Annotated in this window: 93 protein-coding genes, 1 tRNA gene, 1 other RNA gene and 3 pseudogenes (2 of these 98 cut by a window edge); 63 read left to right on the top strand and 35 right to left on the bottom strand. The window is 43.5% G+C overall.

The window, feature by feature from the left end:
- Together cydD and cydC are read left to right on the top strand one after the other, a co-directional pair.
- A protein-coding gene (gene cydD / locus K5J94_RS01100; protein WP_159547883.1) for a thiol reductant ABC exporter subunit CydD crosses the window boundary here: on the top strand, positions 1-891 show its 3' portion. Its footprint begins 828 nt before the window's first position; 891 of the gene's 1,719 nt are visible here — the last part of the coding sequence; the start codon falls outside the window, past its left edge; the stop codon is at positions 889-891.
- Positions 884-2,632, top strand: coding sequence for a thiol reductant ABC exporter subunit CydC (gene cydC, locus K5J94_RS01095; protein ID WP_221913235.1), 1,749 nt, complete (start codon positions 884-886; stop codon positions 2,630-2,632). Before cydD ends, cydC begins: the two co-directional genes overlap by 8 nt.
- Positions 2,633-3,565: 933 nt before the next feature.
- Here cydC and K5J94_RS01090 read toward each other — a convergent pair.
- The gene (locus K5J94_RS01090; RefSeq protein ID WP_159547887.1) at positions 3,566-4,558 is read right to left on the bottom strand and encodes a polyprenyl synthetase family protein; all 993 of its coding nucleotides are present in this window, start codon (positions 4,556-4,558) and stop codon (positions 3,566-3,568) included.
- A 170-nt stretch (positions 4,559-4,728) separates the two neighbouring features.
- On the opposite strand from K5J94_RS01090, the gene ispE reads away from it, so the two are divergent.
- The 6 genes from ispE (at position 4,729) to K5J94_RS01060 (ending at position 10,829) form a co-directional block, all read left to right on the top strand.
- Complete coding sequence (ispE, locus tag K5J94_RS01085) at positions 4,729-5,583, top strand: 4-(cytidine 5'-diphospho)-2-C-methyl-D-erythritol kinase (protein WP_159547889.1); 855 nt, start codon at positions 4,729-4,731, stop codon at positions 5,581-5,583.
- 335 nt (positions 5,584-5,918) lie between these two features.
- Complete coding sequence (locus K5J94_RS01080; RefSeq protein WP_159547891.1) at positions 5,919-6,362, top strand: zinc-dependent MarR family transcriptional regulator; 444 nt, start codon at positions 5,919-5,921, stop codon at positions 6,360-6,362.
- 4 nt (positions 6,363-6,366) lie between these two features.
- Positions 6,367-7,068, top strand: a complete 702-nt coding sequence (locus K5J94_RS01075) for a metal ABC transporter ATP-binding protein (RefSeq protein WP_159547893.1) — start codon at positions 6,367-6,369, stop codon at positions 7,066-7,068.
- Positions 7,069-7,884, top strand: coding sequence for a metal ABC transporter permease (locus tag K5J94_RS01070; protein WP_159547895.1), 816 nt, complete (start codon positions 7,069-7,071; stop codon positions 7,882-7,884). It begins immediately after the preceding gene.
- A gap of 638 nt (positions 7,885-8,522) precedes the next feature.
- On the top strand, positions 8,523-9,806 hold the full coding sequence (locus K5J94_RS01065; RefSeq protein WP_221913233.1) for an MFS transporter: 1,284 nt from the start codon (positions 8,523-8,525) through the stop codon (positions 9,804-9,806).
- A 378-nt stretch (positions 9,807-10,184) separates the two neighbouring features.
- Positions 10,185-10,829 carry a hypothetical protein gene (locus K5J94_RS01060; protein WP_221913231.1) on the top strand — a complete coding sequence of 215 codons (645 nt, stop codon included), beginning with the start codon at positions 10,185-10,187 and terminating at the stop codon, positions 10,827-10,829.
- A gap of 89 nt (positions 10,830-10,918) precedes the next feature.
- On the opposite strand, the gene tyrS is transcribed toward K5J94_RS01060, so the two are convergent.
- Entirely contained in the window at positions 10,919-12,175 is a 1,257-nt protein-coding gene (tyrS, locus tag K5J94_RS01055) for a tyrosine--tRNA ligase (RefSeq protein ID WP_159583771.1), read from the bottom strand.
- Between the two features lie 101 nt (positions 12,176-12,276).
- Between tyrS and pbp1b the strand changes: the two genes are divergently transcribed.
- The 14 genes from pbp1b to K5J94_RS00985 all read left to right on the top strand — a co-directional run bounded on the left by pbp1b (position 12,277) and on the right by K5J94_RS00985 (position 30,349).
- A complete protein-coding gene (pbp1b, locus tag K5J94_RS01050; protein ID WP_221913226.1) occupies positions 12,277-14,571 on the top strand; it encodes a penicillin-binding protein PBP1B in 2,295 nt (764 codons plus the stop codon).
- Between the two features lie 267 nt (positions 14,572-14,838).
- A complete protein-coding gene (rpoB, locus tag K5J94_RS01045; RefSeq protein ID WP_159547907.1) occupies positions 14,839-18,405 on the top strand; it encodes a DNA-directed RNA polymerase subunit beta in 3,567 nt (1,188 codons plus the stop codon).
- 97 nt (positions 18,406-18,502) lie between these two features.
- Positions 18,503-22,144 carry a DNA-directed RNA polymerase subunit beta' gene (rpoC, locus tag K5J94_RS01040; RefSeq protein ID WP_159547909.1) on the top strand — a complete coding sequence of 1,214 codons (3,642 nt, stop codon included), beginning with the start codon at positions 18,503-18,505 and terminating at the stop codon, positions 22,142-22,144.
- A gap of 283 nt (positions 22,145-22,427) precedes the next feature.
- Entirely contained in the window at positions 22,428-22,790 is a 363-nt protein-coding gene (locus tag K5J94_RS01035) for a DUF1033 family protein (protein WP_159544705.1), read from the top strand.
- A 63-nt stretch (positions 22,791-22,853) separates the two neighbouring features.
- Complete coding sequence (comGA, locus tag K5J94_RS01030) at positions 22,854-23,795, top strand: competence type IV pilus ATPase ComGA (protein WP_159547913.1); 942 nt, start codon at positions 22,854-22,856, stop codon at positions 23,793-23,795.
- On the top strand, positions 23,740-24,762 hold the full coding sequence (gene comGB / locus K5J94_RS01025) for a competence type IV pilus assembly protein ComGB (protein WP_221913224.1): 1,023 nt from the start codon (positions 23,740-23,742) through the stop codon (positions 24,760-24,762). Before comGA ends, comGB begins: the two co-directional genes overlap by 56 nt.
- Positions 24,762-25,091, top strand: coding sequence for a competence type IV pilus major pilin ComGC (gene comGC, locus K5J94_RS01020; protein ID WP_269437354.1), 330 nt, complete (start codon positions 24,762-24,764; stop codon positions 25,089-25,091). Before comGB ends, comGC begins: the two co-directional genes overlap by 1 nt.
- A 17-nt stretch (positions 25,092-25,108) precedes the next feature.
- Positions 25,109-25,555 (top strand): competence type IV pilus minor pilin ComGD, encoded by a 447-nt coding sequence (gene comGD, locus K5J94_RS01015; protein ID WP_159563948.1) that lies wholly within the window; start codon positions 25,109-25,111, stop codon positions 25,553-25,555.
- Positions 25,509-25,868, top strand: a complete 360-nt coding sequence (gene comGE, locus K5J94_RS01010) for a competence type IV pilus minor pilin ComGE (RefSeq protein WP_159560368.1) — start codon at positions 25,509-25,511, stop codon at positions 25,866-25,868. Before comGD ends, comGE begins: the two co-directional genes overlap by 47 nt.
- Positions 25,822-26,271, top strand: coding sequence for a competence type IV pilus minor pilin ComGF (gene comGF, locus K5J94_RS01005; protein WP_221913222.1), 450 nt, complete (start codon positions 25,822-25,824; stop codon positions 26,269-26,271). Before comGE ends, comGF begins: the two co-directional genes overlap by 47 nt.
- Positions 26,261-26,686: a competence type IV pilus minor pilin ComGG gene (gene comGG / locus K5J94_RS01000; RefSeq protein WP_159544717.1), complete on the top strand. Its 426-nt coding sequence runs from the start codon at positions 26,261-26,263 to the stop codon at positions 26,684-26,686. The genes comGF and comGG overlap by 11 nt, the downstream gene beginning before the upstream one ends.
- Before the next feature lie 200 nt (positions 26,687-26,886).
- Positions 26,887-27,843 carry a class I SAM-dependent methyltransferase gene (locus tag K5J94_RS00995; RefSeq protein WP_221913220.1) on the top strand — a complete coding sequence of 319 codons (957 nt, stop codon included), beginning with the start codon at positions 26,887-26,889 and terminating at the stop codon, positions 27,841-27,843.
- Positions 27,844-27,899: 56 nt separating this feature from the next.
- Positions 27,900-29,090 carry an acetate kinase gene (locus K5J94_RS00990; RefSeq protein ID WP_159544721.1) on the top strand — a complete coding sequence of 397 codons (1,191 nt, stop codon included), beginning with the start codon at positions 27,900-27,902 and terminating at the stop codon, positions 29,088-29,090.
- A gap of 596 nt (positions 29,091-29,686) precedes the next feature.
- Positions 29,687-30,349, top strand: coding sequence for a CPBP family intramembrane glutamic endopeptidase (locus K5J94_RS00985; RefSeq protein ID WP_221913218.1), 663 nt, complete (start codon positions 29,687-29,689; stop codon positions 30,347-30,349).
- 405 nt (positions 30,350-30,754) lie between these two features.
- On the opposite strand, the gene proC is transcribed toward K5J94_RS00985, so the two are convergent.
- Together proC and pepA are read right to left on the bottom strand one after the other, a co-directional pair.
- Complete coding sequence (gene proC, locus K5J94_RS00980) at positions 30,755-31,555, bottom strand: pyrroline-5-carboxylate reductase (RefSeq protein ID WP_221913216.1); 801 nt, start codon at positions 31,553-31,555, stop codon at positions 30,755-30,757.
- 11 nt (positions 31,556-31,566) lie between these two features.
- On the bottom strand, positions 31,567-32,634 hold the full coding sequence (gene pepA / locus K5J94_RS00975; protein ID WP_159563944.1) for a glutamyl aminopeptidase: 1,068 nt from the start codon (positions 32,632-32,634) through the stop codon (positions 31,567-31,569).
- 213 nt (positions 32,635-32,847) lie between these two features.
- Here pepA and K5J94_RS00970 point away from each other — a divergent pair, with 213 nt between their 5' ends.
- From K5J94_RS00970 to K5J94_RS00955, 4 genes are all read left to right on the top strand, one after another.
- A complete protein-coding gene (locus K5J94_RS00970; protein ID WP_221913214.1) occupies positions 32,848-33,159 on the top strand; it encodes a DUF4651 domain-containing protein in 312 nt (103 codons plus the stop codon).
- On the top strand, positions 33,129-33,467 hold the full coding sequence (locus K5J94_RS00965) for a thioredoxin family protein (protein WP_159544731.1): 339 nt from the start codon (positions 33,129-33,131) through the stop codon (positions 33,465-33,467). Before K5J94_RS00970 ends, K5J94_RS00965 begins: the two co-directional genes overlap by 31 nt.
- Positions 33,464-34,090 carry a YtpR family tRNA-binding protein gene (gene ytpR / locus K5J94_RS00960; protein WP_159560352.1) on the top strand — a complete coding sequence of 209 codons (627 nt, stop codon included), beginning with the start codon at positions 33,464-33,466 and terminating at the stop codon, positions 34,088-34,090. The genes K5J94_RS00965 and ytpR overlap by 4 nt, the downstream gene beginning before the upstream one ends.
- Positions 34,091-34,285: 195 nt before the next feature.
- Positions 34,286-34,681, top strand: a complete 396-nt coding sequence (locus tag K5J94_RS00955) for a single-stranded DNA-binding protein (RefSeq protein WP_159544735.1) — start codon at positions 34,286-34,288, stop codon at positions 34,679-34,681.
- Between the two features lie 433 nt (positions 34,682-35,114).
- Here K5J94_RS00955 and K5J94_RS00950 read toward each other — a convergent pair whose 3' ends face one another.
- The 7 genes from K5J94_RS00950 to K5J94_RS00920 all read right to left on the bottom strand — a co-directional run bounded on the left by K5J94_RS00950 (position 35,115) and on the right by K5J94_RS00920 (position 44,776).
- Positions 35,115-35,756, bottom strand: a complete 642-nt coding sequence (locus K5J94_RS00950) for a deoxynucleoside kinase (RefSeq protein WP_159563942.1) — start codon at positions 35,754-35,756, stop codon at positions 35,115-35,117.
- A gap of 16 nt (positions 35,757-35,772) precedes the next feature.
- Positions 35,773-36,750, bottom strand: a complete 978-nt coding sequence (gene dusB, locus K5J94_RS00945; protein ID WP_159563941.1) for a tRNA dihydrouridine synthase DusB — start codon at positions 36,748-36,750, stop codon at positions 35,773-35,775.
- Positions 36,737-37,609, bottom strand: a complete 873-nt coding sequence (gene hslO / locus K5J94_RS00940; RefSeq protein WP_221913212.1) for an Hsp33 family molecular chaperone HslO — start codon at positions 37,607-37,609, stop codon at positions 36,737-36,739. Before hslO ends, dusB begins: the two co-directional genes overlap by 14 nt.
- Positions 37,610-37,712: 103 nt before the next feature.
- Entirely contained in the window at positions 37,713-39,233 is a 1,521-nt protein-coding gene (locus K5J94_RS00935; protein ID WP_221913210.1) for a helix-turn-helix domain-containing protein, read from the bottom strand.
- Positions 39,234-39,914: 681 nt separating this feature from the next.
- Positions 39,915-42,182: a bifunctional glutamate--cysteine ligase GshA/glutathione synthetase GshB gene (gene gshAB / locus K5J94_RS00930; RefSeq protein WP_221913208.1), complete on the bottom strand. Its 2,268-nt coding sequence runs from the start codon at positions 42,180-42,182 to the stop codon at positions 39,915-39,917.
- A 482-nt stretch (positions 42,183-42,664) separates the two neighbouring features.
- Entirely contained in the window at positions 42,665-43,918 is a 1,254-nt protein-coding gene (locus tag K5J94_RS00925; RefSeq protein WP_221913205.1) for a toxic anion resistance protein, read from the bottom strand.
- Between the two features lie 18 nt (positions 43,919-43,936).
- On the bottom strand, positions 43,937-44,776 hold the full coding sequence (locus tag K5J94_RS00920; protein ID WP_159563937.1) for a hypothetical protein: 840 nt from the start codon (positions 44,774-44,776) through the stop codon (positions 43,937-43,939).
- 358 nt (positions 44,777-45,134) lie between these two features.
- Between K5J94_RS00920 and K5J94_RS00915 the strand changes: the two genes are divergently transcribed.
- Entirely contained in the window at positions 45,135-46,427 is a 1,293-nt protein-coding gene (locus K5J94_RS00915; protein WP_159547948.1) for an adenylosuccinate synthase, read from the top strand.
- 231 nt (positions 46,428-46,658) lie between these two features.
- Complete coding sequence (locus K5J94_RS00910) at positions 46,659-47,702, top strand: BMP family lipoprotein (protein WP_159544753.1); 1,044 nt, start codon at positions 46,659-46,661, stop codon at positions 47,700-47,702.
- A gap of 213 nt (positions 47,703-47,915) precedes the next feature.
- Here K5J94_RS00910 and K5J94_RS00905 read toward each other — a convergent pair whose 3' ends face one another.
- Positions 47,916-48,689, bottom strand: coding sequence for a glycyl-radical enzyme activating protein (locus K5J94_RS00905; protein ID WP_159563936.1), 774 nt, complete (start codon positions 48,687-48,689; stop codon positions 47,916-47,918).
- Between the two features lie 123 nt (positions 48,690-48,812).
- On the opposite strand from K5J94_RS00905, the gene K5J94_RS00900 reads away from it, so the two are divergent.
- The 12 genes from K5J94_RS00900 (at position 48,813) to K5J94_RS00845 (ending at position 62,218) form a co-directional block, all read left to right on the top strand.
- Positions 48,813-49,559 (top strand): DeoR/GlpR family DNA-binding transcription regulator, encoded by a 747-nt coding sequence (locus tag K5J94_RS00900; RefSeq protein ID WP_159544757.1) that lies wholly within the window; start codon positions 48,813-48,815, stop codon positions 49,557-49,559.
- Positions 49,560-49,569: 10 nt separating this feature from the next.
- Positions 49,570-50,553 (top strand): sugar-binding transcriptional regulator, encoded by a 984-nt coding sequence (locus K5J94_RS00895; protein WP_221913203.1) that lies wholly within the window; start codon positions 49,570-49,572, stop codon positions 50,551-50,553.
- A 402-nt stretch (positions 50,554-50,955) separates the two neighbouring features.
- Positions 50,956-51,963, top strand: coding sequence for a KxYKxGKxW signal peptide domain-containing protein (locus tag K5J94_RS00890; protein WP_221913201.1), 1,008 nt, complete (start codon positions 50,956-50,958; stop codon positions 51,961-51,963).
- 196 nt (positions 51,964-52,159) lie between these two features.
- A complete protein-coding gene (locus K5J94_RS00885; RefSeq protein ID WP_221913200.1) occupies positions 52,160-52,837 on the top strand; it encodes a KxYKxGKxW signal peptide domain-containing protein in 678 nt (225 codons plus the stop codon).
- 272 nt (positions 52,838-53,109) lie between these two features.
- The gene (locus tag K5J94_RS00880) at positions 53,110-55,524 is read left to right on the top strand and encodes a glycyl radical protein (RefSeq protein ID WP_221913199.1); all 2,415 of its coding nucleotides are present in this window, start codon (positions 53,110-53,112) and stop codon (positions 55,522-55,524) included.
- An 18-nt stretch (positions 55,525-55,542) separates the two neighbouring features.
- Positions 55,543-56,214, top strand: a complete 672-nt coding sequence (locus K5J94_RS00875; RefSeq protein WP_159544519.1) for a fructose-6-phosphate aldolase — start codon at positions 55,543-55,545, stop codon at positions 56,212-56,214.
- 48 nt (positions 56,215-56,262) lie between these two features.
- Complete coding sequence (locus K5J94_RS00870) at positions 56,263-57,357, top strand: glycerol dehydrogenase (RefSeq protein WP_221913198.1); 1,095 nt, start codon at positions 56,263-56,265, stop codon at positions 57,355-57,357.
- Between the two features lie 277 nt (positions 57,358-57,634).
- Positions 57,635-58,723, top strand: coding sequence for an ABC transporter permease (locus K5J94_RS00865; RefSeq protein ID WP_221913197.1), 1,089 nt, complete (start codon positions 57,635-57,637; stop codon positions 58,721-58,723).
- 1 nt (position 58,724) lies between these two features.
- Positions 58,725-59,402 carry an ABC transporter ATP-binding protein gene (locus tag K5J94_RS00860; protein ID WP_231700361.1) on the top strand — a complete coding sequence of 226 codons (678 nt, stop codon included), beginning with the start codon at positions 58,725-58,727 and terminating at the stop codon, positions 59,400-59,402.
- Positions 59,403-59,793: 391 nt separating this feature from the next.
- Positions 59,794-60,477, top strand: a complete 684-nt coding sequence (locus K5J94_RS00855; protein WP_221913195.1) for a response regulator transcription factor — start codon at positions 59,794-59,796, stop codon at positions 60,475-60,477.
- Positions 60,470-61,558, top strand: a complete 1,089-nt coding sequence (locus K5J94_RS00850) for a sensor histidine kinase (protein WP_221913193.1) — start codon at positions 60,470-60,472, stop codon at positions 61,556-61,558. Before K5J94_RS00855 ends, K5J94_RS00850 begins: the two co-directional genes overlap by 8 nt.
- A 168-nt stretch (positions 61,559-61,726) precedes the next feature.
- Positions 61,727-62,218 (top strand): prolyl-tRNA synthetase associated domain-containing protein, encoded by a 492-nt coding sequence (locus K5J94_RS00845; RefSeq protein WP_159560321.1) that lies wholly within the window; start codon positions 61,727-61,729, stop codon positions 62,216-62,218.
- Between the two features lie 157 nt (positions 62,219-62,375).
- Here the strand turns inward: K5J94_RS00845 and K5J94_RS00840 are convergent, their stop codons facing one another.
- On the bottom strand, positions 62,376-63,845 hold the full coding sequence (locus K5J94_RS00840; RefSeq protein ID WP_221913191.1) for an FAD/NAD(P)-binding protein: 1,470 nt from the start codon (positions 63,843-63,845) through the stop codon (positions 62,376-62,378).
- Between the two features lie 545 nt (positions 63,846-64,390).
- Between K5J94_RS00840 and K5J94_RS00835 the strand changes: the two are divergent.
- Positions 64,391-65,278 (top strand): annotated as a pseudogene (locus K5J94_RS00835) (SSURE domain-containing protein); the annotation flags it as partial.
- A 328-nt stretch (positions 65,279-65,606) separates the two neighbouring features.
- Here K5J94_RS00835 and K5J94_RS00830 read toward each other — a convergent pair.
- From K5J94_RS00830 to K5J94_RS00815, 4 genes are read right to left on the bottom strand one after another with little or no spacing between them, the layout of a single operon-like run.
- A complete protein-coding gene (locus tag K5J94_RS00830) occupies positions 65,607-66,368 on the bottom strand; it encodes an ABC transporter permease subunit (RefSeq protein WP_221913186.1) in 762 nt (253 codons plus the stop codon).
- Positions 66,365-67,273, bottom strand: coding sequence for an ABC transporter ATP-binding protein (locus K5J94_RS00825; protein ID WP_159591775.1), 909 nt, complete (start codon positions 67,271-67,273; stop codon positions 66,365-66,367). The genes K5J94_RS00830 and K5J94_RS00825 overlap by 4 nt, the downstream gene beginning before the upstream one ends.
- Complete coding sequence (locus K5J94_RS00820; RefSeq protein ID WP_231700360.1) at positions 67,270-67,479, bottom strand: PLDc N-terminal domain-containing protein; 210 nt, start codon at positions 67,477-67,479, stop codon at positions 67,270-67,272. The genes K5J94_RS00825 and K5J94_RS00820 overlap by 4 nt, the downstream gene beginning before the upstream one ends.
- A complete protein-coding gene (locus K5J94_RS00815) occupies positions 67,457-68,548 on the bottom strand; it encodes a helix-turn-helix domain-containing protein (protein WP_221913184.1) in 1,092 nt (363 codons plus the stop codon). Before K5J94_RS00815 ends, K5J94_RS00820 begins: the two co-directional genes overlap by 23 nt.
- A gap of 363 nt (positions 68,549-68,911) precedes the next feature.
- Between K5J94_RS00815 and K5J94_RS00810 the strand changes: the two genes are divergently transcribed.
- From K5J94_RS00810 to K5J94_RS00775, 8 genes are all read left to right on the top strand, one after another.
- On the top strand, positions 68,912-69,781 hold the full coding sequence (locus tag K5J94_RS00810) for a CPBP family intramembrane glutamic endopeptidase (RefSeq protein WP_231700359.1): 870 nt from the start codon (positions 68,912-68,914) through the stop codon (positions 69,779-69,781).
- 371 nt (positions 69,782-70,152) lie between these two features.
- Positions 70,153-72,786, top strand: a complete 2,634-nt coding sequence (locus tag K5J94_RS00805) for a sensor histidine kinase (protein WP_221913182.1) — start codon at positions 70,153-70,155, stop codon at positions 72,784-72,786.
- Position 72,787: 1 nt separating this feature from the next.
- Complete coding sequence (locus K5J94_RS00800; RefSeq protein WP_159547983.1) at positions 72,788-73,501, top strand: response regulator transcription factor; 714 nt, start codon at positions 72,788-72,790, stop codon at positions 73,499-73,501.
- 606 nt (positions 73,502-74,107) lie between these two features.
- Complete coding sequence (gene kdpF / locus K5J94_RS09655) at positions 74,108-74,185, top strand: K(+)-transporting ATPase subunit F (RefSeq protein WP_159544635.1); 78 nt, start codon at positions 74,108-74,110, stop codon at positions 74,183-74,185.
- Between the two features lie 12 nt (positions 74,186-74,197).
- Entirely contained in the window at positions 74,198-75,934 is a 1,737-nt protein-coding gene (locus tag K5J94_RS00790) for a potassium-transporting ATPase subunit KdpA (protein ID WP_221913180.1), read from the top strand.
- An 8-nt stretch (positions 75,935-75,942) separates the two neighbouring features.
- A complete protein-coding gene (gene kdpB / locus K5J94_RS00785) occupies positions 75,943-78,009 on the top strand; it encodes a potassium-transporting ATPase subunit KdpB (protein WP_221913178.1) in 2,067 nt (688 codons plus the stop codon).
- A gap of 226 nt (positions 78,010-78,235) precedes the next feature.
- On the top strand, positions 78,236-78,844 hold the full coding sequence (gene kdpC / locus K5J94_RS00780) for a potassium-transporting ATPase subunit KdpC (RefSeq protein WP_231700358.1): 609 nt from the start codon (positions 78,236-78,238) through the stop codon (positions 78,842-78,844).
- Positions 78,845-79,374: 530 nt separating this feature from the next.
- Positions 79,375-80,592: a peptidoglycan bridge formation glycyltransferase FemA/FemB family protein gene (locus tag K5J94_RS00775; protein ID WP_159547989.1), complete on the top strand. Its 1,218-nt coding sequence runs from the start codon at positions 79,375-79,377 to the stop codon at positions 80,590-80,592.
- Between the two features lie 461 nt (positions 80,593-81,053).
- Here K5J94_RS00775 and K5J94_RS00770 read toward each other — a convergent pair whose 3' ends face one another.
- Complete coding sequence (locus K5J94_RS00770) at positions 81,054-81,629, bottom strand: isochorismatase family protein (protein ID WP_159544549.1); 576 nt, start codon at positions 81,627-81,629, stop codon at positions 81,054-81,056.
- Between the two features lie 178 nt (positions 81,630-81,807).
- On the opposite strand from K5J94_RS00770, the gene K5J94_RS00765 reads away from it, so the two are divergent.
- Entirely contained in the window at positions 81,808-83,169 is a 1,362-nt protein-coding gene (locus tag K5J94_RS00765; protein WP_221913176.1) for a DHA2 family efflux MFS transporter permease subunit, read from the top strand.
- A gap of 520 nt (positions 83,170-83,689) precedes the next feature.
- On the top strand, positions 83,690-84,457 hold the full coding sequence (locus K5J94_RS00760) for a CAMP factor family pore-forming toxin (RefSeq protein ID WP_221913174.1): 768 nt from the start codon (positions 83,690-83,692) through the stop codon (positions 84,455-84,457).
- A gap of 361 nt (positions 84,458-84,818) precedes the next feature.
- On the opposite strand, the gene K5J94_RS00755 is transcribed toward K5J94_RS00760, so the two are convergent.
- From K5J94_RS00755 to K5J94_RS00740, 4 genes are all read right to left on the bottom strand, one after another.
- On the bottom strand, positions 84,819-86,495 hold the full coding sequence (locus tag K5J94_RS00755; protein ID WP_221913172.1) for an LPXTG cell wall anchor domain-containing protein: 1,677 nt from the start codon (positions 86,493-86,495) through the stop codon (positions 84,819-84,821).
- Between the two features lie 316 nt (positions 86,496-86,811).
- The gene (locus tag K5J94_RS00750; protein WP_221913170.1) at positions 86,812-88,326 is read right to left on the bottom strand and encodes an LPXTG cell wall anchor domain-containing protein; all 1,515 of its coding nucleotides are present in this window, start codon (positions 88,324-88,326) and stop codon (positions 86,812-86,814) included.
- 233 nt (positions 88,327-88,559) lie between these two features.
- Positions 88,560-90,188 (bottom strand): LPXTG cell wall anchor domain-containing protein, encoded by a 1,629-nt coding sequence (locus K5J94_RS09580; protein ID WP_269437351.1) that lies wholly within the window; start codon positions 90,186-90,188, stop codon positions 88,560-88,562.
- A 360-nt stretch (positions 90,189-90,548) separates the two neighbouring features.
- The gene (locus tag K5J94_RS00740; RefSeq protein ID WP_221913168.1) at positions 90,549-91,388 is read right to left on the bottom strand and encodes an Rgg/GadR/MutR family transcriptional regulator; all 840 of its coding nucleotides are present in this window, start codon (positions 91,386-91,388) and stop codon (positions 90,549-90,551) included.
- Positions 91,389-92,218: 830 nt separating this feature from the next.
- On the opposite strand from K5J94_RS00740, the gene K5J94_RS00735 reads away from it, so the two are divergent.
- A complete protein-coding gene (locus tag K5J94_RS00735; protein WP_221913166.1) occupies positions 92,219-93,427 on the top strand; it encodes a C10 family peptidase in 1,209 nt (402 codons plus the stop codon).
- 1 nt (position 93,428) lies between these two features.
- Positions 93,429-93,731, top strand: coding sequence for a Spi family protease inhibitor (locus K5J94_RS00730; RefSeq protein ID WP_159548005.1), 303 nt, complete (start codon positions 93,429-93,431; stop codon positions 93,729-93,731).
- 558 nt (positions 93,732-94,289) lie between these two features.
- On the opposite strand, the gene K5J94_RS00725 is transcribed toward K5J94_RS00730, so the two are convergent.
- The 5 genes from K5J94_RS00725 to K5J94_RS00705 form a co-directional block, all read right to left on the bottom strand.
- The gene (locus tag K5J94_RS00725; protein ID WP_159548007.1) at positions 94,290-94,919 is read right to left on the bottom strand and encodes an ABC transporter ATP-binding protein; all 630 of its coding nucleotides are present in this window, start codon (positions 94,917-94,919) and stop codon (positions 94,290-94,292) included.
- Complete coding sequence (locus K5J94_RS00720; RefSeq protein WP_159548009.1) at positions 94,903-95,706, bottom strand: ATP-binding cassette domain-containing protein; 804 nt, start codon at positions 95,704-95,706, stop codon at positions 94,903-94,905. Before K5J94_RS00720 ends, K5J94_RS00725 begins: the two co-directional genes overlap by 17 nt.
- A gap of 11 nt (positions 95,707-95,717) precedes the next feature.
- A complete protein-coding gene (locus K5J94_RS00715; RefSeq protein WP_221913163.1) occupies positions 95,718-96,539 on the bottom strand; it encodes an ABC transporter permease in 822 nt (273 codons plus the stop codon).
- On the bottom strand, positions 96,536-97,513 hold the full coding sequence (locus K5J94_RS00710) for an ABC transporter permease (RefSeq protein ID WP_159544577.1): 978 nt from the start codon (positions 97,511-97,513) through the stop codon (positions 96,536-96,538). Before K5J94_RS00710 ends, K5J94_RS00715 begins: the two co-directional genes overlap by 4 nt.
- Before the next feature lie 110 nt (positions 97,514-97,623).
- Positions 97,624-99,252, bottom strand: coding sequence for an ABC transporter substrate-binding protein (locus tag K5J94_RS00705; RefSeq protein WP_159563923.1), 1,629 nt, complete (start codon positions 99,250-99,252; stop codon positions 97,624-97,626).
- Between the two features lie 304 nt (positions 99,253-99,556).
- Between K5J94_RS00705 and K5J94_RS00700 the strand changes: the two genes are divergently transcribed.
- Both K5J94_RS00700 and K5J94_RS00695 read left to right on the top strand, forming a co-directional pair.
- Entirely contained in the window at positions 99,557-99,763 is a 207-nt protein-coding gene (locus tag K5J94_RS00700) for a DUF3923 family protein (RefSeq protein WP_159563922.1), read from the top strand.
- Positions 99,764-100,018: 255 nt separating this feature from the next.
- A complete protein-coding gene (locus tag K5J94_RS00695; RefSeq protein WP_201447703.1) occupies positions 100,019-100,546 on the top strand; it encodes a transcription repressor NadR in 528 nt (175 codons plus the stop codon).
- Positions 100,547-100,678: 132 nt separating this feature from the next.
- Here the strand turns inward: K5J94_RS00695 and nadC are convergent, their stop codons facing one another.
- Positions 100,679-101,536, bottom strand: a complete 858-nt coding sequence (gene nadC, locus K5J94_RS00690) for a carboxylating nicotinate-nucleotide diphosphorylase (RefSeq protein WP_159563921.1) — start codon at positions 101,534-101,536, stop codon at positions 100,679-100,681.
- Between the two features lie 238 nt (positions 101,537-101,774).
- On the opposite strand from nadC, the gene K5J94_RS00685 reads away from it, so the two are divergent.
- From K5J94_RS00685 to K5J94_RS00655, 7 genes and pseudogenes are all read left to right on the top strand, one after another.
- Positions 101,775-103,091 carry an SLC13 family permease gene (locus tag K5J94_RS00685; RefSeq protein ID WP_231700357.1) on the top strand — a complete coding sequence of 439 codons (1,317 nt, stop codon included), beginning with the start codon at positions 101,775-101,777 and terminating at the stop codon, positions 103,089-103,091.
- Between the two features lie 358 nt (positions 103,092-103,449).
- Positions 103,450-103,554 (top strand): annotated as a pseudogene (locus K5J94_RS00680) (type II toxin-antitoxin system Phd/YefM family antitoxin); the annotation flags it as partial.
- Positions 103,547-103,802, top strand: a pseudogene (locus tag K5J94_RS00675) (Txe/YoeB family addiction module toxin). The pseudogenes K5J94_RS00680 and K5J94_RS00675, both read left to right, overlap by 8 nt.
- A gap of 244 nt (positions 103,803-104,046) precedes the next feature.
- Positions 104,047-104,754 (top strand): spr1630 family ClpXP-sensitive toxin, encoded by a 708-nt coding sequence (locus K5J94_RS00670; RefSeq protein WP_159544587.1) that lies wholly within the window; start codon positions 104,047-104,049, stop codon positions 104,752-104,754.
- A 20-nt stretch (positions 104,755-104,774) separates the two neighbouring features.
- Positions 104,775-105,941 carry a spr1629 family repressor/antitoxin gene (locus tag K5J94_RS00665; protein WP_159563919.1) on the top strand — a complete coding sequence of 389 codons (1,167 nt, stop codon included), beginning with the start codon at positions 104,775-104,777 and terminating at the stop codon, positions 105,939-105,941.
- A 200-nt stretch (positions 105,942-106,141) separates the two neighbouring features.
- Positions 106,142-106,468 carry a DUF771 domain-containing protein gene (locus K5J94_RS00660; protein WP_221913159.1) on the top strand — a complete coding sequence of 109 codons (327 nt, stop codon included), beginning with the start codon at positions 106,142-106,144 and terminating at the stop codon, positions 106,466-106,468.
- A gap of 49 nt (positions 106,469-106,517) precedes the next feature.
- A complete protein-coding gene (locus K5J94_RS00655; RefSeq protein WP_159564476.1) occupies positions 106,518-107,639 on the top strand; it encodes a site-specific integrase in 1,122 nt (373 codons plus the stop codon).
- 100 nt (positions 107,640-107,739) lie between these two features.
- Here the strand turns inward: K5J94_RS00655 and K5J94_RS00650 are convergent.
- The 7 genes from K5J94_RS00650 to K5J94_RS00620 form a co-directional block, all read right to left on the bottom strand.
- A tRNA-Lys gene (locus K5J94_RS00650) sits at positions 107,740-107,812 on the bottom strand.
- A gap of 4 nt (positions 107,813-107,816) precedes the next feature.
- A non-coding RNA gene (gene ssrS / locus K5J94_RS00645) (6S RNA) lies at positions 107,817-108,012 on the bottom strand.
- Between the two features lie 92 nt (positions 108,013-108,104).
- The gene (locus K5J94_RS00640; RefSeq protein WP_159564478.1) at positions 108,105-109,370 is read right to left on the bottom strand and encodes a replication-associated recombination protein A; all 1,266 of its coding nucleotides are present in this window, start codon (positions 109,368-109,370) and stop codon (positions 108,105-108,107) included.
- A 33-nt stretch (positions 109,371-109,403) separates the two neighbouring features.
- Positions 109,404-109,970 (bottom strand): aminodeoxychorismate/anthranilate synthase component II, encoded by a 567-nt coding sequence (locus K5J94_RS00635; protein ID WP_159564480.1) that lies wholly within the window; start codon positions 109,968-109,970, stop codon positions 109,404-109,406.
- Positions 109,971-110,019: 49 nt separating this feature from the next.
- Positions 110,020-111,762, bottom strand: coding sequence for an aminodeoxychorismate synthase component I (gene pabB / locus K5J94_RS00630; protein WP_221913157.1), 1,743 nt, complete (start codon positions 111,760-111,762; stop codon positions 110,020-110,022).
- Positions 111,763-112,085: 323 nt separating this feature from the next.
- Positions 112,086-114,257 carry an amidase family protein gene (locus tag K5J94_RS00625; protein ID WP_221913155.1) on the bottom strand — a complete coding sequence of 724 codons (2,172 nt, stop codon included), beginning with the start codon at positions 114,255-114,257 and terminating at the stop codon, positions 112,086-112,088.
- A 209-nt stretch (positions 114,258-114,466) separates the two neighbouring features.
- Positions 114,467-114,763, bottom strand: a complete 297-nt coding sequence (locus tag K5J94_RS00620) for a DUF4298 domain-containing protein (protein ID WP_159564486.1) — start codon at positions 114,761-114,763, stop codon at positions 114,467-114,469.
- 374 nt (positions 114,764-115,137) lie between these two features.
- Here K5J94_RS00620 and K5J94_RS00615 point away from each other — a divergent pair, with 374 nt between their 5' ends.
- Positions 115,138-115,343 carry the 5' portion of a TM2 domain-containing protein gene (locus K5J94_RS00615; RefSeq protein ID WP_159544471.1) on the top strand. 4 nt of this gene lie beyond the right edge of the window, so only the first 206 of its 210 coding nucleotides appear in the window; the start codon lies at positions 115,138-115,140; the stop codon falls past the right edge of the window.

Genomic DNA, 115,343 nt, shown 5'->3' with positions numbered 1-115,343 from the left:
CTAATCTTAGCACCCGATTACTTTTTACCTGTTCGTGATTTTTCAAGTGATTACCATGCCACCTTAGATGGGAAAAATGCCTTTTTGGCCATCCAAAGCATTCTGCAACAAGACAGCCCTAAAGCTCCACAGCTGCCTTTGGGGGAATGGGGACCAGACAGTCAGTTCTCTGTGGCTAACATCGCGGTTGACTATGACGGCAAGCTCATGCTAAAGGAGGCTGCTTTTACAGTTAAAGGCTATCAGAAAATAGGCATTATCGGTATGAGTGGTTCTGGTAAATCAACATTGATTAATGTCTTATCAGGTTTTCTTAGGCCAAAGGCCGGCTCGCTCCTTGTAAACGGCCAGGCCCTATCTGACTTTAATCAAGCAGCCTGGCGGCAACAGCTGGCCTATATCCCGCAAAATCCTTATATTTTTGATCAGACCTTGCGAGATAATATTGCTTTTTACACGCCAAAGGCCAGTGATGCGGCAATTTTGCAGGCCATTTCGCTAGTTGGTTTGGATGACCTATTGGCTGAGTTACCTCTGGGCTTAGATACGCCTATCGGTAATGGTGCCCGCTCTTTGAGTGGTGGTCAAGCGCAGCGAATCGCCTTGGCGCGAGCTTTTTTGGATCCAAAGCGCAAGATCCTGCTTTTTGATGAGCCAACAGCCCACTTGGATATTGAGACTGAATTGGAGCTAAAGGAGAAAATGGTACCCCTGATGCAAGACAAGCTGGTGTTTTTTGCGACACACCGGCTGCATTGGTTGCACCAAATGGATCTGATTATGGTCTTAGAAGGCGGTGACCTGGTTGAGCTTGGGACCTATCAGGACTTAATGGCGCAAAAGGGGCATTTGTACCGTCTGCGTCATGCCATGGGAGGGGAAAATGCATAAATTACCAATCATAGCAGCCTTGCAGCGAGATAGTTGGATTAAACCTTTTTTTAAGAAATACCGGCGTTCGCTGCTGCTGGCGTTGTTTTTAGGGTTTTTGACTTTCTTTTGTGCCAGTGGCTTGATGTTTAATTCAGGCTTTCTCATTAGTAAATCAGCTGCGCTACCAAGTAATATCTTGTTAGTTTATGTGCCGATTGTCTTGACTCGGGCTTTTGGGATTGGCCGTCCGGTTTTTCGCTATCTGGAGCGTCTGACCAGCCATAACTGGGTCTTGAAGATGACTTCGCAATTGCGGCGCAGGCTTTATGAAACCATTGAACAAGATGCTGTATTTATCAAGGGGCAGTATCGGTTAGGTGATATTATGGGCTTGTTATCTGAGGATATTAATCACATTCAAAACCTCTATTTGCGTACGGTCTTTCCAACTATCATTGCGTGGTTGTTCTATTGCTTTTTGGTGATCGGCTTAGGCTTTTTCTCGCTGCCCTTTGCTTTATTGATGCTGCTCTATCTAGGGATAATTGTCTTTGTTTTTCCCTTGTGGTCGGTGATTGTCAATGGCGCACGCCAGGAACGGGAAAAAAGTCTCAAAAATGCCCTCTATCAGGATTTAACCGATAATATCTTGGGAGTATCTGACTGGATTTTTAGTGGTCGTGGGCATGACTATGTGGCTTTGCATCAGCAATCACAAGCTAAGCTCATGGCTGTTCAGGCTAGTATGCGGCGTTTTAACAATCGCCGGCAACTCTTGCTGGAAATGAGTTTTGGCTGTTTAGCCATCTTGGTCCTCATCTGGGCAGCCTATCAATTTACAGGGCATTATGGCGGTGCTGCAAACTGGATAGCTGCTTTTGTCCTTTCTGTTTTCCCTTTGGTGGAAGCTTTTGGAGGCTTGTCGGCAGCGGCACAAGAGACGGGCAGCTATGCCGATTCGATTAATCGTCTGAACGCTTTGCCGGCCATTCATCCGGCTGAGCAATCTATGCTAGCACCAGCAGCTCCTTATGATTTAGAGGTCACATCAGTTAGCTTTGCCTATGACAAGCATAGTCGCGAGGTGCTAAAAGATCTGAGTCTGACCATCCCGCAGGGGCAAAAACTGGCCATTTTAGGAAAAAGCGGCTCGGGCAAGAGTACTTTAGCTAGCCTTTTGCGAGGCGATTTGCAGCCTGACCAGGGCTTGATTACGCTGTCAGGCCTTGCTGTCAGTGACTTGTCAGAAAGTATTGCTGATGTTATTGGCGTCATCCAGCAGGCCCCTTATTTGTTCCACACGACAATTGAAAATAACCTACGCATCGGCAATCCCTCTGCAACTCCAGAGGCCATGTGGCGAGCCTTAGAACAGGTCGGCCTAAAAGAGATGGTAAGTCAGCTGCCGGCAGGTCTTGCGACCATGGTCGATGAAGCTGGTCTACGTTTTTCTGGCGGTGAGCGCCATCGTTTGGCCTTGGCGCGGATTTTATTGCAAGACACCCCAATCGTCCTCCTAGATGAGCCAACAGTTGGGCTGGACCCGATTACGGAAATGGCCCTCATTGATACCTTCTTAAAAACTTTAGAAGGAAAAACCCTGATTTGGATTACCCATCATTTGAAAGGCATTGAAGCTGTGGATCGTGTGCTATTCCTTGAAGCTGGTGTATTGGAGTTAGACGGTCCGCCGACTGAACTGAGCAAAATCAGCGCTCGTTACCGGCGGCTAAAGGCAGTAGATGATGGTCAGCTATAAAAAAGTCCGAGGTCAGCAAGGTGAGGTGAAAGTAGGCCTGCTTGGGCAGTCCTTGCCGCCGAAATGATAAAACAACCTGTTTTAATTAGTTTCAGTGAGCCTACCTACTCACAAGGCAGATCACGATGTGTTTAGAAAAGGATTAAATGCAAGGAGAATCAAGCGTTTAATCCTTTTTACTTGCACTTGCTGCTTTGGCTAGGAGCCAGCAAGTGCCCTTATAGGTGTAGTCGCCTGTGTGACTTTAGAAAAAAACACCCTATGTTAGAGTTGGAGATAGGTGTCCTGGATTTTGAGGACCCATCAGGTGTCTAACGGTTGGGGTGTTTTTTAGATCATTTCAGAGCCCCGGCTCCTTAGAGGAGTTGCAAGGTAAAGCTTGCTTGCGGTTTTTTTGGGCCAGATTCTAGAAATTTGGGCTTGCGGTTTTTTGGGGGCTAGATTCTAGAAGTTTGGGCTTGCGGTTTTTTTGGGCCAGATTCTAGAAATTTGGGCTTGCGGTTTTTTGGGGCTAGATTCTAGAAGTTTGGGCTTGCGGTTTTTGGGGCTAGATTCTAGAAGTTTGGCTTGTGGTTTTTGGGCCAGATTCTAGAAGTTTGGGCTTGCGGTTTTTTTGGGCCAGATTCTAGAAATTTGGGCTTGCGGTTTTTTGGGGCTAGATTCGAATGCTTGAGCCCCCAGCTCCCTAGAGCCAAACTCTACAAGTTTGAGCAGTAGCTCCTCAGGCCCCAGCACTCAGAAAGCAAACTTCACAAAGCTGGCCTAGCCCCTCAGGCCCCAATTTTTCAGAGCCCTGGATTGGTACTTAGGCCCCGCTCTTCTGTGCCCCGCGCTAAGGTTGGGGCCCCGGTTCCTTAGAGCTGCAATTCCTTAGAGCCCTAATCTTTGAGCTACACTCTAACTTCTGGGCTATAGCTTGATCGAGCAGTCCTTTTAGACTTGGCGGCTAAGGAGGTGTTTGGTGAGGCTTAGTAATTCCTTGCGTCTTTTGCTATCTGGGATGCGTTCAATGTCTGCTAGGGCTTTTTGTGTAAACCGATTCGCCAGGCTGCGAGCCTGATCAATGCCTTTGGCCTGCTTGACTAGCTTAGCTAATTGTTTTAATTCTGTGTCAGTAATAGCAGCCTTTTTGTCTAATAAAGGCTGTATCTGGCTTGCCTTTTCCCTAAGGGCTAGTAAGAGGGGCAGGCTATAGACGCCATTGCGCACGTCTTCAAGGACGGGCTTGGTGAAGTCCTTGGGGCTAGCGGTGTAGTCGAGGATGTCGTCGAGGATCTGGAAGGTCATGCCAATTGCGTAGCCAATGCGTCCGGCTAAGTGGACGGTTTTTGCGTCGCTGCCGCCAAAATAGGCTCCCTCTTGGCAAGCGAGTTTGAACAAGGCGGCTGTTTTGCCTGAGATGGCACGCAGGTAATCCTGGATGGTTTGGGCTTGGTTATAATAAAGGGCCATTTGATCGAGTTCGCCGACCAGGATTTTTTTCATGGCCTTGGCGTTAATCGCCATAAAGGGGCTGCCTTCCATGGTTTCTAAGATTAACTCAAAGAAAACGGTGAATAAAAAATCACCAGTGTAGACGGCGACATCCTTGCCAAAGGTTGTTTGTATGGTGGGTTGATTGCGGCGCAGCGGCGAATCATCTATCACGTCATCATGGATCAAGGTGGCCATGTGGAGAATTTCTAGTGAGGTGGCAATCTTAATCAGGCCTTCTTGCTTGGACTGTTGTTGTGGTCGCTGTAAAGAACCAAGGGAGGCAAAAAGGAAAAAGAAGGCTGGGCGCAGATACTTGCCACCGGCTTGGCTTAACTGGACAATCGCTTGTGAGATATCGGTATTACGAATAGCTGTGCGCGTGGCAATCATCGTACAGACGTCATCGAGTTGATTTTGAATATCTGGGAAGTGTTTCCAGTACTGTGGCATGCTTTTTCTCCTTGTTGCTAATTCTTTATTATTTTACCGCATTTAGGAGCTTATGACCACCATTATCTTTCTGCCTTTTAGGAGTGGGAGCCAAGTGATAGATAGTTGCTATTTTAGGGGATATTGTGTATAGTCTTTACTATGATATGGAGGCAGAAAGAGAGTAGTAAATGGTTTCAATAATTGAGAGAGCGCCTGCTAAGCTTAATCTTGGCCTTGATGTGCTTGGCAAGCGCGCTGACGGCTATCATGATTTGGATATGGTCATGATCAGTATTGACTTATGTGATTATGTTACGGTTACCCCGCTTGAGGCTAATGTCATTGAGGTAGATTCAGACTGTTTGAAGATGCCAAATGATCGCAAAAATGATGTCTACAAAGCCGTTCAATTGATTAAAGAAAAGTATCATATCACCCAAGGGGTCTCGATTTTTGTTGAAAAATCAATCCCCGTTTGTGCGGGTATGGGTGGCGGCTCAAGTGATGCCGCAGCAACCATCCGTGCTTTGAACCAGCTCTGGAAACTGAATATGTCTTTGCCTGAGATGATTGCTATTGGTATGCAAATAGGGAGTGATGTCCCTTATTGTCTCAAAGGTGGTTGTGCTCAGGTCAGCGGTAAGGGTGAGATTGTAACCCCGATAGCCTGTGAGCTGTCTTGTTGGGTGGTGCTGGCAAAGCCACACTTTGGTATTTCGACACGAACGATTTTTCCAGATATCGATTGTGATCAGATTTCACGGGTGAATATCGCTGCGCTAGTTCAAGCTTTAAAGAGCAATGATTATCCCCGTTTACTGGCAGCCATGGGCAATTCTTTAGAAGATGTTTCGATTGCTAAACGGCCTTTCATCCAAAAAATGAAAGATCGCATGGCAAAATCTGGCGCAGATATTGCCTTGATGACAGGGAGTGGTCCATCAGTGTTTGCCCTGTGCCGCACGGAAAAACAAGCGAATCGTGTGGTTAATAGCCTAAAAGGCTTTTGCCAAGAGGTATATAAGGTTCGCACGCTGCTGTGAGCCAAAGCCTCGCGTGAGGCAGACCAGAGTTGCTGGGAAATCAGCAGTTTTTAGGTTGCCTTTGAACCTTTTTTGGAATCATTTATGGTATAATCAAGCTAATTGGAAGACCATTTAGATGTGCCTGCCAATTTATTAAAAATATATAAAAAAGCATGTCGTTAGCAATGAACGGCCTTCAAAAAAATAGATGTTGTGTCTAACTGGTGAGGCGTGGTTCAAAATAGTTACATGCATTTTCGTCATGTCTATGACGGCCTCAAGATGCCTTTTTATATTGCTTCTCGGGGAAAAGTTTGCTATAATTAACTGGTTAACAAAGGGAGGAAACTGCCATGGGGACGTTAGAGAAAAAGATTGATCAACTCGTAAATACTATTTTATTAAAGGCTGAAAATCAGCATGAATTGCTTTTTGGCGCCTGCCAAAGCGATGTCAAGTTGACCAATACGCAAGAGCATATTTTGATGTTGCTCTCACAAGAGCGCTTGACCAACACAGACTTGGCCCGCAAATTAAATGTTAGCCAGGCTGCTGTGACCAAGGCGATTAAAAGTTTGGTGAAGCAGGGCATGCTAGCTGCAACAAAAGATACGGTTGATGCCCGTGTGACCTACTTTGAACTAACAGAACTGGCTTTGCCGATTGCCCATGAGCATACCCATCACCATGATCAGACGCTAGACGTCTATCAAGTCCTCGTTGAGCAGTTTTCAGACCAGGAAAAAGATATTATTGAACGCTTCTTGGATGTCTTTGCTCATACATTAGAAAGGTAAACTATTGAGATATATTACTGTTGAAAACCTCTCCTTTCAATACGAGAGTGAGCCTGTCCTTGAAGGGATTAACTACCATTTAGATAGTGGCGAGTTTGTGACCCTAACGGGTGAAAATGGCGCGGCCAAAACCACCTTGATCAAAGCAACCCTGGGCATTTTGCAGCCCAAGCAAGGCCATGTGACCTTATCTGCTGTCAATAAGGATGGCAAAAAATTACGGATTGCCTATTTGCCCCAGCAAGTAGCCAGTTTTAATGCGGGCTTTCCTTCAACGGTTTATGAATTTGTCAAGTCTGGTCGCTACCCAAGAACTGGTTGGTTTCGGCGCTTATCTAAGCACGACGAAGAGCATATCAAGGCTAGCTTAGAATCTGTCGGCATGTGGGATAATCGGCAAAAACGCATAGGCAGTCTATCTGGTGGACAAAAACAGCGCGTGGTTATTGCCCGGATGTTTGCTTCTGATCCGGATGTCTTTATCCTAGATGAGCCGACAACAGGAATGGACAGTCATACCACCGAAACCTTTTATCGTCTCATGCACCATAATGCCCATGAGCATGGCAAAGCGGTGTTGATGATTACACACGATCCAGATGAGGTTGTGGATTATGCAGATCGTAATATTCACCTGGTTCGCAATCAAAACCTGCCTTGGCGTTGTTTCAATGTGCATGACACTGAAACAAAGGAGGTTGGCTAGATGCTGGAAATTCTCTCTTATGATTTTATGCAACGTGCCATCTTGGCTGTGATTGCTATCAGTATTTTTGCACCAATATTAGGGATTTTTTTGATTCTGCGCAGGCAGAGCCTAATGAGTGATACGCTCAGTCACGTTTCCCTAGCAGGGGTGGCGCTTGGTGTTGTGATTGGGATTAACCCAACCTGGACAACGGTGCTTGTGGTCGTTTTAGCCGCTGTTTTACTGGAGTATCTCAGCGTGGTTTACAAGCATTATATGGAAATTTCGACGGCTATTTTGATGTCGCTGGGATTGGCTTTATCTTTGATTATTATGAGTAAGTCAGCGAGTTCGTCTAATATTAGCTTGGACCAGTATTTATTTGGTTCGATTGTGACGATCAGCCACCAGCAAGTCATTGCCTTGTACACGATTGCCGCTGTTATTTTAAGCTTGACGCTGCTCTTTTTCCGGCCGATGTATATTTTGACCTTTGATGAGGATACGGCATTTGTTGATGGCCTGCCGGTGCGATTCATGTCGGTATTGTTTAATATCGTGACAGGGATTGCGATTGCCTTAACCATTCCGGCTGCGGGTGCTCTTTTGGTATCAACGATCATGGTCTTGCCAGCCAGTATTGCTATGCGCTTAGGCAAAAACTTTAAGACCGTGATTGCTCTTGGCATTATGATTGGTTTTGTTGGCATGCTGTCTGGCATTTTCCTCTCTTACTTTTGGGAAACACCAGCCAGTGCTACGATTACCATGATTTTTATCAGTATTTTCTTGGTGGTCAGCCTGGTTGGAGCGCTGCGCAAGACATTCAGCTAGGCCATTGTGTCAGTCTTGACTGAGTAGGGAGATAAGCACTAAGGCTGAGCACTTATCTATCTAATCCCTCTCACCCGTCGACTAAATGCGCAATCGCTCACTTGTGGATGAGGCTTTCTAACCTAACCCTTCTCACGTTTTTTCAACAGTATAATAACCTGATTCTTGCCCAGTAAGAGTCGGGTTGTTTGCTGTTTTGTCGCCTACTTTAGCCGCTGGACGGCTGGCTAAACCCCATAAGGTGTTTGCTCTCGCCTCAAGAAGTAGTTCATGGATTTTTTGTTAAATCACTAACAAGCCTGTCACTGACCACAAAAAATGCGCTATAATAAAAAGGCAGGTAAAATGATCAGATCAAAAGAAGATATACATTTGTCAAGAGCTCAGCCGCAGCAAAAAATGCTGCTAGTAGGAGTAGGCCCCCTTTTTTGCTTTTGTAACACATCTTGCTTTACTAGGGAAGCTAGCCTTAGGAGCTGCGCTGGGCAAATGCCTGGACCAGATTGATCTGCCTTACGCCTTCGTGCTTTTAGTCGATGGCTGCTCCCTAGCTTTTTCTAAAGGTGTTAACCATGTTAAAGTAGGAGTCAGTCTGACTAATGAAGAGTTCAAAAATTAAATAGGAGTTTTAAAAAAAGATGTTTCAGAATAATCGTTATAATCTAACGGCCATCTTGTTATGGTTGACTTATTTTTGTCATGGTATCCAAGCCATCCTCATTTCGCAAAACGCCGCTTTCTTTGCGCAGAAGTGGGGTGTTGAAGCGGCAGCTGTTTTTGGTGTGATCGCTTGGACCGGACTTGGCAAAATCGCTTTTTTGACCTTCTCTGGTTCCCTCTCAGATAAGATTGGCCGCAAGCCCGTGATTGTGCTTGGTTTGCTGGGCTATGTTATCATGTTTGGCATGCTTTTGGTCGCAAGCAATATCTGGCTTGCAAATGGCTTGGCCTTTATTGGTGGTGCGATGACGTCCTTTTATGATGGGGCCGTTAACCCTGCGCTATTTGAAATGTATCCGAACAATAAAGCAACGGCATCCATTATGAGCAAGACCTTCATCTCCATCGCTTCGATGCTTTATCCCTTATTTGTGGCCTATGTGATGAGTCACCATTTGGCGCCAGAACTCAGCATTCTTGTGCCTTTTGTGCTCAGTGCCCTAGTACTGCTTGGGGTGGTCTTCTCCCGTTTTCCTGACAATGATCTGCGCAAGGAAAAACGGGTCTCCCCGCGTCAGGCGATTAAGCTATTAGAAGAAAAACAAAGCACAGCAGTAACAGAGGCAGCCATGCCTAGACAGCATACGCCCAACTTTGCCATTGATGGGGGGATTCTTTCTGCCTTTGCCTTAATGATTTATTCAACGTTTTATTTGTTCCAGCAAGCTTCAAAACTCTATGCCCAAAATGTCATCCACATGTCTGAGACGGGTGCTTCTGCGGTCACCTCTTATTACCAGTTGGGTGGCTTGGTAGCAACCCTTGTCTTTGCCATCTTGATGGCTCGTGGCATTCGCGACATTGCGCTTTTGATGATTAGCCCGATTTTTGCCGGGCTTGCTGGCCTCCTCGTGTATTTTGTACCGACTGCTCAAACCTTGATCCTTGCGGGCATTGTGATTGGTTTTTTTGCGGCGGGTGGCTTACTTCAGATGGGCAATGCCGTCCTCAATCAGTTTTTTGATAAACATAAGGGCCGCAATACCAGTTTCTACTATCTGATCATGTCCCTAGGAGCTTACATTGTCCCGGTCCTTGCTGCTAAGCTTGTGGCCCACAATCGCGCCGCTGACATTATGCTCTTTGTGGCCTTGTGTGGCTTTGCTTCAGCAGGCCTCATGCTGCTAGCAGGCCAGCGTTACCGCTATATTTTTGGCTTGCCGGTTTTTTCAAATGCCAAAAAGAACCCGAAGCATCGCTAGCCTAGCAAATGGCCAGATAATGGTTTATGTTCCCTGCGGTGTCAAACTTAACAAACGGCTAGAAAGGGCTTGCGGTCTGTGTGATCGTAGCCCTTTTAGCCGTTTTTATTCGTTTTAAAAAATCGCAGAGCCCTGCAGTGAGTCGTGAGAGGCAGGCGGAGTTTGCGCCACTTCTGCTGTGACGACAAGGTCGCCCCTATGCAGCCTAAGCAGCCAGGAAAGTCCAGTCAAGTAAGCCCTTTCCTAACGGCGAAAACAACCGGCTCAGATATTGTCAAAAACCACAAAAAAAGACTTAGGCGAACAGAGTACGACCTGTTAGGATGAATACTGTTGCTTTTTAGCAAACACGTAAAACTAAAGCTTAAGGAGAGAAAGATGAAAAAGCTGCTTATGGTGGTGGCCATGTGCTTAGCCTTCTGCGCGGTGGCGGTAAACGCGGAAGCAGGTCGAAAATGGGGCTTAGCTCCAGATCAACAAAAGGTTTACGATGGTAACAATCAACCTATCCATGTTAGTATTGATAATGACAATAATATAACAGTTGCGCTACCCAAGGGGTGGTCTATGTGGTTTGGGGGTAGACCAACAAAAGTAAATAATAAACCGCTTACGGACTATCAAGAAACGTCAGCACCAACTTCAGAGTATGGAGTGAAGGGACAACCAAATACGAGTCCCAAAGTAAATGTATCTGGCAACCAAGGTGAAAACCTAGGATTAAGTTCTATCTATAATGATAATCAGGGACCAGCATCAATACCAGTAACTATTACATTAGGATCTCCTACGAAAAAAGGAGATACACTTGCAATCACCTTTCAAGGTGGTGGCTTTTATGCGGGCAGTGTCTACCTTTGGGATTCAGAAACTATAACTGAAGCCAAGCAAAGGGCTGAAGATGAGAAAATGGAAGATATGTACCTCGAATATATCAATTACGACAACTCCAAAACCTGGTACCAACGTCTGGGTGACAGCATTCGTGACCAGTGGTGGAACTTCACAGGAATGTTTTACTAGTCCTTGCTCTTTGTCAGGCAGCCAGTAAAGTTAAAAAGCCTTCGTGCAATCGTACGAAGGCTTTTGGTTTGGCTTAGCGCGAGTGGCCTCTAGTAGGTCAGCACTGCGTATTTTTTCTTACCCCGCCGGATGACGGTGAGCTGATCATCGATCTTATCAGCATCTGTCAGCTGGTAGGCTAAGTCTTGGATGCGCTCGCCATTGAGGTAGATGGCGCCGGTGGTTATATCCTCCCGTGCTTGGCGCTTAGACGGTGAGATCTTAGCTGCGACTAACAGCTCAACTAGGCTCCGGCTGTCTTGGTCTTGGACCTGGTAGTTTGGCACATTGCTCAAGCCTTGCTTGAGTTCCTTGGCCGATAGCTCTTTGATCTGGCCGGCAAAGAGCTGCTCAGTAATCTTAAGGGCTTGTTTGTAGGCGGCTTCACCATGCACGAGTGTGACGACCTCACGCGCTAAGGTTTTTTGTGCTAAGCGCTCGTGCCGCGCTGCCTGGAATTGCCGGTCAATCTCAGCAATCTCATCAAGCGATAAGAAGGTAAAGATCTTTAAGAAACGGATGGCATCATCATCCATGACGTTTAACCAAAATTGGTACATCTCATAAGGCGAGGTTTTGCTGGCATCGAGCCAGACAGCATTGCCTTCGGATTTGCCAAATTTCTTGCCAGTGGCATCGGTGATGAGCGGCACGGTCATGACATGCCCGACCTTGTCGGCCTTGCGGCGCAAAAGCTCAGTCCCGGCGGTCATATTGCCCCACTGGTCGGAACCGCCGATTTGTAAGGTGACATTGTACTTAGTGTTCAATTCGTAAAAGTCATAGCCTTGCATGATTTGGTAGGCAAACTCAGTGTAGGAAATACCGGTTTCAATCCTTTTTTTGACGGAGTCCTTGCTCATCATGTAGTTAACAGTAAAATATTTTCCGACATCACGTAGGAAATCAATAAAGCTAAGCTGGGAGAACCAGTCGTAGTTATTAACCAGCTCGGCCTTATTTTGCCCGTGCTCAAAATCTAAAAATTGCCCCAGCTGCCCTTTGATTTTGTCGGACCACTCAAGCACGGTTTCTTTGGTTTGCAGGCTGCGCTCTGCGTCTTTAAAAGAGGGGTCGCCGATCAGACCGGTTGCCCCACCAACCAAGGCGTAAGGCTTGTGCCCAGCTAGTTGCAGGCGTCGCGATGTCAAGATAGCCACCAAGTGCCCGAGATGCAGGCTGTCGGCTGTTGGATCATAACCAGTATAATAGGATACTTGCCCTTCTGTTAATGCTTTGACCAGGGCGTCTTCGTCTGTTGTTTGAAAGACTAAGCCCCGCGCTTTGAGTTCTTCAAAAATATTCATAGGCTTTCTCCAATTTCTATAGTTTCTAATCATTATAGCAAAAAGCGCACGCGCTATGCAAGCTTGCCTAAAGTTTGGTATAATGGATGTTGAGGTAGTGTATGTTGCAACAAAAAAAGAATGTGAAATCAAAGAAAAACCCCGCGCTGAATTATGGTGATTTTGGGGCGGTAGGGTTACGAATCGTCAAAGTCTTATCTAATTTTTTATATGTCATCCTCTTTTTATTTGGCATGCTTGGACTGGGCTTAGCCTTGGGTTATTTGGCAAGCCAAGTTGATGGTGTTAAGGTCCCTGCTAAAGAAACGCTTGTGAAACAGGTGCAAACCATTTCCCAAATCTCAAACATGACCTATTCTGATAACAGTCAAATCGCAACCATTGATACCGACCTTTTGCGAACGCCTGTGGCTAGTGAGGCCATTTCAGCTAATGTCAAAAATGCTATTGTGTCAACCGAAGATGAGCACTTTGCTGAGCATCAGGGTGTTGTTCCTAAGGCCGTTTTTCGGGCAACCTTGGGTTCTTTGCTGGGCTTGGGTGAATCAAGTGGCGGCTCTACCGTGACTCAACAGCTCGTCAAGCAACAAGTATTGGGAGATGCCCCCACCTTCAAACGAAAATCAAAAGAAATTATCTATGCCTTGGCCTTAGAGCGCTATATTTCTAAGGATGCTATTTTATCCATCTACTTAAATGTGTCGCCTTTTGGTCGCAATAATAAGGGACAAAATATTGCCGGCATTGAAGAAGCTGCCAGAGGGATTTTTAATGTTTCTGCTAAAGACTTAACCGTGCCCCAGGCTGCTTTCTTGGCCGGTTTGCCCCAAAGCCCAATCACCTATTCGCCCTATCTGGCGACGGGTCAGTTAAAATCCAAAGAGGACATGGCCTTTGGCTTAAAGCGGCAAAAAAATGTGCTCTATAACATGTACCGGACGGGTAAACTAAGCAAAAAAGACTATCAAGCTTACAAAGACTATCCGATTGAAAAGGATTTTAGAAAATCAGAAGCGCAGACGCTTAATGAGCATGATTATCTCTACTACACCGTACTTTTGGAAGCTAAAAAAGCCATGTATGATTACCTGGTGCGGCGTGACCATGTCTCAGCAAAAGATCTAAAAAACGATGAGACCAAGGTCGCTTATCAAGAACGGGCCAACCAAGAGCTGCGCCAAGGCGGCTATACCGTCAAGACTACCATTAATAAGCCGATTTATACCGCTATGCAAAGAGCGGTTACCCAATACGCCGGCTTACTCAATGACGCAAGCGGTGCGCCAGAGCTGGGTAATGTCCTGATGGATAATAAGACCGGTGCTGTACTTGGCTTTATCGGAGGGCGTAATTACAGTGCCAACCAAAACAATCATGCCTTTAATACCGAACGTTCACCGGGTTCTAGTATCAAGCCGATTATTGCTTATGGCCCAGCTATTGACCAAGGCTTAATGGGCAGCGCTAGCATATTGTCCAACTACCCAACGACCTACTCTAGTGGGCAAAAGATCATGCACGTTGATAGTGAAGGAACGGCCATGATGCCCTTGCAAGAGGCCCTAAATACGTCATGGAATATTCCTGCTTACTGGACGCAAAAGCTCTTGCGCAGCAAAGGCGTTGATGTGGAAGGCTATATGAGTGAAATGGGCTACCGCATTCCCGATTATTCGATTGAAAGTTTACCTCTAGGAGCAGGTGTGGATGTCTCCGTCGCTCAGCAGACCAATGCCTATCAGATGCTGGCTAATAACGGTGTTTACAAGAAGCAGTTTGTGGTCGACCGTATTACTAAGACGGACGGGACGGTGGTTTACCAGCATGAGGATAAGGAGCAGCGGATTTTCTCTGCTGCGACAGCAACGATCATGCAACAGCTCTTACGAGGCCCCATTGACTCAGGCTCAACAACCACCTTCAAACGACGCTTGTCAGGGATCAATCCGAGCCTTGCTAAGGCGGATTGGATCGGTAAGACCGGAACCACAGAGAACTATTCTGATGTTTGGCTCATGCTAGCTACGCCGAAGGTGACACTGGGCGGTTGGGCTGGTCATGATAATAATGCCTCAATGGAACAATGGACGGGCTACAACAATGAATCAAACTTCATGGCGCATCTTGTCAATGCGATCCACCAGGCGGATCCAAATGCTTTTGGTGCTTCGCAGAGATTTGCCTTGGATAGGAGTGTGATTAAGGCTAATGTCCTAAGAAGCACGGGCCTACGGCCGGGGCCGGTCACAGTTAATGGCCGCAAGATTACGATCGGTGGGCCGACAACGACTAGTCTGTGGGCTAAAAATGGCCCAGGAGCGATGACTTACAAATTTGCCATCGGTGGTACCGACAGTGATTATCAAAAAGCTTGGTCAAGCTTTAGTGTGAGATGATAGTGCTTGACTTATATAAGTAAATAAGGTATAATAGTATCAACTATTTGTCGTCCAATCTAGTTGATCTATTGTCCAACTAGGAAGAACAGCAGTTAAATCATACTGAAACAGTCAGATTTAGCTGCTCTTTTTGTGTTTATTTTTGCCTTAAATAGGGAATTGTTACCTAAATTTAAAGATTCTAAAAATTTACACATGCGGCAAATGATGATGGCGACGCTTTTGCATAACAGCAACTGTTAAAAAGAAAAAGGAGCTAAAAACTTGGCAGGACATGAAGTTCGATACGGGAAACACCGTACACGTCGTAGCTTTTCAAGAATTAAAGAAGTTCTTGATTTACCAAATTTGATTGAGATCCAAACAGACTCATTCAAAGACTTCCTTGATGCTGGTTTGAAAGAGGTATTTGAAGATGTGCTTCCTATTTCAAACTTTACAGATACCATGGAACTTGAGTTTGTCGGTTATGAATTTAAGGAACCTAAGTATACTTTGGAAGAAGCTCGTATCCATGATGCTAGCTACTCAGCACCGATTTTTGTGACGTTTCGTTTAGTCAACAAAGAAACCGGTGAGATTAAGACCCAAGAAGTCTTCTTTGGAGATTTCCCAATTATGACAGAAATGGGAACCTTTATCATTAATGGTGGCGAACGAATCATTGTTTCTCAGCTTGTTCGTTCTCCTGGTGTCTATTTCAATGATAAGGTTGATAAGAATGGCAAGATTGGTTATGGGTCAACGGTTATTCCTAACCGTGGCGCCTGGTTGGAGCTTGAGACCGATGCCAAGGATATTGCCTATACTCGGATTGATCGGACGCGGAAAATTCCCTTTACGACGCTTGTTCGGGCGCTTGGTTTCTCAGGCGATGATGAGATCGTGGACATCTTTGGGGATAGCGAGCTGGTACGTAATACCATCGAAAAAGATATTCATAAAAACCCATCTGATTCACGGACTGACGAAGCACTTAAAGAAATCTATGAGCGTCTGCGTCCAGGTGAACCTAAAACAGCGGACAGCTCACGGAGTCTTTTGATCGCTCGTTTCTTTGATGCCAGACGCTATGACTTGGCTGCTGTTGGTCGCTACAAAATCAATAAAAAACTCAATCTGAAAACGCGTTTGTTAAATCAAGTGATTGCTGAAAACTTGGTTGATAGTGAAACCGGCGAAATCCTGGTTGAGGCGGGTACCGAGATGACTCGCGAGGTGATTGATTCGATCGCTGAGCACATTGACGGTGATCTGAACAAATTTGTCTACACGCCAAATGACTACGCGGTAGTGACAGAGCCAGTTGTTTTACAAAAATTCAAGGTTGTTGCGCCAACTGATCCTGACCGCGTGGTGACACTTGTTGGGAATGCTAACCCTGATGATAAAGTACGTGCCTTGACACCTGCTGATATTTTGGCTGAAATGTCCTACTTCCTCAATCTAGCTGAGGGAATTGGCAAGGTGGATGATATTGACCACCTGGGGAATAGACGGATCCGGGCTGTCGGCGAATTGCTAGCAAACCAATTCCGCATTGGTCTTGCCCGCATGGAGCGTAATGTGCGTGAGCGGATGTCTGTCCAAGACAATGATGTGTTAACCCCACAACAAATCATCAATATCCGGCCGGTGACTGCTTCTGTCAAAGAGTTCTTCGGCTCATCCCAATTGTCCCAGTTCATGGACCAGCATAATCCGCTGTCAGAATTATCGCATAAGCGGCGTTTGTCAGCCTTAGGGCCTGGTGGTTTGACCCGTGACCGTGCTGGCTATGAAGTGCGTGACGTGCACTATACCCACTACGGCCGTATGTGTCCGATTGAAACACCTGAGGGACCAAACATTGGATTGATCAATAACTTGTCATCTTATGGGCACCTCAATAAATATGGCTTTATCCAAACACCTTATCGGAAAGTTGACCGTTCTAAGGGCCAAGTCACCAATGAGATTGTGTGGTTAACGGCCGATGAAGAAGATGAATATACTGTAGCGCAAGCTAATTCCAAGCTAAATGAAGACGGCACCTTTGCTGAGGACATTGTCATGGGTCGCCATCAAGGGAACAACCAAGAATTTGCAGCAAGCATTGTTGACTTCGTTGATGTGTCACCAAAACAAGTAGTTGCTGTGGCGACGGCATGTATTCCTTTCTTAGAAAACGATGACTCCAACCGAGCCCTCATGGGTGCCAACATGCAGCGTCAGGCTGTGCCATTGATTGATCCCAAAGCACCATTTGTTGGTACGGGGATGGAATATCAGGCAGCCCACGACTCTGGGGCGGCTGTGATTGCTCAGCACGATGGTAAGGTTGTCTTTTCCGATGCAGAAAAAGTCGAAGTCCGCTGTGAAGACAGCTCGCTCGATGTCTACCACATTACTAAATTCCGCCGTTCAAACTCAGGAACCGCCTACAACCAACGCACACTTGTTAAAGTTGGAGATATTGTTGAAAAAGGCGACTTTATTGCGGATGGCCCATCTATGGAAAGCGGCGAGATGGCTCTTGGTCAAAACCCAGTCGTTGCCTATATGACCTGGGAAGGTTATAACTTTGAGGATGCCGTTATCATGAGTGAACGCTTGGTCAAAGAAGATGTTTACACTTCTGTTCACTTAGAAGAGTTTGAATCCGAAACACGTGATACCAAGCTTGGACCGGAAGAGATTACCCGCGAAGTACCAAACGTTGGTGAAGAAGCTCTTAAAGACCTTGATGAGATGGGGATTATCCGTATCGGTGCTGAGGTCAAAGAAGGCGACATCTTGGTCGGTAAGGTTACACCAAAAGGGGAAAAAGACCTCTCAGCCGAAGAACGTTTGCTTCACGCCATCTTTGGTGACAAATCACGTGAAGTGCGTGATACCTCTCTTCGTGTGCCGCACGGTGGCGATGGTATTGTCCGTGATGTTAAGATCTTTACCCGTGCTAATGGCGATGAGTTGCAATCAGGTGTCAATATGCTGGTGCGTGTTTACATCGCTCAAAAACGTAAGATTAAAGTCGGTGATAAAATGGCCGGTCGTCACGGAAACAAGGGTGTCGTTTCACGGATTGTCCCAGTGGAAGACATGCCATATCTTCCAGATGGAACACCAGTGGACATCATGTTGAACCCTCTTGGGGTGCCATCACGGATGAATATTGGTCAGGTTATGGAACTGCACCTTGGTATGGCTGCTCGTAACCTTGGCATTCACATTGCGACACCGGTCTTTGATGGTGCTACCTCAGAAGATTTATGGGAAACCGTCCAAGAAGCTGGTATGGACGCTGATGCAAAGACCGTCCTTTACGATGGCCGGACCGGTGAACCTTTTGACAACCGGGTCTCAGTTGGGGTCATGTACATGATCAAGCTCCACCACATGGTTGATGATAAGCTTCACGCCCGTTCAGTTGGACCTTACTCGCTTGTTACCCAACAGCCACTTGGTGGTAAAGCCCAATTTGGTGGGCAACGTTTTGGGGAGATGGAAGTTTGGGCCCTTGAAGCTTATGGTGCTTCAAATGTGCTGCAAGAAATCTTAACCTACAAGTCTGATGATGTTAATGGTCGTTTGAAAGCTTATGAAGCCATCACCAAAGGTAAACCTATTCCAAAACCAGGTGTACCAGAATCCTTCCGCGTTCTTGTCAAAGAATTGCAATCACTTGGTCTTGATATGCGTGTCCTTGATGAGGATGATAGAGAAGTCGAACTCCGTGACCTTGATGAAGGTGAAGATGATGATGTGATGCACGTTGATGACCTTGAAAAAGCGCGTGAAAAGCAAGCACAAGAGGTCACTGAAGTGGCTGAAACAGCTGAAGAAAACTAAGTTTTAACAAGTAAAACGACACTACCTCTTACCACGCTAGACAGCCTCTTTTGGCTGTTAGCCTCTGGTATGTGACAAACGAAGAAAGGTAATACTAGTGGTTGACGTAAATCGTTTTAAAAGTATGCAAATCACCTTAGCTTCACCAAGTAAAGTCCGCTCATGGTCTTATGGAGAAGTTAAAAAACCTGAAACAATCAACTACCGTACACTAAAACCCGAACGCGAAGGCCTCTTTGATGAAGTCATCTTTGGCCCAACAAAAGACTGGGAATGTGCCTGTGGTAAGTACAAACGTATCCGTTACAAAGGTATCGTTTGTGACCGCTGTGGGGTCGAAGTCACACGTGCTAAAGTTCGGCGCGAACGGATGGGCCATATTGAATTAAAAGCACCCGTATCCCATATTTGGTATTTCAAGGGCATTCCATCACGGATGGGCTTGACGCTTGATATGAGTCCGCGTGCTCTTGAAGAAGTTATCTACTTTGCTGCTTACGTGGTTATTGATCCAATGGAAACCCCATTAGAAGCCAAATCCTTGCTAACGGAGCGTGAATACCGTGAAAAAGTCCAAGAATACGGTCACGGTGCTTTTGTAGCCAAGATGGGAGCAGAAGCCATTCAAGACCTCTTAAAGCGTGTTGATCTACCAGCAGAAATTGCTCTGCTTAAAGAAGAGCTAAAAACAGCTACCGGTCAAAAACGCATCAAAGCTGTTCGTCGTCTTGACGTACTTGATGCCTTCCACAAATCTGGCAACAAGCCTGAATGGATGATTCTCAATATTTTACCGGTTATCCCACCTGATTTGCGGCCGATGGTGCAATTAGATGGTGGTCGTTTTGCGGCCTCTGACTTGAATGATCTCTATCGCCGTGTGATCAACCGCAACAACCGTTTGGCCCGTCTTTTAGAATTAAATGCACCTGGTATCATTGTGCAAAATGAAAAGCGGATGTTGCAAGAAGCCGTAGATGCTTTGATTGATAATGGCCGGCGTGGTCGTCCGATTACAGGACCAGGTAGCCGTCCGCTAAAATCATTGAGCCATATGCTCAAGGGTAAACAAGGGCGTTTTCGTCAAAACTTACTTGGGAAACGTGTAGACTTCTCAGGTCGTTCGGTTATCGCGGTTGGGCCAACGCTTAAAATGTATCAATGTGGTGTGCCACGTGAAATGGCTATTGAGCTCTTTAAGCCATTTGTCATGCGCGAAATCGTAGCCCGTGAATTTGCTGGCAACGTTAAGGCTGCTAAACGGATGGTAGAACGTGGTGATGAGCGGATCTGGGATATTTTAGAGGAAGTTATCAAAGAACACCCAGTTCTTCTAAACCGCGCACCGACTCTTCACAGACTTGGTATTCAGGCTTTTGAACCTGTGCTGATTGATGGGAAAGCCCTTCGTTTGCACCCACTGGTGTGTGAAGCCTACAATGCCGATTTTGATGGTGACCAAATGGCTATCCACGTGCCACTGTCTGAAGAAGCGCAAGCTGAGGCTCGCCTCCTGATGCTTGCTGCGGAGCATATTCTTAACCCTAAAGATGGTAAACCGGTTGTTACGCCATCTCAGGATATGGTTTTGGGGAACTATTACCTCACCATGGAAGATGCTGGTCGTGAAGGCGAAGGCATGATCTTCAAGGATAAGGACGAAGCGGTGATGGCTTATCAAAATGGCTACGCTCACTTACATAGCCGGGTTGGTATTGCTGTTGATTCTATGCTAAATAAGCCATGGAAAGATAGCCAAAGGCATAAAATCTTAGTGACAACTGTTGGTAAGATTCTCTTCAATGCGATTATGCCAGAAGATTTACCCTACCTACAAGAGCCAAATAATGCTAACCTAACTGATGGAACTCCTGATCAATACTTCCTTGAACCTGGTCAAGACATCCAAGACTTGATTGATCGTTTGCCAATTAATGGGCCATTCAAGAAGAAAAACTTGGGAAATATCATCGCCGAAACCTTCAAACGTTTCCGAACAACTGAGACTTCTGCTTTCCTTGACCGTTTGAAAGACCTAGGTTACTATCACTCAACCCTTGCTGGTTTGACAGTGGGGATCGCTGATATTCCGGTGATTGACAATAAGGCTGAGATTATCGAAGCTGCTCACCACAAAGTCGAAGAAATTAATAAAGCCTTCCGGCGTGGTCTGATGACAGAAGATGATCGCTACATTGCCGTAACGACAACTTGGCGAGAAGCCAAAGAAGCGCTTGAAAAACGCTTGGTGGAAACACAAGATCCGAAAAACCCAATCGTTATGATGATGGACTCAGGAGCGCGTGGTAATATTTCGAACTTCTCCCAACTTGCCGGTATGCGTGGCTTGATGGCCGCACCAAATGGCCGCATCATGGAATTGCCAATCCTTTCGAACTTCCGCGAAGGGTTGACCGTTTTGGAAATGTTCTTCTCCACGCACGGGGCGCGTAAAGGAATGACTGATACGGCCCTTAAAACAGCCGACTCTGGTTACTTAACCCGTCGTTTGGTTGATGTGGCCCAAGACGTCATCATTCGTGAAGATGACTGTGGTACTGACCGTGGTCTTGTCATTAAGGCTATTACTGATGGCAAAGAAGTGACTGAGACCCTAGAAGAACGCCTACAAGGCCGCTACACCCGCAAATCTGTTAAACACCCTGAAACGGGTGAAGTGATTATTGGTGCCGACCAATTAATCTCTGAAGACATGGCTCGTAAGATCGTTGATGCCGGTGTCGAAGAAGTCACGATTCGTTCTGTCTTTACCTGTGCCACCCGTCACGGGGTTTGCCGCCACTGTTATGGCATTAACCTTGCGACAGGTGATGCCGTTGAAGTCGGTGAAGCAGTCGGTACAATTGCTGCGCAATCCATCGGTGAACCTGGTACACAGCTTACCATGCGTACTTTCCACACGGGTGGTGTAGCCTCTAATACCGACATCACTCAAGGTCTTCCACGTATCCAAGAAATCTTCGAAGCTCGTAACCCTAAAGGGGAAGCGGTGATTACCGAAGTTAAAGGTCGGGTTGTTGACATTGAAGAAGACGCCGCAACCCGTACCAAGAAAGTCTATGTTGAAGGTAAAACTGGTAAAGGTGAATACGTGGTACCGTTCACTGCCCGGATGAAAGTTGCTGTTGGTGATGAGATTAGCCGCGGTGCTTCCTTAACAGAAGGATCTATCCAGCCAAAACATCTCTTAGAAGTGCGCGATACACTATCTGTTGAGACCTACCTCCTTGCCGAAGTGCAAAAAGTTTACCGTAGTCAAGGGGTTGAAATCGGTGACAAGCACGTCGAAGTAATGGTCCGTCAAATGTTACGCAAAGTACGAGTAATGGATCCAGGCGATACAGATCTTTTACCAGGCACACTTATGGACATTGCCGACTTTACCGAAGCCAACAAAGAAATTGTTATTTCTGGTGGCATTCCTGCGACATCTCGTCCGGTGCTTATGGGGATTACCAAGGCTTCGCTTGAGACCAATTCCTTCTTGTCTGCTGCATCCTTCCAAGAAACCACTCGTGTCCTTACAGATGCTGCCATCCGTGGTAAAAAAGACCATCTCCTTGGTCTTAAAGAAAATGTTATTATCGGTAAGATCATTCCAGCTGGTACTGGTATGGCGCGTTACCGAAACATTGAACCACAAGCAATTAATGATGTAGAAATCATTGACAGTGACCATTCACATGAATTTGTGGCAACGATTGAAGAAGGTAACTAAGCATCTAGAAGCTTTTATGATTGAAGAAAATTGCCCTGCTGGGACTTTTCTTCAATCTTTTTTAGTTTAGATTCGAAATATCTATAAAAAGCCCTCTGCAAGCTTTAGAGGGAAAGAGCTGTAAGCTTTTACTGATAAATGGCTCAAATGCCCTGGTTTCACGCTCACTGCTTGCTCAGCGATTTTCAAAAACGGGACAATTTGGTTACAGTTGTCGGAAATGAGCAAATATTTTTATTAAACTCTCATCTTTCGATATAATGAGTAGCAGAAGGAAGAAGTTATGTATCAAGTAATCAAAATGTATGGAGATTGGGAACCTTGGTGGTTTATGGAAGACTGGCAAGAGGATATTACAGAAGAAAAAACCTATTCCAATTGGGACGAAGCGGTAAAGGCTTACCAGAAAGAGTGGCATCAAATGAAAGCACGCTTTCCCAAATACCACAGCCAAAAAAATTGGCTGGCCACTTTTTGGACCGAAGAAGAAAAACGCTGGTGTGAAAAATGCGATGACGACCTTCAGCAATACCACTCCCTCTTATTGCTAAAAGATGGAGCAGTGCTTGGACCAGAAAAGAATGCTGTTGAGATGGAACAGCGCAATGATTGCTCGGCAACTTCGTTTTGCAAACTCAATTTATAAAAAATAAGCAGGATTTTTTTAAATCTTGCTTATTTTTTTCGAATAATCTGGTAAGGAGGTTCTATGGTTAAAGGATTTACACAACAATTACTACAAGAAGCGATTGCTGCTGGAGCAGAAGATCTTTATCTTTTACCGTATAAAAAGACTTATCAGATTTACATAAAAACACTTGCGGGAAGAAAGCACCTCAGTGCACAAGCAAGCGAGCTAATGCTCCAAGTCATTAGCCATCTGAAATTCCTCTCAGGGATGAACGTTGGTGAAAAACGTAGAAGCCAGCTGGGAGCCTGTACTTATCACCTACCAGATCATCAAAAAATAAGGCTGCGCTTATCAACGGTTGGAGACTATCAAGGACGGGAAAGCTTGGTCATTCGGCTCTTACAGGATGGCTCTAGAGAATTGGCTTATTGGGGTGATGGCTGGTCACAAGTCTTAACTAAGATTAAAGGACGCGGACTCTACTTGTTTGCAGGGCCAGTGGGTTCAGGCAAAACCACATTGATGCATGCCCTTGCTCGGGAAAAGTTTGCCAAGCAGCAAATGATTGCCATTGAAGATCCCGTTGAGATCCAAAATGACAGCATGCTTCAGCTCCAAGTCAATACCACGATTGGCATGACCTATGATGAGCTCATCAAATTATCCCTTAGACATCGCCCAGATTTATTAATTATTGGTGAGATTCGTGACCCTACTACGGCTGCGGCAGCAGTTCGGGCTAGTCTAACGGGAGCTGTGGTTTTCTCAACTATTCATGCTAAGAGTATCCCCGGCGTCTTTGCCCGCCTCCTTGAATTGGGCGTTAGTCGCAAAGAGCTATCGCATACCTTATCAGCTATTATCTACCAGCGATTATTAGGAGGAAAGGGGGTCATCGATAGCTGTGCCTCAGATTATGAAAACTATTCAGGAAATGCATGGAATCAACAGATTCAAGCACTCTATGAAGAAGGTCTTATTTCAAAAGATCAATATCAAACCGAAACGCTTGACTGCTAAGGAACAATATCAACTCTTACAGCTGCTTCGTAATCTTTATGCCAGTGGCTTTAGCCTACCTGAAATGGTGCAGTTTTTGGATAAGAGCCGCTTAGTTGCACCAGCTTTTGTTCGGATAATGTATGAAGATTTAGAGGCAGGTCATAGCTTAGCTCAGATGCTAGAGCACTTAGGCTACAAAGAAGGGCTAGTCACTCAGATGAGTCTGGCTGGGGTGCATGGCAATATTCACTTATGTCTAGAGAAGATGGTCGCTTATCTCAAGCAGGTTCAAGTTGTTAAAAGACAGCTCCTTAGTGTCATGACCTATCCCTTGATATTGTTACTATTTTTACTAGTGATTATGGTTGCAATGAAGCACTATCTGATACCGCAATTAGAACATCAAAGTAGGCTAATGACTTTGGTTAGTCATTTTCCGACTCTCTTTTTGCTCTCTGCGGTCGGTCTTGCTTTGGTTGGCCTTATCTTGACGTACTTTTGGAAACGAGGGAAACGCCTAAATTGGCTTACAGGGCTGAGCCGTTGGCCCTTGCTTGGTTCCTTTATTCGGCTTTACCTAACGGCTTTTTATGCAAGGGAATGGGGCCATTTGATCGGGCAGGGCTTAGAGTTAGCGACCATCTTGCAGGTCTTGGGGCAAGAACAGTCTCCGTTGATGCGAGAACTCAGTTTGGACCTGCAAGCCGCCTTGGAGTCCGGCCAGGCTTTCCATGAAAAGGTTGCCACCTATCCTTTCTTTAGAAAGGAATTAGCCCTGATGATTGAATATGGAGAAGTCAAAGCAAAGCTAGGCCAAGAGTTAGAAATTTATGCTCAAGAAACCTGGCAACACTTTTTTAGCAAATGCCACCAGGCCACGCAATGGATTCAGCCCTTGATTTTTCTAGGGGTTGCTTTGATTATCGTGCTGGTCTATGCTGCTTTGCTATTACCGATGTATGAAACTATGGGAGGAATCATTTAATGACCAAACACCGCACAATGCTAAGGCTCAATAAGCCTGTTCCTGCTTTTACTCTTTTAGAAATGTTACTGGTTTTGATTGTCATCAGTGTTTTGATGCTTTTGTTTATCCCAAATTTAAGTAAGCAAAAGGCCAAGATTACAGACACTGGCAATGCTGCCGTTGTCAAGGTAGTGGAAAATCAGGCAGAATTGTATGAGCTAACGCAGGGGCAAAAAGCCAGTCTTGCGGCATTAAAGAAAGAGGGAAGCCTCAGTGATAAGCAGGTTCAGGCTTACAAGGATTATTATGAAAAACACAAAAAACAAGAACGCAAGCTTTTAGATTAACGGTTACAAGGATGATTATGCCAAACACACAAACCAAAAAACCAGCGTGCCAGATACAGGCCTTTAGCCTAGCAGAGTCCCTAGTGGTGTTATTAGTGATTACTTCAATGACTCTTCTCATCTCTGGGCCCTGGCATGACCTGCATGCCCGGGTAGAAGAACGGTTATTTTTTCTTTCCTTTGAACAATTCTACCGCCATGCGCAAAAAATGGCTGTCCTTAGCCAAAGCCAGGGCGAATTTGTCGTTAAGGACAGGGCTGTTACTTTTGAGGGGCGCAGGCTTGCCCTGCCAAGGACTATTACCGTCAAAAAGCCAATGTTGCTGCCAATCAATACGCTAGGTGGGCACCATTCCTTGGGCAAAATCCAATTTTTAACCCCTCACCAGGAAATCAGCTATCAATTAATGTTGGGAAGTGGTAATTATAAAAAGACAGAACATCAACGCCTACATACTCCTTGAGTGTCTCATTTCAGTTGGCCTCTTTGCTTACATTGCCCTAGTCTTATTGACATGCTTACAAACGCAGCAAAGGCAGGTCAACATATGGCGTCAAGAAGAAGAGGCCTTAGCAGGTGCAGTGATGGCCATTCAAACCAAGCAAGACCAGCTAGGTCTCAACGGGCATGACCTGACTATTGAAAAAACAGAACATTTCGTAAGGATTAAGGAACAGAGGAAAACGATTGTTACCATTGAAAAAATTAAACAAAAAAGTGACAGCACTAATGAATCAGAAGCAGGAGCAAAAAGTAGGCTGCAAAACAAGGGTTAAGGCCTTTACCTTAGTGGAATGCCTAGCTGCATTGTTGGTATTGAGCTCCTCGCTCATGCTATTTAGCCTCTTGAGCCGTTCCTTATTTCAGCAAATGCATGGTTTAAGGTTTCAGGACCAGGATAAGTGGCTATTATTTATTCAACAAATGCGAGCTGAGCTTAATGGCAGCCAGCTGCAAAAGGTTCAGGATAACTACCTTTACGTGACCAAAAATGGAAAGGCGCTTCGTTTTGGTCAATTAGGCAAGGGCGATTTTCGAAAATCAGCTAGCAGTGGAAAAGGTTACAATCCCATGCTATTGGACCTAAAAGCAACGACCATGACGCTGCAAGATAAACAGCTAACCATTGATTTGGAGTGGCGCAGCGGCCTTAGGAGGACCTTTTATTATGCTTTTTAAACAAACCGTTAAAGGAGGCATCTTACTCTATGCCCTCTTAATGACCTCCTTGTTTGTCCTTGTGATTCAAGCTTATCTGTATCATTTCCACTTACAGCGCACCGCCCATCTTAGGCAGGTTGAAGCCACGCAAGCAGCTCTGATGGCTGAACTTAGCAAATCCGATTTGCAGGCAAAAACAGGAACCATCTGGTACAACCTTGGACAGGTCCACTACCAATCAAGCACAGACACTACCCAGGTCACAGTTACCACAAATTCTAAGAATAGCTATCGCTTTGATTTCGTTAAGACTGAGCAAGAGCGTTCCTTAGAGCAAGAAAGCTTGCAACCTGGCGCTAAAAGCAAGCGACCAATCTCATCAGATACACCCAGAAAAAATAAGCAGAGCTCAGCAAAGCACCCTAACAGTTAGTTAGACTCTTATAAGCTGTTAGTCATTCTCACTTTGAAAATAGCTTGTGTGAGCCTTTCCAAAGGAAGAACACGCCTCTTTGTTGCCAGATGAGGAGATCAAGAAGGAGTGGTCCTAGTTATGGGGTTTGCTTGCTAAGGCGTCCCTCACCCAGCGGAGCTATTCTTTATATTTCTAAGAGATTCTGTTATGATAAGAGTATGAATTTTGAAAAAATCGAACAAGCTTATGAGCTTTTATTAGACAATTGCCAGAGCCTTGAAAATGAGCTTAAAACACATATTTACGATGCTTTAATTGAGCAAAATGCTTATTATTTAGGGGCTGAGGGCGCACCTGAAGCAGTTGCAGCAAATAACAAGCAGTTGCATGCTCTCCACTTAACAGCCAAAGAATGGCGACGTGTTTTCCAATTCCTATTTATAAAAGCTAATCAAACAGAGCAGCTGCAGATGAATCACCAGTTTACACCGGATAGCATTGGCTTTTTAATGACCTTTTTGATTGACCAATTAGCAGTAGCTCCGCAGGTGGATTTGCTAGAAATCGGCAGTGGGACAGGCAACCTAGCTTTTACAATTCTGCAGCAATCTACCAAAGCTATTACCTATTTGGGGATTGAACTAGATGATTTGTTAATTGATCTGGCAGCTAGTATTGCAGAAGTGATGGCTTGTCCAGTAGACTTTGTTCAAGAGGATGCTGTTCGTCCGCAAATCCTTAAAGAAAGTGATGTTATTATTAGCGATTTGCCAATTGGTTATTATCCTAATGACCAAATTGCTAAAAGGTATCAGGTGGCAAGTCCAGATGAACATACCTATGCGCATCACTTGCTGATGGAGCAATCATTAAAATATCTAAAAGCTGATGGCTTTGCTATTTTCCTAGTTCCAGCAGATTTACTGACCAGTCCTCAGAGTCCGCTCCTCAAAAAATGGTTAAAAAATGATGCTGAAATCAGAGCCTTGATTACCTTGCCAGCAAATATCTTTGGTGATAAGGCAATGCAAAAAGCGATTATTATACTACAGAAAAGTCGTTTTGTTACAGGACAGACCTTTGTTTACCCGATAAATGACCTCTCAAGCCCGGAAAACATACGGGATTTTATGACAAAATTTAAAAAATGGCAAGCGGATAGTGTAACCAAATAAAATTTTTTGTTATAATAGTAGCGCATTATAGAAAACGATTACAGGAGAGAGCAAAAATGTCAAAAACAATATCAATCAATGCAGGAAGTTCCAGTCTTAAATGGCAATTGTACAATATGCCAGAAGAAGAGGTAGTTGCTAAGGGGCTGATCGAACGTATCGGTATTGACAATGGAATTTCTACCGTAAAATTTCAAGGTAAAAGCGAACAAGAAGTGACTGATATTCCTAATCATACAGTGGCTGTTAAGATTCTTTTAGAAGACTTATTGCGTTTGCATATTATAGATGATTATTCTGAGATTACAGGAGTAGGTCACCGTGTCGTTGCTGGTGGTGAGATTTTCAAAGAATCAACAGTCATTGGCGAAAAAGAAATTCAATTAATTGAAGAATTAAGTGCCTTAGCACCGCTTCATAACCCTGCTCATGTTGCCGCTATGCGCGCATTTCAAGAAGTATTACCAAAGGTAACGAATGTAGCCGTTTTTGACACAGCCTTCCATACCTCAATGCCAGCTGTTGCCTATCGCTATCCTATTGCTAATCGCTATTATGAAGACTATCAGGTTCGTAAGTATGGTGCACATGGGACCAGCCATCAATATGTAGCCCAAGAAGCAGCCAAATTACTGGGTCGTCCACTTGAAGATACTAAAATTATCACCTGTCATATTGGTAATGGTGCCTCTATTACCGCTGTCAAAGGTGGAAAGTCAGTTGACACTTCTATGGGTTTGACACCGCTAGGTGGGATTATGATGGGGACCCGCTCTGGTGACTTAGATCCAGCTATCATTCCTTTCTTAATTGATCGCGAGCCAGAGTTGGCAGATGCCGAAAAACTCCGCAATGTTTTTAATCGTGAGTCTGGCTTACTGGGTATTTCTGGTACTTCTAGTGATATGCGTGATATTATTAGTGCCTGGGAAGCAGGCGATGAACACGCCAAATTAGCTTTTGACATGTATGTTGATCGCGTTAAAAAATATATTGGTCAATATATAGCAGTATTAAATGGTGTGGATGCCATTGTGTTTACTGCGGGAGTTGGTGAAAACTCAGATACCTTCCGTGAAGCTGTCATTAAAGACCTAACTTGCTTTGGCCTTGAGCTTGATCCAGCAAAAAATGTCTTTGGTGTCTCTGGTGATATTTCAACTGCTGATGCCAAAGTCAAAGTATTTGTTATTCCTACCGACGAGGAGCTTTGCATTGCACGTGATGTTGAGCGCTTAAAAAAATAGTCATAAGACAGGCCAGCATCGAACGTCTCTGAATAAAAGAAAAGCGCGCAAGATTTCAAGCACTTCCTTTTAAGGCTTTGGCAAGGGACGCTTGTATGAAAAGTTCAGTTTCTCCTTTTTTATCTGGTTGGATCTGTTCACTATACTTAACGAATGACTTTAGCTTACTGTCTTTTGAACGAGCTAGAATCATTCGTTTTTAAAAATGCTAAATAACAGCCTATAGTAAGCATTTTTTAAAATAGGTCATTTTTCCCATTTGCAAGTAGCAGCAGTCTCCAAGGAACGGCTTTTTAGCAGGTCAGTCTCTAAGGCGCCAGGCTAAGAAATAGTTTGGTTTTCCTCGCCCCCCTTGTAAGCAGGTCTTGTATGATCTATATATGAAGTAGCTTGGTAGGCACAATAACATTCTCCTACATCTCATCAGCACTTGACCTTAGTAGGTTACTTGGTCCTATGTAGCAGGTGTTTCATTTGAGTTGTCCTTTGGTTCAAGGGAGTTAATATTAGATTCTTTCTGATTTTTGATTTATACTTAAGCTTGTTAACTTTTATTGCTATCAAGTGGCTTTTGGAAAGAGAGATATAGGAGAATTATGAAAACAGTCTTTACAAAGATCAAATGGTTGTTGTTAGCTCTTGCTATTTTGGTGGCCGAGCAGGCTCCTTTATTGTTGGTAAGAAAGGACCAACCCTTTTGGCAGACTGAGCTCATTGCTTTACTTTTATTGAGCATTGCTGCTGCAACAGCCTATCTTGCCTATCGTTTGGGTTTCTTCGAAACGCTCAAAAGCGATGCTGTAGATGTCACTATTTTGTGGCTTGGGTTTGGTTTTGTAGCCCTCACTGTGATTAAGATGCTAGGTGGTTTGGTGCTTGTGTTGGAAAAAGGCAGCCAGGCTAATACGGCCAACCAAATGGCGCTTGAGCAGGCAGGCTTACCGCCGCTGCTGCTTATTGCTTTGGCTGTAGTGGTGGCTCCCATTGTTGAAGAAACGATCTTTAGAGGCCTACTATTTGGCAAACTCTTTGGTCCAAAATCAATCTGGGGCCTTGTCTTTAGCAGTTTGGCTTTTGGCCTGCTTCATATGACAACGGACCTGACTAGTCTTGGCAGTTGGATTGTCTATGGCGGAATGGGCCTCGTTTTAGGATTTATTTATTATAAAACAGAAAAACTTCATTACAGTATCTTGCTTCATTTTTTGAATAATGGTATTTCAGTGCTCTTCATGCTCTTTTTACCACAGCTACAATAACAAGCAAGAACAGCGATGATGTGCGCAGTAAGCCCAGCAGGCTCAATGCTTTTTTGACTAACTTTCACTAACAGCAAAAAGACAGAAGTGAAGCTAGCTAGTAAAAAAATCTAGAGAGACCCTGCGCCCCATAGTGGAACAGAACTGCTATTGAAGGGGTATTTCAGCCAAGTCTGGTAAAGAAAAAATAAAAGCAAACAAAAAAGCTGGGAATTCTCCCAGTTTTTTTACAAAACCCTGTTACCAGGACAAAGGTGTGAAATGTTAGAGCCACTGCACGTTAGCCTAAGCCCTCAAAAATGAGAGGTATTAGCACAAGTAAGCCTGCACAAGGGCTTGTCAGCTAGCTTAAGAGTCTAATAAAGCCCGCCCATTCTCTCGCGTTTTTTTGGCAAATCGAGTTGCTCAGTCTTTGATTGGTCGGTTACCAGCTGCCTGTTTTGCCTTGTTGATGGTGCCATCAATAGCTGCGCTAACCGAATGTGCAAAGCCCGTACGTTCAAGCTCCATGAGACCTGTGATCGTTGCCCCACCGGGGCTACAAATGTCATCAATCAATTGGCCAGGATGTTGATTGGTTGTTAAGAGTTGTTGGGCTGTTGCTAGCATCGTCTCGGCTACAATCTTTTGGGCTTTTAGTTTTGGCATGCCATGCTTGAGTCCAGCTTTGGCCATAGCTTCTGCAAAATAATAGATATAAGCTGGGCTAGAGCCAGCAAGGGCAGTAAAGGTGTCAAACTGTTCCTCAGCAATCACATGAGCAGTGCCAAAGGCATTCACAAGATCTGTCACCTGCGCTAGTAAGTCTGCTTGGACTTGTGCGTTTTCGGTGATGGCGGTGGTGCTAAGGCCGATTGTAGCATTCATGTTGGGCATAATCCGGATGAGGGGAAGTTTTTTGGCAATGAGGCTTTCGAGTTGTTTTAGTGTTACACCAGCAGCCATTGAAATCACCGCTTGTTTAAACTCCAAAGGCGCTAGGACTTCTTGAAATTGCTGCGGCTTAATGCCCAAAAAGACAATATCTACGTCATCGAGTAATGCCTGGTGTGAATTGGCGTAGGCAACACCTAATGCCTGGCTAATGTCTTTTGAGCGTTGAAGCGAGGAACCTGAGATGATCAGCTGGTGCATAGGCTGATGTTCTTGCAGACTCTGGATAATAGCGCTAGCCATTTTACCGGCTCCGATAAAGCCAATCTTCATGGTTTGACCTCCTAGTAACCTTTGATGGTATTGACGGTTGTGCGGTCTAATTTTTTAACGATAGCTTGTAAGAAAGCCTGGGCCTGGATAAAATCATCAAGAGCATAGAGTGTTTGGTGGGAGTGGATATAACGGGCACAAACACCAATGGTGGTTGATGGGACGCCATTATTTTGGAGGTGGGCTGCGCCGGCATCGGTGCCTCCTTTACCACAATAATATTGGTAGGTGATGCCTGCTTCTTCAGCTGTGGTCAAAAGGAAATCGCGCATGTCCTTGAGCATGACGTGGCCTGGATCGTAGAAGCGAATCAAGGTGCCCTCACCAATTGTTCCTTGGTCACCATAAATGTCACCAGCTGGCGAACAATCAACGGCAAAGAACAACTCCGGATCAAATTGGTGCGTAGAGACATGGGCTCCTCGTAGGCCAACTTCTTCTTGGACATTGGCGCCGGCAATCAAATGGTTATTAAGGGCCTGGTCCTTGAGAGCCTCTAGGAGTTCAGTGACCATGAGCACACCATAACGATTGTCCCAGGCTTTTGAAATGACGTTCTTTTGATTGGCAGTTAAAATCGTCTCAGCTTGTGGAACAATAATATCACCTGGAGCTAGGCCAAAGCTTTCGGCTTCGGCCTTGTCGCTAAAGCCAGCATCAAAAATAATATCTGAAACAGCAGGGAGCGTTTGGCTGGCAGCTGCACCACGCAGAAAGTGAGGCGGAACAGAACCAGAAACGACTGGAATTGCTTTGCCTTGGCGTGTATAGAGTGTGAAGCGCTGTGAGCTCACAACGAGGGAATTCCAGCCACCAATACCAACCACGCTTAGGCTGCCATTAGCTTTAATCTCAGTGACCATAAAGCCGACTTCATCCATATGAGCAGCCACTAAAATCTTGGGAGCATCGACTGCTTGACTTTCCTTAATTCCAAAAATCCCGCCCAGGCCATCTGTTTCCACGCGATCAACCAGTGGCGTCATTTTTTGGCGAAGAAAATGGCGGACCTGGTGCTCATAGCCGGCAATCCCGTCTAATTCCGTAACTTCTTTGATTTTTTCAAATAATGTTGACATTGTTTACCTCTTTTCTACTCAATCGGCCAAGCCTTTTTTTCATATTTCTTTTATTTTACCACGTTCTGCTGGAAAATGAAGCTAAAGGAGGACAAAGTCTAAAGAATTGGCTGGCTCTTTGCGCAGCGATTTTTCCTAAAAAAAGGGGCTTCGGCTGATTTTCGCCAGCTAGCTACTGGTAAAAAGGGCAAGCTTTATGATAAAATAGACTGTATGAACAAAGCAAAGGGAAAACAATGGGCGCTGGCACTGTCGGTGGGGATGCTTTTGGCGGCAGGACTCAGGCTCAAACAAGAATGGCAAGAAAGGCACCTGGCGCAAGTCAAGGCACAAATTCGGGCTTACTTTGCCTCTAGAGGGCCAGTGGCTGTTCTTTATATCAATGACTTTTCCGCTAGCTTGGCGCACTTGACAGGTGGTGTCGTGCTGGCTGATCAGCGTGTTTTTTTATTTAGCTATGACCACGGTCAGATAACAGAACAGGAGAAGGAAGAATGCAAGTACCAGCCTCTTATGAAGCATTAGCCCAAATCATTGACAGTGGGAGCAAATGCGTGCTTTTTTTCACGGCTGATTGGTGTCCGGACTGTCAGTTTATCGCTCCTTTGATGCCAGCTATTGAACAAGACCATCCCAATCTAAACTTTGTAGAGGTTAACCGAGATAGCTTTCTTGACTTAGCCAAAAAATGGGACATCTATGGCATTCCTAGCTTTGTGGTCATTGCAGATGGCCGAGAGCTTGGGCGCTTGGTGAATAAAAAACGCAAGACCAAGGCAGAAGTATCGGCTTTTTTAGCCCAATTTAACGAAGAGATGAAGGAAGAAAAATGATTTTTGCATATAATAAAGCACAAGTTGGCGATGTCTTAATGGTCCTTTTAGAGGACAAAAAGGACATCAAACGAGCCGTTGAACGTAAAGGCGACTTTGCCCGTGTCTATGCTTTGGAAGACGGACGGACAGTGGCTTGGAATATTTTTGAGGCGAGCCAGAAAATCGCGCTAGAAGGCCAAGGACAAGTTTTTCCAAGTGCCGCTGATATTGCTCACTTAAATGCCCTGCTAGATGAAGCAGGTTTTCGTGAGCGTTTAGAAGTCCCTGTTTATCCGGTTTTTGTGGTCGGGGAGATTAAGGAAATGGTTGCCCATCCAGATAGCGATCACCTGAATATCTGTCAAGTGCAAGTGGCCCAAGACCGCGTTATTCAAATTGTTGCTGGCGCCCCTAATGCGGCTGTAGGTCTTAAAACCATCGTTGCTCTACCTGGGGCTATGATGCCAAGTGGAGCACTTATTTTCCAAGGGCAATTACGCGGCGTTGCTAGCTATGGCATGATGTGCTCCCCTAGGGAGTTAGCTTTGCCAAATGCTCCACAAAAACGGGGCATTATTGAGTTGGCTGCTGATGCGCCAGTTGGGCAAGCTTTTGCGGCCAGCAAACATTGGCAGGCCTAAAAAGCAACCAGTTAGTCAGGCAATCAGCCAGCCAGTAAGTCAGTCAGGCCCGGCCCTCTTAGTAGGAAAGATAAGGCATTTAATAATCCCATGAAAAGCCAAAAGTTTGGGCAGTTAGCCTTGCTTTTTGGCTTTTTTGTTATTTCTTCTCCTTTTAGCGACTGTTTTTTCGAATAGTCAGTTAGGAGGAAAAATATGTATAATCGTGTCATACTAATAGGAAGGGCAGTCGCCACTCCAGAATTAATCAGAACCCCAAATGGCAAAGCAGTCTGCCGTTTATCACTGGCTGTTAATCGTCGTTATCGCAATGCTGATGGTGACAGACAGGTTGATTTTATTAATCTGGTCTTATGGGGAAAGCTAGCGGAAAACCTGGTTTCCTACGGTAATAAGGGCAGTTTATTATCGGTAGAAGGAGAGCTGCGCACACGCAAATATGATAAAGACGGCCAGACGGTCTATTTCACTGAGGTTTTAGGCCAGTCCTTTCAACTCTTAGAAAGTAAGGCCCAACGGGCTATGCGTGCAAATCACTTCAATCCTGACTTAGCAGACCTAGAAGTAGAAGAAGCTGAGCTCCCCTTTTAAATGCCTTTACTTGTTCTCAAAAAAAGGGGTTAGAGCGGCAGGTAAGCTTCTAAGAACAAGCCCAGTAGGTTTTCTGAGCGGATGTGGTTAGGGTTTGTGTGTTTGGGCCGCAAATCCCCTTTGTTCCCTTTTTACTTAAAACTAACGCTTTGCAAGTGCTCTCTTTTAGGCGAGCAAAACAAAAAACACTTAGCTGTGCTGACTGATCAGTATGGCTAAGTGTTTTACCCTTATGCTGTTTTGTGAAAAAACAGATAATAAGCTGACTGGCCCTAACTAACTTGTTACGGGCCAGCTGAGTCAGGGTTTGAGGTGAGCTGTGCTAATCAGATTAGAGCTAATCTAATCTGATTTGAGCAGAACTGAACTAATTGAGCTAATTTAATCTGAACTAATCAGAACGAATCTAATTGGCCTGACTTGGTCGCTTAGGCTAGCGCAAGTCTAGCTCTGCTAATTTTTGATCAATCATGGCTAAGACAGTGGTTAAATCTTCTGGTCTTTGGACAAAGTCAAAGGCATCGCCATCAATGCGCATTTTAGGCGAAATCGCGTAATGGTCAAACCACTGCGGGTATTCGCCGTGCACTTGACGATAATAATCCAGTAAATTAGGATTGTCAGCGACTTGCTCAAAAGAGCGACCGCGTTTTTGGATGCGCTCTAGCATGGTATCAAAAGACACATCAATATAAACCAAGAGATCGGGCCGCTTTTTGGGCATGCCTTCTAGTTCTTCTAGCATATTGGCTAGTAGCTCTTGGTAGATGTGCAGTTCGGTTTCAGTGACATTGCCGTTCTTGTAATTCAATGTTAAGAAAAGTTCATCTTCAAAGATTGAGCGGTCTAAGACATTATTATCAGCGACATAGGCCTCTTTAATCGATTTGAAACGTTTGTTTAAAAAATAAATTTGTAACAAGAAAGCATATTTTTGGGGATCTTGGTAATAAAGATCTAAAACAGGATTATTATCAACTGCTTCATAAAAGACCTCTGTGCCCAGATGGTCTCCTAGAGCAGCTGCAAGGGAGCTTTTACCGGCTCCAATGGTTCCAGCTAGTACAATCAACATGAGTCTCCTTATCTCTTTAGCGGATTTGTGCAAAAATCTCCTCAACTTCGGCTAAAGTGCTAGCGCGTGAGACGGCACTGCGCACCTTAGCAGCGCCAGCTGTTCCACGAAGGTAGTGAGGTGCCAAGCCTCGAAATTCGCGGACAGCAATGGTTTCTCCTTTGAGGTTGATGAGACGTTTTAAATGTTCCGCTGCAATATCTAATTTTTTGTTAAATGGAAGTTCAGGTAAAGTTTCACCTGTTTCAAAGAAATGATTGATTTGTGTGAATAAGTAAGGGTTATTCATAGCTGCGCGCCCAATCATTACGGCATCAACACCGATCTCTTCAATCATGTATTTGGCATCGGTGACGGTTTTCACATCACCGTTACCGATGAAAGGAATTTTGGTAATGGCTTTGGCCACCCGCGCCAAGGTATCAAGGTCACAATGCCCTGTATACATTTGCTCACGGGTGCGGCCGTGCATGGCTAAGGCCGAAACACCAGCAGCTTCAGCAGCTAGGGCATTTTCCACTGCTAAGGAACTATCTGCCCAGCCGGTTCGCATCTTGACAGTTAAGGGAATGTCCAACACCGAGGTCACCTCAGAGACAATATGGTAAATCTTATCTGGATTGCGCAGCCATTTTGCCCCGGCTTCATTCTTGACGACTTTATTGACAGGGCAGCCCATGTTAATGTCAACAATATCTGCTTTGGTATGGCTTTGAATAAAATCTGCGGCCCGCTTTAGCCCTTCTGCGTCACCGCCAAACAACTGGATAGACATGGGATGTTCATTGTCATCAATGTGGAGCATGTGCAGGGTTTTTTCATTATTGTAGAGCAGGCCTTTTTCTGAAACCATCTCCATAACGACAAGACCGGCTCCAAATTCTTTGGCAATGGTCCGAAAGGCCGAATTCGTAACGCCAGCCATGGGCGCAAGAACTGTTCGATGTGGGATTTCCACATTGCCAATCATAAAAGATGAATTAAGCTTGGTCATGAATCAAGGCCTCCAAATCATTTTCGGTAAACTGGTAGGTGGTTTGGCAAAATTGGCATGTAATTTCAGCGCCGTGATCCTGCGTTTTCATTTCCTGTAGATCAGTACGAGGTAAGCTCAGCAGGGCAGCTTCAAAGCGTGCTTTGGAGCAATCGCATTGAAAACTTAGCGCTTCTTCAATCAGGCGTTTGTAAGGTTCATCACCGTAGATGGCAGCAAGAAGCGCCTCAATATGGTCTTCGCTATTAAGCAAGCTTGAGATGGACGGCATGGTTTGGAGGCGTTGCTCAAACCGAGCAATTTCGTCTTCTGGTGCGCCAGGGAGTGCTTGAACTAAAAAGCCGCCAGCAACCGTGACCTGATCATTTTCATCCAATAGTACATTTAAGCCAACAGCAGAAGGAGTTTGTTCTGACTCTGTCAAAAAGTAGGCAAAGTCTTCAGCAATCTCACCAGAGACCAAGGGGGTTGTTGAGGTGTAGGGGTTACCGGTGCCGTAGTCGATGATGGAAACAAAGTGACCACTTCCCATAAAGGGTCCTACCAAAACCTCACCTGTGGCTGTTTTTTTAATTGCAACGCCTGGGTTTTGAATATACCCCTTGACGTGGTCCTTGGTGTCAGCAACAGAGATGATATGACCAAAGGAAGAATCACCGATGACTTTTACGGTGATTTTACAATCTCCTTTTTGGTTGGCTGCAAGGATTTGATTGGCAATGAGGGTCCGTCCTAGGGCAACGGTCGAAGAGGCTAAGGTCTGATGTTTTCTTTGAGCAGTTTTGACAGTTTCGCTACTATCAAGCACAAAGGCTCGAAAAGAGCCTGATTGTGAAAGTGTCTTAATCATTTTATCCATAGCTATTATTATAACATAAAGAACCCTGCCTAAGGTCAGGAAGACTCTTGAATTTTCGGTAAAAGAGTCCTTAGCTTGGCAGGGTTTTATTTACAAAAAGAGCTTAATCAATTGGTTTTGGGACGTCATCTGTTTGCATAAAGTGACTTTGAATTTTTTCTTTCCAGTACAAGTTGAGTTGCTTAATCACTAAGCTTGGCACAAACTGACTGAAAAAGTAAATATCAACACCATCTACATTTTCGAGGTTCATATCAGTTAAAACGAGATCATAGTCATCTTTGATTTGGTGCATATCTACTTCATAGTGATCATGAATGGTAATATCAAAGTAATGACCAGAGTAAGCTTGGAGGAATTGTCCTGTATTGCAAGAACCCCGTTCAATGATCAAAACTCTTTGTCGAGGAATGGCATGACTGAGGCGCAAAAAGAGATTATCCCAATTAATCAACAAGAGATAGAGCAATTGACGTTGTTGTTCTTTTGAGCAGGTCAGACCACGTTTTTCAAAGGGGGATAGCAGAGCTGTTTGAAAGCCTTTTAGTAAGACAGCGTAATCGTTTGCAAAATACTCAATATAGGGTTCTCTGTAATCATAAACGAGGAAATCTTCATAGGTATCCTTATCCTGTAAAATAGTGGCATTATGGAGTAGCCGAGCAATTTCACGTTTATTGGGCATTTGAAGTGAAAATTTCTTTTCAATGCTTTCTAGTGTACCTAGCCAAGCACTTGGTGGAATCCGGTAGTTGCTAGCTGATGTTTCGTAGTTATCCACTTGTGCATCAGTGACTAATTCTTGTTGGAGATAATGTGAAAACATTTCTGAGAGGGCACGAACGTCTAATGGTAAAGCGTAAGCCTGACTAAAGAGCTCTGCTAATTCTTGAAACTCTGGATCTGTTTCCAACTGGTCATAAAGCACCCGGCTACGGCTATAGATATGATTAATACCATGGCCTTGTGAAAAGCGAAAGAGATTGACAGCGGCAGTGATTTTCAAATGGTGAAATAGTGAGAGGTCCATTTTGCTGGCTGTTTTTTTAGCAATTAATTTAAGCAGACGTGATAAAAGCTGCTCATCGACTCGTTCATCAAAGGGCCATACATGGCTATCATAAGCTTCTGAAAAATATTTAGAATATAGTAGACGGATTTTTTCTTCTTCCCCCATGATAGAAATATTTCTAATTCCCATCACGCCAATCATACAGTCAAATCCTAATTGTAAGTATAGGTTTGTACGCTTAATAAGCCGTTTTAAGGTAGATAGGCTAATAAAGAGTTCTTCAGCCAAATCATCTAGTGCGGGAAAGGTTTGAAAAAAGAGTACCTCAATCAGACGTAAAGAGGGGGACTCTAGCAAGATAGATTGGTAAAGCTTTCTGGGGCCAAATTCATGATGATAACTAACAGTTAAGTGAGGTTCGATATAAGGAAGGCTTTGAACTTCAGGGAATGAAGCTAAGTGGGCAATTTCTGATTGCATGGTTAAAAAAGAACAGTCAAGGTGATGACAGATTTCTGAATAGTCACATTGATGATCCTTTTGGTTTAATAGCCTAGCTAAGTTAAGGTTTCGAACTTGTTGATTTGAAAAAAGGTGTTTGATGATATCCATGGATTCTCCTTAGTGATTAACGTTTTTGATGCTTTGTCAATAAGATTAGTCATTTCTAAGACTGTGAGGGAACCGCCATACTTTCGAAAGTACTCTAACAGGATGATCGGAAAACTAGCATCTTTATTCTACAGTTATTATAATGCCTCAAAAACTCATTTTATATTCATAAGTTAAAATTTTAAATGAAAAAATGAGCTCTATAAATGCAGTAATTATAATATATACTATTTTTCTCTTTTCGAAAAGTCATTAAACTAGGTTTTATGAGTTTTTTATTATAAATAATATTAGAAATAAATAATGTTTGTATGGAAATGTGGCTTAAAGGTATAAAATAGTGCTTTCAGCGCACGGATGAGAAATATTACAAAAAGGACCCAAAGTAAAAAATTTTTTAGCAAAAAGATTAAAGAGAGAAAAAGTATCCTCATCTTTGGACAGTATTTGGCCCCTTTGATTTTTGTAAGGGCAAGCTTAACTTGTTATTTTTACTTGTGTGTCAGGTGTTTCTATCAAACTTAGCTGGTCATTTATGCCCAAAACTAGCAAGCAGCCGCAATTTTCAAACGGCCTAGTTTTCAACAAATCAAAAAACCTTATCAACAGCACTGACTTGACAGGTGAGCTTTTTAGGGCTAGCAAAGGCAAGTTCGGTCTAGTGAGATAAGGTTTTGTGAGTTAGCCTGGATAGATGATTAATTCAGGGAATAGGGCTTGTAAGATTTTGGGGGTAATGGCTTGACCGGGTCCCTTGTAGGGATAGGTGTGCATATACATTAAGGGATTAAAATTAAGTTCAATGCAGCTGCAATGAGGCTCGTTTTGGCTGGCTTTAAGGCGATAGTCTGGAATGATCAAATCAACACCGCAGACCCAAGCACCACAGGCCTGAGCCATTTGCGCAGCCAATGCTTTATAGGAAGGGTTCATCTGATCAGTCATATCTATAGAGTCACCGCCAGTTGAGATATTGGAATTACGGCGCAAGGTAACGCTCACCCCTTTAGGCAAAATGCTTGTTTCATCGTAGCCTTCTTGGGCTAACATGAGGCGCTCAATGTCGCCTAGCTTGATTTTCTCAAGCGGTGAGCGATGGTTGCTTCCCCTAAGCGGGCTCGCATTTTTTTGGGCGACCAGTTGGCGGATGGTGTGCTTTCCATCACCAACCACATTAGCCGGCACGCGCAGTAAGACAGCCTCGCATTTGCCATCAAGGACAAAGAAACGGTATTCTGTGCCAGCGACAAATTCTTCAATGATAATGGCTGAGTCTTCTGCAAAGGCAAGATCAACCGCCTTAGCAAAGTCCTTGAAAGTTGGTGGTTTTTGGAAAACCGAAATTCCCAAACCAAAGTTAGTGGATTTGGGCTTAATGACAATGGCTTGCTGTGCCAGATAGGAAAAGGCGTCAATGGCTGCCTGGCGCTCGCTAAATTCCTGACCTGTCGGTGTTGGAAAACCAGCATCGCGCAGCAAACGTTTGGTGACTGATTTGTTGGCCATGGCAAGCGGAACCACAAAATTGTCCTTTGCAGTCATATTGCCATTTTTCACCAGCTCAACATGGTCTTTGAACCATAGTTTTAAAAATTGGTCATCCTCATCAAGAATTTCTAAGTTAAGCCCCTTTTGCAAAGCATCAAACATGAGTAATTGTGTTGATAACTCCATCTGCTCATAGCCTTGCAAGGCGTAGGGAATCGCTAGCGCCTCGTTTTGATAGGCTTGGCCTTTTTCTTGGCCAAAAACTTGCAGTGATTGGTTTGTGACCTCACTGACCAAGCGACCACCGATCGTCTCTTGCGGCTGCTGGCTAGCGCGAGCCATTTGCTCAACCAGCTCTTGATAGTAAGGATCAAGCCCAAAATGAGCGACCAGCTCACGCATGGCTTTTAGTAAAGGCTTGGGATTAGCTGTCTCAGGTAAGGGGGCTAGGGGATGAGCTAGTGCGATTTGTTCATTAAGGGCTTTTGCAAGGTTGAGTTCTTGGTCTGGTTTTTTCAAATCATCTAACCATAAGAAAGCCAGTAAGAGCAAGTGAAAACTATCTAAGGTTTCTTGAGTAATGCCTAGCTGCTCAAAAGGATTAAGATCAAAGGAACGAAATTCTAGGTAGGTTATGCCCTGGGTGAGGTAATCTCGGCAATGCTTGCTCCCTCGCAGGCGTACTGCTGAATAAAATTCCTTTTCTAGCGCCAGCTGTTTGCTCTGTACGGCTGCTTCAATATCGTGAACGTAGTCTTCCAAGGAGGCAAACGAAACATGGAGCTCAGCGGGATTGCTATAGCCGTAAGCCTGACTGGCTCTAAGTGATCGGACTAAGTTTTCAGGATTAGAGCTATAGAATTCTGCTTCAGCTAGCGGGGTTGCACCAAAAAGATAGGTGATGAACCACTGATAATTGAGAAATTGGCGAGCTAACTTGAGATAAAGACTATTTTGAAAATCTATCTGACTTAGATGCGGAACCAACGAATGGAGCTGCTGCTGTAGCTGTGGTCCCAAGCCCATGTTGACATGAATGCCAGAGATGGATTGGAGTTTTTTGCCATATTGCTTGGCCAGTTGTTGGCGGTAGCGAACTTCGTCTGGGTTTTTTAGCTGTGCAATAGTAATATCGTCCTTCCTAAGAAAGGGCGGCATTGATAGAGGCCAGATGTACTCGTTATTTTCGAGTGACTTACGAGCTACATTGGTAATAGCCGTGAGGCGCCGATGCGCCTGCTTTGTACTAGTGGAAATGGGGGTAATGAGTTCTAGCTGGGCTTCGCTAAAATCGGTCTGGATATAAGGATGATAGTCTCTTTGGCCTAGCGGTTTGGGATGTGCAGATTGTGCCACGTGATGCCCTGAGGACATCCGCAGCCCTTCACGTTCAATGCCAAAAGTTGCTTCCAAAATAGGAGTCCCCTTTGGCAAGTTTTGCAAGAGTTGATTTACTACCACGATGTTCTTTTTTTCTGCTTACCTTTCGTTTGTAATCATTTGTTTTAGTGTACAATTTTACAGTCGTAAATACAATTTATTACTATGGTCTTTACACAGAATACTAGCTCTTGAAGCTAGCTTAACAGCCATGCCTTTGCTTGTTAAGGAAACTAGCGGCTGTTGAGTTTCTTCTTACTTGATATTGTTGGTCAGTTTGCTTCTTCTTTAGAGGCAACTTTTAAACTTAAGCGAGTAAAGAATGCTTGCCTGATGGTGCTTGTCTAGGACGTGAGACCGCCTGGTTTTTTTCTAAAAAACGATTGAAGGGCTTTGCTCTAACTGGCAGTTCCTTCAATCGCTGTGGCCTCGCTTATCACCTTAGCTTATCACCTTAGCTTATCACCTTAGCTTATTACCTTAGCTTATTACCTTAGCTTATCACCTGAGAGTCTGCGCCAGCACCATAATCGCACGTTGCTAGCTAGCTGCTAAAGTGCGGGTTAGCTATTTTCCAGCTGGTCTTGCTGATGCTTGCCCTCTTCTAAAAGGGCCTCAATGATTTTTTTATCTTGCAGCTTGACCGAGTCATTAATAGTCTCGGCAGATTTGATGATAGTTGCTTCTAGTTGTGAGCGTTTCTTGCGGCCAGCTTCAATAGCTTCAAGGATGCCCTTGTTTTGAGCAACGAGGCTCTCTGCCAGGGCTGTTACAGAAGCGACAGACAAGGTAGGGTTTTGGGCTGATTGCTCCATGGCGGGGATTGCTTCTTTGCTAGTTTCGGCTAGCATCTGTAAAGCAGTGTTATTGGCATTGACAATGGCATCGGCTGCAAGGCCAGATTTGACAGACTGTTGCAGCATGCCTAGCTGGGCAATGGATAATTTCATAGTTGGGATGGTATGACGCCGCAACATGCCCAATTTTTGCCGCATATCAGAAGAAACTTTGATCAAGTTTCGCATTTGCGGTGAGGTCGCCCAAGCGACATAGAGCCGGCTGACATATTCGGTGTGTTGTTGTTCCAAGGTATTGACCACCTCGGTGGTACGGGCTAGTTGATTGGTTAAGACATGGTAGTCAGCATCTGAAGTGGTCAGTGGGGCTAATTGTGCTTGTAATTGCTGAGCTCGCTGTGTGGCTTCGTGTTGGCTGGCCTCTAAAAAAGCAATGACACCAACCAAATTTTCAATGGATTTGGTGTTTTCTTCAATTAATAGCTGAGCTGCGATGATATTACGTGCCAAACTGTCTTCTTGTTTGACCACGACTGCGGCCATGGCATCCATCTTTTGCTCAATGGTCTGAGCATCCAAGTAGAAGTTTTGTAAGCCACTACGCCCTTGCTTAAACAGCTTTTGCAGCAAGTTTGGTTTCTTTTCCAAATCTGCTGGGCTCACATCTTTGTACTTGGCTACAAAACCATTGAGCTCTTTGTTGGCGTTTTTGAGCAACTCATCGACTTGGGGAATCTGAATTTTCTTTTGCTCCTTGAGGATATGGGTGACGGTGGTGTTGACATCATCAACGGCAGCTTGCCCAAAGTCTAACAGGACGTTTTGGTCAGCTATAAACTGGTCAACCAGAGCGGGAACCTTTTGCACAATAGCTGTTTGCTGTTCAGGTGTGAGATTGTCAAAAAAGGCAATGGGTTTAGTCGCATCTAGTTCTTGTTCGGTAATCATTTGGGTAGTGGGATCAGGTTTTGTGAGGGTTTGGTTAGCAATCTGATCACTATCAAAGTTAAATTCAGCCATGGCAGCTCCTTTTTCTTTTTAGACATGATTTGTTGGTGGGGTCTGGTCTTGCATCATTCGTAAACTCACTTCAAAGTCTTTTAAATCACTCTCATTGAGACGTCGAAGCGTTTCATCCAGTGTGAGGTCAAATTGCTGCATACTGCTCATAGCTCGTGCCAGGCGTTCCTCAGCCTGGTAGAAATCCTTGGGCGCTTCCTTGATCTTTAAATAGCCTTCAAGCACATCATAAAACTGTGCCATACTGCTTTCATGGAGCGCCAGCAGTTCCGCCTTGTTATCGGCCTTTTCAATGATTTGAAGAATGTGCTGGTGGTCGTTTTGGATGGAAGTATAAAGTGTGGTCAAAGCCTCATCTCCAAGCCGCTGGATGCGTTCTAAGCCCAGTAATTGTGGACTTTGCTGCTTGAGCTCCAGCTGTTCAAGCTTTAGCCTTATATCTACTTTGAGTTCATCGGCCTTGCGGTTAATCCGATGATAGACATGTGTGGGGATTTGTTGCTGTAATTGAAAGGATTCTGCTTTAATCGTTTCTAGTTTAGGCAATAGCTGAGCAGCGCCTCTTTGGAATTGCTGGTAGTCATTGCGAAGCAAGGCGTCTTCGAGCAGCTCGTGTTGACGATCAGCCAAATGAATCACGTCTTTTAAATGCTGAACGCGTTGCGCCATTTGTTGCGCAGTTAGCTGCTTTTGTGCCTGTCTGGTCTGGTAGAAAAGGATGGCCAGGGCCACCGATGTCAAAAAGGCTAGTGCGTCTGGTAATAGCTGGGTGAGGACGACTAGACAAGCCAAGTAAAGGAGTAGCCATGCCCAGCGCGGCATTTGGGGGATAAATCGGATCAGTTGCTTTTTTTTCATGGTCTTTCTCTGAGATTTCTATAGACTTTGGACCCCTAATCCTAGGGGACTTTATCATATTTTACCGCAATTTATTTTTTTCTTAAAGAAATTATGGTAATGTCATTAAAAATCAGTACTAAGACCGAGCAGCCTGTGATAAAAAAGAAAAACATTCGGCTTTTTACATCTACACCTGAGTCTTATAGGATCCAAATACGTTTTTTCCTAATAATGCAGGCGGCGATGGTATAAAAAATCATTTTTTGCTATAATGAAGTGTAAGACAAACTGCAGGTGAGAGTCCTGCCCTGTTTTCTAGAAAGGTGACGATAAGTGCTTTTTTGTGTGGAGGGTGCTTATCGCTAGCGGAAAAATTATGACATCAGTAGTAGTTGTTGGTACCCAGTGGGGTGATGAGGGTAAAGGCAAGATTACGGATTTTTTATCCGTTGATGCCGAAGTCATTGCCCGTTACCAAGGGGGTGACAATGCCGGCCATACCATTGTGATTGATGGTAAAAAGTTCAAATTACACTTGATTCCTTCTGGTATCTTTTTTAAAGAAAAGATTTCAGTGATTGGTAATGGCGTTGTGGTCAATCCTAAATCACTGGTCAAAGAACTTGCTTATCTCCATAGTGAAGGCATCACCACTGATAACTTGCGCATTTCAGATCGGGCGCATGTCATCTTACCTTATCATATTAAGCTAGATCAGTTACAAGAAGATGCCAAAGGCGATAACAAGATCGGCACCACGATTAAGGGAATCGGCCCGGCCTATATGGACAAGGCGGCGCGTGTTGGGATTCGGATTGCTGACTTGCTTGATAAAGACATCTTTGCTGAGCGTTTGAGGGTAAACTTGGCGGAGAAAAACCGGCTCTTTGAAAAAATGTATGATGCTACTGCAATCACGTTTGAAGATATTTTTGAAGAATATTATGCCTATGGTCAGCAAATTAAGCAGTACGTGACGGATACCTCTGTGATCTTAAATGATGCACTTGATGCGGGTAAACGAGTACTCTTTGAAGGGGCCCAAGGTGTCATGCTAGATATTGATCAGGGCACCTATCCCTTTGTAACCTCATCAAACCCAGTAGCTGGTGGGGTAACGATTGGTTCTGGCGTTGGCCCAAGCAAGATTAACAAGGTTGTTGGGGTATGTAAAGCCTACACTAGCCGTGTTGGTGATGGTCCTTTTCCTACAGAGTTATTTGATGAGGTGGGTGAGCGGATCCGCGAAGTTGGACACGAATATGGTACAACGACTGGGCGTCCGCGTCGTGTGGGTTGGTTTGACTCAGTTGTCATGCGCCATAGTCGTCGCGTATCAGGCATTACTAACCTTTCGCTGAACTCGATTGACGTTCTATCAGGGCTTGATACGGTTAAAATCTGCGTAGCGTACGATCTTGATGGGAAGCGTATTGACCACTACCCAGCTAGTCTAGAGCAATTAAAACGTTGTAAGCCAATCTATGAAGAATTACCAGGTTGGCAAGAAGACATCACTGGTGTTCGTAGCCTAGATGACCTACCAGAAAATGCCCGCAACTATGTCCGCCGCGTTGGCGAGCTAGTTGGTGTGCGCATCTCGACCTTCTCTGTCGGGCCAGGCCGCGAACAAACTAATATTTTAGAATCCGTTTGGGCAAGTATTTAGGTGGATAACTAGCCTAGAAATGAAAAAAGAGCTGAGCTTAATCAGTTCTTTTTTCGTTATTTTATTAACAATGCAGTAAGAAATGCGAGTCGTCTTCCTGGTTTTTGAGAAATACCGAACAATTAAATAAAAATGCTTTGCAAAAATCAAGCTTTCTGGTATACTAGATTTTCCTCTTCACAAGTGACGGTCGAGGGAAATATTTTGCTTTTCAAGGAGGTTCATTTTTCAATGAACAAAAAAATAGTCTCATTATCTCTTACTGCTCTGGCTGTGCTGACGTTAGGTGCATGTTCACAGAAGGGATCTAAAGATGCTTCAGAAACGAAACTCAAGGTCGCTATGGTGACAGATCAGGGAGGAATTGACGACAAATCCTTTAATCAATCTGCTTGGGAAGGATTGCAGGCCTGGGGAAAATCGCAACACGTACAAAAAGGCCGCGGCTTTGATTATTTCCAATCGTCCAACGAATCTGAATATGTGACCAATCTTGAAACAGCGGCTTCTAGCGGCTATAATTTAGTATTTGGGATTGGCTTTAACCTGACAGATGCTATTAAAAAAGCAGCTGAACACAACAAAGATACCAAATATGCCATTGTCGATGATGTGATTGAAGGCAAAGACAACGTTGCTAGCATCACCTTTGCTGATAACGAAGCAGCTTATCTAGCAGGTGTTGCCGCAGCCAAGACAACAAAAACCAAAAAAATTGGTTTTGTTGGTGGTATGGAAGGGACAGTTGTTAAGCGTTTTGAAAGCGGCTTTGCAGCTGGTGTTAAATCCGTCGATCCTTCTATTAAATTAACCATTACCTATGCTGGTTCTTTTGCTGATGCAGCCAAGGGAAAATCCATTGCAGCAACGCAGTATGCTAGTGGCGCTGATGTAATCTACCAAGCAGCAGGCGGTACCGGAGCAGGTGTTTTCAATGAAGCTAAAGCCATCAATGAAAAACGTTCGCAAGCTGATAAAGTCTGGGTCATTGGCGTGGATCGTGACCAAAAAGCCGAAGGCCATTACACGGATAAATCAGGGAAAAAAGCCAACTTCGTTTTAGCTTCTAGCATTAAAGAAGTCGGTAAAACAATGCAAAAAGTTATTGCGATGACTGAAAAAGATACCTTTCCAGGTGGCAAAGTTAACCGCTTTGGGATTAAAGAAGACGGTGTTGATCTAACTACCAAAGATTTGCCAGCAGAGGTCAAAGCAGCTGTAGACCAAGCCCGCAAAGACATCACCGCTGGTAAAATTACAGTCCCTGAAAAATAACCACAAAAAGCCTACGAAGAACAAAATAAGAATAATATATAGAGGGTTTACCCCTACCTTAATAATGACCAACGCCCCAAAAGTTAGCCAAAAACTCTAACAATTGGGGTGTTTTTGCTTGTTAAAAAGCCTCATTGCCCCTTTCTGTAGTGGGTGAGTGAGCATAAAGCACTTGGCTTTTAAGCCATCGTGAGCCAGCGGCAGTGATAAGGCTTAAAAATAACAATGAATCTGGTAGTCTAAAAAGACCTGTTGGTAGTCCTTTAAATCTTCTGGGTGATAAGCGTCGATCCCAGCCATAGCATAATCTCTATCCAAGAGTTTATATTTGTTTTCACCAAATTGGTGAAAAGGAAGCAGCTGAACATCTCTGATGTCAAGTTTGTTAAAGAGCTCTGCAAAAGCCTGGGCGTCTGCTAAGCTGTCATTGAAATGAGGAATGACAGGGATGCGCAAGACAATGGTCTTCCCTGCTTGGAAGGCATAGTGGATATTTTTGATAATCACTTCATTTGATACACCCGTAACGGCGCGGTGTTTAGCCTTGTTATAATGTTTTAAGTCAGTATAGATAAAATCAACATATTGGATTAAATCAGCAAATTGCCGCTGATTAGTAAATGCCGTTGTCTCAATGGCTGTATGTAAGCCTTCTTCTTTAGCTTTGACTAGGATGTCTTTAGCAAATGCGAACTGGGCGAAAATTTCACCCCCTGATAAGGTTAAGCCACCCCCTGATTCTTCGTAAAAATCACGATCTTTTAAGACCTCCTCCATGACCTGATCAACGGTCTTAAGTTGGCCGACGGTCTCATAGGTTTGACCATCGCTTGTGCGCATTTGCTCAGGCATCATTTTTTGAGATTCAGGATTGGCGCACCAAGGGCATTTTAAAGGACAACCTTTAAGAAAAACCGTTGTCCGGATGCCCGGCCCATCATGAATACTAAAATGTTGGATATTAAATACCATTCCAGATGCTGCCATAATAACCTATCCTTTCTTTTCCTCCATGATAACAGAGAAACGTAAATAAATCAATTTCGTTCGAAAGTTTAGGCATCTTTCCATTTACCCCTAAAATTGCTATAATAAGGGATGAGGTATAACATGAATCGTTTAGAAAAAATCATTCAACTTGTTTCACAAGAAAAAAAGATCGATGTAACGACGCTATCACAACTCTTAGAAGTATCCAAAGTGACCATTCGTAAAGACCTAGATAAACTAGAATCTAAAGGACTGCTCCGCCGCGAACATGGCTATGCTGTGTTGAACAATGGCGATGATTTAAATGTCCGCCTATCTTATCATTACACGACTAAACGTCGGATTGCCGAAAAAGCAGCCGAGCTGATCCAAGATAATGAAACCATTATGATTGAATCTGGCTCCACCTGTGCTTTACTAGCAGAGGTCCTGTGTCAGACCAAGCAGAATATCAAAATCATTACCAACTCTAGCTTTATTGCCAATTACCTACGTCATTATCAGACCTGTCAAATTATTTTGCTGGGCGGCTATTATCAGCCAACTGCGGAAGTGACTGTTGGGCCTCTTCTCAAGGAAATGATTCGCTTATTCCATGTAGATAAACTCTTCTTTGGCACAGATGGCTTTAGCCCTCGTGTTGGCTTTATGGGTAAGGATATGATGCGGACAGAGGTTGTCCAAGAAATGGCTAAGGTGGCCGATCAGGTCATTATTTTAACGGATTCCTCTAAGTTTGAAAAACCAAGCTTAGTGCCCCAGATAGACTTCAATGCTGTACGTCGGGTCATTACAGACAAGGGATTGAACAAAGAAGCCCTTGAGGCTTTGACCCAAAAGGCAATCGAAGTGATTTTTGTAGAATAGGTGCCCACTGATGAAAGAAGAGCGTAAACAATTACTAGCTAAAATAGCTTATTTACACTATATAGAAGGGAAAAGTCAGACTCAAATTTCCAAAGAGCTTGGCATATACCGCACCACAGTTTGTCGCATGTTAGCAAGAGCTAAGGAATTAGGCTTAGTTCAGATAGAGATTATAGGCTATGATGCTAGCCTTTTTGCCTTAGAAGAGCAAGTCAGAGCAAAATATGGCCTAGAACGACTAGAAATTGTCCCTAGGCATCCCGATGATCGCCCAGAAGACCTCTTAAGCCGGGCCGCCAAAACTTGTGCAGAACTGTTCAGACAGATAGTGCAAGATGGCGACAAGGTTGGATTAGCCTGGGGGTCATCACTTAGTCGGACGATTGATATGATCGATCCCAAAATGATGAAGCATGTGGAAGTTTACCCGTTGGCGGGTGGTCCTAGCCATATTAATATCAGTTATCATGTCAACACCCTAGTTTATCGTCTAGCTAAAATATTTCAGGGTAAGAGTGATTTTATTAATGCCAGGGTTGTTCAAGAAAACAAAGCCATAAGAGATGGGATTGTTGATTCTAAGTATTTTGCCAATGTCAAAAACAGTTGGAATCACATTGATGTCGCGCTTGTTGGTATAGGCGGGACACCCCAATCAGGTATTGAAAGCCAATGGTTAGATTTGCTAAATAAACAGGATGTGGACATGCTCAAAGCAGAAGCAGCTGTTGGTGAAATGTGCTGCCGCTTCTTTAACAAAGACGGCCAACTCGTCGCCAATGACTTGCAAGAACGCATTATTGGCATTACCTTGGAGCAACTCATACAAGTGCCAAAAACGATCGCCCTGGCTACAGGTACGATGAAGGCAGAAGCCATTTTAGCAGCCTTAAAAACCAAAGCCATTAACTATTTAGTCACCGACTGTGCCACTATCCATCAGATCCTGCAGTTAGACCAGGCTTCTGAGGAACTCAAATCCTTGCCATGCTAACTAGCCACTAGCCTTTGCTTAAATAAGTGAAATATAATGTGATAACAAAACCTAGCACTGGAAGTTCAGAGCTAGGTTTTTTATTGTAAGCTATGCACAAATATGCGTGATAAAAATAATATGCACAAAAATGTTGACCTGTTTAGATGGCTAATGTTAAAAAAGGCTTAAATAAAAATCTCATAAATAAGTTAAACATTAGCTTCTATATATAGTAATAATCAGCCTTTCATTTCCTTTAAAATCTCCACAAACTACCTATTTAATAACATGTAAAACGCTTTCTATACACGGGATTATAAGTTTTAAAATAAATAAATCCCTGAGCTTGAGTATATATATATATATATATACTGGTTTTTGCCATAAATGGCTAAAAAATTAAAAGGAGATAAGTATTTTATGAATAATAAAGTTGGCTTTAGGATGTGGAAATCAGGAAAGCGATGGTTATTTTCTGGTGTGGCATTAATGGCCAGTCTTGTCATGGGAACAGCGGCTATCACTGCCAATAGTTATGGAGGATGTCAAAGTGTAATTGGTCTTCGTAGTCAAGATCAAGATACACACCAGTGCGTACTTTGGTACCCAGCCGCTCCGACTTTAAGTGGGAACAATGGCGACCGTGAGCTTCCTGGCTTGGGAGGTGAGGATACAGGTACTAGCGCACACATTATTTGGGGTCCAGCCGCTCCGACTTTAAGTGGGAACAATGGCGACCGTGAGCTTCCTGGCTTGGGTGGTGAGGACACAGGTACTAGCGCACACATTACCTGGGGTCCAGCCGCTCCGACTTTAAGTGGGAGCAATGGCGACCGTGAGCTTCCTGGCTTTGGAGGTGAGGACACAGGTGCTAGCGCACACATTATTTGGGGTCCAGCCGCTCCCACTTTAAGTGGGAACAATGGCGACCGTGAGCTTCCTGGCTTGGGAGGTGAGGATACAGGTACTAGCGCACACATTATTTGGGGTCCAGCCGCTCCGACTTTAAGTGGGAACAATGGCGACCGTGAGCTTCCTGGCTTGGGTGGTGAGGACACAGGTACTAGCGCACACATTACCTGGGGTCCAGCCGCTCCGACTTTAAGTGGGAGCAATGGCGACCGTGAGCTTCCTGGCTTTGGAGGTGAGGACACAGGTGCTAGCGCACACATTATTTGGGGTCCAGCCGCTCCCACTTTAAGTGGAAACAATGGCGACCGTGAGCTTCCAGGTCTAAGTGGTGATGAATCTGATTTTGAAGAACAATTTGAAAGTTTCTATGATATGGGATATCATGATGCGCAAAATAATCTTCCGCCATTTCAGGAGTTAGAAGATGAATCAGCACAAGCAGATTATACTAGGGGCTATTCATTGGGTACTCCAGATATAGACTCAGGGAAACCTGGTTGGGAAAACTGGGAATAATCTTGAGACTCATCAACTAAGGTAATGTGATTACCAGTTAGAGAGGTAATAGAGAGGGATGATTGCCATTCCCTCTTTATTGTGGTCAAATATACTGCTGATTCCACAGAGAGGAGAAAGTTGTGATATTTGAGGTTATATTTTTAGAGCGTATTCATATATGAAGGTTGGAATAGATTGAAAAGAGAGTCTTAATATGAAAATAATAAAATCTTCAGGTTTTAGAATGTGGAAATCAGGAAAGCAATGGCTGTTTTCTGGTGTGGCATTAATGGCCAGTCTTGTCATGGGAACAGCGGCTATCACTGCCAATAGTTATGGAGGATGTCAAAATGTAACTGGTCTTCGTAGTCAAGATCAAGATACATACCAGTGCGTACTTTGGTACCCAGCCGCTCCGACTTTAAGTGGAAGCAATGGCGACCGTGAGCTTCCTGGCTTTGGAGGTGAGAACACAGGTGAGGACACAGGTGCTAGCGCACACATTACCTGGGGCCCAGCCGCTCCGACTTTAAGTGGAAGCAATGGCGACCGTGAGCTTCCTGGCTTTGGAGGTGAGAACACAGGTGCTAGCGCACACATTACCTGGGGTCCAGCCGCTCCGACTTTAAGTGGAAGCAATGGCGACCGTGAGCTTCCTGGCTTTGGAGGTGAGAACACAGGTGCTAGCGCACACATTACCTGGGGTCCAGCCGCTCCGACTTTAAGTGGAAGTGAAGCTGTACGAAAACATAAGGACCGCTCATCGGAATCGAAAAATATGCTTCAGAGTAAATCGACCTCAACATCTCCAGTAACCGTTTTATCTGCAACAGGTGTCACGACTTTGATAGCTGTGGGTGCCTTTAGTATCAAAAAGATTTGGAAAAAATAGTGATGGCTTATAACTCTTAAAGCAAGATACCCATTATTTCTATTTTCTTCTATATAATGTAAAGTTTAATATATGTCAGACAAATTTCCTCGGCGCTGATTGAGTGGAGGGGAAATGGCTCTGGCATATATTTTTTGTTACAACTATGCACTTTTGTGCACTATTGGTTTTACAAGGGACTAAAGCTGCAAACAAATACAAATGAGAGAGCAAATGTGGTAAAATGATTTCGAAAGAAACTTAAGTATGTTACGTTAGTAAAGGAGATGCCCATGACTGACAAAATCCCTTATTTTGGACAGTTAACACCACGGATGAATCGCTACCGTGAAGAAGTCCTTAATAAAAAGCCCTACATTGATGCAGAGCGGGCTATACTGGTAACAAAAGCTTATCAAGAGCATCTGGATAAGCCTGCGACCCTCAAGCGGGCCTACATGCTGCAAGAGGTCTTAGAGAACATGACCATCTACATTGAAGAGGATAGCTTCATTGCTGGTAATCAAGCCTCTTCCAATAAAGATGCTCCGATTTTCCCAGAATACACATTGGAATTTGTCATTAAGGAGTTAGACCTTTTTGAAAAACGTGACGGTGATGTTTTCTATATTACCGAAGAAACAAAGGAACAGCTGCGCTCGATTGCTCCTTTTTGGGAGAACAACAACCTACGGGCTCGTGCCGGTGCACTCCTACCAAAAGAAGTTGCTGTCTACATGGAAACGGGCTTTTTTGGCATGGAAGGCAAGATGAATTCAGGGGATGCTCATCTGGCTGTTAACTATCAAAAACTCCTCCAATATGGTCTGAAAGGCTTTGAAGAACGTGCTCGTGCTGCCAAAGCTGCTCTAGATCTCACTGTACCTGAAAATATTGACAAATACCATTTCTATGATGCTATCTTCATTGTGATTGATGCGGTGAAAACTTATGCCCATCGCTATGCGGCCTTGGCACGTCAGTTGGCCAAACAGGCCTTGCCAAAGCGCCGAGCAGAACTCTTAGAAATGGCGCGCATTTGTGATAAAGTCCCCTATGAACCGGCAGCAAGCTTTGCCGAAGCCGTCCAGTCGGTCTGGTTTATCCAATGTATCTTACAAATAGAGTCAAACGGCCACTCTCTGTCTTATGGCCGATTTGATCAATACATGTCCCCCTATGCCGAGGCGGATATAGCAGCTGGTCTTGAAACGAAAGAGTCGATTGTTGAGCGACTCACTAATCTGTGGATTAAGACTCTCACCATTAATAAGGTGCGCAGCCAATCCCATACCTTCTCATCTGCTGGTAGCCCCATGTATCAAAATGTCACTATCGGTGGGCAAACCAGGGATAAACAAGACGCAGTCAATCCTATGTCCTACCTGGTCTTGCGTTCGGTAGCTCAGACCAAACTACCCCAGCCTAACTTGACTGTGCGTTACCATAAGGGGTTGGACCCCGCATTTATGAATGACTGTATTGAGGTCATGAAGCTAGGCTTTGGCATGCCGGCTATGAACAATGATGAGATTATCATCCCATCCTTTATCAAAAAAGGGGTGGCAGAAAAAGATGCCTATGACTACTCGGCTATTGGTTGCGTTGAAACGGCTGTACCTGGCAAGTGGGGCTACCGTTGCACGGGCATGAGCTATATCAATTTCCCGAAAATCTTGCTCATTACGATGAATGACGGTATTGATCCCGCTTCTGGCAAACGCTTTGCTAAGGGGCATGGGCATTTTACCCAGATGACTTCTTACGCAGAACTCAAAGCGGCCTTTGATGCTACCTTGCGTGAAATCACGCGCATGAGTGTCATTGTTGAAAACGCTATCGACCTTGGCCTTGAGCGTGAAGTACCCGATATTCTTTGTTCGGCCTTGACCGATGATTGTATCGGCCGCGGTAAGACTTTAAAAGAAGGCGGAGCAGTCTATGACTTTATCTCTGGCCTGCAGGTAGGTATTGCTAATCTAGCCGATTCCCTAGCAGCGCTTAAAAAATTAGTCTACGAAGATAAACGCCTGACTCCTCAGGAACTCTGGCAAGCGCTCGCAAGTGATTTTGCAGGTGAGCGTGGTGAAGACATTCGGCAAATGCTAATCAATGAGGCGCCAAAATATGGCAATGATGATGACTATGCCGACCAATTAGTGGTAGCTGCTTATGATACTTACATTGATGAGATTGCTAAGTATCCTAACACGCGCTATGGTCGTGGACCGATTGGTGGTATCCGCTATTGCGGCACCTCATCTATCTCGGCGAATGTTGGCCAAGGCAAGGGAACGCTTGCAACGCCCGATGGTCGTCATGCAGGGTCACCTCTGGCAGAAGGCTGCTCACCTGAGCATAGCATGGATAAAAAAGGTCCGACATCCGTGCTAAAATCAGTGGCTAAATTGCGAACGGATGAGATTGTCGGTGGGGTCTTACTGAACCAAAAAGTCAACCCCCAAACTCTGGCCAAAGAAGAAGACAAGGCCAAGTTAATCGCTTTGCTACGAACCTTCTTTAATCGTCTACATGGCTATCACATCCAATATAATGTGGTTTCAAGAGAAACCTTGATTGATGCTCAAAAACACCCAGAAAAACACCGCGATTTGATTGTGCGCGTGGCTGGCTATTCTGCCTTCTTCAATGTGCTTTCTAAGGCCACGCAAGATGATATTATCGAACGAACAGAACATACCTTATAGGAGAAAAAAGGAAAACTTATGGAATACATGTTAGATACCTTAAATCTTGAGGCTATTACAAAATGGTCTAAGATTTTGCCCCTAGCTGGAGTGACGTCAAATCCTACAATTGCTAAGGCCGAAGGCGATATTGCCTTCTTTGAACGGATCAAGGATATTCGAACAATCATTGGTGATAAGGCATCGATACATGTGCAGGTAGTTGCTCAAGACTATCAAGGCATACTAAAGGATGCCGCAGCTATTAAACAGCACTGTGGGGATTCTATTTATATTAAAGTCCCCGTGACTACTGAGGGGTTAGCGGCCATTAAGACCTTAAAAGCTCAGGGTTATCGGATTACAGCAACGGCGATTTACTCCACCTTTCAAGGCTTACTAGCTATTGAAGCTGGAGCTGATTATTTAGCGCCTTACTATAATCGGATGGAAAATGTAAATATTGATGCTGAGGCTGTCATTGGCCAGCTGGCCAAAGCTATTGCTCAAGGAGCTTTTGCTAGTAAAATCCTTGCAGCCAGCTTTAAAAATGTTGGGCAAATCAATAAGGCTTTTGCCCAGGGAGCCCAAGCTATTACGGCAAGTCCGGCTGTCTTTGAAGCTGGTTTTGCCATGCCCTCTATTCAAAAGGCTGTTGCTGATTTTGATAAGGATTGGGAAGCTATCCACCATACCCACAGTATTGTCTAAGTCAGGTGACTGACTATAAAAATAACTCGCTACAAAGGAGGCTGTGTTATGAAAGTATTTGCTAGTCCATCTCGTTACATTCAAGGTAAGAATGCGCTTTTTGAAAGTCATAAAGCCATTTTAAAGCTTGGTAGCAAACCCATTTTACTCTGTGATGATTTGGTTTATCAGATAGTGGGAGAAGACTTTGAGGCCTACTTAAAACGCCAAGGCATTTTAGTTGATCGGCTGGTCTTTAATGGCGAAGCTTCAGAAAGTGAGATTACCCGTGTAGCAGACATTGGCCGTAGTAATAAGAATGATCTGATTATAGGCTTAGGAGGCGGCAAGACGGCTGACAGTGCTAAGGCTATTGCCGATCGGTTAGATATTCCTGTTGTGATTGCGCCAACTGTGGCCTCTACTGATGCTCCCACCTCAGCCTTATCAGTGATTTATACTGATCAAGGGGCTTTTGAAAAGTATCTCTTTTATTCTAAAAACCCCGATTTGGTTTTGATGGACACCCAAGTCATATGTCAAGCACCGGCTCGCTTATTAGCATCAGGCATTGCTGATGGTCTTGCAACTTGGGCTGAAGCTCGCGCTGTTTTGCAAAAAAATGGGCTGACTATGGTTGGTGGCAATCAAACCTTGGCTGGCCTTGCCATTGCTGAGGCTTGTGAGCGGACCTTGTTTGCTGATGGGCTGCAAGCCATGGCTGCTTGTGAACAAAAAGTCGTCACCAAAGCTCTGGAAAATGTTGTTGAAGCTAATACCTTGTTGAGTGGTTTAGGGTTTGAAAGTGCAGGCCTTGCTGCAGCTCATGCCATCCACAATGGCTTTACTGCTTTAGAAGGCGATATTCATCATCTCACTCACGGAGAAAAAGTAGCCTATGGCACCTTGGTGCAATTCTTCTTAGAAAGCCGACCAAAAGAAGAAATTGATAAGTATATTCGCTTCTACCAACAAATCAAAATGCCCACAACCCTCAAGGAAATGCATCTTGATCAGGCTAGCTATGAAGATTTACTAAAGGTTGGTAAGCAGGCCACCATTGAAGGAGAAACGATTCATCAAATGCCATTTGCCATTTCTGCTGAAGATATTGCTGCTGCCCTTGTGGCGGTAGATGCCTATGTTAAACAGCTAACGGCTTAGTCGTCTTTACGTACGCTCAGTCAGCATTTTAGGGTTCAGCCAAAACGGCTGCGCCAGCCAAACTGGCTAAATAGTTATAAGAGCAAAGAACCTACCGCAGGAAAACCACCCAAAAACCATGTTTTCTTGCGGTTTTTTGTGTGGCAAAAAAGTGTCTGGCATAGTCTTACTAAAGCAAGCTCACTGCCTTGGCTGAGCTTTGCTCCAAAGAGCAAGGTCATATTCAGGTCACATTTCTTGTTTATACTAAAAGGAGAAGTAAAGGAGTGTGCATAATATGAAAGTTGCATGGAGTGAGCTGACCTATCAGCCTAAAAAATACCTTTTAGTAGAAGGTTTGATTGTTGTGATGATGTTTATGGTGGTCTTTTTGACCGGCCTTGCTAATGGCCTGGGCCGAGATGTCAGTGCCCAGATTGAGCAATTCGGAGGTAGGCATTATCTCTTGTCAGATGATTCTAAAGGACTGATTACGTTTTCTAATATAACAGCGCAGCAAAGCACTCAGCTAAAGCAACAGTATGGCTCTGAAGGTGCGGAGCTTGTGATTCAACGCGCAGCCATTCAAGCAAAAGGCACAAGTGAAAAGCAAGATGCCACCTACTTTGCGATTGCTCCTGAAGAAGATTTGAATCCGGCCGTGCATGCGGGCCATCGGCTGGGCCAAACAAAGAGGCAGGCAGTCTTGGATGAGAGCTTTTATGATAAGGGCTTACGCCTGGGCGATCGACTCAAAGACACTACTACCAATCAATGGCTAGAAGTTGTGGGCTTTGTGAAGGATGCTAAGTATGGCCATAGTCCGGTTATCTTTATTTCCAAAGCAACCTATACCCAACTATGGCAAAAAACCATGCCGCAATATGAGTGGCAGCCACAGGCCTATAGTTTGCCCAAAGCAAGCAAGCCGACTACTGTGCCTAAAGGGCTTGAGACGTATTCCAAAGCCCAAATTATCCAAAAGATTCCTGGTTATCAAGCAGAAGCTTTAACTTTATCGATGATTATCTGGGTCTTGGTTTTGGCTTCTTCGGCGATTCTAGGTGTGTTCTTCTATATTTTGACGCTGCAAAAATTAAAACAATTTGGTGTGCTCAAAGCCATTGGCTTTTCCATGGCTCAGATTGCTGGTATGCAATTGGCCCAGATCTTTCTTTTGGCCTTGGCCGGCTTAGGTCTAGGAACCGCTCTGGCTGTTGGCTTAGCACAGGTCTTGCCAAAGGCCATGCCTTTCTTTTTGACCTGGACAAGGGTGGGGCTTTTAGCTTGTGCCTTTCTAGTCATTGCGCTTTTGTGTGGCTCCTTGTCGCTCTTTAAGGTTAGACAGGTTGATCCCGTACAGGTTATTGGTGGAAATGGAGAATAGGATGAATCAATTAGAACTAATAGACATCACAAAAGGGTTTAAGGACGGCGAGGGCTACCAGCTCGTCCTTGATCACCTTACTTTAACGGTTGCAGCGGGGGAATTTGTCGCCATCTTGGGTCCGTCTGGCTCTGGCAAATCGACGCTGTTATCAATTGCTGGCTTGCTTTTATCACCTGATGCTGGGCACTTAAAGATTGCCGGACAGGATATGACTGGTCTTAAACAAACAGAGTGGACTAAAAAACGCCAGGCACTGTTAGGTTTTATCTTCCAAGACCACCAATTGCTGCCCTTTATGACCATTGAACAACAGTTAGCCCTAGTTGCCAAGGTCAAAGGGGTGAAGAAAGCCGACATTGCAAAGACTGTGGAGCAGTTATTAGGGGATCTAGGTATGGCCGACTCGGCCAAAAAACATCCCAATCAATTATCAGGCGGCCAAAAGCAAAGGGTGGCCATTGCGCGTGCTTTTTTAGGGAATTCCCAAGTCATACTAGCTGATGAGCCCACTGCTAGCCTTGATCCAGAGCGTGGCCGTGATATTGTTGCTTTGATTCAAAAAGAAGTCAAAGAAAAACAAAAGGCAGCTATTATGGTGACACATGACCGCTCGGTCTTAGACTTTGTGGACACAGTCTATGAGCTCAAGCAAGGTCAGCTGCAAAAATTCTCCTAAAAAGGCAACGCAAGAAGTGTGCTGGGTAAAAAGAAGAACAAAAGAGCGGTGAAAGTGAACCGCTCTTTGTCAAATGAAGGGATAGTCAACTCATAAAAAACGAGGCAAGGACTTTGTGGCTCATGTCAAAAGGGTAAACTCCTTGTCTTTTTGGGGGTAAGGGAGCTGCTTGTAAAAACAGCTAGAGGCGCCGCCGGCTGTGCCAGACATTAGAGCCGCCAGTTGTGTCAAACATTAGAGTCGCCAGTTGTGTCAGTCATTAGGGCCGCCAGTTGTGTCAGTTATTATCTGCACCAGCGGCTATTTCCTCAAAGACTGTATCAGATTGAGCCCACCTATAGGCTATTTCTTGTGCTATAATGACAGAAAAAGAAAGAACAAAGGAGTTGCCATGTTTTCAATCTTAGTTGCTGAAGATGACCAGTCCTTAAATACCATCATTTCCACTAAGCTACGTCAGGAGCATTATCAGGTCTATTCGGCTTTTAATGGGCAGCAAGTCCTTGATATGATGGAGACAGAGTCTATTGATTTACTGATTACAGATATTATGATGCCTATAAAGGATGGCTATGCCCTCGTGCAGGATCTGCGTGGTGCTAACGACCAATTGCCAATTCTGATGATTACGGCAAAAGCGCAGCTGCAGGCCTTGGAGCAAGCTTTTAAACTGGGTGTTGATGATTATTTGGTCAAGCCGGTGCGGCTGTCAGAGTTGAGCTTGCGGGTCAAGGCGCTTTTGCGACGGGCACAATTAGAAGCTGAGCAGCACTTACAAGTGGGGCAAACGAGACTAGATTACAACCAATTAACCCTCACAAACCTAACAACCAAGCAGCTCCTGCAATTGCCCCCAAAAGAATTCTATGTTCTCTACAAGCTATTGAGTCATCCTGAAAAGATCTTTACGCGCCTGGATTTGCTAGATGATATTTGGGGTGTGGATGACGAGCGTGACGAACGCCTCGTTGATGCTTGTATCAAGCGCTTACGAAAGAAATGTCAAGGAATGCGTGACTTTCAGATCATAACCATTCGAGGGCTTGGCTACAAAGGAAGGATCAGCAATGACTAAGACTAAACATCTTGAGCGCTCCTTGCGGTATTATTTTGTCTATTTGTTTATCGCAATCTTATCGACAAGCAGCCTGTTAGGGTTTGGCCTTATCTTTGTTTTAAAAAATCTCCTTGGTTTCAAAGCTTCCTTGGTTATTTGGCTGCTGCTGTATACTGTTGTCTTGCTGGTGAGCGGCAGCTTAATCATGTGGTTTGGATCCTTTCATCTCACAAACCCGATTAATCAGCTAAATCAGGCCGTCCAGCGCGTGGCGCAAGGGGATTTTTCCATTAGCATCGTACGCAGGTCCTATCCTAAAGACCAAGCGCCCTACCACAATGAGCTGGACGAATTGTCACAAAATGTCACTAAAATGGCTAAGTCCCTACAAAATATTGCCCAATTGCGTCAGGATTTCATTTCCAATGTCTCCCATGAGCTCAAGACGCCCATTGCCGCGCTAGCTGGGGTTAGTGAGCTGCTCATGGATCGCAGTCTGCCAGCTAAGGAACAAGCCGAGCTGCTGGGCTTGATGCAAAAAGAAACCGAACGTCTGACGCGCTTGTGTGATGGCATGCTCAGCCTATCACGCCTAAACAAGGAACCAGTGCCAGTGGACGGTGTGGCGATTGATGAGCAAATCCGCCAGGCTTTGATCCTCTTGACAGAAAAATGGTCAAATAAACAGATCAAGCTAAACATTGCGGCAAAGCCCGTCCGGATTAGAACCGTTCCTGACTTGACTATGCAAATCTGGCTCAATCTCTTGGATAACGCCATTAAATATTCAGACAATTCTCCAGAGCTTGAGATTACCGTGCACATGGTAGGCGGGGAGGCCCAGGTCATTTTAAAAGACCATGGTCAAGGCATCCCACAAGACCATTTGGACCGGGTTTTTGAGCAGTTTTTTCAAAGTGATACATCGCATGCGCAAGAAGGGAGTGGCCTTGGGCTTGCTATTGTGGCTCAGATCATCAAGCAGCTGGATGGACGCATCGCATTGACCAGTCAAGAACAACGAGGGACGACTGTAACAGTGACGCTTCCTAAGCGCCTGAATCAGGCTGCTAGTGCTAGTCTGCCTCCCAAAAGCTAAGGACTGCGGCCGTGACGCCGTGATATGTAGCAGCGAACGCTTGGCAGCTTGGAAGGCAAAAAAAAGCGTGTCAGCACAGCTGCCTGAGATAGAAAAAAAGCAACTAAGGCCCACAATCAGCACTCATCATTATTTGTTGTTCACATTGCCTTTTAGAAGGAGATTATTATGGATTTAGTGACCCCTGTTTTTGACCAGCTCCAAGCGCTCGGTCTGCCCTATCAGCTCATCGAGCACGCGCCAGCTCTGACCACTGAACAGGCTGATGACTTTATCGCAGGGCTTCCTGGCGTTAGGACCAAAACGTTGTTTTTAACCAATAAAAAGAAAACGCAGTTTTACCTGTTAATCATGGATGACCGCAAGCAGCTTGATATGGAGCAGTTTAGAGAGCTGGTCGGTGCTAATCGGATACGCCTAGCTTCTAATGCTAGCTTAGAGGAAAAGATGGCTCTCCAACCAGGCCTCGTCTCGCCCTTTGGCTTGCTCTTTAACCAAGATCATGATATTCAGGTGTATATTGATGCAGCGATTGTGTCACAAGAGTGCATGACGTTTCACCCTAATACGAATGAAAAAACCATTTTCATTGCCACGCCTGATTTACTGACGTTTTTGGAGAAAATCACTTATCCTGCTCAGATAGTGACGTTGGCATAATACTTAAAAGCACTTGCTTTATTGGCAGGTGCTTTTAGATGGTCTTGCTAAGAGAGAGGCGGGTAATGCTAAAGGGATTAAAGGCCAAGAATCTACATGCCCAGGCTAGGTTACTTTTGCAGTTTGGTTATGATCTGCTTAGTCGGGCTGAGACTTGCTATGCTTTTTTTCTGTATTGCTTGCTATGAGCGGACTGCACAGCTCGCTCAGCGATTTTTTGGATCTTAATAGTTGAGTTGTTTTGGTAAATAACGCCGTTGATGAGGGCGCCATGCGCATATAAGTTTGGTGTTAGTCCATATTTGGGAGAAATGACCTGGGCTGTTGCAGCTAGGACACTGAGTCCCTGAGTACTGTCAATTTGCACCAGCTGTTGGTCAATCAATGATTGCAATAAAGGGCTCGCTCTTTTGAGATTTTTCTCGTTTAGCTGATAGCCTGTGGCGTTGATGATTCTATCCACATAGAGAGTTTGGCCTTTTCTTGTCCTAAGGCTAAAGCCCTTGCCAGCTTGTTGAATCGTAGTTACTGACTCAAGCATTTGCAGCTGATTGTGACTCGCACCGGTGAGGATGACGTGGGCAGAAGGCTCAGGCATGGGATTTCGCAAATTCACGATGGCCTTATGATAGGTTTTTTGGTAGATTTTGCGATCAGATAGCGACATCAAAGGCCAAAGATCAGTCAGCCAGTCAACCACTCGATTGGCCACTTGTTGTAAACCATCAAGCGGCTCTGCATTTTCTAAGGATAAAAGTAAACCAGCTATCCCACGCGCCAGATACTGCCTAGTAGCACTTTGCCAATCGGCAAAACCAAGTGCCTCTAGCTCTTTTTCGAGCAGCGCCTCAAAGCTGGCAAGATCAAAGCAAGTTTGCCCTTGATGTAGGAGTTGTTTGAGTGCTTTATCGGTTAAGAATTGCCAATGGATGGCCTGGCTCTTAAGTATGCGCACCGTTGGCAAGAAGTTAGAGCGAGAAAAAGCCCTAATGTGGGCTGAGGTATTGAGCAAGAGCCACTTGATGACATCCACTGCCGCAAGACCCGTCCCAATCACCGCTACTCTTGTCTCTTGCCAATCTAGCTTAGCGAGTCCTTGAATAGGATAGGGGTCACTGATGTAGTTGGGCAGACCCGCCAAACCATAAGGATCCATCACCGGCAAGGCCCCACAAGCAAGGTGGATGACATCAAAAAGCGGCTCAAAAGGCCCATTGTCAAGCCTCAGCTGCCAAACCCCAATATCTGGTAAGTAGTGCAAGTCTTGGACCTGCTGAGTGATGACAGTGACGGGTAGACTTTGGATTAATTGCTGCGCCCGTTCAGTCATATAGCGCCCATAAAGGGCGCGTGCTACATAACTGTCTTTGGTGTCGAGCTGATGTGCCGTAAGCCAAGCTGTAAAATCCGCCATTTGCTGATAATCAAAAGAAATCGCATCAATGGGCGAATTAATTAAAGCCGATGCATCATCTTGTTGAAAAGGAATTCCCCGGCCAAAATGCTCAGCATCATCAAAGCAAAAAATCTGCATCTGAGCAAGTTCTGTAGCAGAAAGGCGCGATAGTGCCAGCAAAACAGCCAGCCCACTAACTCCCATACCAATAATACCAATCGTTTGTTTCAATCCCCGAGCCCCCTTTTTACTATGATAGCATAAAAACCAGAGCAAGCAGATCATCAAGCCATCAGAAAAAAAGAATTTTCTCCCAAACTGTCACAAACGTCTCTCTAAAAACATACTAGCTACCAGCAGCATACTTGAGTAAAGAAAGGCGTTACTAGTGCTGTTAGCCCTTGCTTTTGGGAAAAAGTAGCAAGCTTAGTAGACGTTTACCCTAATAGGTCATAAGTTTACTCACCCTGATTAGACTTAGGCAATTAATGAAGTCATAAGCCTTAATTAAGAATTGCTTAATAAATGCTATAGAGTTACTTAAGAAGTCCTTGCTAAACTATAGTCAAGAAAAAAGAAAAGAGGACTTCAACATGACTCAAGCGAAAACTTCATATGTGACAGATAAAAAAATAGGCCCTGGCTTGACGGGCGTTCTTGTGACAGCTAGTGCGGCTTTCTTAATGACCGTGGCACAGCCTGCAATCGCTGAGCAAAAGATGGATATGGGCTCAGAATCAAAAATGATGATGACAACGATGATGCAGGACCAAGCGACTGATAAAGACGTCAAAAAAGCGGTGATGATGCTAGCTGATGACATCAACGTCCCTGGTGCTTATCTAAAGAATGCACAATTCCCTGGACCTTTCACAGCTGGTGTTAACCAAGTCATTCCGTTTGAGAATTTTGGTGGGGACGGCATGCTAACTCGCCTCTTATTGAAATCAGCCAAAGGAGCTGCTTGGTCTGATAATGGCAGTGCCAAACATGAGGCCCTAGCACCCGTTGCTCATTTAGCAAAAGGCATGTATTTCTACCAAGTCAAACTCACAGGAGAAACTGGTAAACTACAAGATATGGCTTTGCTAGATCAGCTCAAAATGAACGGCATGAAGACCTATAAAGCCATGGTTTTAGTCTATGGTGCTAAAGATGGCAAAGCTGACATGGCAAACCAAGTCGCTAGTAAAGATGTCATGATTACCCTAAATCACGACACCACTGACCAAGAAGTCAAAGAAGGCGTGAAGACAATGGTTGCTAACAAATCAGAAGTGCCCGTAAAATACCTCAAAAAGGCAAAATACCCTGGACCTTTCACCGCTGGTGTTAACCAAATCATCCCACTAGAGAGCTTTGGTGGTGATGGCATGTTAACCCGCCTCTTGTTGACATCATCTAAGGGAGCTGCTTGGTCTGATAATGGCAAAGCTAAACACAAGGCACTGTTACCTGTCAAAGAATTAGAAAAAGGTCGTTATTTCTATCAAGTCCAGCTAGCAGGTAAAGAGGGCAAACTCCAAAAGAAAGCCCTTTTGAAAAAGCTAAAGGCAAATGGCAAACACAGCTACAAAGCCACGGTTAAAGTCTATGGTGCCAAAGAGGGTAAGGCTGATAAAAACCAAGTCATTGATGAAAAAATGATCACCTTCATGGTTAAATAGGCAAAAAACCAAGTCCTACGTTGTTGCACCAAAAACTCATGCTAACTTAACTCCTAACACCGACATCAAAAACGAATGATAGCAGCAGGTCGCACTGACCTCACCTAGCCTCATTCGTTTTTTTATTTTGTGGTTTTTTCTGCGGCAAATGTGCCATCAACCATCAGCTTTTTTGTGACTGTCAGCCGGCTGCTTGAGCTTGGCCTAAAGGAGCCTGGTTTTTGCGAGCTAGTCGCCTTAGACCATTGTCATTGTAGGCTTTGCCGCTCAGCAATTAGCCATCGGCTTAAAGGTCCGGCCTCCTGGGCTTTTTTCTTGTGGCCTTTTAGATGTCAATGTGTCTCAATCTCACAATGGCCAGCCAAAGCGTGACGAAGATAAGGGCAGTTAGGATTAAGCTTGGTATGAACAAGTCATGGATGCTGGTGCTTCCTGTTAGGTAGCTGCTTTGATGTTGCAGCAAAAGCAATGGATTGTAATCTTTGGTTAGTTTAAAGTAGCTGCTGATAAAGCAGACTACAATCACCGCAAGGATACCAAGGAGGACACCACTTGTTTTTCGAAAAAAGGCAGAAAAAAACAAAATCAAACTGATGAGAAACTCCCCAACCAGCCAAGAAGCTGCATAGACCAGCAGCTTGTCTTGCCCACGCCCATTGAAATAATAGAGAGTGTAGCCGTAGTGAATAAGAGAACCTAGGGCATAAGCCAGACTCCAAAGGCCTGTCATCATGATGAATTTTGCCATGATAATAACAGCTTTAGAAAGCCCTTTGGTAATCAGATTAATCAAAGTACCTCTCATCAGCTCCTGCGTCAGACTACCACTAAAGAGCAAGACCAAAATCAACAGTCCCAGCTGATTGATGTTTTTAAAGTATTGGTTATAAGAATCAAGATAGGTCGGATCAGGGATGGCTTGCGCCACGTTTTGGGGGAGCAGCTTGGCCATGATTTCAGGCATCAGCACTGCCGTCAGAGGAGCCAGGATACCAAAGGCGGCAAACGTAATCAAAAGGCTAAGTGCCTTATGTGTTCTCAGGTTTTCTAACCATTCTTTCTTGAGCATTATAGGCAGGGTTGTCATGCAATCACCTCCAAGTAGAAATCTTCTAAGCGCTGATCCCTAACTTCTAGATAAGTGGGAAAGATGTTTAGCTGTAGTAGAGTCTGATACAGCTCGTTCAAAACGTTTTTGGCTTGACCTGTTTGGTCGACTAGCAGTTTGGCTTGGTAGTGATTGCCTTTCTTGCTTAAGGGGATGACTTTTGTTAATTGCTGCGCTTGCTCACTTGTTAGGGTCAATAGGACCCGGATGTGGTCTGGTTTGGCTGTTTGGTCTTTGGCTTCTTTTAATTGCTTTAAATTATAAATGCCTTGTTTGGTTAGCACTAAGACCTCATCGCAGATTTTTTCCACATCAGATAGAATGTGGCTGGAAAAAAGCACGGTCTTCCTACCACCTAGACTTGCCAGAATGTCTAGGATGTCTTGTCGTCCTTTTGGATCAAGGGCTGAGGTTGGTTCATCACAAATCACGATTTTGGGATCATGGATGAGTGCTTGGGCCAACCCTAACCGTTGTTTCATCCCCCGCGAAAAGGTCCCAATCTTGGCTGTGTTATGGTTTAGACCAACCGCCTGTAAGAGGGTGTCAACGTCAAGTGCCTGTCCCTTTGTAGCTAGGCTGGCGCAGAGCTCAAGGTATTCAGCAGCGGTCATATAATCGTAAAATTCGGGCAAATCCGGCAAGTAGCCGATGTTTTGATTGGCCTTGGTGTGACCAAAAGCAACGTCTTGGTCAAAGATCTTAATGGTTCCTGCATCACTCCTTAACAGGCCAAGAATCATCTTGATAGTTGTGGTTTTACCGGCACCATTTGGGCCGACAAAACCATAGATTTTATTTTCCTCTAGCTCAAGTGATACCTGATCGAGAATCACCTTGTTCTTAAAGGCTTTATGGAGATTGGTGATACGGATTGCGGTCATTGTCTTTTCCCTTCCAGTATAAAAAAGATAATCGGTCCAAGGATGTTGCCAAGGCAAATGACAAGCACCCAGGTAGGCTTATTGAGATGCGTAGTTTGTGGTAAGCGTCTGAGTTTTAAAAGGGCAATCACAATCAAAATCAGCTGTAAAGCAAATAGTGGGAGAAGTAAGGGTAATAAATGACTAGGAATCTTGGTGTGGATCATCTGAAAGCTCCTTTTTAAGCGTGGCGATTTGTTGCAAGTGTTTTTGAAAGGCTGGCGCGTGGTGCAGGACCTTAAATGCCGGCTGAGTCAGGCTAGCTTCTATCTGCTGGAGCAGCTCTGCTTTATGTAGAGGGGGCTGCGTGCCCATGGGCAACTGGTCTAGCCAATCACTGATGGCATAAAAGAAAGCATCACCATGTAGTTCAAAGCTTTGCAGGAGATTTGCCAAGGCTTTCATTAATTGGTCTAGGCAAGCTAGTGCCTTGTCAGGCTGTTCAGCACTATAATAAAGGGCTAAGGCATAATAACTTTTGATAGCTGTGCTAGGGTGTAAGCTTGTGATCTCAAAGAGCTGCATGAGCTCTTTGAGCCGCCGGCTGATAGTTATTTGTTCTTTGGTATCATCATAAGTTAATAAGCTTGCTAGATACTCACAAAGCAGGAGAATCTGCTGGTAAATTTCGACTTGAAGCACTTGCTTGGCCATTGCGGTATTGCCTTTAGCAGCGTAGCTATGAGCCAGTAACAATTCTTGGCCCAGCTTATAAGGCCGATCCTGATAGAGCCTAATGATGTCATCGTAGGCTTGTTGTTGAAAGAGGATGGCTGCTTTTAAGGCTATGGCTGCCTGGAGATCAGATTCGAGGCTTGTTTTTTTAATGATGCGATTGAGCAGATCCAGTGCCCAGTCCTTACTATCAAGCTGGCTGAAGTGGTTTAGAGCCAGTTGAACCAGCATCAGAATGACCTTGCTATCATGGAGGTGCTGTTTGGCCAAAAGCTTGAGATTTGTGAAAAAGTTTTCTTCGCTTAGTTCCTGACCTTGCTTTTTAAGTTCTTGGAAGAGCTGCTTGCGCGCCTTGGCGGAGAGTATGCTATTAAAGCCAACGAGCTCATCAAGTGACATGTCAAAGAGTCTGGCTAAGTGAATGAGGTAATCAATATCGGGTTTTGCTTGGTTATTCTCCCACTTGGAGATGGTTGATTTGGTTAAATTCAGATAAGCACTGAGGTTTTCTTGGGTCATGCCCAGCTTGAGTCGTTCTTGGTAAATGGTATCACCAATCATGTTAATGCCTCCTGTGAATCGTTTGTTATCCTTAGTATAAGGTTTCTTTTTGCGAAATTAAAGTTCTAATTAAGAAACGTTTTGGTCCTAAGGTTTCCTGATTAGAAAAGAATACCGCCCTAAGCCTAAAAAATGGCTATTCACTGGCAAGCTAGTACTAAGAAATCATCACAATAAAAAAGTTTAAAGGGCGCCGACAAGGCGGCCTGAGCTTGTTTGGTCTAGGAGAGCTTGGCCTGATGGTAACCAGGTTTGTCGAACGCTGCTGTAAGAGGTATACTAAAAAGTGTAACCTAATGGAGGTTGTTGTGTTAAACTGTTTGACAAGCAGCGTCTGTATCTGTAAAAGAAAAGGAGTGAAATATGCTACGTCTTAAAGAGGGGAGAACCCGTGTGTTCCCTGCAAAAAAATGCTATCTAGGTAGTCTAGCTGCGCTCGTTATTTTGATCCTAGCCCAAGTGGTGAGTCAACTATTAGAGGCGGGCTTGGAATGGCTCCATCTGCCTGCTTTTATCGCGCTAGCTTTGTCAGGTCTAAGCTATATCGGTTTGACCTATTCCTTGTTAAAAGTCCTGGTTCACGTGTATTTAAAACGCGATCTAGCGGCATTTGGTCTAGGTCCCTGCTTGATGCAAGGGAAATGGTTGCTGGTAGGTCTCCTCTTGCCACTCCTGGTCAGTCTGGTTTATTTTCTCTTACCAGGCCACTTTTACTGGGCCCATAAATCACTGCCTGAGGTCTTGACGGTGCTTAGTCGGGGCATCTTTTTCACTGGATTTGGCGCTGGTTTTGTGGAAGAAATGGTCTTTCGCGGCCTTATTATGACTCTGATTAGGGACAGGTGGGGCACGGTGATCTCTATCTTTCTTCCTTCTTTCTTATTTGCTTTGCTTCATCTCATTGGTGAGAACTTTACGCTCATCAGCCTTGCCTTGGTCCTCCTATCTGGGACGGTAGTCGGTAGCATGTTTTCCCTCATTGCCTATGAGGGAGGCCATGTGTGGAACAATGCTCTGGTGCATTCCCTCTGGAACAGTGTCATTATTAGTGGTATTATCGGCATTTCACCGCACATTGATTCCTACAATATTAGCCACTATGTACTGGAACCTTCATCCATTTTGCTAACAGGGGGCCAATTTGGCATTGAAGCATCGCTCATCGCTTTGTTGGCCTATAGTAGCGTGGCCCTTTATGCCTGGTTAGCCCTGCGGCGTAAGACTAAGCGCTAGCATTTTTGTGACTGTCAGCCTGGCTGCTTGGGCTTTAGCTGTGCTAGTAAGCTTTGGTCCACACACTGGCTCATAAACACAGGACCATAATCTCTAGAAGGCCTTTTCTAGAGGTTTTTTTTGATGGTTCAGGCGGATAAGAAAAGCAAAGCTAATCAGGTGGAGTAGGGGAGAAGTTTGACAAAAATGCTAAATAGCTGTAACCTGCTCAGCGGCATTTGTCAGCTCCTCTAAGGTCGTTCTTGGTGGGAAGGAGGTGAGGAATGTGGACCTAAAATACTGAGAATTTACAGAAAAAAAGAAAAACGTGCTACAATAGAGTCGACAAATAGCCAGGATAAGCAGTGCTTAAAAAGTGTTAAGGAGATGCCATGTCCACAGGAAAGTTAAAAATTTATTTTGGTTATGCCGCCGGTGTTGGCAAGACCTATGCCATGCTTGAAGGTGCTCACGCCGCCAAAAAGGCCGGCTTGGATGTGGTTTCAGGCTATATTGAGCCACATGATCGCCCAGAAACCATGAGATTGTTAAATGGCTTGGAGCAGTTACCGCCCAAACGCTTGATCTACAAAGGCATCACCCTGCATGAGCTGGATATTGATGCCGCTCTCAAGCGGCACCCAGATATTTTGCTCGTGGATGAATTAGCCCACACCAATTGTCCGGGGTCGCGCAATAAAAAAAGGTACCAAGATATTAAGGAACTGCTGCATGCCGGCATAGACGTTTACACTACTGTCAATGTTCAGCATATTGATAGTTTGAATGACGTGATTGAAAACATTACGGGAATTGAGGTCAATGAACGCATTCCTGATGCCATTTTTAATCAAGCAGACAAGATTGAATTGGTCGATATTGCCCCTTTAGATTTACTAGAGCGGTTAGATGAAGGAAAGATCTATGGCAAGTGTCAAGCTCATCGTGCCAAGCAACATTTTTTTAAAGAAGAAAAGCTAATTGCACTAAGGGAGATTGCCCTACGTAAAACGGCCGATCAGATTAATCAAAGCGTCATACGATCTGATACCGTCAACAAAAGCATCACTGCCAAAGAGCATGTCTTAGTTTGTGTGTCGTCCTCTCCTTATGCTCGTCACGTGATTCGGGCTGCTTCGCGCCTGGCTAGTGCTTTTATGGCGGATTTTACAGCCTTATATGTCGGCAGTTTGGACGAAGAAGGCCTTGAATCAAGCTCTGATACCCATCTCCAGCAGAATCTTGAGTTAGCAGAGCAATTAGGTGCTAATATCTCGCTAGTCTACGCTGAAAATGTCTCAAAAGCGATTGTTGACTATGCCAAGGTAAGCCACGTGACCAAGTTAGTGGTCGGAAAGAGCATTGACAGAAGGTTTTGGCCGCAGGAGAATCTTGTTGAGGTTCTCAGCCAAGCCGCTCCTGACCTGGATATTTTTGTGATTCCAAATGCCAGAGGTAAAAAGGTAGGCGATGGTCTAAAGCCTGCCCGGAAACGCTCACTTTCTAGATGGCAGTTTTCCATGAGTGATTTATGGAAAACGTTGATTTCCTTAATTGTTGTGACAGTCATTGGACTTTTGTTTCGCTACTGGCAATTTAGTGTGGATAACATCATAACCATTTATATTTTAGGTGTGCAGATCAATGCTGTTTGGACCAAGGAGAAACTCTCAAGTGTTATTTCTTCGATTCTATCCGTGCTTTGCTTTAACTACTTCTTTACCTTTCCCTACTACACTTTTCAGGCTTTTAGCCCCAACTACCCGATTACCTTTATGATTATGCTCATGGCTGGCTTAATTACCTCTAGCCTGATCAATAGAGGGCAAGAACAAGCCAGAATTTCGACGGAAAAATCCTACCGTACAGAGCTTTTGCTCCAAACCAACAAGGCCTTATCACAGGCAGCTAACTTGCCAGATATTCTAGAAGCAGTAGCGGTGCAGATCCAAAAACTGCTTGTGCGTGATGTTGTTATCTATTCCGTATCACAGGGCACCTTAAACCAAGCTCGCTATTTTCCAAGCAGTCACTCCACGCAAACTTTGCAGAGTTATGACCAGCAAAAAGAGCGCGGTGTCGCCGAATGGGTTTTGCATAATAATAAGCGCGCTGGGGCAACCACCAATACCTTGTCGGCTGCGCACTACCTGTACCTCTCTATTCAGGGAAAGGACCAAGTCTTTGCCGTGATTGGGATTTTAATGGCAGGTAAACCAGCACTTGATGCTTTTGAAAAATCAGTTCTTCTTGCTGTTTTAGGCGAAGCCGCCCTAGCCTTAGAAAAAGAAAACTTGCGCGAAGAGCAACAAAGCATCAGACTAAAAATGCAAAAGGAGCAGCTGCGGGCAAATTTATTAAGGGCTATTTCCCATGATTTACGCACACCCCTAACAAGCATCTCCGGCCAGGCCCGCCTCATGATGGAGGCCGCAAATCCCTTAGAGAGAGCCCAAATGGTCGAATTAGCCACCTATATTTATGATGACGCCATGTGGTTGATTAATCTTGTGGAAAATCTGCTGTCAATTACCAAGTTAGATGGTGACGTTGCGTTAACCTTAAGCACCAATGTTTTTGAAGAAATTGTTGAAGAAGCCTTAAAACATATTGATCGGCATGTCAGCCAGCATCATTTTCAGGTGCATTTGTCCAAAGAACTTCTCATGGCCAAGATGGATGGTGCCTTGATGGTCCAGGTCTTGATTAATATTATTAACAATGCCATTAAATACACCCCTCCTGGCTCAGCCATTACCCTAACTACAAAACGCCGAGCTAAGAGTATTGTTGTTGAGGTGGCAGATGATGGTCCTGGGATTAGTGACTCAGATAAGCAGAAGATTTTTGAACTTTTTTACACGCCTGGCCAAAGAGCTGTAGATGCTAAACGTGGTCTTGGCATTGGCTTATCCCTATGTAAGAGCATCATCACTGCCCATGGTGGGGTGATTTATGCCCGGGATAACCAGCCAAAAGGTGTGATTATTGGGTTTACCCTACCTTTAGTGGAGGTGATTGTTTGAGATGATAAAGGATAACATTAGCATTTTAATATGTGAAGATGACCCCTCAGTCAGTAAATTGTTATCACTGACGATGGAAGTTGCAGGCTACCAGTATGTCGCTGTACAAACGGGTCAAGATGCCCTGCGTCACATTGTTTCCCAATTGCCAGATTTGCTGGTGTTGGACCTTGGTTTACCCGATATGGACGGACGAGCAATCATTGAGAAGGTCCGTGGCTTTTCCCAATTGCCAATTATTATTGTCAGTGCTCGCGGAGAAGATAGTGAGAAGATTTTAGCTCTTGATGCTGGAGCAGATGACTACCTGACCAAGCCTTTTAGTACAGACGAACTGCTAGCCAGGGTGAGAGCTAACATTAGACGCTTTCAATTTAGCCAACAACAAGGTGAGCTTAAGGCTGAGCAAACGGAGTTTGTGAATGGCTGGCTGCGCATTTACTTCCCGTCAAATAGTGTCTTTGTTAAGGACGAGGCCGTTCATCTAACTCCCATTGAATACAAGCTGCTCTGTCTCTTATCAGATAATCTTGATAGGGTTTTGACGTATCGTTTTATTGTCAAGGCCATCTGGGGCTACTATGAGGAGGATTTTTCAGCCTTACGTGTTTTTGTAAATACGCTGCGCAAAAAGATCGAACTAGGACCAGAAAGCCCAAGACTGATCCAAACCCATATCGGCATTGGCTACCGCATGGTCAAATTAGAAGCGTAAACTTTTTTCCTGCCATTTTGCCCTTTGCTTGGCCTGTGTGTTTGGCATCTGCTGGGCCTTCTGCGCTCTTTGCCATTTTGCCTTTTGCTTGAAAGCTCAGCTTGTTCACTTCTGCTGCAGGGGGTTTAGCTATTTTGAGCTTTTTAGAGGTGAGTTGGCCTGCTCACAATTTTGAGGCGCTAAGGCGCCTTTTTTGGCGCAAGCAGCAAAAAGGCTGTGCTTGGCTATTGCATAAAAACGTATCGCGAGGGTCTTGACTGTGACAAAGCTCAAGACAGCAGGGCCTAGCTTTTTTTAACCAAGGCCTAACCTGTAGACAGGTGAGGGACTAATTGCTGATGAGCGCGCGTGCTCTGCCACAGTCCTTTGCCTGGTCACAGGTTTTTTTAGTAGCCTTATCTTTATACTATCTTTAGATAGTCTCCTTGATTTTTACACTAGATTTAGATGTTTAGTGCTAGAATGATGGCACACTAAAAGGGGGTGTCGCTTATGTTAGATAGTTTGTTGGTGTTAGCTTTTATCGGCTGTGTTAGCACCATGCTGATTTTGATTGACTGGTGCGACCAACATATTAAAGAAGATTAGAAAGAGGCTTTGTCAGAAATGCTTATTTTAGGATTTATCGTTTTCATATTAGTTGCTTATCTCTTTTATGCTCTGCTCCATCCAGAGAAATTTTAGGGGGAATGGGAGATGTTACAGATTATTGTCGTCTTAGCAGTCGCAGCCCTGCTCATGCTGCCAACTGGCAAATACCTTTATCAGCTAGCTACCGCGCAAAAAACCTTCTTAGACCCTATCATGGATCCGATTGATAACTGGATTTACAAGTGTATTGGCTTAAGGCGGCGCGGTATGACTTGGAAGCAATATGCTATGGCACTAGTCTTGACCAATGCTGTTATGGCTTTGCTCGCATATGTCTTGTTACGAACTCAGGCTTGGCTTTTTTTAAACCCAAATCAAGCTGGTAACTTGGCGCCAGACCTTAGTTTTAATACGGTCATTTCGTTTATCACCAATACAAATCTGCAAGACTATGCAGGTGAGACAGATTTATCTTATCTGAGTCAGATGCTGGTGATTACCTTTATGATGTTTACCTCGGCTGCCTCAGGCTTTGCGGCCGCCATGGCCTTTATCAGAGGTCTATCTGGCAAATACCAGGACATGGGAAATGCTTACGTTGACCTGGTGCGCATCATTACTAGGCTGCTTTTGCCCCTTTCGCTCATAGGGTCGCTCGTCCTTATTTCCCAAGGGGTACCGCAAACTTTTATGCATCAGCTGCAGGTCACCACGCTAGAAGGGAAATTCCAAACCATCGCCCTTGGGCCGGTCGCCTCTTTTGAAATCATCAAGCATTTGGGCACCAATGGTGGAGGTTTTTTTGCCGCTAATTCGGCCGCACCTTTTGAAAATCCTAATGTCATTACTAACATGATTGACATTTTATCCATGATGCTTTTACCAGGGGCGACCTTAGTTGCCTTTGGCTATATGGTTGCTGATGAAAAAAGCGAAGCAGCTCCGCCTTTGGCCCTAAAACCAAGGCCTATCAAGCACCGTCTCTGGCAGCTGGGCAAACAAGCCAGGCCTTTATGTGGTGTGATGACACTGTTATTTCTTGCGGGCTTATTGCTGATTCTCTGGTCAGAAAGTCAGGGTAATCCCTTGTTTAAGCAACTGGGTCTCAACCAGCTGATGGGCAGCATGGAAGGCAAGGAAGTTCGCTTTGGTGTGCCCATGTCTGGTCTGTTTACCGAGGTGACCACTGCCTTTACCACTGGGGCTGTTAATAATATGCATGATACCTTAACCCCACTAGGTGGGGGTGTCGCCCTGATCAACATGATGCTAAATGTCATCTTTGGCGGCAAGGGCGTTGGCCTGATGAATATGATTTTATATGTCCTTTTGACCGTATTTATCTGCGGTCTCATGATCGGCCGAACGCCAGTTTACCTCGGTAAGAAAATCGAGGGTAAGGAAATGACCTTAATTGCCCTAGGCATTATCATTCATCCCCTCATTATCCTTGGCTTTTCTGCCTTAGCTCTGTCTGTACCAGCAGGAATAGCCGGTATTAGCAATCCTGGCTTTCATGGCCTGTCTCAGGTCGTTTATCAATTTGCCTCAGCTTCAGCTAATAACGGCTCAGGCTTTGAAGGCTTAAAAGATAATACCCTTTTTTGGAATATTTCAACCGGCCTAGCCATGTTTTTCGGGCGCTATGCTACTGTGATTATTCAGCTAGCTATTGCCGGATCTTTGATGATGAAACAGCCCGTCAATGACTCTGTAGGCACCTTGAAAACCGATACCTGGACCTTTACGGGTGTGTTATTGGTGATGGTACTGATTATTTCAGCGCTCACCTTCTTACCTGTGCTTGTCCTTGGTCCCTTGGCTGATTATTTGACAATGTGAGGTTTACAATGATTCCCAAGAAAAAGCATTTTTTAACGCAAGCAATTGTGAAAAGTTCTCTAAAAGGTGCTTTCATGAAGCTTAATCCCACCTACATGATTAAAAATCCTGTCATGTTTGTTGTAGAAGTCGGCTTTGTGATTACCTTGCTGCTCGTTTTGGTCCCTAATGTCTTTTACCAAGGTGATCAGAGTAACCGTACCTATAATGGTCTCGTTGCGATGATTTTGTTTGTCACCCTGCTCTTTGCTAATTTTGCTGAATCCATTGCTGAAGGCCGAGGAAAGGCGCAGGCAGAGAGTCTCAAAAAGACCCAGCAAGCCATGACAGCGCGCCGTCTACGACAAGAAAAAACAAGTAACACCTGGCAAGAAGAAATGATTGATGCCGCTGAGCTAAAAAAAGGCGATATTGTCCTTGTTAAGGTTGGCGAATTGATTCCTAGTGATGGTGAAGTCATCGAAGGGATTGCTTCTGTGGATGAATCGGCGATAACGGGAGAATCAGCGCCAGTTGTTAAAGAATCCGGTGGTGATTTTGCCTTTGTCACAGGAGGCACGAGCCTAGCCAGTGATTGGCTAAAAATCAAAATCACTTCAAATGCGGGAGAGTCTTTTCTTGATAAAATGATTGCGTTAGTAGAAGGTGCTTCTAGACAAAAAACACCTAATGAGATTGCCTTGAGCACCTTGCTAGTGAGTCTAACGATCATTTTCCTCATTGTCATTATAACCTTGTATCCCATAGCGCGTTTTTTGCATATTAGTATTGATGTGTCAACTCTAATTGCCTTGAGTGTTTGCTTAATTCCAACAACGATTGGCGGACTTTTATCCGCTATTGGGATAGCTGGCATGGATCGGGTCACCCGCTTTAATGTCATTGCCATGTCGGGAAAAGCTGTCGAAGCCAGTGGCGATGTTGATACCATGATTTTGGACAAAACGGGCACCATTACATTTGGTAATCGCATGGCAGCTCGCTTTGTGCCGGTAGCTGGGGTATCACACGTCACCTTAATGGAAGTGGCCATGCTGAGTTCCCTGCAAGATGAAACCCCAGAAGGCAAATCCATCCTCAAGATTGCCAAAGAGCAAGGCTTGGCCCTGCCTGCTGTCACACCTGACATGGCCTTTGTCGACTTTACAGCCCAGACCCGCATGAGCGGCCTTGATTTTGCCTCTGGGCGCATGATTAGAAAGGGGGCCAGCGATGCCATTATCGCTCATGTAAAAGTCAAGCAAGGCCTGGTCCCAGCAGATCTTAAGACCATCACAGAAGAAATCTCCTCAGAAGGCGGAACGCCACTCGTGGTTGCTGATGATAGAAGCATCTTAGGCGTTATTTACTTAAAAGACACGATTAAACCCGGCTTAGTTCAGCGCTTTGCACAACTACGGGAAATGGGGATTAAAACCATCATGTGTACAGGTGATAACCCCCTTACAGCAGCCACTATTGCCCAAGAGGCTGGTGTTGATACCTTTATTGCTGAATGTAAACCTAAAGACAAGATAAAAGCCATCAAAAGAGAGCAGCAGTTGGGAAAAGTCGTGGCCATGACAGGCGATGGCACCAATGATGCCCCAGCTTTGGCCCAAGCAGATGTAGGCATTGCTATGAATTCAGGTACCACAGCTGCTAAAGAGGCAGCCAATATGGTTGATTTAGACAGTGATCCGACTAAAATTCTTGATATTGTAGAAATTGGCAAGCAATTATTAATGACCCGCGGGGCCCTAACGACTTTTTCCATTGCTAATGATGTGGCAAAATATTTTGCCATTATCCCAGCTATTTTTATGACGGCGATTCCCCAGATCCAAGTGCTTAATATTATGCACTTAGCTACTCCAGCAAGTGCCATCTTATCAGCATTGATTTTTAACGCCATTATTATTCCCTTGCTGATTCCCGTAGCTATGACAGGAGTAGCCTATAAGCCACAAGGCTCAGAGAAATTACTCACCCATAATATGCTCATTTATGGATTAGGTGGCATTGTACTACCATTTGTTGGAATCAAGCTAATTGATCTTATCCTTACACTCTTTTTGCCTTTGTTGCTAGGTTAGGCCCCCTACTTGGTGCAATGGTTTACTTGGTGAGGAGGATGTCACCTTTGCTGCGAGCCTTTGAGATATTTTTGTCTTAACTCAAAAAAAGTTAAAGCGATGTCGCCAAAGCTCTTTAGCTCATCACAGCAGGCTTTAGCTAAGTGCTATGCTATTTGCTACCTTATTTAAAAAAATCCTTGGCGCAAACTGTGGGTCAAGGATGTCACGAAAGGAATTCATCAACATGATCAAGAAATTGTTCAGTCATCTCAAAACCCCTTTCTTACTCACCTTAGTCTTTGGCCTGATGTGTGGTTTTATCTACCCTGTAGTGGTCACAGCTGTGGGGCAAGTCATTTTTCCTCATCAGGCGCGTGGTAGCCAGGTAACCTACCAGGGAAAGGTAGTCGGTTCCGCTTTAATTGGCCAAGACTTTTCATCGGATCGTTTCCTGCACGGCCGGCCCTCAGCAATCCACTATAATACCTACAATGCAAAGCTTAAGACCGTTAAAGTGGCTTCAGGTTCACAAAATTTAGCACCAAGCAATCCAGCCTTAAAAAACCGCGTCCAACATGACTTAAACGCCTTTCTAAGTCAGAATAAAACCATCCACAAAGAAGCTTTGCCAGCTGATCTAGTAACAAGCTCAGGTTCGGGCTTAGACCCAGAGATCAGTCCGCAAAGTGCCAGTTTACAAATTCCGCGTCTAGCGCGCACAACAGGCTTATCCACAGCTACTCTCAAAGGCATTATCGCTCAACATACCAAAGGAAAGCTGCTAGGCTTTATCGGAGAAGAACGCGTCAATGTTTTAGCAGTCAACCTTGAGCTCGAAGCTCGGGCCAAATAACAGCTGAATCAACCTTCCAAACCCCAGACTCGTGAGCCAGCATGTCCCTCAAAATAGCAGGGGCATGCTTTTTTTGCGTTTTGGGTAAGCGCTTTCACAAACGTGCGCGCAGCGCAAATCGCCCAGCTGACAGATCGCTAGTGCCAAGCCCGTCTAGACTTTGCGCCCAAGCAAATGGCGAGCCGGGCAGTTCAGAGTGCGGCTGTGGCAAGTAGCTTAGATTTTTATGAATGAGGTGCGCAATGTTTTGACTATTCAAGAAAAGCTGATAAACTGGAAATAAGGGACTTTTTTAGTTTGTGATCGCCCCAAACGAGCAAGCCAAAAACTAACCCTCCTCTTGTAAAAGCCAAAAGCTAGCGACTTTAGGCCTTAGGGCTAGCCGAGCCTTTTATGCCAACTAATAATGATGGGCCCTAGAAGCAAAAGTAGCCCCTTTTCCTATGCTAAAAAAAGCTTAAAAAATAGTGCCAAAAATATCTTTTAGCACATCAGTGACAGAAAATGACTCTTAAGTGAGGAAAGAAAGAATGATTACTTATACAGTAAGTATAGATAAAACAGAATATGATCAGTTTGTAGAGCAACATCCCTATGGCAATTTACTACAAGGCAGCAAATGGTCGCAAGTCAAGGATAATTGGCAATCTCAATACCTTGCCTTTTACCAAGATCAAGACTTAGTTGCCGGTGCTTGTGTTTTGATTAGAACCATTGCCGCGAACTTTCGCGTAGCCTATATACCAAGAGGGCCAGTGGTTGATTATAGCAACCAAGACCTTGTCCAAGAAGTTTTTAGTGTCTTACAACAATATGCCAAAAAAGAACGCTTTTTACTATTAAAATGCGATCCTAGCCTGCTCTTTGATCGCACAAATCCCAAGCAAGTGGCAGCCTGCGAACAAGTGATTGCTAGCATTGAAAAGACCGGAGCCATTTGGTCAGGTTTGACCTTTGATTTATCTGATACCGTGCAACCCCGCTTTCAGGCCAATAAGCACTTGACACCAGAAAGCATCGAAGACTACCAAAAGCATGTGAAACGCTTAATCAAAACAGCTCGTAAAAAAGGCGTTGACATTAGCCAAGGCCATGCCAATGAGGTGCAAGTCTTTGCCGATTTAATTGCCCTAACAGAACAGCGCAAGCAGATTCACCTCAGAAATTATGACTATTTCAACAAAATAAAGACTATTTACGGTGATAAGGCCGAATTTTACTTTGCCAAAATCGATATAGCCAAACAGCTCAAGCAGCAAAAAGACCGCTTACAGCAACTAACAGATGACTTGGCAGCAACACCAGACCATCAGAAAAATCGCATCAAAAACCTCAACCAGCAAATCACAGCCACACAAAAGCAAGCAGCCGAATTAGCAGAGCTGGCCCAGCACTACCCTAATGAATTGGTCATCGCAGGTGTCTTGGGGATTCGATTTGCCACCGGCATTGAGCTGCTTTATGCCGGTATGAATAATCAGTTTAAACATTATTATCCCCAGTATCTTTTAAACACAGAGATTTTCAAGACCTGTTATCAAAATGGCCTGACCTGGGCCAATATGGGCGGTGTGGAAGGCAAACTAGATGGTGGTTTATCAACCTTCAAGCTATCTTTTAAGCCTACCATTGACGAATACATCGGCGAGTTCAATCTACCAAGCAACAAATGGCTTTACAAATTTGGGAAAAAGGCCTACAGCTTTTATAAGAAACAAAAAAGCTTACGCAGGCAAAAAAATAGCTAAAGCGCCAGCTTACTTTGGCCTAGTCTCTCAGTGAGTGAGCAGGCGCCGGACAACTGCGTCCCGCTGCCAGCTTAAGCTACAGGCCAGCTTGACAAGCCCACCCTTGATTGACCTTAGCCAAAATCGGCCAAGCCTTGTAACACAACTCGCCTCTGCTAAGAGGCGAGTTTTCTAAGCAGACTTCAATCACCCAGCAGTGCTGTTTCCATTTCCATGGACAGTGCTTTTTTGCTTGTACGGGGGAGGAGAGCTCACCAGCTGAGTAGATGAAAAGCCAAGAGGTAGCCCGGTGTGACCTGAGTGCCTCTTGGCCTAGCCTACTTGCTCATCTTGCTCTGCTTATGTGGCTTACTTGTGCTGATCTGCTCATCTTGACCTGCGAGTGTTGATGTACGCACGTGCCCTGCCCATGCTGGTCTGCGCCTCTTGACCTACTCATCTAAGCTACGTATGTGGCCTGTTTAGTCCTTTGCGGCTGGGCTTTTAGCCAGCTCCAAAAATGCCTGGGTGGTTAGGGTTTGCCCCATAACTGGAAAGACGTTTTGGATGGGAAAATCATGCAGCTCTAGACGAGCAGCAGCCATCGCATCTGTAATAAAATATTGATTATAGGCATATTGGTAAGCGTCTCTTGCTGTTGAATCCACCGCAGCGTGGGTAGAAATACCCCCAAGGACCAGAGTCTCAATCCCCCTACGGCGTAGTTGCAGGTCTAAGTCTGTACCAAAAAAACCGCTAAAGCCACGTTTATTCACAATATAGTCATTGTCTGTGACACCAAGTGCTGGCGCAAAGTCAGAAAAATCAGCCGCCGTGTCTTTGCCCGGCAAGGCTTGCATGGCATTTGGCGCGAGCTTATCTTTGCCATCGTGGAACTGAACGCGGACAAAGGCAATAAAGGCCTCATTTTCCCGGAAAAAATCAACTAAAGTTTTGGCATTCGCAAGGACCGTTGGCACCTGATGGGGGACCGTCGGCATGTCTAAGATGCCTTTTTGTAAGTCGATTAAAATCAGAGCAGTTTTACGCATATCCATTGTTGTTTCCTCTTTTCATTTCTTCAATTGCTGAGCTGTGGTAGCGTTGCTTTGGCTTGCTACCACTAAAAGCGCGAGCCCTATTAGTTGATATATCACTACATAGTGGTATTATAATACTATCGTAAATGAATTTGAAGCCATTTTCAAGTAAAAAGATTTCAAGGAGAGTAGAGAAATGTCACAGCCTTTAAACATAAGCGCCCGGCAGCGGAATTTAGCAGCGCTAACAATGATGCTAGGGTCTTTTATCGCCGTTTTAAATCAGACCTTATTAGCGACAGCTTTGCCAGATATGATGGTGTCTTTTCACCTAACCTTAAGTTCCGCCCAGTGGGTCACCACGATTTTTATGCTGATTAATGGGATTATGATTCCCATATCAGCCTACCTCACCTCCAATTATTCAACGCGGCAATTGTATTTTACAGCTACGCTTTTATTCATGCTGGGGTCGCTCCTTTGCCTTGTTAGTCCGACCTTTTTGCTTTTGCTTTTGGGCCGGGCAATCCAAGCAATCGGAGCGGGTATTTTGATTCCCTTAATGCAGGTGGTCTTATTAACGGCTTATTCGGTTAAAGAACGAGGAGTGGCCATGGGGATTTTTGGCTTAATTACCGGATTTTCACCTGCCCTTGGCCCGACCTTATCCGGCTGGATTCTAAGCTTTTATCATTGGCCTGCGATCTTCGTCTTTGTTCTAGTGGCGATGCTTTTAAATGTCGGCGTTAGCCTTTTTCTGGTAAAAAACCTCACCTTAACCAATGCTTCGCAGTTAGATGTGCTTTCGGTTGTGTTGTCGACTGTTTCCTTTGGCGGCTTACTCTATGGCTTTAGCACAGCTAGCAGAATTGGCTTTTCCAAGGCCTGGCTCTGGGGCCTAATCGGTCTATCTCTCTTGGCCCTCTTTTGGTATGTGCGCCGGCAAAAACAGCTAGAAAATCCCATGCTGGATATGGCCGTTTTGAGGTCTTCGACTTTTGTTGAATCCTGCCTGATGATTATTATCATGTTTATGATTTTCAATAGTTCGATGACCCTCATGCCAATTTATATTCAAAAAATTAGGGGATTAACAGCTCTGCAAAGTGGTCTGATAATCTTGCCAGGTGGCTTATTGATGGGGCTTTTAGCGCCAATCACCGGTCGCCTTTATGACAAATGGGGCGGCAAGGTCTTTGCCGTTTCAGGCATGCTTTTAATCTTAACAGGTAGTTTGCTCTTATCGCACCTAACGGCTGCATCTCAGCCCTATGCTATCATAATTAATTTTATGATTTTGATGACCGGCAATGCTTTTATCCTAACCCCTCTAACAGCTAAAGCTATGAATGCCTTGCCTTTATCCTTGATTCCCCATGGCAGTGCCATGAATAGCTCTAGTCGTCAACTCTTTGCTGCTATTGGGACGGCTGTTTTTGTCAGTATTATGGGAATGCAAAAGACACTTGAAGCCGGCTTTCAGTTTACGTACAGTGTGATTAGTGGACTGGCGGCCTTGGGCTTGTTCCTAGCCATCAGATCAAAAGAAAACAAGTAAACCAGGAGGGCTTTGGGCCTTCCCTGCTTCGCAAGGGGCTGTGGTACACCGGCAAAGACAAGGAGCAGCAAGTGAGCAAAAGCCCATAAGGGAGCTGATTAGGGCAGTTTTTCAAAAGATAACCCCCTTTAATAGCTTTTTTTAGGCTGCTTAAATTTTATGAATAGAAAATTTATTTTTTTAAAAAAGCATGAATAAATGCTCGTTAAAAAACAAGTTAAGTAACGCGAATGTTCTGACATATTTAGCTTTAGCAGCTAAATCATAAAAAGCGACAGCATCAGAATGGGCCGCATCAAAGATAAAAGTCAGAAAATTAGAATTATCATCCCCTATGAATCATTATACAAAAATGAGTAATTTAATTTCATGACAAATTTAATCTGTAAATGGCTATCGCTAAAGAAAACGCTTAAAGTATTGTGTTGACGGCATTCTGATTAAAGAGTATGATACAGGTGTAGGTACCTATAAGTTAAAATACTGCAGTATACAACATTTTAATTTAGGAGGGGCAACTATGACAATCAAAAAACATATGCTCTATTTGTCTGGTGCCATGCTAGCTGCAGGGATTACCTTATTTTCTCCCACAGTTTTAAAAGCACATGCAGACCAGGCTACTAGTCCAATAACCATTAGTCAAGTCAACATTCAAAATCAGCAGCTTAAACAACAATTAAATCAAGATGGTGCTCAATTGAAAGCTATCAAAGATGATGTTAAAGGTACTGATATTGAACAACCCGTCACCACGGCTCTTGACACTGTAGAAAAACTAAAAACGTCTTTAGAAGTTAACCCTGCTTCCATTTATGATTTAAGCTCAATTGGCGTTCGTGTAGAGGCCTTATCCGACGTTATTGAAGCCATCACATTTTCAACCCAACATTTAGCAAACAAAGTTAGCCAAGCCAATATTGATATGGGCTTTGCTATCACCAAATTAGTGATTCGCATTGCCGATCCATTTGCATCTGTAGATGCCATCAAAGCCCAAGTGGCCGAAGTTAAAAAAGTAGAACAAGCCGTATTGACTTATCCTGATTTGAAGCCAACAGATAAAGCAACTATTTATACCAAAGCCAAATTAGATAAAGCCATCTGGCAAACACGTATCCAAAGAGACCAAAAAGTGTTAAATGTTAAGAGCTTTGCGGTTTACAATACCTTAAACAAAGCTATCACACATGCAGTAGGTGTCCAATTAAATCCTACTGCAACAGTTCAAGAAGTTGACCAAGAAATTGCTAATCTAAACGCTGCATTGCAAGCAGCTTTGAAATAAGATAAACAGTGGTATGATTAGAATGATTGGTACTCATCCTTCATCCAGCAATAGGTCACTAAACATTGAAAAGAGGTTTATCGATTAATATAACAAGGTTTTCATAACATTTTTTCATCGTACGAAAAGTTGTCAACTTAAGGCTGGCTTAAAACCAGTCCAGGTTACAAGGAACGAGCTAACCCACAAAGGGAAGCTCGTTTTTTGAGTACGACGGGCATGTCGTACCCAAAAGGCTTCCCATCTTTTCAAATGGAAAGCCTTGTTGTGATATGACTCTAGGTGCCAAGAGGTACGTAGGAGAAGGTGGCACCTGATACTATTGAAAAATAGTATCAGGAGTTTTAGTTAGTGGGGATGATTAGTCTTTCTTGCGTTTAGTAGCAAGCACACCAGCAGAAGCCATGATAGACAAAGCAGCCACGGAGAAGAATGGACTGGTCGCAGCGTCACCCGTTTGTGGCAAGTGCGCAGCAGTGTTTTGTGCTGGCATGTGTGGAGTAGCAGGCGTTGCTGCGTGGTTAGCTTTTGGTGCCGCTGGTTTGCCTTTGCCTGGTTTTTCCGGAGTGTGCGGTGCACTTGGTTTTTCCGGAACAGCAGGAGTCGGAGCCGGCTTGATTTCCGGTTTCTTCGGTGTGCCTAGTTTCTTGTCAGCTTTTGGAGTGTGTGGAGCTTGAGGCTTAGTTTCCGGAGCTTTAGGCAGCTCTGGTGCCGGTTTAGGCGCAGGTGTCACCTCTGGTACATGAGGGACATCTGGCTGACTTGGAACTTCGGGTTTGCTTTCTGGAGCTTTCGGTTCAGCTGGTTTTTCCTCGTGCTTAGTCTCAGGAGCCTTAGGCATTTCCGGACTGCTTGGAGCTTTGTCCTGCTCTTTTTTAAGAGTGTTCAGTTGAGCATTTAGGGCATCTAACTCTTTTTGCAGTTTGTCTTTATCTGCTTGGCTCAGCTTGTCTTGTTCTTTGAGCTTAGACTCGACCCGGGCCTTGTCAGCTTCTAGTTTTTGAATAGACTGAGTTGATTCAGCTAGCTTGCTTTCAAGGGTCTTGATAGCTGTTTCTTTTTCCTTGATTTGTGCATCCAGCTGTCTAACCTTTTCTTCTAGCTTAGCTTTTTCAGCTGTGCTGAGGTTGCCTTGCTCTTGCAGTTTCGCCTCTGTCTCAGCTTTTTCCTTCGTTAGACTGGAGATTTTCTCGTCTGCTGCCTTTTTAGCGGCTTCCAGTTCTTGAACTTTTTGGGTGGATTGGGCCACTTTGGCTTGCAACTCAGCCACTTGCGCTTGCTGAGCCTGTAATTGGGACTGCAGCTTAGCTTTTTCTTCGGCACTTTGAGTGGCACTTGTATCAAGTTTTGCCTGAAGAGCAGACAGATTTGTTTTTTCTTTAGTCAACTCAGCCTCTAAACGTGTCTTATCAGCTGTTGCTTGAGTAGCTTGTTGGGTTAGAGTTTCTACCTCTTCTTTGGTATTAGCTAACGCTGTCTCTGTTTCTGTAGCTTTGGCTTGCAAAGCTTGCATTTGCGCGTCCAGCTCAGACTTAGCTTTATTCGTTTCTGCTAACTGAGCTGAAAGTTTTGTCCGTTCTGATTGACTGTCATTTAGCTGCTTTTTAGTTGTTTCTAGCTCTTCACGCTGCCGTTGGGTTTTTTGCTGTTCTTTATCAAGCTCTTTATGAACTTCAACCCATTCTTTATGTTTATCATTATAATTTTGTAATGCTCGTTCTTTTGCTTCAGAAACTGTCGCTAATTGATTCTCATGAGTAATACTTTCTAGTATTATTTTAACTCCATCGTTAAATGCTTTTAATGAATCATAAGTTTTATGATTATCGGTAGCAACCAATAAATCTCCCAATTGTTTTTTGACTTTTTTATTAAGATTATCGAACTTACGTTCCAAGTTACTAGTAATTTTTTTTTGCTCCTGATATTCTTGGCTCTGCTCTTCTTGCGCTTTCACTATTCCCTGTGTGTTCAGCAGGCCTGTACTGACGACAAGGCCTGTTAATATCGCCTGTTTCGTCCAATGATGTTTCGCCATCTGATCTTCATCTCCTTCTCATTTATGAACTCTTTGCAGTAATCATCAGTATATATATATATATATAACCTTAAGGTCAGCTTTTGCTTTATTTTTAAACTTATGATTGGTAATCTAATACGATTGTAGCCTTGATTGGCTGGATTTGAGAGGTAATTTGGCAGAGCAAAAAAACTTTCCACGCTACCTAGCGTGGAAAGCTTGTCATTGGAATTGGTTTTTAGAGTGCGGGCTGATAGGAGAGAGCAGCCCCTTTTTTTGCTTTGAAAGGATTATAGAAGAGTGGTGCTAATAGCGTGGCTAGAAAGGCAATTGACTAGTCTTCCTTGCGTTTAGTGGCGAGGACGCCAGCAGAAGCAATGACAGATAGAGCAGCCACGGTGAAGAATGGGTTGGTCGCAGCTTCACCCGTTTGTGGCAAGTGCGCAGCAGTGTTTTGTGTTGCCATGTGTGGGGCAGCAGGAGTTGCTGTGTGGTGTGCTTTTGGTGCCGCTGGATGAGCCTTACCTGGTTTTTCCGGAGAGTGTGGTGTGCTTGGTTTCTCAGGAATAGCAGGAGTTGGATCCGGCTTGATTTCCGGTTTCTTCGGTGTGCCTGGTTTACCAGTTTCAGGTGCTTTTGGCGTTTCAGGTTTAGTTTCCGGAGTTTTTTCTTGCTCCTGCTGTTTGAGGGCGTCAAGCTGACCTTCAAGCGACTTGATTGCAGCGTCTTTCTCAGCGATTTTCGCTTGCACATCAGCCAACTGTTCCTTAAGCTTAGCTTTTTCCTCTTCACTAAGCTCAGTTTGGCTGTTAAGTTTCGCCTCAATGTCAGCCTTTTGAGCTGTTAATTCTGCTACTTTAGCATCAGCCTCTTTTTTGGCCGCTTCAAGAGCTTGAAGTTTCTCAGATGATGCTGTGACTTGAGCTTGAAGATTAGTTACTTCCGTTTTCTTAGCATCTAATTCTGATTGTAGCTTCGCTTTTTCTTCCTCAGAGAGTTGCTTATCTGAGGTGAGCTGTTGTTGAAGGTCGTTTAAATCTTTTTGCTTGCTATCAAGCTGTGCTTGTAAGTTTTGGTTTGTATTATTAGCCTCAGTAACTTGCTCATGTAGGGCGTTCGCCTCTTCGGTAGCTTTTTGCGCCTGAGTTTCTAAGTCCTTCATTTTCGTTTGAAGGCTGCTGTTGGCTTCTTGAGATGATTTAAGCTGAGTAGCAAGTTTGTCACTTTCAGCCTTTAGCTTTTGACCATCTTCGCTAGCTTTAGTTAACTTTTCTTCTAGCTCTTTAGCTTTCTCAGTTTTTTCGGTTAGCTGTTTAGATGTATCTGTTAGTGCTGTATCAGTTTCTTTTAGACCTTTGATCAGCTCTTCATAGTTCTGGCTACGTCTGAATAGTTCTTGTGTCAACAGTATAGAAAATGCTTCTTGATCAGCTAGTTCAAAACGCTCTTCATCAACTCCTAGCTTAGCTAATCTGTCTTGATTTACCACTAAATTGTAGAGCTCTTTTGCATAATCTTTATAGTTTTCATCAAATTTAAATATTTCTTTAATAAAATTTGGATCAATTGTCGTACCAGTTACAAATTCATGAGTGAAAAGCTTCATTAAATCTTCAGTCTTTAAATGAATAAGTATTTTTTGAAGACTTTGGATCATTTCATCAGTAGATTTTAACTTTGTATATGCTCCTTCTTTAGTTAAGTCAAAAGCATCTTTATCAAACGTTTCTGTTAAATATTTTTTAACGGACTTTTCCTCCGCCTTTACTCCGGTACTTGTCACCAAAACGCTTGCCCCTAGCATGAGTGATGCGAGGACCGCCTTTTTGCTCCAATGGTGTTTTGCCATATTAAATTAATCTCCTTTTCATTTCTAAGCTTTTTACGGCAACCACCAGTATATATATATATATATATACTTAAGGTCAGGATTTGCCGGGCTTGCAAAGTTATGATTAAAGTATTAGGAAACGCTTTAAATGCTTATGTGAAGGGGCTTTAAGGAATCACAGCAGCAGTTAAAGCCATTTTGTTAATCACTAAGGTTTTATTTTATGGAGTAGAAATGTGGTTCAAATCTGACTAGTCTTCTTTGCGTTTAGTGGCAAGCACACCAGCAGAAGCCATGATAGACAAAGCAGCCACGGAGAAGAATGGGTTGATCGCAGCGTCACCAGTTTGTGGCAATGGCGCAGCAGTGTTTTGTGCTGCCATGTGTGGAGTAGCAGGCGTTGCTGCGTGGTTAGCTTTTGGTGCCGCTGGTTTGCCTTTGCCTGGTTTTTCAGGAGTGTGTGGAGTGCTTGGGTTCACTTCCGGAATAGCAGGGGTTGGAGCTGGCTTGATTTCCGGTTTCTCCGGTGTGCCTGGCTTACCAGCTTCTGGTGCTTGTGGAGCTTGAGGTTTAGTTTCCGGAGCTTGAGGCAACTCTGGTGCTGGTTTAGGCGCAGGCGTTACCTCTGGCATTTGAGGTACGCCTGGCTGACTTGGAACTTCCGGCTTACTTTCCGGCTGCTTCGGTTCAGCTGGTTGGTCCTCAGGTTTCACTTCCGGATCTTTAGGTGTTTCAGGAGTACTTGGTGCTGAGTTGTGTTCTTTTTTGAGCATATCTAGCTTAGCCATCAAATCTTGCAATTCTTGTTGCAGTTTAGCTTTTTCCTCGGAGCTGAGGCTGCTTAAGTCCTTAAGTTTAGATTCGACTTGAGATTTTTTGGCCGCTAAGTCAGCCAATTTAGTTTCGGTATCTTTGACTTTTTGCGTGCTTGTGTTTAACTGCTCTTGCAGCTTACTAATATCAGAGTCTTTAGCCTTGATTTTGCTATCAAGATCTTTGATTTTCGCATCCAACTCAGCCTTTTCTTGCTCACTCAATTGGGTCTGACTGTTCAGCTGTTCTTGGATAGTAGCCTTGTCCTTGGTGAGTTGCTCTTTTTCAGCAGTTAAGGCAGAAACCTGACTCTCAGCCGCTTGCTTTTCAGAGGTTAGCTTATCCACAGTGGCTTGGCTTTCAGTCACTTTAGCTTGTAAGTCACTGACCTCAGTTTTCTTAGCCTCTAACTCAGCTTGCAGCTTAGCTTTTTCAGCAGTATTCGTTGCTTCGGTTGTGTCAAGTTTTGCTTTAAGAGCGACTAAATCCTTTTCATCTTTATCAAGTTTAGATGTTAAGTCTTGATTTTGTTTAGTTGACTCGGTGATTTTTTCACTAAGTTCTTTAACTTTTTCTTGACTTGTTTTTAAAGACTGTTCAGTGTGTTCAGACTTTACTTGTAAGTCTTTCATTTTAGTCTCTAATTCAGCATTTGCTTTTTTAGAATCTTCTAAATTAGCTTTAACTTTTTTGACTTGTTCAGTTAACTTAGAAACTGTGTCTTTTTCTTTTTTTATTTCATCTAGTGCAAAATTAAAGGCTGTATCAAAGCCTGCAATTCTTTTATTGTGAGTTATACCTTCTAATAACTTATCCAAATCATTCAAATCGGTAATGTGCCTTTGCAGCTCATCGACACTATCCACAACTCGTCGAATAGTGTCGATTTTACTACTAGCAGCTCCTAACTTCAATTTTAATGAATCTAATTGACTCACTAAGTGCTTTGCATATCCCTGTTCAGGTGTCTCCGCCTTCACACTCCCCTGTGTGCTTAGTAAGCCCGCACTGACGACAAGGCCTGTTAACACTGCCTTTTTCGTCCAATTCCAATGACTTTTCGCCATAGTCTTTAATCTCCTTTTCATTTCTAAGCTTTTTTACAGCACCCATCAGTATATATATATATATATATACTTAAGGTCAGGAATTGCCGGGCGTATAAACTTATGATTGCGGCGTAGGAAGCGCTTTAATGGGTGATAGGAGGGGTGTATTTTTAGTTTTTAGCACATAATAAAGTGCGTTCCCGGTGCATCGGGAACGCATTTTTTAGGCTGTAATCCTGTTGCGTAAAGATACGCTGTATTTGGCTAAGTCTGTAGAGGTTTTTTCATCAGTGGTGCAGCTGCTTGGCACTGCGAGTTTTTTTCTGGTAGCAGCTTGGAGGTAGGGTTGGGGTTTTCCAAATACCGCCAAAGCCAGTGTTATGTTTTCTTTTTGATGGTTTGGAGATAAGCTGTGAACATTTTATGACTGGTCTTGCAATTCAGTAATTGAAAAATTTGAAGGACATCGTCGCATTTTTGTTCGGCGCCTGGTTTGCCCTCAATAATCCCAAGAATGCCGGCAAAAAAGGAGATACAACAGCGCTCATATAGGCAATCATCGTTTAATTTGTAATTTTCGATTTGGTTTAGAATGTCAGTGGCCTTATGGTATTCCTGCCTTTGGATAAAAAGAATCAGCATATTGACAAACATTCTAATGGATTCATTACCATAATACCTCAAGGTATTGTATCTATCGAGGTTTAGGATAACTTTGGAAAAAACAATTTCGATGAAATTAGAATCAAAAATGAACATGCAGTTATTAAAGAGTACCGTTTCATAATGGCTCCAGGTTTCAATATTGATGAGATAGTTTGTTAAATAAATCTGTTCCTTGGAACAATCTTCATGGGTTAGGGTGGCTAGTAAGACTTTGACCAGTGCAAACAGATTCTTTTCCTTAACGGATTTGCTATCTCGGTAAGCATCAAGGATGCGATGTAATCCTTCACTATTTTGACATTCAAAATAGTGTTTGGCAGTGTCCATGTCAATGAATTCTTTGTATTGTTTAAAGTTATTGTTGATAAATAAGAATTCATCAACATTCACATTTAGATTATCTAAGATGTAAAGTAACTTTTTAGAAGAAATATCCAGATTGTTTTTAATAAAACGATAATAGGTTTGCCGGGTCAAATAGTCACCACAAACTTGCTTGATAGGAATGTTTTTTGAATGTCTAATAAATTCTACTGTTTCACCTAGTTCCATTTTTTCTAGCCTCTTAATCTATGTTAAAAATACGTTACCACTATACATAATACGTAACCTATTGTCTATTTCATCTGGTCTTACCTTACCATGTAGTCAAAAGACTAAAAGGAGGGCTAATACGATGTGGTTATTGTTGATGTTTTTATAGACGGTAGGTGGAATGATAGCAGATGAAAGTGAGCAAGCCAATCAAAACATTGATTATCGTACGAAGCATTGTGCTTATATTATCAGTCTTATCAGGCGTCTTGTCAACTAGAGTAGGCACTAAAAATCTCAGGATTTGTAAGGACAGAAACAGGAAAGTTGATAAAAACAGAAACAGCTTTCAAAAAAATAAGGTCGAGTATCCAGATAAAGCGTGCCATCTCAAAATCTATTTTTCCTAACCTATAACGACGATCACAATAAATCATCAGGATGCCACTCCAGGCAAATGGCATCCGCTGTGAAAGCGCTTTTGAAAATAATAAAACGTTGTTGGGTAGCAAGAGCTCTTCTTTCCCCATACGCTAGCGAGTATTGCTGATATACCAGTAAGCGTTGCTATGGTAAAGCAGGGGTCGACCCAAATAAAAACGCTCTTTAACTTAACCAATTAAGTAGTTGCCACCGCTTGCGTAAGCTGACAATAAGGTTTGCGATGTTTAATCACCTAGCTCGTACCCCTATTATTCCATCTTTCTTTAGCATATAAGCTAAGAAGGACTTGCCGCCAAAAAGCAAAGCTTTCTTAGATTAACTTAACTTTTCAGCAAGGAGGTGTGTCCCATGTACTAAAAAGAGTGAACACATGACATGAAATGACTTTTAAGGAGGTAAAAGAGATGAACAAGAAAAAATTAAGTATCAGATTGTTAAGCCTTTTAGCACTAGGTGCCTTTATTGCTGCAAATCCAGCATTGGCTGATGATAACTTTAGCCGTAATGAAAAAGAAGCTCATGATAGTGCCATTACATTTATTGAAAAAACAGCAGGGCTTAATGACCATACTTTCAAAGTAAGTTCTGAACAAGCTGCGCAAAATATTAAGCTTGATAAAGTATCATTAGGAGATAACCTTTCTAATGCCAATATGTATGTTTACAACATCTCTACAGGTGGCTTTGTTATCGTCTCAGCAGATAAACGTTCTCCTGAAATTTTAGGCTATTCACCAAAGGGTTCTTTTGATGTTAATGGTAAGGATAACATTTCTTCCTTTATCAAGACCTATGCTGACCAAATTACAGCCAACAAGAAATTAAAAGTGACGTATTCAAACGCTAATGACATTAAACAACCTGTTGTTAACTCTTTATTAGATGCTAAAGGCATTCACTACAACCAAGGCTTCCCTTATAATTTATTAACTCCTGTTGTACAAAGAGTAAAACCAGGAGAAAGGTCTTATGTAGGCCAACACTCCGCAACAGGCTGTGTGGCTACTGCGACGGCCCAAATCATGAAGTACCACAATTATCCTAATAAAGGCGTTAAGGATCATACCTACACCTTTAGAAATGACTACTTTAAACAACCTGTAACCTTGTTTGCTGCCATTTCTAATCGAGAATACAATTGGAACAACATTTTACCTGCCTATAGAGGAAATGAAAGTAGCGTTCAAAAAGACGCTATCTCTGAATTGATGTCTGATGTGGGTATCTCAGTAGACATGAACTATGGACCATCCAGCGGTTCTAGCGGTAGCCCTCTTGTTCAAAAAGCGCTAAAAGAAAACTTTGGTTACTCACAATCTGTTCGCCAAATCAACCGCGATTCTTACACCAAAGAAGCATGGGAAACACAAATTGATAATGAACTTACCCAAAACCAACCTGTATACTACCAAGGTGTCGGAACAGCAGGCGGCCATGCCTTTGTTATTGATGGTACAGATGGTAACGACTTCTACCATGTTAACTGGGGCTGGGGCGGAATCTCAGATGGCTTCTTTAGACTAGATGCACTAAATCCTGGAGCATTAGGTACTGGTGGCGGTGCCGGTGGCTTTAATGCTTACCAAAGTGCTGTTGTAGGAATCAAACCTTAAGATGGCTAAAGAAACCGTTAGAACGGAAAAACAAGCACGTAGCATAGCCGAGGCATTCTGTAAAGAGCATCCTTGGAATACAAATAGCAGACAAATCCAAGGCTTAATCTATCCTTTAGATAACCCTGTGACTAATGAATTGTATATCTATTCCCTAGACCCAGCAGGCTTTGTGATTGTATCAGGTGACACCAGAGCTCATACTATTTTAGGCTATTCTTTTGACAATACACTGGATATTGATACAGAGAATGTCTGGAGCATGATTGAAGCTTATCAAGAGCAAATCAAATCTCTAGACTAAGCCTTTCTATCACAGGTCTTTTTCTGAACTTAGTTTGACGCTAATGATAAGAAAAAAGATTAGGTATTAAAAAGCTTGATGCATTTGAAAAAGCCAGCTTAAAGGATGGTGCTCGCTTCTATGGCTGTTGGAATGGGGGCTGTTAACAGCAGCCTTCCATTTATCACGTAAGCTTTTAAAACGAAAAACACTAAGTTAGTGCATCTTAAAGTTTACTAAGTAAAGGACTGAGTTTGGTTTGCCCCGGACTCAGTCCTTTTACGTCTTTGTTTTTGCTTACCATTCATCAGATAAATGCGCCCACCCCTGGCCTGCTTACGGGCTTCACCTATCTGAAGGTGTCAACAGCCACCGAGGGAGGGGTCATTTTTTGGCTAAAATCCGATATTTTGACATAGCAAAAAGAATGGCTTATCCTAATAAAAAAGTGCATTCCCAACGAGGAGGAGGAATGCACTTTTTTGTCTGATTGTGGCTTTGTCAGTGGGATAGGCCTCAATCACTAGCTGTTAACTCTAGTGCTTTTGACAGCAGCAGCCTAAATCCGATGCTGGTCACTCACTTAGCCTGGTTGAATGGTATCATGCGATTCTCTTCAATGAGATAGCAAGCATCACATAGTTTTTCAAGCATGGTGAAATCATGGCTAATGATTACTAGGCCTAGTTGTCGGTCTTTGACAATGTGTAACAAGCTCTGCCAGACCTGAGCCTGGGTAATACTATCTAACATCGTGGTCATCTCATCAGCAATCAGGTACTTGGTCTTAGGATGCAGGGCACGCACAATCGAAAAACGTTGCAACTCACCACCTGAGAGCTCACTGGGGCGACGCGTTAGCCATTTTTCTTGAATACCAAAGGCTAAGAGCAGGTCCTGACTGGGCTTGTAGGCTTCCGTCAAGCTTTTTTGCATGGTCCAAAGTGGATTCATGGTTTTTTCGGGGTGCTGCTGGATGAGTTGCACCGGGCGAAAGCCTTTGTGCGGCAAAGGCTGCCCATCGACTAATACCTGGCCAAGCTGAGGTTGCCCAAAACCTGCTAAGATCTTGGATAGGCTGGTTTTACCGCAGCCGCTTTGGCCAAAAATACCTAAAATCTGCCCTGGCTCAAGGCTTAGTTGAACATCCTTAAATAGCCATCGGTCTTTGTTATGGTAAAAGCCGAGATGGTTAGCTTCTAAGGTCATCACTCACTCCTTTCAAAAAAGCGTGTTGTGGCAACGAACGCCAGAGTTTTCTAGCAAATGCTGTCTGCAAGTTGTCGCCATCACCACTAAAGTAATGTGCTGGTGCTGTTTCAATCGCTCGGCCATCTTTAAAAACAGTAATCCGATCGGCGATTTGGCTTGCCGCGATAATATCATGCGTGATAAACATCACACTAATCCCCTGGTCTACAAAGGCGCGTAATTGCTTGAGCACCATTTGCAGGGCATCTGGGTGTAAACCAGGAGTAGGCTCATCAGCAATAATCAAAGAAACCTGCTCACCAAGGCAAGTTGTAAATAAGACCCGCCTTAGCATGCCGCCAGAAAGTTGGAAGGGGTAGAGCTCACCATCAGCTTTGGTTAAACCAAATTGATCAAACAATTCTTCTTGCACCTGCTGAGCATTTTTTGAAATGCCTAAGCGTACCTGGTGTTTGACCTTCATGGAAGGATCCAAGTAATTGACTGATTGTGGAATCAAGGTGATTTCTTTTCCTCGAATTTGCTTCATCCGCTGAGGAGTGAGTGCTTGACCACGGTAGATCATTTGGCCGCTTACCTCAGCATTGCGCGGAAGAATGCCCATAATAGCATGTGCTAGCAAGCTCTTACCTGAGCCGCTAGCACCAATAATGGCTAAAAGCTCCCCCTTTTTAATGTCTAAATCTAATGCTTCAATTGGGGTTGAACGAAAAGGGGTTAACAATCGCCCATATTGTGTAAATGTAATCGATAAGTCTTTAATGCTTAACACTGTCTTTGTCATATCATTGGCTCCTAAAGAATGTCATTGTGCGGGGAGATTAATTTCTTCAATGCTTCGCCAAGGGTATCAAAGGCATTAACAATCACAATCAGATAAAGTCCCGGGAAAAGCACTAACCACCAATTACCAAGTGAAATGTGTTTGGCAGCTTCTGAGAGGATAATGCCAACCGAAGGTTGCTCCGCAGAAAGCCCAAAACCTAAGAAAGTCATTGAGGCTTCGTGGAGAATAACATGGGGAAATAACAGAATAAACCCAATAAAGATTTGCGAAGCTATTAAAGGTAAGATATGGTGCCTGACAATATAATAGGGTGATTTTCCCATACTTTTAGAGAGTTGGACAAATTCTTTATTTTTTAGGTGATAGACTTCATTACGAATTAATCTGGCTAATGATGGCCAATGGGTAACTGCTGTAGCTACAATAACGCCTTTAGCGCCCTTACCAACAACAAAGGAAATAAGAATCATAAAAATCAGATGGGGCATACCGATAAATAAATCAATTAGCCAGGCAATGAGTTTATCAATAATAGTATTTCCTAAGCCAGCTAAAACCCCAAAGATAGTTGCTAAAACAACGCCCATGAAGGCACCAAGGAGCCCAACTTGCAGCGAAAAATGAAGTCCCTTAATGGTCCGGACAAACATATCACGCCCTAAGCTATCAGTTCCAAAGAGATGATGTAAAGAGGGAGATAGATTGCGCAGTGTTGCATCCGTCTGTAAAGGGGTGTGGTAAAAGTAAGCATTGAGGAATAAGACGCTAAGAATCAACAAACTAGCGACGCCTAGCTGCCATAAAACAAGGGTTCGACGTTCTAATGTCATGCTTTTCTCCTTAGTTGGGGATTGATGAGGCTATTTAAAATATCGGCAATCAGATTGCCAGCAAAGACAAACAGCGTTCCAATCATCACGATCGCAAGCAGGAGCGGTGTGTCACTTTTTAGCCCAGCTTCGGTGAGTGTTGAGCCTAAACCAGGATAAGAAAAGACTTGCTCAGCAAGGACAGAACCTCCAAATAATTCCCCAAAATAGGAAAAATGGAGGGTAATGGCTGGTACGATAGCATTTCTCAGGCAATGATTCTTGAAGATTTGCCATTGTGTCTCACCACGTGCCCGGGCAAATAAGACGTAGTCACTAGAGAGGACAGATAGCATCTTGGTCCGTGTATGAAGGGTCACATTGGCAATGCCTAGGATGCTGAGTGTAAATACAGGTAGGATCAGGTGCCTGATGCGATCAGCCAGGGTCACATCTTGGCTCAAGATCCCGATGGGAGATGAAATCCCAATTGGGAACCAGCCCAATTGTACCGAAAAGACCAGTAAGAAAAGCAGGCCAATCCAAAAGGTAGGAACAGAAATTTGTAGGTAGGAAAACCAACGGACCAAGCGATCCAGCAGTTTGCCCTGACGAAAGGCCGATAAAGTTCCTAGGATAAAGCCAATGATCCCAGATAAGAGCCAGGATAAGCCCATGAGGACAAAGGATGCCCCGGCGCGTGCTTTAATAATATCAGCAACGGGTTGTCGGTAGATCAGCGAGGTTCCCAGATGTCCTTGGAGAAGGTTTTTCAACCAAAGCAGGTATTGAACGAAGGCCGGCTTATCTAAGCCGTAGTGCTGCGCAATGGCTTTATACTGAGTTGGAGTCAATGAGGTATCGTAGTTGACGCTGGCCATTATAGGGTCGACGGGTGATAGTTTTAATAAACTAAATGTCAAGATGGATACCCCAAAAATGAGAGTCAAACACCTGATGATTTTCCAGGTAAGGACAGAGGTAATGTGTTTCACAGATAATCTCCTTCATTAAAAAAGGAGTCAAAGAAATGCTTGGCACACCAAACCAAGTGGCCATTGCTTTCTTGACTCCAAGCTTAAAATTGTGGTGGTTCCTAAAACAGTTACTTAGCAGATTCATCCCAAGTCCAGTCAGCAATATTGGTTAAAAGTGACCAATCATGACCGTGACTGTGAATACCTTGTTTACCAACATTAATCCGCTTATCACCCATATATGTATGGTTAAGACTCACTAACCATACATCAGGTAAGTCTCCAAGAGTGGAAGCACCAGTTTCTCCGTCCCATTGCGCTAATTTCCAGTATTTATTAGCTTTATCAAGGTCAGAAGAAGCCATTGCTTTGTCAAGGTACTTGGTAACAGTAGGATTGTTGTAGAAGGTAATATTGGTCCAGCCTTTTCCAGCTAAATCAGGATGGTGTGATTCGTAAAATTGCTGCGCGTGGTGCCGTCCTCCTGCATAAAGCAAGGCTGAATCATGGGCTTTAGTTGCCATCTCATCCCAGTTGCTGGCTTTTAGTTTGATGGTAATACCTAGTGCTTTAGCTTGCTCAGCCACTTCGACGGCTAAATTGGCGCGCAGCTGATCATTAGTAGGATAGTAGAGGTCAAACTCAGCTTTAAGATCCCCTTTTTTGCGGGTGCCGTCAGCTTGCTCTTGCCAGCCAGCCTTGGTCAACAGTTGTTTAGCTTTAGCGACTTTATTGTCTTTAATGGCTGTTTTAGGTTCCCAAAAAGGTGTGTGGTCAATAATGGAATAGGCTGGTTTGCCATAGCCATTTAAGACAGTGTCAAGAACTTTCTTACGATTTAAACCGATTGTTAAAGCTTTGCGAATGGCAGGATCACTCGTCACATCATTACCTACCGGATAACCATCAGGAGAATTTTTGATCAGACCCTTTTTAACATAAGGTAGGGAAATTCCACGGACATCATTTGAAGCAATATTAAGCAGACGTGTGCCTTTAACTTTCTTATCAGCCAGTTCTGGTGTGGCATAGATTATATCAACATCCCCAGATTCTAAAGCAGCTAGGGCTGTATTTTCATCAAGCAAGACCCAGGTCCACTTTTTGAAATAAGGTTTTTTCCCATGCCAATAGGGATTGCGGACAAAGATAGCTTGCTCTCCAGCCTTGTATTCTTTGACCATGTAAGGGCCAGAGCCAATAGGGTTGCTCTTATAGTTGTCATTATAATGGTTTTTAGGGACAATCGGAATTTCGGTTAATTGCGCTGTAAAGGTTGAATGCGCTTCTGTTAAGTGGATAGCAATGGTATCTTTGTCAAGAACGTCAATATCTTTAATGAACGTAAGGTCCCAGGCTTTTCCATCTGCCTTTAACATGTCATAGGTAAATTTAACATCATCAGCAGTCACGGGTTCTCCATTGGAGAATTTGAAATCATCATTCAAATCAAAGGTCCAAGTCAGACCGTCTTTAGAAATGGTGTATTTTTTGGCCAGCTCACCTGTGATCTTTAAATCAGGTGTCCGTTTTAACAAAGTGCTGTGCGTAATGTTGCCTTCGTTATGGATGCCATAGCGATCTTTGGGGTCAAATTCATGTGGTAATTTTGCCCCCATCGAAACGACCAATTCATCTTTTGGCCGCTGTTTGCGTGCGCGTTCCTTTGGTTGCGATGTTTGTTTTTGACAGGCGACTAAGACAAAACTCGCCAGCAAGACAGTGACAATAGAAAGGTATTTTAGGTATTTTGACACTAATCAATCTCCTATTTCTAATAAATAATGTATGTGATAAATAGTGGCATGTTGCCGACTTTTTTATTATAACAAGAAAAAAATAGCAAGGCAATTATTTAACTGGTTAATTAAATAGTTTGTTTTTTTCATCTATCTGCTTACCAAGCCTGATTTCCCCAATCTGGCTCTTGAAATGCCACAAGGAGCAATCACACAAGCTTGCTGTCCTTAGACAAAGGTCCCAGGCTTGTCACCTGATAATGGGTATGTCATCCTAGTGATGTAATCGTTTTACAGTGGCAGAACTGCATAAGGAGAAAAGATGATGATCAAAAAATATTTCGTTTGGCTTGAGCTTTTGCTGAGCGTTTTAGTCGGAGTCTACCTGTGGGTTAGACCGCAAGATGGATCAGGCGCGAAGAATGTTTTAGCAGTTAAAGTCCTATCATTGAGCGTTTGGCTTATTTTTGTAGGCCTGGTTGCCCTTTTACAGTGGCTTATTGATAAGTTTTTTTCTCAAAGAAAATAGCAGAGCGGTGATCGATGCCATCGCTCTTTTTTGCTAAAAAACAAGAAAGAGCGTTATTTCCCTTAGCAAGGCAGACACTGACATCAATGCTACAAATAGCATCGCGCTAGCAGGTGATTTAAGACTTGGCGTATTCGCTTACAGCTGTTAATCGGTAATTGCCCTTACCTGAGGGTGCCAATTCTCATTTTTTGCTGAATCAGCAGTTGCTTTTTCAGCCCATTTTTCTTAATATAATGAAGTAGGAAGTTAAAAATGAGGCATGAAAAAATGACGGAAACCAGTAAAAGGCGCGGACAAATTTTAGATGTTCTAAAAGACAGTGATTATCCCATCAGCGGTACCAACCTGGCTAACATGTTTAATGTTTCTAGGCAAGTCATCGTTCAAGATATTGCTATTTTAAAAGCAGAAAGCCATGATATTGTCTCAACTCATCGTGGCTATAAGCTATTTCTATCCACAAAATGCAGTAGAATTTTAAAAGTTTTGCACACCGATGACGATATTGAACGAGAGCTAAATGCTGTTGTTGATGTCGGGGCAGTCCTTAAAGATGTCTTTGTATGGCACAAGGCCTATGGAAAAATCAGGATCGAATTGAACATCAAATCACGAAAGGATGTTCAAGACCTATTGCTTAAGATGACATCAGGCGTTAGCAGGCCGCTTAAGCGGCTTACAGATGGCTACCATTACCATACGATTGTAGCAGATACAGAAGCTATCTTAGATGAAGTAGAGGAGCAGTGGGCAAAGATGGGCTTTATCGTTGGAGAATGAGCCTTGGCACTTTTTATAGCTAGGGAACCCTGATTCCCCACACACATAAAGCTTAGCTTGTGCTAGTGACCCTTAACTATATTAGAAATAGACCCATTATTTTCTTAGCGTAGAAAATAATAGGCCTATTTTTTAGTCCAGATACCGTAACTGTTTCATTGAAAAGTCAATACTGCTAGCGTTATGGGTCAAGCTACCGCTAGAAATATAATCAACTTCAAGACCTTTGAAGGTGGCAATATTATCTAGCGTGATATTGCCTGAAACTTCGATTATAGCTTGTTTGTTGATGATAGAGATAGCTTTTTTGATCAGCTCAAGGTTCATATTATCTAACATAATGATGTCAGCTTTTGCTGCCACTGCTTCTTGTACCTCTTCAAGCGTCTCTACTTCAATTTCGACTTGCTTGATAAAAGGCGCATATTGCTTAGCTTTTGTAATAGCGGCAGTCACACTACCAGCAGCGTTAATGTGATTATCTTTTAGCATGATAGCGTCTGATAGATTAAAGCGATGGTTGTATGCGCCACCGACCCTAACAGCATATTTTTCAAAAAGACGGAGGTTCGGGGTGGTTTTTCGTGTATCAAAAACCTTAATGGAAGGATCATCTAAAGCTTTGATGTAAGCGTCAGCTAGGCTGGCAATACCCGACATTCTTTGCAGAAAGTTTAACGCAACGCGCTCACACGTTAATAAAGTGCTTACCTTACCGACAACCTCTAAAATCTTATCGCCTTTTTGAAATGGGCTGCCGTCTTCAAACGGGCTATCAGAAAAGCTAACCTCAGCATCATATAACTGAAAGACTCTCTTAAAAACATCTAAGCCTGCGAGCAGTCCAGCTTCTTTAGCTATTAGTGAGACTGTTGCTAATTTAGGGTTATCAAAAATAGCGTTGGTACTAAAATCTTCGGAATTAACATCCTCTTGTAAAGCTCTAATTAAGACGTCATCAATTTGAAAGTTATTGAGTTGGGGGTACATTCAATCCTCCTAAATAGTAAAATTAAACTTGTCTTTACACATGACAAGACAAGTTTATGTCTTTTTGGTACAATAGTCAAGTGGTAAAACGATCCATATCATCAATTGAGCGTCAGTTTGCTCATCATATTTTCAAAACAAATAGGGTAAAACATTAGTTTAAGTTAGTTGACAGGCTTATCATAGCAACTTAAATGGGGGAGAGTACTTCCAGCTCTAATAATTTAAGGGGAAATAGATGCTGATTCAGTTTGTTATTATTATTGCCATTTTTTTATCAATCGCCATTGGCTATTGGAAGAAAATCAACGTTGGTTTGATTGCGATAGCATTTGCCTATTTAATAGGTGCTGGTGTATTAAAAGTAGCACCAAAAGATTTGATTGACATGTGGCCCACTCAACTCTTTTTCACGATACTTGCCGTATCCTTATTTTATAATTTTGCGATTACAAACGGTACCTTAACCTATCTTGCCCAGCTGGTCCTTTATAAAACGCAAAGCTATTCACAAGGAATCTATCTGATTTTATATTTTCTAGCAATGGGGATAGCAGCTGCTGGAGCGGGCTTTTTTACAACCATGGTAATCTGCTGTCCACTTGCTGTATCCTTATGTAAACAGAGTCGTAAAAGTATTTTGCTGACCACTCAGGTCGTCAACTTAGGAGCTGCTGGCGGTGCTAACTTTATGACCAGTGGCTCAGGTCTTGTTTTTCAAGGCTTGTTCAAAGAGCTCGGCTGGGGTAAAGAGGCCCTAAGTTTTGGTCTTTCCATCTTTCTCTTTACGATCTTATATCCATTACTGTTTTTGCTTTTGGCTTATGCCATTAATAAATTCTTTTACCGTCAGACGAATCAGCCGGCTTGGGTTATCGAAAAACCAGCAGCTTTAACCCACAAGCAAAAGCAGACGCTTGGTTTAATGGGCATGATGATGGCTTTGGTATTAGTCCTGCCCAATTTAAGCTTGCTTTTTCCTGGCATTGACACACTCACAGCAGTTACACGAATGGCAGATATTGGCCTGATTTGTATAGTCTTATCAGTCCTTGCTTTTTTGCTTAACCTCTCTGATCAAAAGCGTGTCTTTTCACAGCTTCCCTGGAATACCTTAATCATGTTATCTGGGATGGGGATGCTCATTAAACTAGCGACCCAATTTGGTCTGATAGAGACAGTTGCTAATGGCATGAGACAAACACTTCCCCCTCAGCTATTACCACTGGCTTTTGCCTTTATAGCTGGCATTCTTTCCTTATTTAGCTCAACGCTATCAGTTGTAGCGCCGACCTTATTTCCGGTTGCGACAGCTATTTCGCAGGCGCATCCTCATATTCAAGCACATGTTTTATTCGTAGCGATTGTAGCGGGTGCTTTATCGACCAATATATCACCATTTTCGGCTGCAGGTTCGCTCATCCAAGCGTCAATTCCAGAGCAGGAAGAACGCGACAGCGTCTTTAAGCAGCAACTGATGTATGGCATGCCATTAACCTTTGCCATTGCTTTACTGGCGGTGCTTATCTATAGTCTAATGGTGGGTGGGGGCTGATAGCCCTTTGGGCTTGTTCCTTGATTGAACCTTACAGGGACGTTAGAATTGCTCCCTAATCCATAGTGAATTAACAGTAAGAACCATGATGAGTGCCCAATAAGACAGCTGCCTTTAAATTATACCAAATTCACAAAAAAATGATAGCGACTCCACCAATGCTAAATAGCAAAAGTCGGCATGTTTCAGCCCAAAAGGACTAAATTTTTGTGGCATGAGCAAATAGCCGGCAAGGATAGCTCCTTAGGTGATGACTCTAAATAATAGGGATGGTAAAAAGGCACAAAATAATATGGCTGGTATAGGTCGTAAGTTAGAAGAATTCAATTAATCTTGGACAAGTAAAACTTGTTCTTTTTTAATGGAAAATGATTATCTATCGCATAAGGTTACTAAAGGTATATCACAAGTTAAAGAAAAGCAAGTCATTAAACATAGTTTAATTGAGGTAGAAGATGTTTAATTTTACTGATGAAGCATGGAAAGATTGTGTTTCTTGGCAACAGGAAGACCAAAAAGTCTTGAAACGAATTAATCGTTTGATAGAAGATATTAAAAGAGCCCCTTTTGAAGGCATTGGAAAACCAGAACCTTTGACATACCATTATTCAGGTGCTTGGTCTCAAAGAATTACAGAAGAACATAGGTTGATTTATATGATAGAAGATGGTGAAATCTATTTTTTTATCTTTTAGAGATCATTATAAGTAGCAGTAGTCGCTTAAAAAGTGACTGCTTTTTTATTTTATAGAAGGTGTTAAATGATTGATATACAAAAAATAAAAAAGTTTCTATTGAGATATACCAAAAAAGAAAAGTGAAAAATAAGATAATGCCATGATTCATTTCATGGCTTTAATTTTATATGTTAAATTCTTTACTTTAAGTTTTTCAAAAAATATGTTGTATTTTCTTTATGTATGATATAATGACTGTATAAAAAAGGAGAAAACATATGGAACTATTTAACGAAGAAGAGGCACAAGAGATTGTCAATAATATTATATTAGGTTATAATAACTATCTTCAAATGAGAATTGAGAAAAAAGAAGAGATGTCAGTTTCAACTGGTTTTGCTTGGACAAAATCAAATTATATAGATGATGCATTTGATAAAAGTCAATCAAAATTTCTTAAGAGAGATGCATTGAAAAAAGCTGGTGAAAGCTGGGAATATTTACAATTTTGTGCTGATACAAAATTTGGAAAAACGTTGATTCTTTTTAAAGGGGAATCAAGGTCAAAACAAGTTTTTGGAAAGTCTAGTCGTACTAAAAGTTCTTATTTATATGAGAATGCATCAATTAACAAAGAGATTGTAAAAACTTATAGTGGTGATAAAGATGCTAAAGAAATCACTATTCAACTTGATTTATTTAATGATGATTTATTTACAGAGGATTTTAAAAGTAAATTTGATTGCTTTTTGATGATCTCTTATGAACCTAATCAATCTGAACGAAGACTTTTAAAAAGTGTTAAGGTTCTTTTACCAGATCCAATTTCGGATAAATTACTTGATATACAAGACTTATCTACTTATATTTCATCTAGCCCGATTCAACCAATTGAAGATCCTAAAAATATTATTCCTACATTAAATGAGGATGTTGAAGTAGAAAACTTTGGTTTAATACCACTAGAAAAGAAGCAGTCTCTTTAAGATAAGAGAGGTAATAACTAATGTATAATGGCGAAAAAATTGAAGAATTACGCCTTTTATTTGAAATGAGCCGAGGTGAATTGGCTCAAAAATTGGAAGTTTCAGAGCAAGCGATTTGGCAATTTGAAAATGGAGAAGTTTCTCCAAAAACAACATTAAAATTAAAGCTTGCTCAAATATTTCAAGTTGATATTGATTATTTTGAAGATAGTATTATTGAAAGTAATTTTGGTGTGTCAGATATTGCTTTTAGAAATTCAGATACTATTTCACGTAAAATTATTAATTATCAAGAAGTTTATTTAAATACAATTAATAAATATATCAATTATTTAGAGCAATTTATTAAGTTTCCACAACAAAATTTTTATAGTTTGACTAGAAAAGTAGCAGAAATGCTTGAAAATAACATAAGTATTGAAAAAATAGCTGATTTTAGTAGAGAAATGTTAGATATATCAGATGATAATAGTGACTTACTCTACAAGCTAGAAAAGTCTGGAATTTATATTTTTGAAAAAAACTTGAATGGTACAGAAGATGCGTATAGTATTTGGTCACAACAAGGGATTCCGTTTATTATTTTAGGTGTAAAAAAGACAGGTGTTAGAAGAAATTTTGATTTGGCTCATGAATTGGGTCATTTACTCCTTCATAGAGGTGTTGATTTTGAAAGTTTAGATAAGTTTGATTTACAAAAAAAAGAATCTGAAGCGAATAAATTTGCTTCATATCTACTCTTGCCAGAAAAGCGATTTAAGCAGGTAATATACGATTTACATATTGAAAATAGATTAAGTAATCCAGATTCATATATTAGTTTAAAAAAGAAATTTAATGTTTCAATTCAAGCAATGGAATATAGAGCATTTCAATTAGGATTATTAACTAAAGGACAGCATGACTATTTTTATAGATTAATCTATAAAAAGAAATATAAGGTGTTAGAACCACTGGATACAGATATTGCTGTGAAGAGACCAACTAAGGTACGTAGTATTTTTAACGTAGTATTTGACAACGATTTAATAACAATCGAACAATTTTTGAAAACAAATAAAATTACTTTGGATTTTTTATCACGTTTATTTTATGTAGAAAAAACTTTTTTTGATAAGTTTTTATCTAGTGAAGTAAATGACTTTAGTAAGATTATTGATATTAAAGATTATAAAAAGAGTATTTGAATCGTATAGTAAACAAAGAGCCATGAAGATTTCATGGCTTTTTATTATATTTATAATGTTGGTCTTAATTTATATTTTAGTTAATTTGATAGTGTTTCAAGTAATGAATATTTCATTGACGATATTATTTGTTGGTTTTGCTTTTATATTTAGGCTTGCTGGAGTGAGTGGTAATCGTTATTAAGAAAGGAGTGAAGAGTATGCAACAGGTTTTTAATGTGAGTGTTCCGGTACCAGATGATGTGGTTATCATTTCAAAAGAGGAATATTTAGATTTGTTAAGTGATAATGAACAAGGAAAATGGTGGGATATTGATAACTTACAAGAATTATTGGGACTTGGTAGGTCAAAATTAATTAATGATATCTTATTAAATCCAGATATTAAAAAGGATGTGGATTTATCAATTAATCCAAACGGTTTTATTGTTTATCCTAAGGGTAAAGGTAGTCGTTATAAAATATTAGCAACTAGAGCTAGAAAATATTTTGAAGAAAATTTTGGTTTTATTTTGTTAAATAATTAAATGATATAATATTGAGGATAAATTCCTTGATGTCTAGGAAAGGAGAAAAATGGCAACATATAGACAAAGAGGTAAAAAGAAATTATGGGATTATAGAATCTTTAATGAAAAAAGTGAGTTAGTTGCTTCTGGTTCAGGTTTTAAGACAAAGCGTGAGGCTATGAATGAAGCTATGAGAATGGAGCAACAAAAGTCACTAGTGAATTCTATATCATCTGATATAACTTTGTATGATCTATGGTTTGAATGGTATAGTTTAATTATTAAACCTAGTAATTTAGCAGAGACTACCAAAAATAAATATTTTATTAGGGGTTCGGTTATTCGTAAACTTTTTGGGAATCAGAAAGTAAATAAAATAAAGCATAGTGCGTATCAAAGAAAATTGAATATGTATGCTGAAAAATATACTAAAAATCATGTCAGGAGATTAAATTCTGATATAAAAAAAGCCATTCAGTTTGCAAAAAGAGATGGCATTTTATTATCTGATTTTACAGATGGAGTTGTCATAGCTGGTAGGCAATTTGTTAAGGATGCAGATGAAAAATATCTACATAGTATTTCTGATTACAAGAAAGTAATATCTTATTTAGAAAATAATTTAGATTATTCAAATAGTATCGTTTATTATTTATTACTGGTGTTATTTAAAACAGGTTTACGAGTGGGTGAAGCTTTAGCATTAACTTGGGATGATGTTAATTTTGAGGATCTAGAAATCAAGACGTATAGAAGATTTAGTGGTGATAAGGGAACTTTTAGTCCACCTAAAACAAAAACTTCTATTCGTACTATTCCTATTAGTCAATCTTTAGCATTAATCTTAAGACGTTTGAAGGATGATCAGCAAGTTATGTTGAAAAATTTAAAAATTGTAAATATTAATAATCAAATATTTTATGACTATAGGTACGGTGTGTCATCAAATAGTGCCATTAATAAAAGTTTGAGAAATGTATTACATGTCTTAAATATTGATTCAAAAATGACTGCAACAGGTGCGAGACATACCTATGGAAGTTATTTATTAGCTAAGGGTGTTGATATTTGGGTAGTTGCAAGATTAATGGGTCATAAGGATATTACACAGTTACTTGAAACTTATGGTCACGTCTTGACAGAAGTAATAAATAAGGAATATGAAACGGTCAGAAGTTTAGTATCTTAAAACTAATTTTTAAAAAATATCTTCTAGAACAAATTTAGAACAAATTAGCCAAAACAAAGAAAAAAACCTTTTAAATCAAGGTTTTTGACACTATTATTAATGCCCCCTACAGGGCTCGAACCTGTGACCCATAGATTAAGAGTCTACTGCTCTACCAACTGAGCTAAGGAGGCAACAAAGAATGCTGTATTGGCACCGGTTGTTCACGGATTGTATTGATCCCGCACAAAAATAAGCAGGTGGGTAACGTGCTCCCTCTTGAAAGTTGCTTCCGCGTGGAACGGCTTGCAGACTAGAGGGGGACTTTGTTTCCCGAAATACAAAGAAATAGTCGGTCAACACTTAGATGTGAACTCGTATGCCACAGCAATGTTTTGATGTATTAATGATACCACTTTTTGAGTTTTTTTCAAGTCCTAAATGACGAAAATGTGAAACCGATTGCTAAAAGAATGAACCCCTTCCCTAAGAAAGCTTGTCAATTCGCTCTTTGTTGGCCCCTAGGGCGCGTTCATATTTACCCGTTTCGTTGGCTTGGAAATAATTTCTGGTTTTTAATTTATCTGGTAAATACTGTTGTTTGACCCATTTTTCCGGATAATCGTGGGGATAGAGGTAGCCTTTGGCATTGCCTAGTTCTTTGCTGCCACTATAGTGGCCATCGCGTAAATGCCGTGGGATTGGGAGGTTACCTGAGCGCCGAAGGTCGCTTAAGGCAGCATCCATGGCCAGATAGGCTGAGTTGGATTTTGGGGATAAGGCAAGATCAATGACAACATTAGCTATCAGGATGCGGGCTTCGGGAAAGCCAATTTTTTGGGCGGCATCAAGTGCGGTGACGGTATGAACCTGGGCTTCAGGGTTAGCTAAGCCAATATCCTCATAAGCAATCACCGTAAGGCGTCTGGCTAGGCTTGGCAGGTCGCCGGCTTCGACTAAACGCGCTGCATAGTGGAGGCTGGCGTTGACATCAGAACCACGAATGGACTTTTGCAGTGCTGAGAGCACGTCGTAATGACCGTCACCATTTTTATCCATGGTAATATAGGAGCGCTGTAGACTGTTTTCAACGATGTCAAGGGTGATGTGTCGCAGACCGTTTGGATTTTCCTTGGTGGACATGACGGCTAAATCTAGTGAATTATAGGCTGAACGCAGATCACCATTGGTTGCGCTAGCAATAAAATCAAGCGCCTCAGCATCAAGCTCAATGGCAAAAGGAAAGCCACGTTCCTTGTCAGTGATAGCGCGCTCAATAGCAGTTTTAATATCGTGGTTGGAGAGTGGTTCCAGCTCAAAGATCTGCACCCGACTGCGAATGGCTGGTGTCACAGAAAAGAAGGGGTTCTCTGTTGTTGCGCCGATCATAATAATCTTACCATTTTCAAGCAAGGGCAAGAGAAAATCTTGTTTGGCTTTGTCCAGGCGATGAATTTCGTCCAAGAGCAGCACTAGTCCGCCAGAGAAAGTTGCCTCGTCGGCGATTTCTTGGAGCCGTTTTTTGCTATCTGTGGTGGCATTAAAGGTTCGAAAGGCAAATTGAGTAGCGCCAGCGATGGCACTAGCAATCGAGGTTTTACCAATCCCAGGCGGCCCATAGAGGATCATGGAAGAGAGCATGTTAGCATCAACCATCCGACGAATGATCTTACCTTCTCCTACGAGATGCTGCTGGCCGATGACCTCTGTAATCGTTCTTGGGCGCATTCTTAGTGCTAAATTATCAGGCATCTGCTTGACCTCCTGTTTGTTTTCTTGGCATGATTAATGGCGAATGGCTGCAATAAAGTTGGCAATCATGGTCATGCCTTCGGGCGTTCCGATGCTTTCTGGGTGGAATTGTAGGCCAAAAAGGGGCAGTGATTGGTGCTCAAAAGCCATGATTTCCTGGTCCTCACAGTCTCGAGCAGTGACAATAAAATCTTTGGGTAGTTCTTTGACAACGATCGAATGGTAGCGCATCACCGTTATATGATGGGGCAGGGAGCGAAAGAGGCTGGCTGGTCCCTGGGTTTCAATGATGCTTTGTCTGCCATGCATGACGCGTTTGGCCAGGCGCAGTTTCCCACCCAGTGTCTCAGCAAGGGCTTGATGTCCTAGGCAGACGCCTAAAATGGGTTTGATTTGGTAGAAGTCCCGGATGAGTTGGCCCATGTGCTGAGCTTCTTTTGGCCAGCCAGGGCCAGGAGAAAAGACCAGAGCATCCGCTTTTTCAGCCATTTCATATAAATCTGGGTCCTGGTTGCACAAGACAATCGTTTCGTCAAACTCACTTAAATATTGAGCAAGGTTGTAGGTGAATGAATCGTAATTATCAATTAAGAGTATCATAGTTTCCTTAATAACTGTCTTATTGAGGCAGGGCGTTCTCCTGGTCTGCTCACAGCAAGCAAGGCTTTTGATTGGCCTGCAGACTGAGTGGATAAAGTCCTCGCACAGCATTACCACCAAAAATAGCAGTGGCTGCTTGCAAGTCAGCTAGCGTTAGCCATTTTTCCTGGGCCTGTCCAGTCTCTAAAAGCTCTTGGCGGTAAATACCAGGTAAAATACCTGCAGCTATTGGTGGGGTGTAAAGCATGGTGCCAAGCTGAATGAAGAGGTTGCCAATAGACGTTTCTAAGAGCAGTCCCTCTTGATTATAGAAGATCTGCTCATGAGGCTTGACAGTAATGTGCGGGCGGTAGCTGGTTTTAAAGTAGGTAAAGGGTGAGTCTTTCACAGCCTGATTCTGTAAAACGAGCTGCGCCTGAAGAAAATGCTCAGGCAAAGGGGTTAGTTCTTGATCCCGGAGGATGAGCTCGCCATTTTTTTGTAGGGAAATGCCTAGTCGGTAAGTGCGATTATCTTTGTTTTCCAGGTAGGCAGTGAGGCTTTGCCTTAGCTTACTTTCCTCATAGGGGTAGGCAAAATAAGCGGCCGCTTCTTTGAGTCGCTTGAGGTGGCGCTCCAGCCCAAGGATGTCTTGATTAGCAACCTTGGCCGTTGTTTTGAGGTTGAAGTGTTGTTTTTGCCGATACAAAAAGGCTGTTTTTTGGTGTACCTCTTGGTATTCCTCTTCCCATTTGCTTTGCCAGGTGATCCCGCCACCCACACCATAGGTGGCTTGATTGTCACTGAGTTGCAGTGTTCTGATGGGAACATTGAAAATCCTACGGCCGTCTGGCAGGCAGATTCCAATGGTGCCACAGTAAACCCCTCTTGGTTTTGGCTCTAAAGCTTTAATAATAGCCATGGTAGCGACTTTGGGTGCGCCTGTGATGGAACCACAGGGAAATAGAGCCGTCAAAATCGTTAAAAGGTCACACTTGGGTTTGAGTTTTCCACTAATCGTTGAGGTCATTTGCCAGACTGTCGAATACTGCTCAACGTCACAAAGTTTATCGACTTGCACACTGCCTGTCTGGCAAATTTTTCCCATGTCATTGCGCAACAAATCTACAATCATGATATTTTCAGCGCGGTTTTTGCTATCAGCTTGTAGCCAATCATGTGCTTCTTGGTCCAAGTAAGTATTGACGCCACGCTTTGTCGTCCCTTTCATCGGTCGCGTGATGAGGCGGTTTCCCTCTTGCTTGAAAAATAACTCGGGACTGGCTGAGATGACAGCAAAGTCATCATGGGCGATATAAGCGTTGTAATTGGCGCCCTGCTCGACAACAAGCTTATTGTAGATCGCTAAACTATCAGCTAGCTGTAAGTCTTTGGTCAGTTGAATAGTGTAATTAACCTGGTAGGTATTGCCCTGGCGCATTTCCTTATGAATAGCTGCAATAGCGTTTTGATAAGCCAGCTTTTGAGTCGTGCTATGCCATTGATCGGCAATGGCAACATTCTTATAGTCAAGCGGCAGCTCTTCGATGTGACAGCTCTTATGTACAGTAAAATAGGCAAAATATTCTTTGCCTAGTCCTTTATCGTATGTTTGTAGGGCACCGTTAAAAAAAGCAGCCGCTTCATAGCTCAGATAGCCTACAACGTAATAGCCGCTTTGTTGGTAATGTTGGACCTGGGCAATGACCTCCCCAACTTGGTCGCATTCTTTAGCTATTAATTCCAGAAAAGGATGTTCAAAAAGATAGCGGTGGCCAAGTTCTTTGAAATCGATAATGGTTTTTCTATGCATAGTCAAATTATACCATAGCAGCGCTTAACATAGGGGGTTAAATGGTCAAGAAAAGGAAGGTAATCAGAGTCAAAAGTTCAGAGATTTAGTACCTCGTGCCCTTCTTTTTTCAGCTCGAAGGCCCACTTACTCTAGCACCGTACCAGTAGTTACGCTGCTAGAATTTTTGTCTAAAAGCAGTAAAAAACAAAAACGAATGCAATGATCAAGACAGCTGCTTGCTGATTAATTCTGCATTCGTTTTGTCTGGTTTTGCGCAAGCTAACAGAGTAAGGCGTGCTTTTGCTTATTGCTTTTTAGAAAAGCAGCTGCTGGTTTGAGAGTTACTTACTGTCTTTCTTGCTGTTAATCCCCAGAGCAGCAGCGGCTCCAGAAAAGAAGACGAGGCTGCTCATGAAAATGGCTGTGGCTGGCGCACTCTGCTCACCCGTATCAGGCAGTGTGACTGCTGTCTTTGCTAGCAGCTGGCTGGTGTTTGACTGATCGGCCCTAGGATGTGCGGCGGATTCCCTACCCCAAGCTTTATTAAAATGGATTCTAACAGCTTGCCCTTGCTTACTAGCAAGTCCTTGTCTGTGTAGCGCAAGCTGATGGGTTGTGTGCTTATCCGGGGAAATGGTGGCCTGGTCAGCTGGCTCTGGCTGTGTGTGATGCCAGAGGGTTTGGAAGCGGCCGTGCTCTTGGAAGACTTGGCCTAGTTCTAGGAGGAGTCGGTCATGATTAGCTGCGCTATTAACCAAAATCCCTAAGGGCAATCCGGCCTTGGTCACGTGAGTCGGCAGAGATAGCGACGGTGTTCCCGTCAAATTAGCCAACTGGGTAAAAGGTGTTAAGGTCCAAGCGGGCAGCCATTGCTGGTAGATGATAGTGCGTTTTTCGGCTTTAGAATAATGGGACAGGTCAGCTAAGATGGGCTTGAAGTGCTCGCTAATGTGCTGATAATCAGCCCTAGGTGCTGGATAGGCCGTGGTTGGGGTTAGAAAAATAGGATAAGTTTGATAAAATTGGTTGAGTTGCTCGGTCATTTGTGTGATACTTGCCCAAGCGTCATTTAAGTCTTGTGGGCTTAAGTCTTTACCTGTTTGATAGAGGGCAAAGGAGAGCAGCTCGACATCTTCTTTTTGGAGATGGCGCCCCAGTTTTTGGTTGGCCATAAAGTCAATAGCAAGGGCCCCTTTAGCCGCAAGGGTATAGTAGGCCTCCATCATTTTTTTACCATCAACGGGGTAGTTGACTTCAACGGTTTGAAAACCTTGCTCATTGAGGAAGGCAACAGCTTCTTTTACGGCCCAAACAGCTTCGTCTGAAATGGGAGTCCCAGCTGGTGTCTGTGTTGTGTAAGCAATTGGGATAGCGGTGTTTAGGTGCTGTGTCGTTTGGTGGGGTTTGGCCTCTGCTTTTAGGAGAAATTCAAAGAGTCTTTGGGTATCTTCCATCGTTTTGGTTAAGGCAAAATGGCTGACATTATTGGTGCTAGCAGCAGAATTGCCGGCCAAAATGCCGCGCGTTGGGTGTAAGCCGATTAGCCCAGTCCAAGAAGCCGGAATCCGAGTTGAGCCACCGCCATCTGATGCACTAGCAATCGGTACTTGCCCTACAGCCACCCCTGCTGCTGAACCACCAGAAGACCCACCTGGATTATAAGCTGTATTCCATGGATTATGCGTGACGCCGTAGAGATCAGAATTGGTCACATTAATCCAACCCATTTCCGGAAAGGCGGTCTGACCAATGACGACAAAACCAGCATTTTGTAAGGCCTTGACATAAGAGGACGTCCCCTTGCTGGTCTGTCCACGCAAAAAGGCCAAGCCATTGGTGTTTTGCCCACCAGCAATGGTGTGCCCCAGCCCCTTAACCAAAAGTGGTACCCGATAAAAGGGTTGCCCCTGATCAAGCAGCGCAGCACTTTCTTTTCGGGCTGCCGCCTCACGCAGACTGATGACATTGTTTAACTCAGGATTTGTAGCCTTAATCGTTTCTAGGGCAAAAGTGAGCAATTGATCACCAGTGACCTGCTTATGACGAACCCAATCAGTCAGTTGACTGGCGCTCGCGGCTTGGTAGTCCTTAAGCGTGATCTTGGGACCAAGCGTGCGCGCCCCAGCACTTAGACTGGACTCACTGACTGGTTCCTGAGCTCCAGGAGCCCCAGAGCTGACCTGATCCTGCCGCGCGTTAGCATCAGAACTAGGCGCAAGTACCAGATTGTCATCAACTGTACTGGTAGAAGTGACTCTCGTTTCTTTGCCCATAGCTAGCGCCCGAGCAGCTGACTCAGACACAGAATTGGTTTTAGGATCAGCACTAGGCAAAGCTTGGGGCCAAGCCTCTACAGCTGCCACACGAGTATTAGGGGGCTGGCTTACTGACGCATTAGCCGGCTCCGCTTGAGCTAGCGCTGGAGAGGCAAGAAAAAAGCTCCCCGTTAGCAAGAGACTAGCTATTAGAAGGGGGCGTGACTGTAATTGTATATGGTGTTCTGGTTTTGCCATGTCAATCTCCTTATTTAGTGTCAATACTTTAATTGTAATCAAGGATTAGAAAAAAACAAGAAAAACGCTTCCAAAAATCAAAAAAAGAATAGGTACATTAAAAACCAGAACGCTGGTCAGCTTTTTTTGGCGCCTCATTTGCCCGGTGCTTCCAGCAGATCAGCAGTTGAGTTTTCTAGAGTGGCTTTGCCTAGGGCTGACACTAGCTGTTATAAGTCTTTATACATTTGAGTTGCCAGTGTCATGAGTCTGCCCAGCAATTCATTATGCTCTCCGATTAAGTTAAAAATCTGGTCCTCACTCAAGATGCCGTTTTTGACCGGCACATGGTCGTATTCGGCTAATTCTAGCCACTTGTCGCTGCCATAAAAATCACGGACATCCAGATAATCCTGGTAATGCTCTTCAAAGGCGTCAAGGCTTGACCTTAGCTGATTGAGGACGGGTAAAAAGTGATCATACTTCTCTTCATATGTTTCAATGATGGCAATATCTTGCTTATTCATGTGGTTTACCTCTTACTTTTACGATGATTACAGTCTATCTTATTTTTACCCAAAAAGCATCTGAAAAGGGTATCTGTCAGATTTTTCTAGCGACTTATGGGGCAAAATCAGTCCTTGGAGTGCTTTCTTAAATAAAGAAAAAAGATTTCGCTTTAGCAGCCTTTGTGATATAATCACCACAAGATACCCTATTTCTGCTACAGATGGTATGGCGGCTGCTTATGTGTGGCTTTAGCCAGCTGGAGCGAGCCAGCAGGAGGCATCAGCCTGATGCTCAGCTTGGCCTTTTGCCATTTTTGCTAAAGCTATCCAAAAACAGTCGATAGTAAGTAGACAAGATTTTGCACTTAGTGTTCATTAAGGAGGAAATACCGATGCCAAGAAAAGTAAACAAAGTGATTTATATTCTATTAGCCTTTTTCTTAGGTGGACTTGGTGTCCATAAATTTTATGCCGGACAAACAGGTCGAGGCATCCTATACCTAATCTTTAGCTGGACCTTCATTCCTCACTTTTTGGCTCTTATCAGTGCTATTTTGGCTCTCTTTAAGCCAGCTGATAGAGAAGGGAACTTCTATAT

The sequence above is a fragment of the Streptococcus halichoeri genome, assembly GCF_019774635.1.
Classification (GTDB): domain Bacteria; phylum Bacillota; class Bacilli; order Lactobacillales; family Streptococcaceae; genus Streptococcus; species Streptococcus halichoeri.
Note: the sequence above shows the minus strand (reverse complement) of the source record. Positions and strands in the feature narration are given on the sequence as shown.

Coding starts and splice junctions, on each gene's coding strand:
- K5J94_RS00900 (WP_159544757.1), top strand. CDS start 48,813: ATGAATCGTTTAGAAAAAATCATTCAACTTGTTTCACAAGAAAAAAAG.
- K5J94_RS00935 (WP_221913210.1), bottom strand. CDS start 39,233: ATGGATATCATCAAACACCTTTTTTCAAATCAACAAGTTCGAAACCTT.
- K5J94_RS01090 (WP_159547887.1), bottom strand. CDS start 4,558: ATGCCACAGTACTGGAAACACTTCCCAGATATTCAAAATCAACTCGAT.
- K5J94_RS00660 (WP_221913159.1), top strand. CDS start 106,142: ATGCAACAGGTTTTTAATGTGAGTGTTCCGGTACCAGATGATGTGGTT.
- K5J94_RS00955 (WP_159544735.1), top strand. CDS start 34,286: ATGTATAATCGTGTCATACTAATAGGAAGGGCAGTCGCCACTCCAGAA.
- pepA (WP_159563944.1), bottom strand. CDS start 32,634: ATGTCAACATTATTTGAAAAAATCAAAGAAGTTACGGAATTAGACGGG.
- K5J94_RS00790 (WP_221913180.1), top strand. CDS start 74,198: ATGTTACAGATTATTGTCGTCTTAGCAGTCGCAGCCCTGCTCATGCTG.
- ytpR (WP_159560352.1), top strand. CDS start 33,464: ATGATTTTTGCATATAATAAAGCACAAGTTGGCGATGTCTTAATGGTC.
- K5J94_RS00695 (WP_201447703.1), top strand. CDS start 100,019: ATGAGGCATGAAAAAATGACGGAAACCAGTAAAAGGCGCGGACAAATT.
- K5J94_RS00870 (WP_221913198.1), top strand. CDS start 56,263: ATGAAAGTATTTGCTAGTCCATCTCGTTACATTCAAGGTAAGAATGCG.
- K5J94_RS00750 (WP_221913170.1), bottom strand. CDS start 88,326: ATGGCAAAACACCATTGGAGCAAAAAGGCGGTCCTCGCATCACTCATG.
- K5J94_RS01080 (WP_159547891.1), top strand. CDS start 5,919: ATGGGGACGTTAGAGAAAAAGATTGATCAACTCGTAAATACTATTTTA.
- K5J94_RS00655 (WP_159564476.1), top strand. CDS start 106,518: ATGGCAACATATAGACAAAGAGGTAAAAAGAAATTATGGGATTATAGA.
- kdpB (WP_221913178.1), top strand. CDS start 75,943: ATGATTCCCAAGAAAAAGCATTTTTTAACGCAAGCAATTGTGAAAAGT.
- K5J94_RS00805 (WP_221913182.1), top strand. CDS start 70,153: ATGTCCACAGGAAAGTTAAAAATTTATTTTGGTTATGCCGCCGGTGTT.
- K5J94_RS00670 (WP_159544587.1), top strand. CDS start 104,047: ATGGAACTATTTAACGAAGAAGAGGCACAAGAGATTGTCAATAATATT.
- comGF (WP_221913222.1), top strand. CDS start 25,822: ATGAATCAGAAGCAGGAGCAAAAAGTAGGCTGCAAAACAAGGGTTAAG.
- K5J94_RS00800 (WP_159547983.1), top strand. CDS start 72,788: ATGATAAAGGATAACATTAGCATTTTAATATGTGAAGATGACCCCTCA.
- K5J94_RS00885 (WP_221913200.1), top strand. CDS start 52,160: ATGAAAATAATAAAATCTTCAGGTTTTAGAATGTGGAAATCAGGAAAG.
- comGA (WP_159547913.1), top strand. CDS start 22,854: ATGGTTAAAGGATTTACACAACAATTACTACAAGAAGCGATTGCTGCT.
- K5J94_RS00850 (WP_221913193.1), top strand. CDS start 60,470: ATGACTAAGACTAAACATCTTGAGCGCTCCTTGCGGTATTATTTTGTC.
- K5J94_RS01065 (WP_221913233.1), top strand. CDS start 8,523: ATGTTTCAGAATAATCGTTATAATCTAACGGCCATCTTGTTATGGTTG.
- ispE (WP_159547889.1), top strand. CDS start 4,729: ATGGTTTCAATAATTGAGAGAGCGCCTGCTAAGCTTAATCTTGGCCTT.
- proC (WP_221913216.1), bottom strand. CDS start 31,555: ATGAAGATTGGCTTTATCGGAGCCGGTAAAATGGCTAGCGCTATTATC.
- K5J94_RS00890 (WP_221913201.1), top strand. CDS start 50,956: ATGAATAATAAAGTTGGCTTTAGGATGTGGAAATCAGGAAAGCGATGG.
- K5J94_RS00915 (WP_159547948.1), top strand. CDS start 45,135: ATGACATCAGTAGTAGTTGTTGGTACCCAGTGGGGTGATGAGGGTAAA.
- kdpC (WP_231700358.1), top strand. CDS start 78,236: ATGATCAAGAAATTGTTCAGTCATCTCAAAACCCCTTTCTTACTCACC.
- K5J94_RS01070 (WP_159547895.1), top strand. CDS start 7,069: ATGCTGGAAATTCTCTCTTATGATTTTATGCAACGTGCCATCTTGGCT.
- K5J94_RS00970 (WP_221913214.1), top strand. CDS start 32,848: ATGAACAAAGCAAAGGGAAAACAATGGGCGCTGGCACTGTCGGTGGGG.
- K5J94_RS00925 (WP_221913205.1), bottom strand. CDS start 43,918: ATGGCTGAATTTAACTTTGATAGTGATCAGATTGCTAACCAAACCCTC.
- K5J94_RS00730 (WP_159548005.1), top strand. CDS start 93,429: ATGGCTAAAGAAACCGTTAGAACGGAAAAACAAGCACGTAGCATAGCC.
- cydC (WP_221913235.1), top strand. CDS start 884: ATGCATAAATTACCAATCATAGCAGCCTTGCAGCGAGATAGTTGGATT.
- K5J94_RS00760 (WP_221913174.1), top strand. CDS start 83,690: ATGACAATCAAAAAACATATGCTCTATTTGTCTGGTGCCATGCTAGCT.
- K5J94_RS00765 (WP_221913176.1), top strand. CDS start 81,808: ATGTCACAGCCTTTAAACATAAGCGCCCGGCAGCGGAATTTAGCAGCG.
- dusB (WP_159563941.1), bottom strand. CDS start 36,750: ATGACCAAGCTTAATTCATCTTTTATGATTGGCAATGTGGAAATCCCA.
- pbp1b (WP_221913226.1), top strand. CDS start 12,277: ATGTTGCAACAAAAAAAGAATGTGAAATCAAAGAAAAACCCCGCGCTG.
- K5J94_RS00665 (WP_159563919.1), top strand. CDS start 104,775: ATGTATAATGGCGAAAAAATTGAAGAATTACGCCTTTTATTTGAAATG.
- K5J94_RS00855 (WP_221913195.1), top strand. CDS start 59,794: ATGTTTTCAATCTTAGTTGCTGAAGATGACCAGTCCTTAAATACCATC.
- K5J94_RS00620 (WP_159564486.1), bottom strand. CDS start 114,763: ATGAATAAGCAAGATATTGCCATCATTGAAACATATGAAGAGAAGTAT.
- K5J94_RS00995 (WP_221913220.1), top strand. CDS start 26,887: ATGAATTTTGAAAAAATCGAACAAGCTTATGAGCTTTTATTAGACAAT.
- nadC (WP_159563921.1), bottom strand. CDS start 101,536: ATGTACCCCCAACTCAATAACTTTCAAATTGATGACGTCTTAATTAGA.
- K5J94_RS00880 (WP_221913199.1), top strand. CDS start 53,110: ATGACTGACAAAATCCCTTATTTTGGACAGTTAACACCACGGATGAAT.
- comGG (WP_159544717.1), top strand. CDS start 26,261: ATGCTTTTTAAACAAACCGTTAAAGGAGGCATCTTACTCTATGCCCTC.
- K5J94_RS00875 (WP_159544519.1), top strand. CDS start 55,543: ATGGAATACATGTTAGATACCTTAAATCTTGAGGCTATTACAAAATGG.
- comGB (WP_221913224.1), top strand. CDS start 23,740: ATGAAGAAGGTCTTATTTCAAAAGATCAATATCAAACCGAAACGCTTG.
- K5J94_RS01060 (WP_221913231.1), top strand. CDS start 10,185: ATGAAAAAGCTGCTTATGGTGGTGGCCATGTGCTTAGCCTTCTGCGCG.
- K5J94_RS00810 (WP_231700359.1), top strand. CDS start 68,912: ATGCTACGTCTTAAAGAGGGGAGAACCCGTGTGTTCCCTGCAAAAAAA.
- K5J94_RS00920 (WP_159563937.1), bottom strand. CDS start 44,776: ATGAAAAAAAAGCAACTGATCCGATTTATCCCCCAAATGCCGCGCTGG.
- K5J94_RS09580 (WP_269437351.1), bottom strand. CDS start 90,188: ATGGCGAAAAGTCATTGGAATTGGACGAAAAAGGCAGTGTTAACAGGC.
- tyrS (WP_159583771.1), bottom strand. CDS start 12,175: ATGAATATTTTTGAAGAACTCAAAGCGCGGGGCTTAGTCTTTCAAACA.
- K5J94_RS00755 (WP_221913172.1), bottom strand. CDS start 86,495: ATGGCGAAACATCATTGGACGAAACAGGCGATATTAACAGGCCTTGTC.
- K5J94_RS00910 (WP_159544753.1), top strand. CDS start 46,659: ATGAACAAAAAAATAGTCTCATTATCTCTTACTGCTCTGGCTGTGCTG.
- K5J94_RS00985 (WP_221913218.1), top strand. CDS start 29,687: ATGAAAACAGTCTTTACAAAGATCAAATGGTTGTTGTTAGCTCTTGCT.
- K5J94_RS00725 (WP_159548007.1), bottom strand. CDS start 94,919: ATGACCTTAGAAGCTAACCATCTCGGCTTTTACCATAACAAAGACCGA.
- hslO (WP_221913212.1), bottom strand. CDS start 37,609: ATGGATAAAATGATTAAGACACTTTCACAATCAGGCTCTTTTCGAGCC.
- K5J94_RS00740 (WP_221913168.1), bottom strand. CDS start 91,388: ATGGAACTAGGTGAAACAGTAGAATTTATTAGACATTCAAAAAACATT.
- K5J94_RS00715 (WP_221913163.1), bottom strand. CDS start 96,539: ATGACATTAGAACGTCGAACCCTTGTTTTATGGCAGCTAGGCGTCGCT.
- K5J94_RS00905 (WP_159563936.1), bottom strand. CDS start 48,689: ATGGCAGCATCTGGAATGGTATTTAATATCCAACATTTTAGTATTCAT.
- comGC (WP_269437354.1), top strand. CDS start 24,762: ATGACCAAACACCGCACAATGCTAAGGCTCAATAAGCCTGTTCCTGCT.
- kdpF (WP_159544635.1), top strand. CDS start 74,108: ATGCTTATTTTAGGATTTATCGTTTTCATATTAGTTGCTTATCTCTTT.
- K5J94_RS00775 (WP_159547989.1), top strand. CDS start 79,375: ATGATTACTTATACAGTAAGTATAGATAAAACAGAATATGATCAGTTT.
- K5J94_RS00845 (WP_159560321.1), top strand. CDS start 61,727: ATGGATTTAGTGACCCCTGTTTTTGACCAGCTCCAAGCGCTCGGTCTG.
- K5J94_RS00990 (WP_159544721.1), top strand. CDS start 27,900: ATGTCAAAAACAATATCAATCAATGCAGGAAGTTCCAGTCTTAAATGG.
- K5J94_RS00950 (WP_159563942.1), bottom strand. CDS start 35,756: ATGTTGATTGTACTAGCTGGAACCATTGGAGCCGGTAAAAGCTCCCTT.
- K5J94_RS00770 (WP_159544549.1), bottom strand. CDS start 81,629: ATGGATATGCGTAAAACTGCTCTGATTTTAATCGACTTACAAAAAGGC.
- K5J94_RS00965 (WP_159544731.1), top strand. CDS start 33,129: ATGCAAGTACCAGCCTCTTATGAAGCATTAGCCCAAATCATTGACAGT.
- K5J94_RS00625 (WP_221913155.1), bottom strand. CDS start 114,257: ATGGCAAAACCAGAACACCATATACAATTACAGTCACGCCCCCTTCTA.
- K5J94_RS00865 (WP_221913197.1), top strand. CDS start 57,635: ATGAAAGTTGCATGGAGTGAGCTGACCTATCAGCCTAAAAAATACCTT.
- K5J94_RS00720 (WP_159548009.1), bottom strand. CDS start 95,706: ATGACAAAGACAGTGTTAAGCATTAAAGACTTATCGATTACATTTACA.
- K5J94_RS00735 (WP_221913166.1), top strand. CDS start 92,219: ATGAACAAGAAAAAATTAAGTATCAGATTGTTAAGCCTTTTAGCACTA.
- K5J94_RS00860 (WP_231700361.1), top strand. CDS start 58,725: ATGAATCAATTAGAACTAATAGACATCACAAAAGGGTTTAAGGACGGC.
- K5J94_RS00685 (WP_231700357.1), top strand. CDS start 101,775: ATGCTGATTCAGTTTGTTATTATTATTGCCATTTTTTTATCAATCGCC.
- K5J94_RS01035 (WP_159544705.1), top strand. CDS start 22,428: ATGTATCAAGTAATCAAAATGTATGGAGATTGGGAACCTTGGTGGTTT.
- K5J94_RS00700 (WP_159563922.1), top strand. CDS start 99,557: ATGATGATCAAAAAATATTTCGTTTGGCTTGAGCTTTTGCTGAGCGTT.
- K5J94_RS00820 (WP_231700360.1), bottom strand. CDS start 67,479: ATGATCCACACCAAGATTCCTAGTCATTTATTACCCTTACTTCTCCCA.
- comGD (WP_159563948.1), top strand. CDS start 25,109: ATGCCAAACACACAAACCAAAAAACCAGCGTGCCAGATACAGGCCTTT.
- K5J94_RS00825 (WP_159591775.1), bottom strand. CDS start 67,273: ATGACCGCAATCCGTATCACCAATCTCCATAAAGCCTTTAAGAACAAG.
- pabB (WP_221913157.1), bottom strand. CDS start 111,762: ATGCATAGAAAAACCATTATCGATTTCAAAGAACTTGGCCACCGCTAT.
- K5J94_RS00830 (WP_221913186.1), bottom strand. CDS start 66,368: ATGACAACCCTGCCTATAATGCTCAAGAAAGAATGGTTAGAAAACCTG.
- K5J94_RS00640 (WP_159564478.1), bottom strand. CDS start 109,370: ATGCCTGATAATTTAGCACTAAGAATGCGCCCAAGAACGATTACAGAG.
- K5J94_RS00895 (WP_221913203.1), top strand. CDS start 49,570: ATGAAAGAAGAGCGTAAACAATTACTAGCTAAAATAGCTTATTTACAC.
- K5J94_RS00635 (WP_159564480.1), bottom strand. CDS start 109,970: ATGATACTCTTAATTGATAATTACGATTCATTCACCTACAACCTTGCT.
- K5J94_RS00815 (WP_221913184.1), bottom strand. CDS start 68,548: ATGATTGGTGATACCATTTACCAAGAACGACTCAAGCTGGGCATGACC.